General features: G+C 42.7%; 90 protein-coding genes, 1 tRNA gene, 1 pseudogene and 1 riboswitch (2 of these 93 running past the window's edge). Of the genes and pseudogenes, 21 read left to right on the top strand and 71 right to left on the bottom strand.

Translation table 11 applies throughout. The annotated features are described in order from the left end of the window. The 5 genes from INQ51_RS08405 to INQ51_RS08385 form a co-directional block, all read right to left on the bottom strand. Positions 1-215, bottom strand: the beginning of a protein-coding gene (locus INQ51_RS08405; RefSeq protein ID WP_233377528.1) for an MATE family efflux transporter. The gene continues 1,195 nt to the left of window position 1, outside the view; only the first 215 of its 1,410 coding nucleotides appear in the window; the start codon lies at positions 213-215; its stop codon lies beyond the left edge, outside the window. Positions 216-437: 222 nt separating this feature from the next. After that, positions 438-1,643: an L-serine ammonia-lyase gene (locus INQ51_RS08400; RefSeq protein ID WP_233377527.1), complete on the bottom strand. Its 1,206-nt coding sequence runs from the start codon at positions 1,641-1,643 to the stop codon at positions 438-440. 148 nt (positions 1,644-1,791) lie between these two features. After that, a complete protein-coding gene (locus INQ51_RS08395; protein ID WP_233377526.1) occupies positions 1,792-2,295 on the bottom strand; it encodes an O-acetyl-ADP-ribose deacetylase in 504 nt (167 codons plus the stop codon). Between the two features lie 33 nt (positions 2,296-2,328). Beyond that, positions 2,329-3,900, bottom strand: a complete 1,572-nt coding sequence (locus INQ51_RS08390) for an amidohydrolase family protein (protein WP_233377525.1) — start codon at positions 3,898-3,900, stop codon at positions 2,329-2,331. A 109-nt stretch (positions 3,901-4,009) separates the two neighbouring features. After that, the gene (locus tag INQ51_RS08385) at positions 4,010-4,702 is read right to left on the bottom strand and encodes an SGNH/GDSL hydrolase family protein (RefSeq protein WP_233377524.1); all 693 of its coding nucleotides are present in this window, start codon (positions 4,700-4,702) and stop codon (positions 4,010-4,012) included. Between the two features lie 563 nt (positions 4,703-5,265). On the opposite strand from INQ51_RS08385, the gene INQ51_RS08380 reads away from it, so the two are divergent. Continuing rightward, positions 5,266-7,761, top strand: coding sequence for a glycosyl hydrolase (locus INQ51_RS08380; protein WP_233377523.1), 2,496 nt, complete (start codon positions 5,266-5,268; stop codon positions 7,759-7,761). A 72-nt stretch (positions 7,762-7,833) separates the two neighbouring features. Here INQ51_RS08380 and INQ51_RS08375 read toward each other — a convergent pair whose 3' ends face one another. Beyond that, positions 7,834-8,349 (bottom strand): FKBP-type peptidyl-prolyl cis-trans isomerase, encoded by a 516-nt coding sequence (locus tag INQ51_RS08375; protein WP_233377522.1) that lies wholly within the window; start codon positions 8,347-8,349, stop codon positions 7,834-7,836. Positions 8,350-8,960: 611 nt separating this feature from the next. Between INQ51_RS08375 and INQ51_RS08370 the strand changes: the two genes are divergently transcribed. The 3 genes from INQ51_RS08370 (at position 8,961) to INQ51_RS08360 (ending at position 12,942) form a co-directional block, all read left to right on the top strand. Continuing rightward, positions 8,961-10,976, top strand: coding sequence for a thioredoxin domain-containing protein (locus INQ51_RS08370; RefSeq protein ID WP_233377521.1), 2,016 nt, complete (start codon positions 8,961-8,963; stop codon positions 10,974-10,976). After that, entirely contained in the window at positions 10,973-12,013 is a 1,041-nt protein-coding gene (locus INQ51_RS08365) for an NAD(P)/FAD-dependent oxidoreductase (RefSeq protein WP_233377520.1), read from the top strand. Before INQ51_RS08370 ends, INQ51_RS08365 begins: the two co-directional genes overlap by 4 nt. Positions 12,014-12,102: 89 nt before the next feature. Continuing rightward, the gene (locus INQ51_RS08360; RefSeq protein ID WP_233377519.1) at positions 12,103-12,942 is read left to right on the top strand and encodes a hypothetical protein; all 840 of its coding nucleotides are present in this window, start codon (positions 12,103-12,105) and stop codon (positions 12,940-12,942) included. Positions 12,943-13,007: 65 nt separating this feature from the next. Here the strand turns inward: INQ51_RS08360 and INQ51_RS08355 are convergent, their stop codons facing one another. Continuing rightward, entirely contained in the window at positions 13,008-15,074 is a 2,067-nt protein-coding gene (locus tag INQ51_RS08355) for a prolyl oligopeptidase family serine peptidase (protein ID WP_233377518.1), read from the bottom strand. Positions 15,075-15,312: 238 nt separating this feature from the next. On the opposite strand from INQ51_RS08355, the gene INQ51_RS08350 reads away from it, so the two are divergent. Together INQ51_RS08350 and INQ51_RS08345 are read left to right on the top strand one after the other, a co-directional pair. Next, positions 15,313-16,386 (top strand): CNNM domain-containing protein, encoded by a 1,074-nt coding sequence (locus INQ51_RS08350; protein WP_233377517.1) that lies wholly within the window; start codon positions 15,313-15,315, stop codon positions 16,384-16,386. A gap of 155 nt (positions 16,387-16,541) precedes the next feature. Next, entirely contained in the window at positions 16,542-17,411 is an 870-nt protein-coding gene (locus tag INQ51_RS08345; protein WP_233377516.1) for a DUF3078 domain-containing protein, read from the top strand. Between the two features lie 126 nt (positions 17,412-17,537). Here the strand turns inward: INQ51_RS08345 and INQ51_RS08340 are convergent, their stop codons facing one another. From INQ51_RS08340 to INQ51_RS08330, 3 genes are all read right to left on the bottom strand, one after another. Then, on the bottom strand, positions 17,538-18,563 hold the full coding sequence (locus tag INQ51_RS08340; RefSeq protein ID WP_233377515.1) for a sensor histidine kinase: 1,026 nt from the start codon (positions 18,561-18,563) through the stop codon (positions 17,538-17,540). A 301-nt stretch (positions 18,564-18,864) separates the two neighbouring features. Then, the gene (locus INQ51_RS08335; RefSeq protein WP_233377514.1) at positions 18,865-20,292 is read right to left on the bottom strand and encodes a S41 family peptidase; all 1,428 of its coding nucleotides are present in this window, start codon (positions 20,290-20,292) and stop codon (positions 18,865-18,867) included. Between the two features lie 112 nt (positions 20,293-20,404). Then, positions 20,405-22,504 (bottom strand): HD family phosphohydrolase, encoded by a 2,100-nt coding sequence (locus tag INQ51_RS08330; RefSeq protein WP_233377513.1) that lies wholly within the window; start codon positions 22,502-22,504, stop codon positions 20,405-20,407. 187 nt (positions 22,505-22,691) lie between these two features. Between INQ51_RS08330 and INQ51_RS08325 the strand changes: the two genes are divergently transcribed. Beyond that, the gene (locus INQ51_RS08325) at positions 22,692-23,492 is read left to right on the top strand and encodes a C40 family peptidase (RefSeq protein WP_262909890.1); all 801 of its coding nucleotides are present in this window, start codon (positions 22,692-22,694) and stop codon (positions 23,490-23,492) included. 117 nt (positions 23,493-23,609) lie between these two features. Beyond that, a complete protein-coding gene (locus tag INQ51_RS08320; RefSeq protein ID WP_233377511.1) occupies positions 23,610-24,032 on the top strand; it encodes an NUDIX domain-containing protein in 423 nt (140 codons plus the stop codon). A 9-nt stretch (positions 24,033-24,041) separates the two neighbouring features. On the opposite strand, the gene INQ51_RS08315 is transcribed toward INQ51_RS08320, so the two are convergent. The 25 genes from INQ51_RS08315 to INQ51_RS08195 form a co-directional block, all read right to left on the bottom strand. Further along, positions 24,042-24,980 (bottom strand): MOSC domain-containing protein, encoded by a 939-nt coding sequence (locus INQ51_RS08315; protein WP_233377510.1) that lies wholly within the window; start codon positions 24,978-24,980, stop codon positions 24,042-24,044. A 38-nt stretch (positions 24,981-25,018) separates the two neighbouring features. After that, positions 25,019-25,471, bottom strand: coding sequence for a cyclic pyranopterin monophosphate synthase MoaC (gene moaC / locus INQ51_RS08310; protein ID WP_233377509.1), 453 nt, complete (start codon positions 25,469-25,471; stop codon positions 25,019-25,021). Between the two features lie 3 nt (positions 25,472-25,474). Beyond that, positions 25,475-26,275: a GTP 3',8-cyclase MoaA gene (locus INQ51_RS08305; protein WP_233377508.1), complete on the bottom strand. Its 801-nt coding sequence runs from the start codon at positions 26,273-26,275 to the stop codon at positions 25,475-25,477. Beyond that, entirely contained in the window at positions 26,259-27,434 is a 1,176-nt protein-coding gene (locus INQ51_RS08300) for a molybdopterin molybdotransferase MoeA (protein WP_233377507.1), read from the bottom strand. Before INQ51_RS08300 ends, INQ51_RS08305 begins: the two co-directional genes overlap by 17 nt. Next, entirely contained in the window at positions 27,427-27,978 is a 552-nt protein-coding gene (locus INQ51_RS08295) for a hypothetical protein (protein ID WP_233377506.1), read from the bottom strand. The genes INQ51_RS08300 and INQ51_RS08295 overlap by 8 nt, the downstream gene beginning before the upstream one ends. Before the next feature lie 64 nt (positions 27,979-28,042). Then, positions 28,043-28,180: riboswitch (molybdenum cofactor riboswitch) on the bottom strand. A gap of 159 nt (positions 28,181-28,339) precedes the next feature. Further along, positions 28,340-31,423: a cytochrome c biogenesis protein CcsA gene (gene ccsA, locus INQ51_RS08290; RefSeq protein WP_233377505.1), complete on the bottom strand. Its 3,084-nt coding sequence runs from the start codon at positions 31,421-31,423 to the stop codon at positions 28,340-28,342. Positions 31,424-31,576: 153 nt separating this feature from the next. Continuing rightward, positions 31,577-32,080, bottom strand: coding sequence for a cytochrome c family protein (locus INQ51_RS08285; RefSeq protein WP_233377504.1), 504 nt, complete (start codon positions 32,078-32,080; stop codon positions 31,577-31,579). A gap of 90 nt (positions 32,081-32,170) precedes the next feature. Next, positions 32,171-33,673, bottom strand: a complete 1,503-nt coding sequence (locus INQ51_RS08280; RefSeq protein WP_233377503.1) for a cytochrome c3 family protein — start codon at positions 33,671-33,673, stop codon at positions 32,171-32,173. 357 nt (positions 33,674-34,030) lie between these two features. Then, positions 34,031-36,880: a cytochrome c3 family protein gene (locus INQ51_RS08275; RefSeq protein WP_233377502.1), complete on the bottom strand. Its 2,850-nt coding sequence runs from the start codon at positions 36,878-36,880 to the stop codon at positions 34,031-34,033. Between the two features lie 136 nt (positions 36,881-37,016). Beyond that, on the bottom strand, positions 37,017-37,646 hold the full coding sequence (locus tag INQ51_RS08270) for a cytochrome b/b6 domain-containing protein (RefSeq protein WP_233377501.1): 630 nt from the start codon (positions 37,644-37,646) through the stop codon (positions 37,017-37,019). A gap of 5 nt (positions 37,647-37,651) precedes the next feature. Beyond that, positions 37,652-38,539 carry a cytochrome c3 family protein gene (locus INQ51_RS08265; RefSeq protein ID WP_233377500.1) on the bottom strand — a complete coding sequence of 296 codons (888 nt, stop codon included), beginning with the start codon at positions 38,537-38,539 and terminating at the stop codon, positions 37,652-37,654. 186 nt (positions 38,540-38,725) lie between these two features. After that, positions 38,726-39,634: a DUF5777 family beta-barrel protein gene (locus tag INQ51_RS08260; RefSeq protein WP_233377499.1), complete on the bottom strand. Its 909-nt coding sequence runs from the start codon at positions 39,632-39,634 to the stop codon at positions 38,726-38,728. Between the two features lie 20 nt (positions 39,635-39,654). Further along, the gene (locus tag INQ51_RS08255) at positions 39,655-40,029 is read right to left on the bottom strand and encodes a hypothetical protein (protein WP_233377498.1); all 375 of its coding nucleotides are present in this window, start codon (positions 40,027-40,029) and stop codon (positions 39,655-39,657) included. A 59-nt stretch (positions 40,030-40,088) separates the two neighbouring features. Beyond that, complete coding sequence (locus INQ51_RS08250; protein ID WP_233377497.1) at positions 40,089-41,126, bottom strand: hypothetical protein; 1,038 nt, start codon at positions 41,124-41,126, stop codon at positions 40,089-40,091. 147 nt (positions 41,127-41,273) lie between these two features. Then, positions 41,274-42,005, bottom strand: coding sequence for a Crp/Fnr family transcriptional regulator (locus tag INQ51_RS08245; protein ID WP_233377496.1), 732 nt, complete (start codon positions 42,003-42,005; stop codon positions 41,274-41,276). 349 nt (positions 42,006-42,354) lie between these two features. Further along, positions 42,355-43,122, bottom strand: a complete 768-nt coding sequence (argB, locus tag INQ51_RS08240) for an acetylglutamate kinase (protein ID WP_233377495.1) — start codon at positions 43,120-43,122, stop codon at positions 42,355-42,357. Between the two features lie 14 nt (positions 43,123-43,136). After that, the gene (gene hisH / locus INQ51_RS08235; protein ID WP_233377494.1) at positions 43,137-43,736 is read right to left on the bottom strand and encodes an imidazole glycerol phosphate synthase subunit HisH; all 600 of its coding nucleotides are present in this window, start codon (positions 43,734-43,736) and stop codon (positions 43,137-43,139) included. Between the two features lie 80 nt (positions 43,737-43,816). Continuing rightward, the gene (locus INQ51_RS08230; protein ID WP_233377493.1) at positions 43,817-44,365 is read right to left on the bottom strand and encodes a TlpA family protein disulfide reductase; all 549 of its coding nucleotides are present in this window, start codon (positions 44,363-44,365) and stop codon (positions 43,817-43,819) included. Between the two features lie 10 nt (positions 44,366-44,375). Beyond that, positions 44,376-45,260 carry a formyltetrahydrofolate deformylase gene (purU, locus tag INQ51_RS08225; RefSeq protein ID WP_233377492.1) on the bottom strand — a complete coding sequence of 295 codons (885 nt, stop codon included), beginning with the start codon at positions 45,258-45,260 and terminating at the stop codon, positions 44,376-44,378. 30 nt (positions 45,261-45,290) lie between these two features. Continuing rightward, on the bottom strand, positions 45,291-46,412 hold the full coding sequence (hisB, locus tag INQ51_RS08220; protein WP_233377491.1) for a bifunctional histidinol-phosphatase/imidazoleglycerol-phosphate dehydratase HisB: 1,122 nt from the start codon (positions 46,410-46,412) through the stop codon (positions 45,291-45,293). A 2-nt stretch (positions 46,413-46,414) separates the two neighbouring features. After that, positions 46,415-47,449 carry a histidinol-phosphate transaminase gene (hisC, locus tag INQ51_RS08215; RefSeq protein ID WP_233377490.1) on the bottom strand — a complete coding sequence of 345 codons (1,035 nt, stop codon included), beginning with the start codon at positions 47,447-47,449 and terminating at the stop codon, positions 46,415-46,417. Between the two features lie 26 nt (positions 47,450-47,475). Beyond that, positions 47,476-48,765: a histidinol dehydrogenase gene (gene hisD / locus INQ51_RS08210; protein WP_233377489.1), complete on the bottom strand. Its 1,290-nt coding sequence runs from the start codon at positions 48,763-48,765 to the stop codon at positions 47,476-47,478. Then, a complete protein-coding gene (locus INQ51_RS08205) occupies positions 48,743-49,654 on the bottom strand; it encodes a DMT family transporter (protein WP_233377488.1) in 912 nt (303 codons plus the stop codon). Before INQ51_RS08205 ends, hisD begins: the two co-directional genes overlap by 23 nt. Positions 49,655-49,727: 73 nt before the next feature. Continuing rightward, positions 49,728-50,588 carry an ATP phosphoribosyltransferase gene (gene hisG / locus INQ51_RS08200; protein ID WP_233377487.1) on the bottom strand — a complete coding sequence of 287 codons (861 nt, stop codon included), beginning with the start codon at positions 50,586-50,588 and terminating at the stop codon, positions 49,728-49,730. A 347-nt stretch (positions 50,589-50,935) separates the two neighbouring features. Next, positions 50,936-53,743, bottom strand: a complete 2,808-nt coding sequence (locus INQ51_RS08195) for a family 78 glycoside hydrolase catalytic domain (protein ID WP_233377486.1) — start codon at positions 53,741-53,743, stop codon at positions 50,936-50,938. Positions 53,744-54,042: 299 nt separating this feature from the next. Between INQ51_RS08195 and INQ51_RS08190 the strand changes: the two genes are divergently transcribed. Next, positions 54,043-54,846, top strand: coding sequence for a DUF5602 domain-containing protein (locus INQ51_RS08190; protein WP_233377485.1), 804 nt, complete (start codon positions 54,043-54,045; stop codon positions 54,844-54,846). A 100-nt stretch (positions 54,847-54,946) separates the two neighbouring features. Here the strand turns inward: INQ51_RS08190 and INQ51_RS08185 are convergent, their stop codons facing one another. From INQ51_RS08185 to INQ51_RS08175, 3 genes are all read right to left on the bottom strand, one after another. Further along, positions 54,947-55,294 (bottom strand): DUF488 domain-containing protein, encoded by a 348-nt coding sequence (locus tag INQ51_RS08185; RefSeq protein ID WP_233377484.1) that lies wholly within the window; start codon positions 55,292-55,294, stop codon positions 54,947-54,949. A 168-nt stretch (positions 55,295-55,462) separates the two neighbouring features. Continuing rightward, positions 55,463-56,485, bottom strand: a complete 1,023-nt coding sequence (locus tag INQ51_RS08180; protein WP_233377483.1) for an META domain-containing protein — start codon at positions 56,483-56,485, stop codon at positions 55,463-55,465. A gap of 92 nt (positions 56,486-56,577) precedes the next feature. Further along, positions 56,578-56,651 (bottom strand) — tRNA-Pro (locus INQ51_RS08175). Between the two features lie 171 nt (positions 56,652-56,822). Between INQ51_RS08175 and trxB the strand changes: the two genes are divergently transcribed. After that, the gene (gene trxB / locus INQ51_RS08170) at positions 56,823-57,821 is read left to right on the top strand and encodes a thioredoxin-disulfide reductase (RefSeq protein WP_233377482.1); all 999 of its coding nucleotides are present in this window, start codon (positions 56,823-56,825) and stop codon (positions 57,819-57,821) included. 53 nt (positions 57,822-57,874) lie between these two features. On the opposite strand, the gene INQ51_RS08165 is transcribed toward trxB, so the two are convergent. Beyond that, positions 57,875-58,828: a DUF4412 domain-containing protein gene (locus INQ51_RS08165; protein WP_233377481.1), complete on the bottom strand. Its 954-nt coding sequence runs from the start codon at positions 58,826-58,828 to the stop codon at positions 57,875-57,877. A gap of 183 nt (positions 58,829-59,011) precedes the next feature. Here INQ51_RS08165 and rhaB point away from each other — a divergent pair, with 183 nt between their 5' ends. After that, the gene (rhaB, locus tag INQ51_RS08160; RefSeq protein ID WP_233377480.1) at positions 59,012-60,481 is read left to right on the top strand and encodes a rhamnulokinase; all 1,470 of its coding nucleotides are present in this window, start codon (positions 59,012-59,014) and stop codon (positions 60,479-60,481) included. A gap of 118 nt (positions 60,482-60,599) precedes the next feature. Here rhaB and trhA read toward each other — a convergent pair whose 3' ends face one another. Beyond that, the gene (gene trhA / locus INQ51_RS08155) at positions 60,600-61,259 is read right to left on the bottom strand and encodes a PAQR family membrane homeostasis protein TrhA (protein ID WP_233377479.1); all 660 of its coding nucleotides are present in this window, start codon (positions 61,257-61,259) and stop codon (positions 60,600-60,602) included. A 224-nt stretch (positions 61,260-61,483) separates the two neighbouring features. On the opposite strand from trhA, the gene INQ51_RS08150 reads away from it, so the two are divergent. Next, a complete protein-coding gene (locus INQ51_RS08150) occupies positions 61,484-61,885 on the top strand; it encodes a hypothetical protein (protein ID WP_233377478.1) in 402 nt (133 codons plus the stop codon). A gap of 276 nt (positions 61,886-62,161) precedes the next feature. Next, positions 62,162-62,683, top strand: a complete 522-nt coding sequence (locus tag INQ51_RS08145; RefSeq protein WP_233377477.1) for an outer membrane beta-barrel protein — start codon at positions 62,162-62,164, stop codon at positions 62,681-62,683. 74 nt (positions 62,684-62,757) lie between these two features. Here INQ51_RS08145 and INQ51_RS08140 read toward each other — a convergent pair whose 3' ends face one another. From INQ51_RS08140 to INQ51_RS22620, 11 genes are all read right to left on the bottom strand, one after another. Continuing rightward, complete coding sequence (locus INQ51_RS08140; RefSeq protein WP_233377476.1) at positions 62,758-63,207, bottom strand: hypothetical protein; 450 nt, start codon at positions 63,205-63,207, stop codon at positions 62,758-62,760. A gap of 120 nt (positions 63,208-63,327) precedes the next feature. Beyond that, entirely contained in the window at positions 63,328-64,170 is an 843-nt protein-coding gene (locus INQ51_RS08135; protein WP_233377475.1) for an N-acetylmuramoyl-L-alanine amidase-like domain-containing protein, read from the bottom strand. Between the two features lie 233 nt (positions 64,171-64,403). Further along, on the bottom strand, positions 64,404-65,483 hold the full coding sequence (locus tag INQ51_RS08130; RefSeq protein WP_233377474.1) for a VOC family protein: 1,080 nt from the start codon (positions 65,481-65,483) through the stop codon (positions 64,404-64,406). Positions 65,484-65,504: 21 nt separating this feature from the next. After that, positions 65,505-66,299: an SDR family NAD(P)-dependent oxidoreductase gene (locus INQ51_RS08125; RefSeq protein ID WP_233377473.1), complete on the bottom strand. Its 795-nt coding sequence runs from the start codon at positions 66,297-66,299 to the stop codon at positions 65,505-65,507. A gap of 343 nt (positions 66,300-66,642) precedes the next feature. After that, the gene (locus tag INQ51_RS08120) at positions 66,643-68,106 is read right to left on the bottom strand and encodes a sodium/proline symporter (RefSeq protein ID WP_233377472.1); all 1,464 of its coding nucleotides are present in this window, start codon (positions 68,104-68,106) and stop codon (positions 66,643-66,645) included. Between the two features lie 437 nt (positions 68,107-68,543). Beyond that, on the bottom strand, positions 68,544-69,470 hold the full coding sequence (locus INQ51_RS08115; RefSeq protein WP_233377471.1) for a YitT family protein: 927 nt from the start codon (positions 69,468-69,470) through the stop codon (positions 68,544-68,546). Between the two features lie 116 nt (positions 69,471-69,586). After that, complete coding sequence (gene tolA, locus INQ51_RS08110; protein ID WP_233377470.1) at positions 69,587-70,642, bottom strand: cell envelope integrity protein TolA; 1,056 nt, start codon at positions 70,640-70,642, stop codon at positions 69,587-69,589. Between the two features lie 20 nt (positions 70,643-70,662). Further along, the gene (locus INQ51_RS08105) at positions 70,663-71,070 is read right to left on the bottom strand and encodes an ExbD/TolR family protein (RefSeq protein ID WP_119438859.1); all 408 of its coding nucleotides are present in this window, start codon (positions 71,068-71,070) and stop codon (positions 70,663-70,665) included. 10 nt (positions 71,071-71,080) lie between these two features. Continuing rightward, the gene (locus tag INQ51_RS08100; protein WP_233377469.1) at positions 71,081-71,773 is read right to left on the bottom strand and encodes a MotA/TolQ/ExbB proton channel family protein; all 693 of its coding nucleotides are present in this window, start codon (positions 71,771-71,773) and stop codon (positions 71,081-71,083) included. A gap of 150 nt (positions 71,774-71,923) precedes the next feature. Then, complete coding sequence (nhaD, locus tag INQ51_RS08095; RefSeq protein WP_233377468.1) at positions 71,924-73,303, bottom strand: sodium:proton antiporter NhaD; 1,380 nt, start codon at positions 73,301-73,303, stop codon at positions 71,924-71,926. Positions 73,304-73,450: 147 nt separating this feature from the next. After that, positions 73,451-77,803 (bottom strand): translocation/assembly module TamB domain-containing protein, encoded by a 4,353-nt coding sequence (locus tag INQ51_RS22620; protein ID WP_233377467.1) that lies wholly within the window; start codon positions 77,801-77,803, stop codon positions 73,451-73,453. Between the two features lie 268 nt (positions 77,804-78,071). Here INQ51_RS22620 and tsaD point away from each other — a divergent pair, with 268 nt between their 5' ends. Both tsaD and sfsA read left to right on the top strand, forming a co-directional pair. Continuing rightward, positions 78,072-79,100: a tRNA (adenosine(37)-N6)-threonylcarbamoyltransferase complex transferase subunit TsaD gene (gene tsaD / locus INQ51_RS08085; protein ID WP_233377466.1), complete on the top strand. Its 1,029-nt coding sequence runs from the start codon at positions 78,072-78,074 to the stop codon at positions 79,098-79,100. A 152-nt stretch (positions 79,101-79,252) separates the two neighbouring features. Further along, complete coding sequence (gene sfsA / locus INQ51_RS08080) at positions 79,253-79,945, top strand: DNA/RNA nuclease SfsA (protein ID WP_233377465.1); 693 nt, start codon at positions 79,253-79,255, stop codon at positions 79,943-79,945. A 27-nt stretch (positions 79,946-79,972) separates the two neighbouring features. Here sfsA and INQ51_RS08075 read toward each other — a convergent pair whose 3' ends face one another. Then, complete coding sequence (locus tag INQ51_RS08075) at positions 79,973-80,497, bottom strand: DUF4251 domain-containing protein (RefSeq protein WP_233377464.1); 525 nt, start codon at positions 80,495-80,497, stop codon at positions 79,973-79,975. A 219-nt stretch (positions 80,498-80,716) separates the two neighbouring features. Between INQ51_RS08075 and INQ51_RS08070 the strand changes: the two genes are divergently transcribed. Next, a complete protein-coding gene (locus tag INQ51_RS08070; protein ID WP_233377463.1) occupies positions 80,717-81,382 on the top strand; it encodes a B3/4 domain-containing protein in 666 nt (221 codons plus the stop codon). Positions 81,383-81,395: 13 nt separating this feature from the next. After that, positions 81,396-81,953 (top strand): 1-acyl-sn-glycerol-3-phosphate acyltransferase, encoded by a 558-nt coding sequence (locus INQ51_RS08065; RefSeq protein ID WP_233377462.1) that lies wholly within the window; start codon positions 81,396-81,398, stop codon positions 81,951-81,953. A gap of 231 nt (positions 81,954-82,184) precedes the next feature. On the opposite strand, the gene INQ51_RS08060 is transcribed toward INQ51_RS08065, so the two are convergent. Both INQ51_RS08060 and INQ51_RS08055 read right to left on the bottom strand, forming a co-directional pair. Further along, the gene (locus tag INQ51_RS08060) at positions 82,185-83,597 is read right to left on the bottom strand and encodes a tetratricopeptide repeat protein (protein WP_233377461.1); all 1,413 of its coding nucleotides are present in this window, start codon (positions 83,595-83,597) and stop codon (positions 82,185-82,187) included. 1,208 nt (positions 83,598-84,805) lie between these two features. After that, positions 84,806-86,338 carry a bifunctional glycosyltransferase/class I SAM-dependent methyltransferase gene (locus tag INQ51_RS08055; RefSeq protein WP_233377460.1) on the bottom strand — a complete coding sequence of 511 codons (1,533 nt, stop codon included), beginning with the start codon at positions 86,336-86,338 and terminating at the stop codon, positions 84,806-84,808. A 168-nt stretch (positions 86,339-86,506) separates the two neighbouring features. Between INQ51_RS08055 and INQ51_RS08050 the strand changes: the two genes are divergently transcribed. From INQ51_RS08050 to INQ51_RS08040, 3 genes are all read left to right on the top strand, one after another. After that, a complete protein-coding gene (locus INQ51_RS08050; protein WP_233377459.1) occupies positions 86,507-87,088 on the top strand; it encodes a superoxide dismutase in 582 nt (193 codons plus the stop codon). A gap of 18 nt (positions 87,089-87,106) precedes the next feature. Beyond that, the gene (locus tag INQ51_RS08045) at positions 87,107-87,280 is read left to right on the top strand and encodes a transcriptional regulator (protein WP_233377458.1); all 174 of its coding nucleotides are present in this window, start codon (positions 87,107-87,109) and stop codon (positions 87,278-87,280) included. 201 nt (positions 87,281-87,481) lie between these two features. Beyond that, a complete protein-coding gene (locus INQ51_RS08040; RefSeq protein WP_233377457.1) occupies positions 87,482-87,658 on the top strand; it encodes a hypothetical protein in 177 nt (58 codons plus the stop codon). A 246-nt stretch (positions 87,659-87,904) separates the two neighbouring features. Here the strand turns inward: INQ51_RS08040 and INQ51_RS08035 are convergent, their stop codons facing one another. From INQ51_RS08035 to crcB, 15 genes and pseudogenes are all read right to left on the bottom strand, one after another. Then, complete coding sequence (locus tag INQ51_RS08035; protein ID WP_233377456.1) at positions 87,905-88,102, bottom strand: hypothetical protein; 198 nt, start codon at positions 88,100-88,102, stop codon at positions 87,905-87,907. Between the two features lie 551 nt (positions 88,103-88,653). Then, complete coding sequence (locus tag INQ51_RS08030; RefSeq protein ID WP_233377455.1) at positions 88,654-89,205, bottom strand: hypothetical protein; 552 nt, start codon at positions 89,203-89,205, stop codon at positions 88,654-88,656. Positions 89,206-89,495: 290 nt separating this feature from the next. Beyond that, a complete protein-coding gene (locus INQ51_RS08025) occupies positions 89,496-94,304 on the bottom strand; it encodes a DUF3883 domain-containing protein (RefSeq protein WP_233377454.1) in 4,809 nt (1,602 codons plus the stop codon). 321 nt (positions 94,305-94,625) lie between these two features. Next, on the bottom strand, positions 94,626-95,435 hold the full coding sequence (locus INQ51_RS08020) for a hypothetical protein (RefSeq protein ID WP_233377453.1): 810 nt from the start codon (positions 95,433-95,435) through the stop codon (positions 94,626-94,628). A 169-nt stretch (positions 95,436-95,604) separates the two neighbouring features. Next, positions 95,605-96,669 carry a very short patch repair endonuclease gene (locus INQ51_RS08015; RefSeq protein ID WP_233377452.1) on the bottom strand — a complete coding sequence of 355 codons (1,065 nt, stop codon included), beginning with the start codon at positions 96,667-96,669 and terminating at the stop codon, positions 95,605-95,607. An 813-nt stretch (positions 96,670-97,482) separates the two neighbouring features. Next, on the bottom strand, positions 97,483-98,604 hold the full coding sequence (locus INQ51_RS08010) for a tyrosine-type recombinase/integrase (protein ID WP_233377451.1): 1,122 nt from the start codon (positions 98,602-98,604) through the stop codon (positions 97,483-97,485). Between the two features lie 634 nt (positions 98,605-99,238). Further along, positions 99,239-99,715, bottom strand: a complete 477-nt coding sequence (locus INQ51_RS08005; protein ID WP_233377450.1) for a hypothetical protein — start codon at positions 99,713-99,715, stop codon at positions 99,239-99,241. 378 nt (positions 99,716-100,093) lie between these two features. After that, positions 100,094-101,086, bottom strand: coding sequence for a DMT family transporter (locus INQ51_RS08000; protein WP_233377449.1), 993 nt, complete (start codon positions 101,084-101,086; stop codon positions 100,094-100,096). 208 nt (positions 101,087-101,294) lie between these two features. Further along, positions 101,295-102,596 (bottom strand): phosphopyruvate hydratase, encoded by a 1,302-nt coding sequence (gene eno, locus INQ51_RS07995; protein ID WP_233377448.1) that lies wholly within the window; start codon positions 102,594-102,596, stop codon positions 101,295-101,297. A 253-nt stretch (positions 102,597-102,849) separates the two neighbouring features. After that, on the bottom strand, positions 102,850-103,314 hold the full coding sequence (locus INQ51_RS07990; protein WP_233377447.1) for a C-GCAxxG-C-C family protein: 465 nt from the start codon (positions 103,312-103,314) through the stop codon (positions 102,850-102,852). Positions 103,315-103,424: 110 nt separating this feature from the next. Further along, positions 103,425-103,565 (bottom strand): annotated as a pseudogene (locus INQ51_RS07985) (GGGtGRT protein); the annotation flags it as partial. Positions 103,566-104,004: 439 nt separating this feature from the next. Beyond that, the gene (locus INQ51_RS07980; RefSeq protein ID WP_119438837.1) at positions 104,005-104,997 is read right to left on the bottom strand and encodes a GGGtGRT protein; all 993 of its coding nucleotides are present in this window, start codon (positions 104,995-104,997) and stop codon (positions 104,005-104,007) included. 12 nt (positions 104,998-105,009) lie between these two features. After that, complete coding sequence (locus INQ51_RS07975; protein ID WP_119438980.1) at positions 105,010-105,702, bottom strand: iron-sulfur cluster assembly scaffold protein; 693 nt, start codon at positions 105,700-105,702, stop codon at positions 105,010-105,012. Between the two features lie 475 nt (positions 105,703-106,177). Next, complete coding sequence (locus INQ51_RS07970) at positions 106,178-106,534, bottom strand: DUF190 domain-containing protein (RefSeq protein WP_233377445.1); 357 nt, start codon at positions 106,532-106,534, stop codon at positions 106,178-106,180. Between the two features lie 108 nt (positions 106,535-106,642). Further along, positions 106,643-107,023, bottom strand: a complete 381-nt coding sequence (crcB, locus tag INQ51_RS07965; RefSeq protein WP_233377444.1) for a fluoride efflux transporter CrcB — start codon at positions 107,021-107,023, stop codon at positions 106,643-106,645. A gap of 38 nt (positions 107,024-107,061) precedes the next feature. Between crcB and dacB the strand changes: the two genes are divergently transcribed. Next, positions 107,062-108,489, top strand: coding sequence for a D-alanyl-D-alanine carboxypeptidase/D-alanyl-D-alanine-endopeptidase (dacB, locus tag INQ51_RS07960; RefSeq protein WP_233377443.1), 1,428 nt, complete (start codon positions 107,062-107,064; stop codon positions 108,487-108,489). Between the two features lie 64 nt (positions 108,490-108,553). Here dacB and INQ51_RS07955 read toward each other — a convergent pair whose 3' ends face one another. Further along, positions 108,554-112,930, bottom strand: coding sequence for a GLUG motif-containing protein (locus INQ51_RS07955; protein WP_233377442.1), 4,377 nt, complete (start codon positions 112,928-112,930; stop codon positions 108,554-108,556). Positions 112,931-113,370: 440 nt separating this feature from the next. Then, positions 113,371-115,343: the final stretch of a choice-of-anchor D domain-containing protein gene (locus INQ51_RS07950; protein ID WP_233377441.1), read on the bottom strand. The gene runs 5,185 nt beyond the window's last position; only the last 1,973 of its 7,158 coding nucleotides appear in the window; its start codon lies off the right edge, out of view — the gene reads right to left on this strand; its stop codon occupies positions 113,371-113,373.

The raw sequence follows: 115,343 nt of genomic DNA, 5'->3' as shown, positions 1-115,343 counted from the left end.
ACGGTGGCCACCGCGTTGGCTCCCAGCCTTGAAACAAAAAAGATGTCGACAATGGCAAAGATCGACTCCATAAACATTTCGAGAACCATGGGCACAGCCAGAATAAAAATAGCTTTGCCCGTACTGGTTTCGGTGAAGTCGCGCTCCGTTCCTGCGATGGCTTCTTTAATATCCTGCCAAAGGGTTTTATAATCAATATCTTTGATCCGACGCAAAGACACAATTGTTGACTTAATTGATAACATGTGAAAAAATAGATGGAATTAAATACTTATAATTTGAATACTCTCTCTCAACCTGCCTAGAACGGCAGGTAGACGGCGGCGATAATGGTTGTAAAAGTATTCATCGAAGTATTTTTTCTATTTGTTCGACAAATATAGGCCGGAAAAATGCAAAATGCAACCCCTGAATGCATTTTGCTTTGAATTAATATTTTAGCATTTCGGCAGCGCATCAAAATGCGCCAGTCCTCCTTCGGATGTTTCCCTGTATTTGCTTTGCAGATCGATGCCGGTGTTGTACATGGTTTCCACCACCTCGTCGAAACTGATGCGGTGACGCCCGTCGGTCAGCAACGAATAATTGTTGTGGGCAACAGCACGCTCGGCAGCAAAGGCATTTCGTTCGATACACGGGATCTGAACCAGTCCGGCAACCGGGTCGCAGGTAAGTCCGAGGTGATGCTCCAGTCCCATTTCGGCCGAATATTCAATCTGGTTGATACTGCCACCCATCATTTGCGTAGCGGCTCCCGAGGCCATAGCACAGGCTGTGCCCACTTCGCCCTGGCAGCCCACTTCGGCACCTGAAATCGATGCATTGGTTTTTACGATGTTCCCGATAAGGCCGGCTGTAGCGAGTGCCCGCAAAATGGTTTTCTTTTCCATTTTGTGCACTTTTCTGAAATACTGAAGTACCGCAGGCAATACACCACAGGCTCCGCAAGTGGGAGCGGCCACAATTTTTCCTCCGGAAGCATTTTCCTCCGAAACCGCCAGCGCAAAAGAAAAAAGCTGCGAACGGCGTTTAAACGGTGTGGCAAAGTTTTGTCCTTTTACATTGAAGGATGCTGCTTTTCTTGGGAGCCGAAGCCCGCCCGGCAAATTTCCGTCGGTGGCCAGACCTCTTTTTATACTGGCCAGCATCACTTCCCAAACTTCATCCAGAAAATCCCAGATATCGCTTCCTTCATACTCCTCCACGTATTCCCAGAATTGCTTTTCATTCCGGTTACACCAGGTCATTATCTCCTGCATGGTGCTGTGCGGATAGATGCTGGTTGTTTCCGATTCGGTAAAATCATCGATCAAGGCACCGCCTCCGACACTGTAACAGGTCCATTCATCCAATACAGCACCTGCTGAATCAAAAGCTGTAAATTTTAGGGCATTTGGATGGCGGGGAAGAAAGGTTTTCGGTTCCCACAAAATCTTTAGCTCCCCCCCGGCAAAGGTTTGCTCGATCACATAATCGGTAAGGTGACCTTTTCCGGTGGCAGCCAGACTGCCGTAAAGTACGGTTTCAAAACGACAGGCTTCCGGGTTCTTTTCCAGGAATTTAACCGCTGCTTTTTTCGGACCCATTGTATGACTACTGGAGGGGCCGTGCCCTATTTTGTATATTTCTTTGATCGATTCCATATTTTTTTCAAAAATCCTGCAAATGAAAATGACTATTTCGAGAAATGCAATGACTTGACTTCAAATTTGTGAATATTTTTTTGACCTTTCCCCTTTTCAGAATGTTGTGTTGTTTTTCTTTTGGTTTGCTGTGGGTGAAAAGTATCTTTTAACCCAAAAGCTGCTGGTAAAGCAGGTAGTTTTCTTCGTCAAAAACACAAAAGATAACTTCGTCTATCTGATTCTTCTCTTTTGCAAAATGCCGAACCGTTTGAATGGCGATTTGTGCCGCTTCTTCTTTGGGGTAGCCATAAACTCCGGTGCTGATGTTGGGAAAGGCAATGCTTTTTACCTGGTGGTTTTCGGCTATTTCAAGACATCTCCGATAGCAGGAAGCCAGTTTCTCCGCCTCGTTGTTCCGTCCGTTGTAATACACCGGGCCAACCGTGTGGATTACAAATTTTGCTGGTAACTTATAGCCCTGAGTTATTTTAGCATAGCCGGTTTCGCAGCCATTCAGTGTGCGGCATTCTTTCAGCAATTCGGGTCCGGCAGCACGGTGGATGGCGCCATCTACTCCGCCGCCACCCAATAAGGTTTGGTTGGCGGCGTTTACAATGGCATCCACTTTTAGCCGGGTGATATCTCCCCGGTACTGGCTTATTCTGGTCATGATTTCAAATTTTCCTCTAAATTACAAAACTGCTTAGAAGCCCAGAAATCGTTTGGTGTTAACATTTGCTATCAAATCAAATTCGTTCCCAAAAGCTTCTTTAAAATCTTCGAAATATTGTTTTAAAGTGGGCCCGAAAAACTGGGTGAGGTAAAAATCGGAACCATACAATATCTTCGATTTTTCGTAATCGCTCAATTTGTCAAAAAAGTTGTTTTTGAATGTTTTCAATTCCTCTTTGATGGAGAAGGAAAGTTTTTGGTCAACAGGAGATTCAATCAGCATTCCTTCCGAAAAACAGGACAGATCGGTGTATGCATTGGGATACGCGGGGTTCTTTATCAAATCAAAGATCGCTTTCGACCAGTTGTCGATAAAACCGGCACGGTAAAGCGCATTCCAAACCTTGGCACGTTCCGAAATGGTCAGATTTTCGCGCAGGTACATGGTGTTTTTCTTCTTTTTATAGGCCGCCAGCACCACGGCTTTGTCTTCGGCTGAAAGCGGCACAATGGCATCTTCAAAAATATCGGCATCCACTTCCCTGAACTTGATAGCGTAATTCACGTATTCCATGATTTGGCCGCTGCCACCAAAGTGTGCAAAGTTGATCTTTAGGTTTGGATATTTCCGAAGCACCATTTCCCACAATTGCGGGTGGTTTAGTTTTTTGGCCCGTTCTTCAATGGCTTCGCCAATGTGGCGGCTAAAGAAACGGTAATCGAAACGCAGCGGTTTGTCAGGTTTTACAATGTTGTTGTTGAGCAGCACGTCGCCTCTAACTTCCAGAATGGTGGAGAAACAGGCAAAACCCGCGTTGGAGTTATGAACGGTAATCGGAATCTGGTGCTGCTGGCAAAGCGCGTAAACGCCTTGCTGTGTGTCGGTCCCCATTAATACCGGATCGGTGGGAGAGAAGCCCGCCGGAGCGTATAGTTTTACCCCGTAAAACAAGGCATCATCAGCCAGAATTTTTTCTTTGAGTTTTTCCACGGTGTTGACCAGTCCCTTGTACTCGCGGCGCGGGTCTACCCCAAAGAAAGGTTTGATCTGTTCGTATTTGGCCGACAGGTATTCCAGATCAGTGATTTGCTGGAGGTAGTTGGCATTGTCAAATATCTCGACTTCCTCGTCAGATTTCACTTTGAATTTTTTATGAAAGGCTTTCACCTGCTTCTGAACTTTGTCAATGGCATCTGCCAGTTCATCGTTGTCGTATTTTCGCCGAACTACCGTTTCTAGAACGGGAAGAACCACGGCGCGCAACAGCCAGAACACACTTTTTATGCGACGGCGGTAACGCTTGTTGTGGTTTTCTTCATCGTCGTTATCATCGGCATAGGTCAGGTCAAACATCAACGGAGTGCTAATGACTTCACCTTGGTAAACAGCTTCCAGTGCCTTGTAAACGTCCTCACTCGATTCCTTCGTAACATCGGCCAGTACGTGGCTGATTTCGTCAATCTTGTATTTGAGCGCGGGGCCCGAAAGTTCACCGTCCACCATATTCTTGATAGAAAGCAGCGATTGAACCACATTGACCAGTTTCCGGATAACCACATCTTTGTTAAAGATATGGCAGTGCACATCGTAATAAGTTGTCATTTTGAATTTGATTTAATGGATTTAACCCATTCAAATTAAGGAAAATGAGAAAGCCAGTCAATAGAATGAATATGAATAAGGGAGATAAGGCTTTGGGCTTGGGTGTGTTTTAGGCTTCCAGAAGTTCCCTGATCCGGTCGGCAACTTTTTTCCCCAGCTGGCGGCTACCTTCATCAGTAAAGTGGACATTGTGAGGCAGTTGTATCTCTTCGAGTCTTGGCACTGCAAACAAATACAGATCGTTTACCGGAATGTCGTTTTTCAACATGATCTTACGCGCCACTTTGTTGTATTTTTCTGACATTCCCGGATCGCGTAAAGGTCCGTCAACTTGATCGGGGTAAGGCGTGGTGGTGGCAAACATCAGTTTTGCTCCGGTGCTTTTCAGAAAATCCACGATTATTTCCAGGTTTTGCTTGTACTGTTTTAAATCGGCCTGCAACGGGTCGTTTGGATCGGTGCTGTTTTTCCCGGTGGAAGCCTCCACGTGTTTCAGGTCGTGAAGCCCGAAATTAAAATGAATAAGATCCCATTTTGTGGTGCCTGTCCAACGCGCCATCTCCTGAACTCCCTTGGTGGTACCCTCGCAGTTTTCGGGTGTATTGTTGTCTTTCATCGGGCGGTGAACCTTGGCAATGTCCAGTAAAAGACTTTGGACATAAGGTGTATAGCCGATCGAAATGGAATCACCGAGCAGAAGGACTTTTTTTAACCCACTGTTCTGAAGACGGATAAGTTCGGGAAGAACTAAAACGGGTGACGCAGCCAGGGTGGTTTTCAGAAAAGTTCGTCTGTTGTTCATTTGAATAGGCTTATGTTGGGATAAATTTCGTACAAAATGGATTAAAAACGAAATTCAATTCATACAAAAACATTCCTGATTCCAGGTATTCACCAACAGAAAGAAATAGATCATTTGTACCCGGCGGAAACAGAAAATCCCGTGCGGAAAGGCATTTAACACGGTACGATCGATTCCGCTGCGGGAAATTGCATTCCGCTCTGGAAAAATGCATTCCGCAGTGGTTTATCGCATTCCGCAGTGGTTTTATCGCTTTCCTCACTGGAAAATCGCATTCCGCTACGGAAAATTGCGATCCGCTATGGTTTATCGTATTTCGCGTTGGTTGGAGCCGGTTCGCCGCCGAATTTTCCATTTTTGGGATGGTATTGAATATCATCCTGACAAAAACATTCTTTCTTTTGCGTTCTTTGGGTTTATACTTGGCGCACTTTGCGTGAAATTTGCATTTTGGGCGCTCCTCCGATTGTGTCTTGAGGAACATTCAGAAAAAAAGGATGCCCGGAAGTTTCTTTTTATGGTTACTTTTGAGAACATTCAAAACTTTTTTTAAATCCTGATCTATGAGAACTCACCTTCTTTTCTTTTGCCTGGTTGTTTTTGTGCTTGTTACTGCCTGTGAAGAACAGGAAGTAAAATGGCCTGAGGCAACGCAAACTTCAAAACCCTGGACCCGCTGGTGGTGGATGGATTGTGCGGTTGACAGCGCCAACATTTCGCGGGAGCTAGCGGAACTGGCCGAAGCCGGGATTGGGGGAGTGGAGATCACTCCGATCTATGGAGTGGAAGGAGAGGATGATCGCGCGATTGAATTTCTTTCGCCTGAATTTACCGATGTTTTGAGTTTTACAATTAAAGAAGCCGGTAGGCTGGGAATGGGAGTGGACCTGCCACCGGGAAGCGGCTGGCGTTGTGGTGGACCGTTTGTACCGGCTGAAAAAGGATTGTGGAATTTGAAGATCGAGGAAAAGAAAAGGGGAAAAGATGCTTCCGCGTATGCGACGAATGCTTTGCAGAATGGCAATAAAGTAAAGAGGCCTGCCCAAGGTGGCGAAGGCCTGGCAATTGATACCTATAACAAGGAAATAACAGAGTGGTATCTCGAAGAATTCTGGAAAAGGCTGAATGTTCCGGAGGGGAAACTGCGTTGCTTTTTTCATGATTCTTTTGAATACACCGGCGATTTTACGCTAAGTTTTGAAGCGGAATTCAAAACGCGGCGGGGCTACGATTTAAACGAGGTATTGCATCTTCTGGCTAACGATAGCATAAACCCTGAATTAACGGCCCGTGTAAAATCGGATTACCGCGAAACGCTGGCCGACCTGGTTTTGGAGTCCTTTATTCAACCAATGACCGAGTGGGCGAATCACCACGGAAGCCTGAACCGCAACCAGGCGCACGGATCGCCCGGCAACCTGCTCGATCTTTACGAAGCGTGTGACATCCCGGAAACCGAGTTTTTCAGGCAATTGGCGGAAGGCGAACCTCGTTTGTTTATCCAGAAATTTGCATCGTCGGCCGCACACGTGAGCGGGAAAAAGCTGGTTTCTTCCGAAAGCTTTACCTGGCTCGACGAGCACTGGAAGGTAACTCCTGCGGAAATGCTCCGCGCTGCCAATCGTTTTTTCCTGGCTGGCATCAACCATATGTTTTTTCACGGAACCTGTTATTCGCCCGAAGATGCCGAATGGCCGGGGTGGTTGTTTTATGCTTCGTCTCAGATTAATAACCGGAACCCGCTGTGGCGCGAAATGCCTGTTTTGTTTCAGTACATTGGCCGGGTACAAAGCATGCTGCAACAGGCAAGCCCCGAAAACAATGTGTTGGTTTACTGGCCTTATTACGATGTGGCTGCCGCCGAAGGGAAATTGTTTAAACACCTCGCCGTTGGTTCGCCCACCGAATGGTTCTACAGCCAGCCCATAGCCGGTCTTTCGAAACGTTTGATGAACGCTGGTTACAGTTTTGATTACATTTCGGATAAACAGATCGGCGCCTGCAAAGCGGAAAACGGATCGGTGCTGACTTCGGGAAATAACAGCTACGAGGCCATTGTAGTTCCTGCAACCAGCTATATTCCGCTGGAAACCATGAAGCAGCTGATTGCTTTGCAGAAAAACGGGACAAAGGTTTATTTTGATGAACGCTTGCCACAGTTGGTGCCGGGTTATGCGAACTGGAAAGAGCGTGAGGCGGAATTGGTTTCGCTGAACAATGAGCTTGACCCCGGTTGGGTAGGAGACGCGCTTCAATTGTTAAATACAGGGAAAGTTGCCGGCGAAAATGACCTGGCCGAAAAAGGTTTCTATTTCCTGAAAATGAAAGACGCGGAGGAGGATGTTTATCTGGTATTCAATTTTCAGAACAAAAGACTGGATGAATGGGTGGAGCTGAATGCTGTGGCAAAAGAATATGTTTTCATGGATCCGATGAGCGGAGGTATTACCAAAGCCAAATCGAAAGGACAGAAACTGCGTTTGCAGCTTGAGCCGGAAGAATCGGTGTTTATTAGGTGTGTAACAAAAAAGGCGGATGTGAAAGCGCATTCTTATTTTAATCCGGACGGGAAAAAGACGGACATTGACGTACGCTGGCATTTGTCGTTTTGGGAAGGAGGCCCCATTTATCCCGGGGATATTGATATTTCGCAATTGCAATCGTGGACCGAGGTGGGAGACCCTGAAACTGCGCGCTTTGCCGGTACCGTACGTTATTCTGCCAATTTTGACTGGGAGGGTGAAAGTACTGCCTGGATTGACCTGGGAAAAGTGTATGATTGTGCCCGTATTTCGGTGAACGATAAAGATTTTGGAACATCTCTGGGGCCGGTTTTTTTGTGGAAAATTGACAACCTGAAACCGGGACCGAACCGAATTGTTGTGGAGGTGAGCAACGTGGCGACCAACCGCATCCGCGACCTTGATCAAAGAGGGGGGAGCTGGAAAAAATTTAAGGACATCAATTTTGTCAATATCGACTATAAGCCTTTTGATGCTTCTGAATGGCCGGTGCAGAAAGCCGGAATACTGGGGCCGGTGGTTATGTATTCAGAATAACAAGCGGGCGTAAAAACAAAACCCGGATATGATCACTTCATACCCGGGTTTTGTTCTTTTCTTGAAAAATGATTACTCACTGGCCGGAGAAAACGGTTTTACTTCTATCACTTTAATCGCGAAAAGAAGTGTCTCGTACGAATCGATTACCGGCGGGCTACCATAGATTCCATAAGCAAGATGAGATGGAATAATAAATTCGGCAATCATATTTTTTTTCATAATTGATAAACCATCGTTAAATCCCTCAATTAAATTCTCTAAAGGATAAACAAATTCCCATGATTGACTGGAATCAAACATGCCTCCTCCGTTTATGTGGTAGCCATTGTAGGCAATGGTAATGGTGTCTCCGGGTGCAATTACCGGTCCTTCGCCTTCTTCTCGAATAACGTAATAAACCCCCAAAGCAGTGGTGTCAACGTCTAAATCGTCATCTATCATAGCTGTGAGCAAGGCTTCGCGTTCGGCTTGTTCGAGGACTTTTGTTCGCGCTTGTTTTTGTTCTTCTTCGGTAGTCTCCAAACACGAGGTAAGAGCGATAGCCGTCAGGGTGATCAGGGAAACGATAATTGTTCTGATTTTCATGGCATTATTTATTTACTATTTTTTTCAGCGGCGAATTTATCCTTTTTATTTTTTATTGGCAACAGCAAAGAATGAATGCGATCAAAGAGTTATTCCGGTTTGTAGAAGAGCGAACTTTAGTAATTGTATTTGGAGTCAGGAATATCTGTTTGGAAAGCTAGTGGAACTGAAGTCTTGTGATGCTGTGTTGTTGTTGGGGGAAACCTTCGATATTCAGTATAAAAACAAAAAATCCCGGCGTCCACTCCGGGATTTAAAACTTTTTGTTGCGTTTTTATACACTTATTAGGGTTTGCGAAGGCAAATATATGTATAAAGTGATTCTGATATTTTTCTGAGCTATTAATTTGAAGGTTTAAAATGCTGATTTTTTCAGGTTATAAATTCTGAGTGAACTCCCTTCAATGTGTGTTTAAAAATCAGACGTGCAACCGCAATGCAAAAGGCACCCCAATTTTCATTGACCAAACTTTTGGTCTTCAGCGCGAAGGATCAACAGCAGTGTTTTTGCTAAAATCAATCGGGCATTTAAAATCCTTATTTGATTCAGTGGCTGTTTAAGAACCAAATTTGAACGGCGTTGTTCCTTTGTTAAACTGAACATTTTTTTCATGAAACATACCAATCAGTTAATACACGAAACATCACCTTACCTGTTGCAACATGCGCATAACCCGGTAAACTGGCAGCCCTGGAGCGAAACGCTGGTAGAAGAAGCAAAAGCCAGCGGCCGGTTAATCCTTGTCAGCATAGGTTATGCAGCTTGTCATTGGTGCCACGTAATGGAACACGAAAGCTTTGAAGACGAGGAAGTGGCGGAAATAATGAACAAGCATTTTGTGTGTATAAAAGTCGACAGGGAAGAAAGGCCCGATGTGGATCATTATTACATGAGCGCCGTTCAGTTGATGGGGATGCAGGGAGGCTGGCCCTTAAACGTAATTGCCTTGCCCGATGGCCGTCCGATATGGGGCGGAACCTATTTCCCTAAAGAAGTGTGGGTGAAAAATGTGCAGGCGGTAGCCGCTTATTACAACGAAAACAAAGAGAAAACACAGGAATACGGTGCGCAATTGGAAGACAGTATTCAACGTTTGTCGCTTTCAGCCGGCATTGAAGACCCAACACCGGTTGACCGACATTTGCTGAAACAGGGAGTGGAAGCCTGGAAATCACGTTTTGACAGGAAAGAAGGCGGCCGTTTGGGAGCGCCCAAATTTCCGATGCCTGTAAATCTAGATTTTCTGATGTACTATGCCTGGGTAAAAAATGACGATGTTACCCGGGAGTTTGTAAAAACTACGCTGGAGAAAATGGCCCGCGGTGGTATTTACGACCAGGTAGGAGGCGGTTTTGCCCGTTACTCGGTGGATGAAAACTGGAAGGTTCCTCATTTTGAGAAAATGTTGTACGACAACGGGCAGTTGCTCAGTACCTATTCCAAGGCTTATCAACTTTATAAAAACGAGGAATTTAAGTGGGTGGTGTATGAAGTGGTTGATTTTCTGGAACGCGAAATGCTGGACGAGTCAGGTGCTTTTTATTCGTCGCTCGATGCTGATAGCGAAGGTGAAGAAGGACGGTTTTATGTCTGGAAAGAAAATGAGCTGAAGACTTTGTTAGGGGATGATTTTCCCTTGTTTGCTGCCTGCTACAATGTGAATTCAAAAGGATACTGGGAGCACGGCAACTACATTTTATTACGAAATAATTCTGATGAGGAGTTTGCCGCGGACAACGGTATGAGCGCTGAACATTTGCAATGCCTGCTGGCAAAATGGAAATATAAGTTGTTAAAAGAGCGTTCGAAGAGAGTGCGGCCCGGGCTGGATGACAAAACACTGACCTCGTGGAATGCACTGGCCATCCAAGGACTGGTGGATGCTTACAATACGTTCCGGGAAGTTCGGTTTTTGGAACTGGCCTTGCAAAATGCGCGCTTTATCCGCGAAAACCAGTTGATGTCTGACGGGAAGCTTTGGCACAGCTGGAAGAAAGGCAAAAGTACAATCGATGGTTTTCTGGAGGATTATTCATTGGTGATCCAGGCTTTTCTGTCACTGTTTGAAACCACCGGAGATGCAAGCTGGGCAGAATCGGCCGACCAAATGATGACTTACGTAAGCAATCATTTCTACGATGAGGAAAGAGGCCTTTTCTATTTCTCAGATAAACAGGCAAACACCAGCATTGCCAATCATTTTCAGAATGAAGACAATGTAATTCCGGCTTCCAATTCGATGATGGCCAATAACCTGCATCGCATGTGTCTTTTGTTTGGGCGGCCTGAATACCAGGAAATGATACCCGGAATGTTGCCATACATTGTTCCGAATTTCACGCGCTACCCAATGGCTTACGCCAACTGGGGAATGCTGATGTTAAAACTTACGGAGCCCTATTTTGAGGTAGCTGTGTGCGGCATTAATTCAAACATTCTTCTGAAGGAAATGAAGAAAGACTATCGCCCGAACGTGTTGTGGGCGCATTGCAATACCGATAGCCAGGTGCCTTTGTTGAAAGACCGCTTTGTGAAGGGCGACGATTTGATATATGTATGCAGGGAAGGGGCTTGCCAGTTGCCGGTTAGAACTTCAGATGAAGCCTTAAAACTTCTCAAAGTATGAAAGAAGTTCGTTTCCTGATTGTTGGGCAGGGCTTGGCCGGGACCATGCTGGCTTTTGAAATGCTCGAACACAACATTCCTTTTCGGATCATAAGTTCGCCCAATAAAAGCAAAACTTCGCTGGTGGCTGCCGGAATGATCAATCCGTTGGTTTTTAAAAGATTGACCAAGAGTTGGATGGCGGATCAGGTGTTGCCAGTTATGCACAAGCGTTACCGGGAGTTGGAGAATCTACTTTCGGCTTCCTTTTTCTTTGAGAAGAAAATACTAAAGCCATTGTCGGAACAGGAAATGCAACTGTGGAAAGAGAAACAGGAAAAGCCTGAATTTTCGTCTTTTATTGAATCCGTTTTGACAAACTCGCCGCTGACTTCTCTGGTCGGTTCGCTGGCGTACGGAATTGTCAAAGGTTCGGGGTATTTAAACCTGGTTGTTTTTCTGCAGTTAGCCGAACAGTATTTTCGAGAAAAAGGTTGGCTGCTGGAGGCCGGTATTCAGTTAAATGAGAACATTCCTGATTTTTTTGAAGTGGAAGATATCAGGGCTGAAAACATCGTGTTTTGCGAAGGTTATCATTTGGCGGAAAACCCCTTGTTTCAGTTGGTGAAAATGAACCCGGCGAAAGGCGAGGTTTTGCAGATTTACGCACCCGATTTGCCGGAAGAGTTTATTCTGAATAAGCGGGTGTTTGTTTTGCCTGTGGGCAACCACCGCTTTAAAGTAGGGTCTACCTACGAATGGGATGATTTGAGTGAAACGCCGACAGAGAAGGGAAAAAACTCGATCACGGAACGACTCGATAATCTGATAAAAACAGACTATACCATTGAAGAACACTGGGCAGGAGTTCGCCCCACTGTAGCGGATCGCCGGCCGGTGCTGGGAGTGCATCCGAAGCACAAAAATGTGTTTGTATTTAATGGACTGGGAACAAAAGGCGTAATGCTGGCGCCCTGGTTGGCCCGGGAAATGGTGAAATATCTGAAGGGTGAAATCCGGAATTTACCACCGGAAGTGGATATTCATCGCTTTGTATAAATAGCGGTGTTTGGGTATTTTCTGAGTTTGTAATTTTCAGAACCGCTGGTTTCACGTATTTTTGTTTCACCTAACTATAACCGTTTTTTATGATCCGTAACTATTTCCTCCCGCTGGTGCTTATTTTCCTGTTGAAGTTTTCGTATGCCCAGGAATCCGAAACAACGAGTTTCCCTGAGATTGGTAGTACGCGAAGTGCCGAACCGTTTTTGTTTTCAACATCCACACTTACCGCCCGCGATGCGCCTTGGGTATTGAGTTACGGCGGCAGTTACGGGAATAATCTGAGCCGCGGCTTTGGATTCAACGGCGTCGATCAGCAACTGGGGGTAAAAGGGTACCTGGGTCGTCGGTTTACCATGCTGACCTACGTTTCGCTCGGAGTGGCAAGTGCCGATAATTCGGTGGTGAGCGCGCAGCGGGCCGAGATTATTCGCGACCTGGTAGGTGGAAAGAAGACGGAGGGACTTCGTTTGGGAATAGGCGGTGGATTGAGCCGCGATTATGGCGGTGTATTTTCAGTTGTGTGCCGCACTACCGGTGCTTTGGAAAGCAGACGTTGGAAACTGGCCGGTAATCTGCTGTTTGAAAAGGCACTTTCAGGAAATCGTGATAAAGTAGATGTGCTGACCAGCCTGGGAGTTCAGTATAAAATTACCGATCATTTTTTTGCCGGCGTTGAGGCCATTGGCGAAGACCTGGAAGGATTGTGGGAGGAGGAGGAAGCAGAGGGCGGTGCCCGAATGATGTTTGGCCCTTCCCTGAACCTGGTCCCGGATCGTTCCCGATTTTCATTTTCGCTGTCGGGCGGGCCTGCAGTTTACCTTACGCGGAGCGTGGTTACCAATCCGGATGCTATCCGGGATCTTCCGGGAGAGAACGGAATGACTGTCAGGGCACGCGTGATCTTTAGCCTTTCGGGCTCCTAAGATTTCAGCAAAAGAAAACCCCGAAAGTAAATACCTCCGGGGCTTATTGATTGATGCTATTTTTATCAATTCATTAGTTTCATTTGAAGGTAGCTGTATTGCAACGCAGCCATTTTAGCACGTTGCTCGTTGGTGGAAGCTCCGGCATGTCCGCCTTCTGTATTTTCGAAGTAATAGACTTTGTAGCCCATTTCACTCATTTTTGCTACCATTTTGCGCGCATGTCCCGGGTGAACCCTGTCGTCGCGGGTTGATGTGTAGAAAAAGACTTCGGGATACTCCATGCCTTCTTTCAGGTTCTGATAAGGAGAATATTTTTTGATGTATTCCCATTCTTCGGGGATGTCCGGGTTTCCATACTCAGCCATCCAGCTGGCACCTGCCAGCAGTTTGTTGTAACGCTTCATATCAAGCAGCGGAACGGCACAAACAACCGCATTGTAAAGATCAGGTCTCTGTGTAAAACCTACGCCTACCAATAATCCACCGTTACTGCCGCCACTGATTCCGAGTTTTTTAGGCGATGTTATTTTACGGGCGATTAAATCTTCGGCTACTGCAAAATAGTCGTTGTAAATACGCTGGCGGTTTTCTTTTAATCCGGCCTGGTGCCATTTAGGGCCAAACTCACCTCCTCCGCGAATGTTGGCCAGTACGAAAACGCCGCCTTTTTCGAGCCACGAAGTTCCGGTAATGGCACTGTAACTCGGAAGTCTTGGAACTTCAAATCCTCCGTAAGCACTGATCAGCGTCGGATTTTTTCCGTTCAGTTTTATGTCTTTGTGGCTTACCACAAAGTAGGGGATCATGGTGCCGTCTTTCGAAGCAACTTCAAATTGCTGTACCTGGTAATCTTCAGTCGCAAACCATGATTTCAGTGCTTTGACTTTTACAAATTGTCCGGTTGCTGCATCTCCTTTGTACAAAGTGGAAGGCATCAGGAAATTCTGGAAATAGAAAAAATAGGTGTCGCTATCTTCGTCGGCCGAACCAAGCGAAATATTGCCCAGTTCCGGTGCGTCGATTTTTTCTTTTTGCCAGGTTCCGTTGTAGGTGTATTTGTAAAGTTCGCTTTTTACGTTGGTAAGCATGTTTACCAGCAGCACGTTTTTGGTAGCGTTTGTTTCGGCAATACTTGAGCGTTCATCGGGGCGAACGATCAACTGGTAGTTGGTGCCTCCTTTTATCAGATCGGCATAAGGGATACTGATCATATCGCCTTGTTTGAACGAGTTGCCGCCAATGTTCCAGTCCGATTTCAGGCTAAGCAAAACCTGCTTGTTGAAAATTCCGCTAAGCTCAATGTCTTCCGGCAATTCTGGTTTTACAAGTTCCCCGTTTTCAATGATGTAATAGCTACCCGTATAAAACGAGGTACGCTGGGTAATAATCTGGTAGGTTTTGTCTTTTGTATGTGTGGTATAGCCCCAAATTCCCATGTCGTCTTCCTTTCCGTCAAAAACAAGTTGGGCATTTTTCAGATCGGTGTCGCGCTGCCAGATTTTCACCTGTTTTGGATAGCCCGATGTGGTTACGCCATCGCCAAAATCAGTCGAAACCATCAGGGCATTTTTGTCGATCCAACTGGCACTTCCTTTTGCTTCGGGAATGTAAAATCCATTTTCGATAAACACTTTGTTAATGGCATCAAATTCACGGATCACCACGGCATCGCCGCCGCCTTTCGACAGGTTTACGAGGAAACGGTCGTAATCGGGGTACAAGCCCGACGCTCCTTTGAATACATATTTCTCGTTGTCCTGTTTAGAGAGCGCATCTACGTCGATCACGGTTTCCCAGTGCGGGTCTCCGCTCAGGTAACTTTGCAAGGCTGTGCGTCTCCAAATTCCCCGCGGGTGTTCTTCATCTTGCCAGAAATTGTACACCAGGTTCCCAATAATTGACGGACTCGCAATTCGGTCGGTGGAGTTGTAAATCTCCAGATCCTTTTCATACATTTCCTCGTAGCCGGGTTGGCTCATAAGTACCTTTAGGGTTTTTTCGTTCCATTCTTCCACCCAGTTCAGCGACTTCTCTGCATCAACGTCTTCCAGCCAGAGATATGGATCATCTTGTGCAAAATTTACCTGCGTCATAATTGCCAGTAAAATAACTAAGAATGTTTGTTTCATACGATTTATTTGTTTGTTTTTCCTGAATATTCAATCATATAATTTTAGTAGTAAATATACTTCTTACGGTTTTTAGTAAGAAAAACTTACTTCCCATTACAATTTCAAACGAAAGATTGTTTGAAATGATGTACAGGCTAAGCAGTTGGGAAATTATATAAAATGGAGATGAAATAGGAATGTTTTTTTTACTTATGTCGCGAAATTCTTACTTTCGCTTTTACATTCAAAAAATGACATGATAACACTGATCTTCTTTTTTGTCGTTTCTATTGTATTTTCGTTTTTATGTAGTGTTTGGGAGGCTGTTTTGTTAAGTGTAACACCTTCGTATGTGAGCAGAATGCAGAGTGAAAGACCCGGAGTTGGAAATTTGCTGGCTCATTTTAAAGACGATATCGATCGGCCGCTTTCGGCCATTTTAACGCTGAACACGATTGCCCATACAGTGGGAGCCATGGGCGTAGGTATTGAGGCCGGTAAAATATTTGGTTCTAACAAACTAGATCTTTATTTTTTTGATGTGACTTTCGAATCGATCATAGCCGGAGCAATGACCCTGGCGATTCTCGTTCTTTCGGAGATCATTCCCAAAACCATTGGCGCCACATACTGGAAAAAACTTACCGGTTTCACTGTTCGTTCGCTGCGTGTGCTGGTTTTTATTCTTGCGCCGTTTATCTGGCTCAGCAACCTTTTAACCCGTTCGCTGAAAAAGAAGGGGACCAAAAGTGTATTTAGCCGGGCCGACGTGGCCGCCATGGCCGATGCCGGGCTAAAAAGTGGTGCCATCGATCAGGAAGAAAAATCAATTATCCTGAACTTGCTGCAACTCGAAAACCTGAAAATAAAGGAGATTATGACGCCCTGGACTGTGGTACTCTTCCTGGATGAAGACCGAAATCTGGGCGATGTTTATATAGAACACAATCCGTTTCAATTTTCGCGCATTCCGGTATTTCACGAAACACCCGACAATATTACGGGGATGGTGTTGAAAGACGTTATTCTTGAAAACCTGGCAGAAGACAAGCACGCCCGAAAGCTGGCTGACATCCGGAGAGACATCCTGTTTGTGCAGGACAGCTGGACGGTGGCACGTTTACTCGATACCCTGATTATGGAACGACAACACCTGGCTATGGTAGCTGATGAGTTTGGAACGCTTGTAGGTCTGGTGACCATGGAGGATGTAATTGAAACGCTTTTCGGACTCGAAATCGTGGACGAGTCGGACAAGGTGGAAGACCTACAGAAACTGGCACGAGCCAAGTGGCTCAAACGGATTAAGCGCGATAAACCTCAAAAATAGACGCCTTAATTTTAGTTGCGTAGATTGTTAACCAGATGTAAAACCCCGATCGGGGAATAAGAATCGTTTTAAATAAGATTGGGAAGACAAACAAAAGAGTTTTACGTTTGTCTATAATTCCGTTATTCAAGAAAATACATTAAAACAGAAAACACATGAAAAAACTACTCACTATTTTATTATTTGTACCCTTTCTGGCATTTGCGCAGGAGAAGAAAGATTCGCTGTGGATCACCAGCGGAAGTACGACTCTGAATTTTTCGCAGGTTTCGCTTACCAACTGGGCAGCAGGGGGAAAGAGCTCTATGTCGGCAATCGGTATGATCAATTACGCAGCCAATTATAAAAAAGACAAGCTTAGCTGGGACAATACATTTGATTTTCGCTATGGATTTTTGAAGGAAAAAGATGTAAAAGTCAGAAAGTCGGATGACATTATCGATGTTAGTTCCAAGTTGGGCATCGAGGCCGATGGGAACTGGTACTATTCGGGTTTGCTGAATTTTAAGTCGCAATTTGCCAAAGGTTACAAATACGATGATAACAACATTCCGGTGGAGGTTATCTCCAAATTTATGGCTCCGGCTTATTTGAAAGCCGGTTTGGGTATGGATTACAAAAACGATCGTCTTTCGGTGTTGCTGGCACCTGTATCGGGTAAATTTACGTTTGTTTTAGATGACTCTCTTTCCGCTCAAGGTGCTTTTGGGGTGGAAGAAAACAAAAATTTTAGAGCTGAATTAGGTGCTACTGCAAAGTTTGAGTACAAGCATGACATCATGAAAAATGTGACGCTGAACACCACGCTCGATTTGTTCTCAAATTACCTGAAAGACCCCAAGAATGTAGATATGGACTGGAAAGTTCAGATAAATATGAAAGTAAACGATTACCTGTCGGCCAACCTGATTACGCACATGATTTATGACAACGACACCAAGATCAAAGATCCGGACACCGGAGTGAGTAGTCCAGGCTTGCAGTTTATGGAGTCGTTTGGAGTTGGATTAACATTTAAATTCTGATAAAAACGAAGGGCCTGATAATTTATCAGGCCCTTTCTATTTTTGCAGTTCTGCAAGTTGCCTCAATTAATTTTTGGGTGAATAGAATGATTGTCCTGTCAGGAGCAGAACATTTTTGTAATGGAATTAAATTTCAAAACAGAAAGTGGTTCCTTTTTCGGGAGAGCTACTGTACCACACCTTTCCTTTCAGATACTTCTCTCCAAACAGTTTCATGCTATAGGTGCCAATACCACGACCCGTTCCTTTGGTGGAATAAAAACGTTTGAATAATTGTGCCTGAACTTCCACGGGAATAAAACTTTTGTTGTGCACACAAAAACAAATTCCATCGTTCTGTTGTAAACAGCTCAGGGTAATACAATCATCCGGGACGTTTACTTCCAGGGCATTTTTGATCATGTTCCCCAGTATCCTTTTCAGTAGAACTTTATCGGTAATTAAAATGTGTTGTTCCGAAGCCGGATCAATCAAGATTGTTTTTCCGCGGTTGGTTTGATGATTGTTGTATAATTTTTTTAGTTCTTGCAATACATCGAGCGTATTCACGGTTACAAGCTGTGGAACAAGATCGCCTTTTTCTGCTGAGCCGATTTCGCGCTGCATCTGAATTTCATCGATCAGGTTATTGGCAGCCCATTGAATGGTGTCTGCAATGTCGCGTATATCTGACGGGTCGTTCAATTCTTTTAAAATGGCTGACAAGCCCGAAATCCCACCAGCACTGTTTAGCAGGTCGTGAATAAAGATCCTTTCCAAAGATTCACGCCGTTTTTCGTTGCTGATATCGGTAATGGAAAAAATGATCAGTTCCTCGCCGTCCAACTGGAAAGGACTGGCAGTTACCCTCAGATCGATCGCTTCGTTTTCGATCGTTAGAATTTTACATTCTTCGGTCGTTTTAATCCCTTTTTTTGAGAAAAGGATGGCATTAAGCGCACCGCAGGAATTACAAAACTCTGATGTTCCGCATCCGTTTGTAGAATGAAAGGCATTTCGGCAGTGAAAAGCATCTCCCGGCTTTTTAAATATAATGTCCTGCGGAAGATTTAGTACATCAATAAAACGTTGGTAGCTGTCGCTGGCATATAAAATTTCGTGTTGGCGGTTCAGGATTAGTACCATTTGTGTGACAGACTCGACAAAATCCATCAGCTGCCTGTTGTTGCTAATTAAACCGGATAAAATATTTGTTCGCTCATTGGGCATATGCTCGTGCGTAAATTGTTTAGATGTGCTGGTTTTTTCAAACATGCAAACGTTCTAAATAGTTAAATGTGCGGGAAGTTAGCACAGAACAACATAAAATCAAAATTGGGGAAATGAGGAATATTAACGAAAAGGAGGTTATGTGTGGTAGCAATAAAAAGAGTTTAGGTTATATCGTTCTGCAATTACGGGCTGCAGGAAAAACCTAAACTCTTATTATTGTTAATAAATTTTGATCAAAAGATTATTTTAGCTGCTCCCTGATCAGTTGTTTATTTGCATCGTCTATCAACAAATTTCGTTTGTTTTTATCGTATTTGGAGAACCCGCGGTCGAACAGCTTATAAGGAATACTTCTTGTTTCAGCACTCTTTTTTGCCGTAATTACCGAGCCTGTAATATCTTCGATGGCTGCCTTAAACAGCGGGTCGTTTACATCTCCAAGCGGGTAGGCGTTAAGCAGGTCGTCGTCCACCAGAATATCGGGAACAAAACCATCTTTGAAATCGGTTTCACCCAAGGCGTTGGCATAACGAAGTATGATGGGCTGCAGTCCCCAGTTCTTTAACACGTCATAGTCTTTATGGCTTTCAGGGGCACTTAAAGTTCTTGATGCCGTATATTTCCCATATGTTGTGTCTCCAACTGTGGTTACTGTCATGTAGGGATCTAAACCTGTTATGGTCAATTCTGAGGCAGAAGCGGTACCATCTCCTGTAAGGATATGAATTTTATCCAGTCCCATTTTTACGTCAACATCTTTGTCAAAATTAACCTGTATTTTATCCAGTTCCTGAGCATTAACGTATTCTTTTTGTCGTTTTGTATTCCATTGAAAGGTTACCAGTTTACTTTCTTGATTTACAATATTCAGAGGAGCTAATGAACTGCAAAGGTGTTGTGCTGCAAAAATAATTCCTCCGGGATTGTAACGAATATCTAAAACCAAATCTGTCACGTTGTTATCAATCATGCTCTGTAAAGCGGTATCGATAGACGAATTATAGTTATCAATGTATTGTGCGTAAAACAGATAGCCAATCTTGTGATTTCCTTCTTCAATAATTGCAGTTTTTAAAACCGGGTTTAATTGTAGCTCAAGCGCTGTCATTTGTGCAGTTGTTCCTGGAGAGATAATATACTTCCCTTGATTATCAATGTTAAGTACTCCCAGTGTAATGTCTAAATCTTCAGCGTACATAAGATCAGTATAGTTTTGGGTAGTTATGCTGGCATTATTCATTTTTAAAATAATGTCTCCTCGTTTTAGGCCTGCATTTGCTGCCGGAGTGTGCGGATATACATATTCAACAACGGCAAAAACACTTACTTTATCTGGAAACAGATAAAAGGCCAGTGACCATCCAAAAGAGGTTTCAATACCTTCAAAGCTATTCAGGAGGCCTTGCAGGTCATCCGTAATAAAAGACCATTTATCTTCTTGGTATAAAAGCTTTTTAAAATACTCTTTTGAGTCGGCCTCATGGCTGTAATTGATGTTGGGCATTTTATCGTACCATAAGTAGTAGTAGTCCATTGCATCGTTAATAAACCTATTCACTTTAAGTGTTTGGTCGGGGATGGATGGCCCGGGCACTTCTTCTTCGCTGCAACTCCAAAAAATCCCAAATGCCAGCATTAAAAGTAAGGGTAGTTTTTTCCAGTTCTTCATAATTGCTTCACTAAGAGTATTCTATTAATTTAAGAAACGTAGCTCGGGTGTTTATATTACGATAAAACCATTGGTTAACGCAAATAGTTCAAGTCTTTATTTGTATGACCATTTACTGCTGACTCCCCGCCTGATTTAGTTCTTTTTTTTCTTCCGGATATTCAATCCTGACATGGTAAATATTCAACAGTTTCTGAAGTAAAACTTCTTTTATGGTTGTAATGTCGCGGAAAGTCAGGTTGGAGTTGTCCAGTTGTTTGTCTTCTATTTTTTGGTCGATCATGCGATCAATCAGTTCTTTTAGATTGGCATGTGTTTTTTCTTTCATGCTTCGCGAGGCGGCTTCAATCCCATCAACCAGCATAACAACAGCCGCTTCTTTTGAGCGGGGGAGAGGCCCCGGGTAGATAAAGTTCTTTTCGTTTACGTTTTCATCCGGATGCTCTTCCTTATGTTTCAGGTAAAAATACTTGGCTTTGGTTGTTCCGTGGTGCGTAGCTATAAATTCAACGATTGGCGCCGGAAGTTTGTGTTTCTGTGCCATTTTAACACCATTCTGAACATGGTCGATAATTACCTCCGCACTTTTCAAATAATCAAGCTGATCGTGGGGGTTCATTCCCATCGCTTGGTTTTCGATAAAATAGGTTGGTTTGGCAATTTTTCCGATGTCGTGATAAAGCGCTCCGGCTCTTACAAGGAAAGGATTCCCGCCTATTTTTAAGATAACTTCTTCGGCCAGGTTGGCAATCTGCATCGAATGCTGGAAAGTTCCTGGGGCTTCTTCAGAAAGTTTGCGCAACAGAGGCTGATTACTGTCAGAAAGCTCAATCAGCGTTACATCCGAAACAAAGCCAAACATTTTCTCGAAGATATAAATCAGGATGTAGACCAGCATAATAAGCACACTGCTGATGGCAAACCACTTGGTAATCGAATAATTAAAGAGTACAAATTCTCCTTCGTGGATAAGATTTAAAGCTGTAAAAACGATGGTGTAAGTGAGAAAAACCCAGAGGGCAGCCAATACCAAATGTACACGGCGGTGCATTTTATTTAAACTGAAAACGGCCACAATACCGGCAGAAACCTGCAGTAGAATAAACTCGTAATTGTTGGGAGCATAAAACCCGATCAGCAAGGTGGAAATTACCAGCGTGAAAATGGCCGTTCGGGAATCGAAGAAGGTTCGCACCACAATCGGCAAAATGGCAAAAGGTACCATGTAAATATGCAGGTTGGGAAACGAATCGATGAAATTGGTAATCAATACCATCGAAGTTATCATAAGCAGCAGGAAAAGCAGTTTATTGAGGTGCTCGATAATATCTCTGCGGTAAATCAAAAGAAAAACAAAAATGAGCGCCAGCAATGAAACCACGAGGAGACTTTTGCCGATGGAAACCATGTAGCGGTTTACATTTTTGCCCCGTTCTTTCTCGTAACTGGCTTTGAGCGATTCCAGAACCTGGTATTTTTCACTGTCCACCACTTCTCCTTGCAGGATAATGCGTTCACCCAGGCGAACCATGCCGCGTGTCAGCGAAATGTTCTGGGTTATTTCATCTATTTCCTTTTGGGTGATTTCTGCATCGTAGCTTAGATTGGAACTTATGTAATGCTCCAGCGGGTGGCTGTTTAACCAATTCGACCGGGAATAGCCTGTTTTCAGCTGATGCTTGAACTGGTTGATGGCGGCATAGGCTGATTTTTCAGAGAAAAGGGAAGCCGTGTCGATTCGCGTAACACTGGTGCCAATTCGTTTTCTGATGGCTGGTTTGCCTTTTATTTCGTTGTACGTATCCAGCGAAAATTGTAGAATGCCGGCATCGTAAATTTTTCGAAGTTCTTCGCACAGCTTGCTGATAATCTGCTTTTGTTGTTGAGTAAGCGAGTCGTTCGATAAACTGAAATCTTCTTTCAGCTTGTTTATGTTGGCGGTGGCAATAGCAGTGTCGCAAACAAAATAGGGAAGTACGTTCTTGAGCTGCTCCTGCTTTTCATCTTCCAGCTCTTTGTCTGTTTTCAGAATAGCAAAATCAAAGGGTGCCACCAGGTTTTCGTGTTTCCACGGAAAGCCTTTTTGGTATTCGTATTTGAACTTGGGTTCACCTGGCAAAATAAAATAGAGAGCCGTTGCGGTGAGCACAAACATTAATACCTGGAGAATGACTTTTGTGTAGTTTTTGAGCCGGTGGTAAAATTTATTCATAATGATGCTTCACGGTAAAAAGTAGTTCAATTTATAATAATTGTTTGTACGGCGTTGTGTCCACCCCAAATTTAGTATGAAAAATGCATGATTTCATCACAGGCAGTGCCCAATTTTTAATAGTTTTGTGCTGAAACTGGCGTGAATCCTTCGCCGTCTAATAGAAAACTGAAATTAAGCAACGCTGATGACCCACGGAATTTCTAATTTAAGCATTATCCCTGTAAGAAGGGAACCTTCAGAAAAGAGTGAAATGGTTACGCAGATCCTCTTTGGCGAACACTTTGAAATGCGGGAGCAGATGGTGGGCTGGACCAGTGTAAAACTGGCTTATGATGGCTACGAAGGATGGGTGGATACCAAAATGATTACACCGATTAACGCCCGCACTCTGAATAAAATAGAGAACAGCGCTTCGGCCATTACTTCCGATATTATTACCATTGTTCCGGTAAACGACGAGCAAAACCTGATGCTGGTGGCCGGAAGTACGCTTCCCGTTTGGCGGCCATATCTGAAACAGTTTTCGGTTACACGTGATACCTACCTGGCTACAGGCGACGTTTTGTACGGAGATATAAAGGACCCGCGCGAAGTGGTGATTCAGCAGTCGCTGAAATATTTCAATGCTCCGTATTTGTGGGGAGGAAGAACACCTTTCGGGGTCGATTGCAGCGGATTAACACAGGTTATCTATAAAATGATCGGTATTCAGTTACCCCGCGATGCAAGTGAACAGGTGAAAATTGGAACGGCCCTGAGCTTTGTGGATGAAGCTGAACCGGGCGATTTGGCTTTCTTTGATGACGAGGAAGGCAACATCGTGCACGTGGGAATTATCTGGAAACGCAATAAAATAATTCATGCTTCGGGGCAGGTTCGTATTGATAATGTCGATCAATTTGGTATCTTCAACATCGATACGAAACGTTACACACACAAAATGCGTGTAATGAAAAAGATCATTAAGCAAAATGGAACGGATTGAATTTTTAATTTACCTGGCGATTTTTGTGGCGGTTGTATTTCTGATTTTAAGGTATTGGAAAACCGGCCGGAAAGATGATTGACTGTAGGTTACCTTCCATTCAAAAATTATACTGAAATGTATTCTTATCCATATCCTCGTGCTGCCTTAACGGTAGATGCCATTGTATTTGTAAAGCAAAACAACAATACCTCGGTGCTTTTGATCGAGCGGGGGAGAGAACCGTTCGCAAACAAGTGGGCTTTGCCAGGTGGTTTTATTGATATGGACGAAACCCTGGAACAAGCCTGCATTCGGGAGCTGGAAGAGGAAACCGGGTTGAAAGTGGAAGCCATGCAGCAATTCCGCACCTACGATGCCATTGATCGTGATCCACGCCATCGCACCATTTCTGTGGTGCATTCGGTTCAGCTCGAAGAAAAAGCACCTGTTGCCGGCAATGACGATGCCAGCCGCGCAGAATGGTTCCCCGTCAACGAACTTCCGACTTTGGCTTTCGACCACGCTCAAATTCTGAATGATTTCTTTTCTGCAAAGTAGCTTTCCCTATTAATGACTATCGATCGAATGCAGCATCAGAAAGGAGTGCATCAGTATTTTATGAATTTCGCTTAAATATTCGTTTACCGCTTTTGTGCTACCCGGCAGCGAAAAAACAAGCGTTTTGTCTTTCACTCCTGCTATCGAGCGGCTCAGTAATGCGCTCGGTTTTTCTGTTCCGTATTTCAGGCGGATCATGTCCATAATGCCCGGAATCTCCAGATCAATAAACGAAGAAATGATTTTGGGAGCGATGTCGCGCGGACCAATTCCTGTACTTCCGGTGGTGTAAATAATGTCGAAGCCTTGTTCAATTGCAGTCTGTAATTCGCTTTCAAGCCAATCGGGTTCATCGGGTATGACCGTTCTGTCGGTTTCACACAAATAGCCTTTGCTGGCCAACCAATCCTTTGTTAATTTTTCGATGAGGGGGCCACTTTTATCCTTGTAAATTCCTTCATAGGCGCGGTCACTGAGGGTAATTACCTTTATGCGGAAGGTTTTGGGAATATAATTCAGCGTTTCATTTTCCTGCAATTTACCGGGTTGGATTACCCTGCAAAAAATACCCTCGGTGGGCATTACACAATTTCCGGTAAGCTGAAAGATTTCGCAATTGGTACCGTGGCATTTTTTGCCTATTTGTGTCACTTCCAAAACAACATCCCCGGACACAAACCGGTCGAATGGCAAGGTTTTATGAACTTCAAAACCAAAGGTGGTAATGTTCTCTGCAAACTCTCCAAATTCAATTTTGCGGCCCAGTTCACTTTCAAAACGTTTAATGCTTTCGGCGGCCAAAAGACTCACTTGCCGGTGCCATCTTCCGGCGTGGGCATCGCCTTCAATTCCTTCAGGTGTTAATACAATCTCTTTCCGGGGCGTTTTAATCGTTCCTTTTTGTTCCGAGATATTCAATGATTTTATGGTGCAAAATTTCTGATCCATTTTGGTTTTTTGTTCAGTAAAACGTTTTTGTTGTAAGATTAGAGGTCCGTTTTTTCTTTTGAGTCGAGTTTTATGTCGCTCAAAATCATTTGCTTGTCAACAGCCTTGCACATGTCGTAAATGGTTAGCAAGGCAACGTTTACGGCAGTTAAAGCTTCCATCTCCACACCGGTTTGCCCGATACAGCGGGTGAGGCTTTTTATTTCAACACCATTTTCGGTAACGTGGGTTTTTACTTCTACTTTGGTGAGTTGAAGCGGGTGGCAAAGCGGAATCAGTCGCGATGTTTCCTTGGCCGCCTGAATGCCGGCTATTTCAGCTATGGTCAGTACATCGCCTTTTTTGATCAGGTTTTCCTGAATGAGTTTTATCGTTTCGGGTTGAAGCCGGATAAAACCCGATGCCTGGGCTGTCCGAACCTGCAATGGTTTGTGCCCGACATCCACCATGTTGGCTTTTCCTTCGTCGTTGATATGTGATAACTGGCTCATATTTTATCCTCCAATATTTGAAAAATCGTGTGTGGTACTGCTCGTCCCTTTTTCGGGTTTAAAATGAACGGCCTTGCTGTAAGCTTCTTGAATTCCGAGCTCGCGGGTGCTGTACCTAAGGTCAGAATGCAGGCAGGGAACAATAAAACCATCTGCCGTAAGCCGCAAGCGGTTGCAGATGTTACAAACTCCGCCTTCGCCGCCATCTACGGCATAAAATTCTCCGGTGCGCAGGTCCATCTGTCGGATAAAACGCAACTTCAGGCTCTTATTTTTGCAAAATTCCCTAACTGCCTGTTCATCCGGTTCATTTTCTCCCGGAATGCGCACAAAGTTTATTTTAACCGGCAAAAGCCCGGCTTCTAAAGCGGCGTCTATTCCTTTCAGAACATCGTCGAGATTTCCCAAACGGGTTATCTTTCTGAATTTTTCCGGGTCTAAGGTGTCTAAACTAATGTTGACGCGCGTTAGTCCGGCTTCCTTTAATTGTTGGGCATATTTGGGAAGAAGAACACCGTTGGTGGTCATCCCTATTTCTTCAATTTCCGGAATCTCTGCCAGCATTTTTATCAGTTCCGGTAAATCCTTGCGAACCAGTGGTTCGCCTCCGGTGAGGCGGATCTTCTTAATTCCAAGTTTTGTCCCAACTTTTACGATGTCGGCTATTTCCCGGAAGCTCAGAATTTCTTCATGCGGTTTCCATGGCACACCTTCGGCGGGCATGCAGTACTCGCATCGAAAGTTACAGCGATCGGTAACCGAGATGCGCAGATAGGTGATATGTCGGTTAAAGCGGTCTAACATAAACAGTTTCGCCTTTATTGATTGTGCTTACTCCCAGAGGTATTTCCATTAAGGCAGTGGCCGAAATCAGCGCATTGATGTGCGCGGAACCGTGAAAAGGTATTTCTTCAATCCGACCTTCGTTGCCAAAAAACACCGGTACAATGGCCAGACGGTCTGCTTTTTTGCGCTGGTAGTCAAAATTCAATGTAGCCATAATCCGGGTGGGAGTGTATTTTGCCCCCATTAGTTGGTAAATGGCCGGTTTGGCAAGCAGTTCGAACTGTACCAGAGATGATACCGGGTTGCCGGAAAGGCCGATAACAAATTTGTTTCCGTTTTGCGAGAAGGTCATCGGGTTGCCGGGTTTAAACCCCGTGCGGTCCCAATATATTTTGAAGCCCTGTTCTTTTAATATTTCCGGAATAAAATCGAAATCGCCCACCGATGCGCCGCCGGTAAATATGAGGATGTCGGAGTTTTCTAAAGCTTCGTTGAACTTTTGCGTCAGCAGGTCATAATCGTCTTTTAACTGAAGATTTTCCACCACTTCCAGGTTCATTTTTCGAAGCTGCGTAATTACCTGGCTCGAATTACTGTTTCTGATTTGGCCGGGTTCTGGCTTTTCGTGCGGTTTCACCAACTCACTGCCGGTGGCAATCACTGTTATTCCAGGGCGCGCCGAAACTTTTATGTTGGCATACCCGGCACCTGCCAAAACAGCCATTTGCGGAACGCTTACAATTGTTCCTTCCTTTATCAGGACGTCTCCCTGGCGGTAGTCTTCTCCGGTGTAACAAATGTTTCGGGCTGTTCGCGGGTTAATGCAGCGCACCGTGTTTTTAGTCACCTCTTCAGAATCCTCCACCTTAAAAACACAATCGCAACCATCCGGAACGGCAGCGCCTGTCATGATCTTTGAGCATTGGTTACGGCCAACCGTTTGTGTCGGCATCATTCCGGCATGGATCACTTCCAATACTTCCATTTCACCGCCAAGGTCTTCAAAATGGCAGGCATAGCCATCCATCGCCGATTTGTGAAAGGGGGGCATGTTCATGTCAGCCCGCACCTCTTCGCGCAGTACCCGGTTGTAAGCATCTTCCAACGCAATTTCTTCGGTTGCGTATACCTCCGGAAGTTGTTTTATCAGCGATAATATATCGTCAAACTTACTCATGTTTTAATCTAAACTGATGGTTTGAAAATTCTATTGTTTTTATGTCAAGGTCAAAATTCTTTCCGGAATTATGAACGTAGACCGGCTTGTAGCCGAGCAAATGCTTTTTTTGAATTTCCCTGTCATTCAAATTGACGAAAAGAAAAAGCCCCGGTTCTACGTATTCATGCAAGCCACCCGATTCGCAAACAATAGCAGAGTTGGGTAAAAATGCCAGAAGCTGTTCCATCGATTCTCCCAACGAAGCCTTTTTTGTCATAACAAAAAGAACACGGTCTGCACCGGCTTGTAGCATCAGGGAGCTGTCTTTTTGAGTAAGCTGTTTTTCTTCCAAAATGATTAAGTTTTCATTTTTGAAAAGAACATTCTTCTCTTCAAAAGCATGAAAATGCGGTGTGATTTTTACTCCGCACACGGGTGTTTTTTGAGAAAGCTGTTTGATAATGCTACAGGCAAGAAAGGTTTTTCCTACGTTACGTCCGTTGCCTGCAATCAGTAACAGGTGTGGTATCGAGATTTTATTATTGACAGAGGAAGTATTCATTCGCTCCTTTTTATCAAAATAAATTAAAAAAGTTGTGGAAAGCAAAGAGTTACACACCAATAGATGTGCGAAAGACTCGTCTCCTTTCCAATTTTTTCCCATAACCCGGGAATGCGGGAGGATGGCCTGTTTCCGGGACATCCCATCGGCCTTTTCGCCCTGACATGGTTTTAGGCGCAAAGGCTCGGAGATTTATGATGTCGCAAATATAATAAAGAATGTAGATAATTAGATATGTTGTTTGTCAGGTTAGCAAATGCTTGTCTTAGAAATTTCCGCGAATGGTTTGTTTGGGAGTCTGATAAAAAAAGAACCACTCCAATGCAAGATCAGAGTGGTTCTTTCAGATGTGTAAAAATTATTACTCTTCCAGCTCTTCGGCAGGAGTTGGTTTAACTTTTTCGGCCATGTAAGCAGCCACTACAACAATGGCTACTACAATAATGGCAACGTAAACTCCCGAAGGAATGGGGGCAGGTTCTCCCTGTGCGTATGAATGTAGCCCTGACAGGTAATAATTCACCCCAAAATAGGTCATCAGAACCGAACTGATCCCCAAAACAGCTGCCGTGCTCATGGCAAAGTTTCCACGCAGCCCCGGAATACGGTGCATGTGTGTGATAAAGGTGTAAACGATTACGGTTACCAGCGCCCAGGTTTCTTTCGGATCCCAACCCCAATAACGGCCCCAGCTTTCGTTGGCCCAAACGCCACCCAAAAATGAACCGATAATGAGCATCAGTGCGCCAATTATAAGCGAAATCTGGATAATGTTGACCAGCTCGCGTATGGTTAGATTGATACGTTGTGCGTTGTTTTTATTTTTGAAAATCATCAGCACCAGGTTCAGAAATCCAAGCAAGGCGCTTATTCCGAGGAAACCATAGCTGGCCGTGATAATTGCCACGTGAATGATCAGCCAATACGATTGCAGAACCGGAACCAGGTTGGTGATCTCGGGACTCATCCAGCTCATACCGGCTACCAGCAGTGTTAAACCCGCCAGAACAGAGGTAAGCGAGAGCGTAATTTCTGAACGCTTTGCAAAAATGAGCCCGCCCAAACAGGTTGCCCAGCTGATAAAGATCATCGACTCGTAGCCGTTACTCCAGGGCGCGTGTTCCGAAATGTACCATCGGATTCCAAGCCCGGTTGTTTCGGCCACAAAAAGAATAAAGATGAAAATGAGAGCCAGGTTTTTGAGCCACCGGAGCTGGATTTTTGGATTAAACAAGGTTACCAGTTGTAAAACCAAAAGGATAAGACCGGTAAACATAAATATCTTGGCCAGTTTTCCGAATATGTTGAGTTGGTTGTAGAGTACCTCCAGTTTTACCTTGGTTGGGGTGGGAGAGATTTTGGCTCCGTAATTTTGTTGGTAGGTTTTCAGGTTGGTAAGCAGTTGATTGGCTGTTGCCCAGTCTTTACTGGCCACTGAAGTAAAATAAGCCTGGATGGTTTGATGCGCAAAAGCAGCATCGTCAGCTTTCATTTCGTGGGTTTCGTTAATGGAAATCCATTTGTGGTTCTCGTCTCCCGGAATCGGGAATACGTTCAGGAACCCGTCGGTAAAAACACGCATCAGAATATTTACGCGCTCGTCAACATTTATCACTTCTTTGTCGAGCTTGTTACGCTGGTTGCTCTTTTTTGCATAGGCTTCCTGCACCATCTTGTTTAACTTGTAACCGCCCATTTCGCGCGGAACCACAATGGAATTAAAGCTGGCATATTTACCCTGCGCACCCAGCATTTTTCTTAGCTCAGGATTGGCAACTTTAATCACCGGAATGTTTTTCCATTTTTCAGGATTTGCCTGCATATCCAGGAAAACCTCGGTGGCCGACAGACCTTCCCAGCTGGTTTCCTTGGCAACTTTTCGTAAAATCTCGGAAGCAATGGTTGAAACGGGTTCCACGCGTCCTTTACGGCTTTGAACCAACAATTCCTCAAAAGCCTTTACATGGTCTTTGTCCATGTCGGTGTAAGCTGCGGTTTGCGAGTGTGCCGGAAATGAAAGTAAGATTCCGGCGGCCAGCATTACCATCAGTTTCTTGCGTTCGGCAGCAAGTTTGGCCGAAGCCTTGAGCAGACGTTTAAAACGGCTGTTTCTGTTGAAAAGGGTTAGTACCATTCCAAGGGCCATGATCAGGTATCCGAAATAAGTGACTGAGGTACCTGCTTTGTCGCTGTTTACCGATAAAATGGTTCCTTTCTCGTCGGTGTCGTACGACGACTGGAAAAAACGGTATCCTTTGTGCTTCAGAATATTGTTCATAAAAATACGGTAGGGCATTTCGTAGCTTCCGTCTTTTAACACCACCTCGCTGGCATACGACGATGGGCTGTTGGAGCCGGGATAGCGTTCGAGCTGAAAATCTTCAAGATAAATAGCGAAGGGGAGTTGAATGATTTTTGCCCCGTAAGAGATGGATACTTCCGTTCCGTTGATGTGGGTGGTATAAAAATCGCCAACGGTTCCGTTTTGACCGTAAACAACCAGTTCTTTGCTTTCGCCTCCCGATGAAAGAATGGTTTTTATGGCATCGGTGGTTGGTGCACCCCGCTGTGCCTGCTGGTATACCAGTTGTGTTTTACCTTTTTGTAGAAACTGTTTTACTGCAAAATTCAGTCCGTTCAGCGTATAAACCTTTTGATTATTTACAGCAACTGCCGAGTCGGCCGGTATAAGTTCCGACTGGCTTTCATTCATTTGCGACGCCTGGATGGTATCGGATGAAGCCAGTACGATGTTTCCATCCACCAGTTTTAGTTGTACGTTCACATCTTTGGCTGTTTCAAAACCAACCGAGATGGGGCCAAAATGCTTTAAATCGCCCTGGCGAAGGTTAAAGTCGGCACGTACCCCGTTGTAAACAGCTATGAGCGATACAATGGGTTCCCCGGTAGGATCAACCACCAGGTTTTCGGCTGCCGAGGGCATAAATACTTCATTTTTTATGTGAATGCTTTGTCCGCCAACCTCGATGTTTGCCGAAAAGGAATTGGCGGTATAGGGTGAGAATTTTACTTCTTTTTCTGTTTCAACTGTTTCGTTGCCATTCTTTGCTTTTATGGTGACAAAATTGGCTTCCGAAACGATAAAATCGGTTGATTCACCTTCCCGAATGTGCATCGATCCTTCGTATCCGTAGTAGCGGGTGATGGCGGCACCAATCAGAATAACGATAAATGAAAGATGAAAAAGTAGCACTGTCCATTTCTTCTTGGTAAATAACTCGTACTTGAAAATACTCCCGATCAGGTTAATGGTAAGTATGATCATGAGTATCTCGAACCACTTGGAATTGTAGATCAATATTTTGGCGGTTATGGTTCCGTAGTCGTTTTCAATAAAGGTGGCATAGCCAATGGCAATGGCAAAAACGACCAGAAGAATTCCGGTAAAAAACATTGAAAAGATAAATGAAAGAAACTTTTTCATGGTAATATGTTGGATTTATTAGATACGCTGAATATAATCAAAAGCATTTTATTCGAACCATTTCATTGTGCGTTTTGGAGGGGAGAGGACACTAAAAAAATTCCTTTGTTCCGGAAAACAAAGGAATTTTCAAGAATAAAGTAAAAACAAACCTTATTTGGTTGTTGGATCGTCGTGAGCGATAGCTTTTGCAAATTCAGCGTAATTCCAAGGTTTTTTAGCGGCCACGTGACCTTCCGGTTTTTCACCAAGGTGACAAGCCTTGCAAGTTGCTTCGTCAGGCTCGATCATTCCTTTGGAAAGAGCCATCTCTTTGTTTTTCATTATGGCAGCCGTTTTATACATGCTACCCGGGCCATGACACGATTCGCAGGAAACGCCTTCTTCCACTTTAATACCGGCCAGTAAACCCTTGTCTACGCTTCCTGCGGTTGAGTGGCATTTCAAGCATTTGGGATCCGTTGCCTCGTCACCTTTCAACGATTTCATGGCATTGGCGTGCGGGCCTGCTTCCCATTTATTGAACTGTTCTCCTTTCTCAGGTTTGTTATGACACATTTTGCACTTTGCCGCGCCAATGTATTTATAACTCTGAGCAAATGATACAGAACTGATAAAAAGGGCCAGTCCCATTAATAACATTAATTTTTTTACCATAACATTACTATTTAAATGATTAATACACTATTTCAAATCACATGCCATCCAAATATATCAATGGCTGTTTTGTGTTATTTATATTCGTTACTAATACAATGCCGAGTGACACGATGAACAAAGTTCTTCCTGCCAAACGTCACCAATATCTACCGGGTGCTCAAACTCCAGCGGGCTAAGCGAGTTTGCATACCTTAAGGTGTCGGCCGTTCCCTGGGCTACAATGTTGTGACACAGGTTACAGTCTTTCGAAATTACCGTCCCCGTTTCGGTGGCGTGACGGTTGTTGTGACACCGGTAACAACCATCCGATTCCATGTGGCCAATGTTGTTGGGATACTCTTTCCAACTGGCTTTCATAAACGGAAATATATTGTTGGCGTATCCGTTCTGAATTTCCAGGATCGCCTGTGCAATTTCTTCTTTTTTCGATTCAGCAATATCCGGATAGCCCGATTCAAACCATTCATTAATCTGTGTTTGTATGGCGAAAAAAGCGCTGTCTTTGGTTGGATAGTCCTGGTACAGGGCTTGCATAGCTGCCATTTTTATTGCCGGAAGTTCCGTCGATATTTTTCCTTCGCCCATCGACTTATCGATGAAATTCTGAGGGGCGTTGTAGTTGTGCGACGGGCGGTTGTGGCAGTCCAGGCAATCCATTGTGCGTGTTTCCAGCGAATCGAGCTGGGCTTCGCTCATGTAATTATCACCGTCGGTATAAATCTTAACTTCCCCCGTTGTTGTATTGGTATATCTTACCCACGGAATGATTTGTCTTTTTTCATCCACCGCTTTGTATTCAATTTTTACATCCGGGCTAATGTGCTGGTGAATTCCTTTTTCAATTCCTGCCGCAGTAGTTCGTGTACTTGTTTTTACCTGAAGGTGGATGATTTGCTCTGTGTTTTCTTCATCGGTAAGAAAAGAGTGTTTCATTCTCAATTTCCGGTCGTAAAACTTGTCGGGCCAGTGGCACTGTTCGCAGGTTTCCTGCGCGGGCCGTAAATTGGCGATTGGCGTAGGAATCGGTTGCGGATATTTCTTGGCCATTACCGAGTAAACCTGGTACAAACCCGAAAGTTTACTTTTCACGTACCAACTGGCGCCCGATCCAACGTGGCATTCAACACAGGCCACTCTTTCGTGCGACGAGCCATGGTAAGTGGTGTATTCGGGCTCCATTACCTGGTGGCAAAGTTTACCACAAAACTCCACCGATTCGGTGTAATGAAAAGCTTCGTAACTTCCTATGGACGATATGATCAGTAAAAACACAGTGCCAACAATAAAAATGATGGACGCATTACGGGTGGCAATGTTGTTGAAATCAATAACGGGCCAGTTGAACTGTTTCCCTTCTTTTTCAGCCTTTCTTGCCTTTTTTTTGTAGATGCGCATCCCGATTGGGATCATGATAAGCCCGGTGATCATAAATCCCGGGAGGACAATGTATATAAACAACCCAATGTAGGAACCTCCGAATCCAAACACGGAGTTCAAAATCATTAAAGAGAGGATGGATGCCAGGTTAAAAACAGCCAGCATTGCTCCTGCGATTGAAATCCAGTTCTTGATGGATGATGGTAATTTCATATGACTAAAATTGTTTGTTTTCAATTGTATCATATGCCCGCCAGTATGAATTCCTTCGGGCCGGGAACTCGCATTTAATCCAAAAAACGGGTTCAATGATTTGAGATGCTCGTTTCATAATTCCTTCGTTTTAATTAGCTTAGCTCTGCAAGTCTTCGACGCAATTTGGCAAAATTCGACTAAACTTTCAATACTCTTTTATAATTTAAAAGATTTCTATATACCAAAAAGTATAGTGAAATTATGTTATCAAATGGTACTTGCGTTGCATCCCTTTTTCTATTGTATTTATTGATCTATTCTTGTTTTTACTTTGTTTAAATTCTCTCTAATATCACATTTTCCAAGTTACGGTTTTTAGTGGAAAAGGAGGGAGTATATGATCAACCCGATTAAAACAACACCGGTAAAAAGCGCAACAAAGCCAAATATCTTAATCCACAGCATCTTTTGTGGCGAAAATTCTTTCTCAACCAGCACATCTTTTAGCTTGCCCGATTTCTCTAATTGTTCGTATTCATGCGGTCTGTCTGCCTTGTATTCTTCAACTGGAACATAGCCGGTAAAGATGACGGTATCCATTGGAAACGACTCGGGACGAAGATGGGTATTAAAGAAATGGATGGTAAAAATGAAGCCAACAGCCAGTAAGGCTTCATCGCTGTGGATGATTTGCGCCACATTAATCAGCCAGCCCGGAAGTATTTTTGTGAAAATTTCGGGGAACCAAAGCATTAGCCCGGTTGAGCCGATCACCATCACTCCCCAGAAAACGGCGAAGTAATCAAACTTTTCCCAGTAAGTCCAGCGCCCGTAATTGGGGCGGGGGCCTACACCGGTAAACCATTTAATGGATGCCCAGAAATCCTTGATATCTTTTCGGTTGAACATGAGTGAGTTGCTGCTGAAAATGAACTTGCTAACTTTGATTCCCTTTTGGAACTTGATTTTGAGCAGCGACACAACATGGAAAACAAAATAGCCGAAAGTAATGATTGCGGCAAAACGGTGGAGTAATCCGGCCACGTGTGCACCGCCAATCAGCCCGGATAAGGATTTGGCCCAGGGCATGTAAGCAAACTTTAGAATCATTCCGGTGAGTGCGAGTAGTATAAAACTACAGATCACAAAAATATGGGTGATGCGGTTCTTTTTTGAAAAGCGCCGGATGTACCACTGTTTGCCCACCGGTTTCGGGTGACTCTCGCGTTTGATAAGAGTTCCGAGCGAGCGTGGCAGCCAAAGCAAAGTATGCAAGCCGAAGAAGGCAAAAACACTCAGCAGCAAGGCAGTCATCGCCCAGAAAGTGTAATAAAGCCACGGAAAATTACTTTTGTCGTAATGAGTGGCATGGGTGAGGTAACCGGTGAACTTCATGTTCGCATCGGTATGGCATTTCTGGCAGGTGGTTACAATGTTTCTCGGATTTATGGTGGATTTCGGATTATCCATCGGGTAAATGTTGTGGGCCCCGTGGCAGTCGGAACACCGCGCTGCCTGCAAGTATCCCAGCTGGTGTACCTTCCCGTGATAGGTTTCCAGATAGGTTTCAGCCAGCTCTTTGTGGCATTGCCCACATTGGTTGGTGATCTCCGACATGAATTTATCCTGGTGCACCTCCGAAATGTGATGTGCAGTATGGCAGGTTTCGCAGGTAGGAAACTTTAATTCACCGGTATTGTTTTGATGGCCGTGTTCGCTGGCAATGTATTCGTCGTAAATTCCTTTGTGACATTTTCCGCAGGTTTTGGCCAGGTTGGCCGGGTTAACCGAAGAGCGTTCATCACTTTCTTTCAACATGAAATGGGTAGTGTGACAATCGGTACAAATGGCAACCGATAAAAGGCCCTTTTCTTCCAGGCTTCGGCCGTGTACGCTTGTGGAATAATCAGCAAAAGCATCTTTCTCTTTCAGGTCTGTGCCGTCCAGCGCTTGCCCGTTGTTTTTATGGCAGTCGCCGCAAAGTTTTGGAACTGCGGAACGGAAAACCGGCGAGGTTTCATCCTCTTTCTTTTTTACCAAATGTGTTCCGTGGCAATCGGTACAATAAGGGGCATTCTCGTGTTTTGAAAAATAAGCCCTGCCGTGGCCGCTTTCAAAATATATTTCTGCTTCCTCGGCGTGGCAATTGGAACAGTCGACCTTGTCGGCGGTTTCGCAGGGGCGCGCCAAAGTTGCTGTAACATCTGAGTGGCATTTCACGCAGGTGATATTGTTGTGGGCCGAAACGGTCAGGTTGTTTACATCCACATGCAATGAAACCTGTTGTCCTTCAACAGTTTTGTGAATATCGGGCTGTTCGTGGCATTTTAAACATGTTCTATCGGAGATGTTTTCGACCAGGTTTTGCATTTCCACTTTGTGAGGTGGGTGGCAATCAGTACAGGCCGGGATAGCACCGGGCTTTTTCTCCCACAATTCGCGGTTAATGATTTTTGTATGTACATCCTCGATCCGTGCGTGGCATTTCATACAAGTGGATGCAATGTTTTTTTGCGAAATACTCGACCGGCTGTTGGTATGCGGAAGAACCAGGTGGTTTCCGTGGCAATCGTTACAGGTGGCAGTTACGATTAATCCGGCGTTGAACAGGCCTCTTCCGTGAATGCCCTGGCTGTAGTTTTCAAGAATGTTGCGTTCTGAGATGTTGTAAGCCCTGGCAACCGGCGCACCTTCGCGGTGGCATTTGCCGCAAAGCACCGGAATGTTCATTTTATAAGTAGGAGACTGAGGATCGGTGGAAGGAATAATCTGGTGGGTACCGTGACACTCCGAGCAGTTGGGAGCATTTTTATCTTTTCGGATGAAAGCCTGCCCGTGTACTCCATCCAGGAAGTTGGTCATGGCATCGTCGTGACACTCGCCGCAGTTAACTGGTTGTAAAGTATCCGGATGTGGAAAATCTTCAACGGCTGCATCGGTGTGGCACGAAACACATTCCAGGTAACTGTGAACCGATTTTTCGAAAATGTTCCCTGGAATGTATCTTGAAATTTGCCTTCCGTTGCGGGTGGTGGTCAGGGACGGGTCGTCGTGACACATGGCACAATCTTCGTTCGACTGTGCAAATGCAAGCGACGTTATAAAGAGCGCCACCAACAGGACTGTTAAGCTTTTTTGCTGTTTCAGAAAACTACCCGGAGTTGCGACTGTGCTTTCAGAAGCCCGTCTCTCCGGCAACCGTAAACCTATACATTCCCTCCGCATGATAATTAGTTTTGGTTTGACCTACGTTTTAGTCTTCAGCGGAAAACAGTATGTATTTCGCTATGTCTTGCTAGTTTCTGTTTCTGAATTGTTTTCGTTATTGATTTCTGACTTTTCCCTTTTTTTCTGATGCCAATTATTTTTTTGTGATATGATGCCAGCCGTTTACAATGCTTCTGAAATTATCAAGCGGCGATTTGCCAATGGAAGCAACATATAAATGAATGATCAAAAAGATGGAAATAAAGAATCCCATGGCTGAGTGTGTAACCGCAGTGATCAATACTCCGCTGATGTCGTAAACCTGGTTAAAAATAAGTTCCGGAAACATGAGACCGATACCCGAAACAATTACCAGCGGCACCGCAAAGTACATGACCATTATGTAAGCATATTTTTGCAGCGGATTAAATTTTCGTTTTTCTGAAAGCGGGTAGGGGGCCTGCATACCGTGAAACATTCCCCATGCATAATAGTATGCCTGTTTCATCGGGCGTTTCAGGAAATTACGGGGTTTAACAATGTAGAATTTTTTGTTGCTGGTTATCAGGTTGCCAAACAGGAAAACCAGGTAGTTGAGTGAAACAATGGCGCCGGCAAAGTTGTGCAGCTTCATATTCAGGCCAAATTCAATCAGCCCTTTTTCAAACCCGGAATTCATGGTTATTCCTGTAACAATCAGTAATATTATTCCCAATGCATTAATGCCGTGCCAGATACGTAACCAAACCGGGTAAAAGTAGATTTTATCTTCAGTTGAATTCATTGCGTTTACTTTTTATAAATGATCCTAAATATGCCGTGGATAATAATGCCTCCGAGTGCGGCAAAAAAGATAAGAAGGCTAATGGTTCTAAGTATTGGTATCTGGTGCGATCCTATTACATAATTTTCGTTGGATAGAACACCAATAATACTACCGTCCTCTGCTCTTTCCTGCAGGTTTTGGTATTTGTAAAGCGAAGCTTTTAATAATGAATTTTCGGAGTGGCATTCGGCACAGCGTCTTACCGCTTCTTCTTTTGCGCGAATATTATGAGAAACCATCAATTCGTCCTCAACGGCTGTGTGGCATTCGATGCAGCGAACATGCTTAAAGTGTAGTTCCTGGTTCGGAAGCCAGCTGTGGACGTCAATAAGGGCAGGATTTTCCTGACCGGAAACCAAGCCGTAACGTCTCATGTCGTTGTGGCACGACAGACACATTTTATTGCTGTAATCAACAATCTCCAGAATACTGTTGCTGTTTCGGGCAGTCGCTGTATAGGTATGCTGGCTGTGGCATTTAGCACAGGTAAAGTTATCTCCGTATGCCTGGTAATGCACACTTTTCTGGAATTCTTCCTGTATTTTGTCAAACTGATAGCTGGCAAAAGATTCGTCACCTCCGTGACAATCCAAACAAGTTGCCAGGGGTTCCAGTTTCAGGTTGGCGTTATGTGGGTAGGTGGTATAATCGTATGAATGACAGTCGGTACAATCGAACTGTTTATGCACTCCTTCTCTTAGCCCTAAAGTATCAATGATATAATAGGGATTCATTAACTTCTTGTCATCGGTTCCCATCAATTCGTTATGAAATGAATAGGTTTGCTGAGAATGACACTTCAAACAATCGTGTTCTTTTGGGGTGTCGTAATACTGCGCCAGTGTTCTCACAGAGGAACTGAGACAGAGAAAAAACAATAAAATTGACAGGGAGACTTTCATGGGTCTGTATATTTTAAATTGTTGTATTTATCTTTTTGTGCAATAGAAAACAGTTCGTTCATTTATTAAAAAATGGTAATACCGTTTTACCCGATATTACCATCTTTATTAACCAATTTCATGGTCAGTACTTTATTAGAACATCCACAAACGAGTGATTGTAAAACCGATTGCAAAACTTTTTCCTTTGATCGGGTTGTGATTGTTCATCATTAGTTCCATCGGTAATATTCCGTCGGCTGTTCCAACAAACATTTGGAAAGCATGGGTAAAGGTAAAGAACTCAACACCTACTGCCAGGCTAGGCTCAGCCCAATGATCCCATGTATACTGTTCTGAAATATCTTTCACTTTCAGCGGGTGATCGTAAGTAACAATCAGTGATCCCTGTGGTGAGAATTTCAAGCGAGCATTGGCGTGTAAACCAATTATATCGTGGTCATTGTCCCAGTCTACAGTGTTATAATGCGTAAAGCTGGCACCTACCTGAAGCGAAAATGCATCGCAAACTTTCCGTCCAACAATCAATTGCGAATAATACGACAAGCGATCATTGAATTCAAAAGATTCAGGCATTGTGGTCACTGCTTTTGATTCGACTTTAAAACCTAAACCATCAAACTGATCAAACGAACGTCCGTCGATACCAATAGCACCGTAAAGGGCTACCGAAACCGGAACGGTACTTCTTTCAGTTTGCTTGAAAATGGTCCATTTGGCATTCAGGTCGGTCATCATTTTCCGTTTAGTGATACCTGCACCAAGCTGGAAATTTTTAACCGGTACATAATTCAATGCTACCCGGATGTTTGACGAACCATAAATACCGAACAAATCGGATGATCCGTTTTCAACTGAACCAAACTTATGCTGGATGACAAATTCCAGGGTCTTTGCATCGGGAATTACGGTGGTTTGTGCATCAATCAGTATCCCGCTTTCAAAAGGGTTGCTGACCGGTGCATCCGGCTCCTTTTCTTCCTGCGCAAAAAGACTGGAAACAGTTAATCCTGAAATAAGGAGAGTCAATATATATTTTTTCATTATATCTCGGATTTGGTTTTTTAATTATCCTGTGCACCCTGCTTGATCCACAGCAATATTTTTGCAGCCTCGGCATCAGAATAGGTTGCTCCATGACTGCCTAGTGGTTTGGTGTAAATCAAGCTCGACTCAGGAGTACTTTCATTAACATACCTTGAACTGTTGAGCGACGAATAGGCATTGTTCGTTGACAGGTCAGGAGTTGTTGCCCCTGTTGAGTGGCAGCGTACGCATTTGGATGTGAAAATCGGAACAATCTCTGTAGCAAAGGAAATTGTTTCCGCATTCGGATCATCCGGGTCAATGACTTCTTCCTGCGGAATGAAATCATAAGCACATCCACCAAAAAATAATGCCAATGCTATGGTTGATATTATAATCTTTAGTGCTCTCATAATAATAAATGTTAGTGAAAAAAAAGACTTCTTCATCAGAAGTCTTTTCTGTTATTCTATTAGTTGAGTGATTCAAGCGTATTTTTCAGAACCGCACGGATGTATTTCGGGTTGTGTACCCCATTACTGCGGTCTTCGAGGATGGTAGCATAGTTCCACATTGCACCACCAACGTTAAGCGGATAAGTACCTGAAACACGGCTTCCAGAGCTGGTGATCGCACCTTCTTCCAGAAGTTTATTATGAAGCTGGGTAAACAATTCTTCGATTTCTGTCTGGAATCCGTTTACATCAAAATTAGTGGCACTGGAGTGACATGCTTTACAGCTTTCCAGAGAAGGATTCCAGGTATGGCCGCCTTCACCATTGTCATAATCACCCATGTGGCACAATATACAAGCTCCGTTGTTACGGTGTGCAGCTGATTTTGTGCCCGGATAAGCCGTTGAACCTTGTGGTTCCCAACATCCGATACCTTCAACCAAAGTACCCTGAGGACCGTGGTGTGGGCCGTAGCGGCTGCTTGTAACTGTTACTGTAGTTTCGCCATTTGAGCCGGGAACCGGGTAAGAGTTTCTTGGCTGGTGGCAATTCACACACAGGGTTGAGTTGTTTTCGTAGTCAATAACTTTTGTAGGATCGGCATAAAGCATCAGGTTAACAGGTTCAACCGTGCGCAAAGCATAATCCTGTCCGTCGGTTTCAAAATCGAAAGAAACGTGGCCTTCATGACACGTTTTACAATTCATCACTGTTGGATGTGCAAAGCCTGCAAAAGTAGTGTCGTTTCCGGTAGTCAGCATTTCAAGAAATCCTTCGTGCGAGTGACATGGCGCACATGAATTGCTTGCACTTCTGGCAGTTGCACCGCCACTTGCGTGAGTTGAAGTAGCATACTGTTCCTTAACAGCAGTCATGTTGGCGGTGGTATGGCACACTAAACAAGTAACATTTCCATCTTGTCCATCTTCACCATTTGTTCCATTGGTTCCGTCGGCTCCTGCAGGTCCCATCGGTCCTTCTTTCGTACAAGAAGTCGCTAAAACTGCGCAACAGAAACCCAAAAAGAATAGTTTTAAAAGTGATTTGTATTTCATAACGTAATAGATTAGGTAATTGAATTTTTATTCTTATCTAATAAGAGGTAAAAGTAATATCCTGCGAATCACGTTTGAAAGTGCCTGGTATGATATAAAAGAACCGCCTAATTGATTATTGACAACGATTGGATTGATATATGTCAATTATCCGTTTTTGCTGATGGCCAACAGCGAATTTTCATTGAGGATCTCAATGGTGTTGCCATCTACGGCTACTAATTTCGAGTCTTTGAACTGGTGTAAAATCCGGACAAAGCTTTCTTTGGTCATATTTGACATCTCTGCCAGTTCTTGTCGCGTTAACGGAGCCTGGAAAACGCTTTCAGCAAAAATCTCGTTTTTCAGGTAAAGCAAGGTATCTGCCACCCGGCCCGGCATGTATTTTTGGGTGTGGTTTACCAGCTTATTAAGCAGGTAATTGTTTTGTTTGGTGTTGTATCGAAGCAGCCCAACCGCAAACGAATTATTCTCCGAAAAAAGGGTGGTGAGCTTTGCCGAATCAATAAGGCAACATCTGACAGGAGTGAGAGCGGTTATGCTAAAGTGTTGTACACTGCCGTTAAACAAACCTCCCCCGGTAATAAAATCTCCTTTTTTGGCAATACGAACGATAACGTTTTTCCCGTTATCGCTTTCCACGTATAATTTTGCAAGGCCTGATCGAACACAAACAACATGGGTCGACGAGGTATTTTGCTTCATAATGGTCTCACCGGTTTTGTAAATTATTTGCTTTTTATCGTCGATCAGAAACTCGATTTCCTGGTTTGTGAGAGGGGAAAATATGTTGAATTTATGTTCAGTGATACACGTTTTACAGCAACCATCTTCCAGCTTGGCACAATCGGTACACGTACTTTCAATAATCTTTGCCATGATAGTATGTTGTAAATAAGGTTTTTAAATTTTCAATAGTTTACTTTCCAGTTAGGTGAAAACTGTAAGTTTTACGACTTTAACATACTAAATTCTGACGGATTATCAAAAATGCTTACAGATTATTTTCGTATTAAACAAATGATCTGAATGAGAATTGAAAAGGTTGAATTACCTGAGATATAGCGTTATATGATATTTGTCATGATACGATGTATGTACCCCGAAAGAAGAAAACATTAGCAGCTTTCTTCTGATCAAAGCAACATAACGAGGGCCGTTTTTCATGAGGGGTATTTCTGAACGACAAATTAAAGCAGAAAACGAGGCAATCGAAGACCGAAAAACATCAGATGATTCTGGTGCCTCGGCCTGTAATAATGTTTTCCGGATTTGTGATCAGGATTTCCTGTACACCTTTCATTTTTGCCCGGAAACTGTTTTCCAGTTTGGGGATCATTCCCGCACTGATGACTCCTTCAGCTTTGTATTCGTTAAACTGTTGAAGATTCAGGTCGTAGATTACACTCGAATCGTCATCCGGATTAAGCAGAACTCCCTTTTTCTCAAAACAGAAGAAAAGATAGACTTTGAAGTAATTAGCCAGCTCTGTAGCCAGTTCTGAGGCAATAGTGTCGGCATTGGTATTCAGCAGTTGTCCTTTGGCGTCATGGGTCAGAGGCGCTACTACGGGCACTACATTCTCATTGATGAGCAGGCGAAGTTCGGATACGTTTACATCGTCCACGTCGCCCACAAAGCCGTAATCGATGTCTTTAACCGGGCGTTTGTGGGCTTTTATGAGGTTGAAATCGGCACCGGTCAGGCCAACTGCATTTATTCCGCGGGCCTGTAATCCTGCCACAATACGCTTGTTTACCAAACCGCCGTAAACCATGGTAACAACCTCCAGCGTTTCGGCATCGGTAATGCGTCGCCCATCCACCATTTGGGTTTCAATCCCCAGCTTTTCGGCAATCACAGTAGCCGTTCTTCCTCCTCCATGAACAAGCAATTTATTTCCCGAAATTCGTTGGAACTGATCGAGCAGCGCATTTAACGATTCGGGTTCTTCTACGACTTTCCCGCCGACTTTTATAATGGTTAACCTATCCATACTTCAATTTACGACTATATTTTCAAAAAATTCTCCAAAATCTTTGCTCCGATGGTCCCGCTTTTTTCGGGGTGGAACTGCGTGGCATAGAAATTATTTTTATGCAGTGCTGCACTAAATGGCTGAATGTAATTGCAGGTGGCAATGGTGTGCTCACTTTTTTCGGCGTAATACGAGTGCACAAAATAAACGTACTCGTTTTCATTTACTCCTGCAAAAAGGTCACTTTTTAGCTGATTAACCGCATTCCAGCCCATGTGTGGCACTTTGGTAATGTATTCTTCGCCAGGTTTTGGAACAAAACGTTTTACTTTTTCTTCAAAAATTCCCAAACAATCGGTATCGTTTTCTTCCGAATGCGAGCACATAAGTTGAAGGCCCAGACATATGCCCAGTACCGGTTGTTTTAACGAAACAATGAGTTCGTCGAGTTTGTGCTCCCGAAGATAAGCCATGGTAGTGCTTGCTTCACCAACTCCGGGAAATATTACTTTGTCTGCCTTTCTAATTTTTTCGGGATCGGCCGTAACTTCAGCACTGACCCCGAGTCGGTTCAATGCATTGTTGACCGATTCTATATTACCGGCATTGTATTTTATAATGACAATGTTCATTTTCAAATGGTTAATTCCAGTTTTCATTCCTGCGTAAGCAGGAATCTTTTCACACCTTTTCGCAGTTTCCTGCCCCTGATTTACTGTTTCAAAAGATAATCGATCACGTCAATCATCTCCCTGAATTCATCCTCTTTATACAGGCGTGTCATGTAGGCTATTTTGCCTGTTTTGTCGATGATTACATTTCGTGTCACACCTGCACCTTTCGCTGCAAAAGTGTAAAAAATTTCACCTCCCGGGTCGAGCGCCAGCGGGTACGTGACTTTCATGTCCTTTTGGAACTTTTTGACCTTGTCGAGCGGTTCGTTCATATCAACGCCAACCAGCACAAAGTCTTGGTTATTCTTGTGTTTTTGCCAGATGTCTTTTTCAATGTGCGGCATTTCCTTGCGGCAAACGCTGCACCAGCTGGCGGTGAACTGAAGCATGATTACTTTGCCTTTTAGCGCGGAAGTTGAGATCTTCTTTCCATCTGTAAGTTCCATGGTTACATCGGGTACTTGTTGACCCAATTTTACGATGTAGCCGTAATCTTCAGGGATTTCCTTGTTGGGTAGTTCAGAAATCTGGGCCGAAGCACAAACTCCCCAAAGGGCCAACATTGCGAAGGTAAGCAGTTTCTTCATGGTGTTCATTTTAATTGAATACGACGGTACGGTTCTTATAAACGAGTATTTTTCGCTGTAAGTGTTTATAAACTGCCTGCGAAAGTACAATTTTTTCCAAATCGCGCCCTTTTCGAACCAGATTTTCAACCGTATCCACATGGCTGCAACGTGTTACGTTTTGCTCGATAATGGGGCCGGCATCCAGTTCCGAGGTCACGTAATGACTGGTAGCACCAATGATTTTTACCCCTCTCTGATGGGCTGCATGGTACGGTTTTGCACCCGCAAAGGCCGGTAAAAATGAATGATGAATATTGATGATCTTGTTGGGGAATTTTTGTACAAAGTCTTCTGAAAGCACCTGCATGTACCGGGCAAGCACAACAAAATCGATTTTGTGTTTCCGCAGTAATTCTATCTCAGCGGCTTCCTGTTCTGCTTTGTTGTCTTTGTTAATGGGGAAGTAGTGAAATGGAATGCCAAAACGTTCGGCCACAGGTTTTAAGGTTTCGTGGTTGCTGATGATCATCGGAATGTCCACATCCCATTCTCCGGCTGTGTAACGTCCCAGGATATCAAACAAACAATGCGGCATTTTTGATACAAAAAGCGCCATTCTGGGCACCGATTTGGAGAAATAAATCCGCCAGTACATTTGCAGGGGAGCGCCAATCAACGTGTCAAAATACTCGCCGATTTTGTCCTGTGGAATCGCAAAGTTCTCCAGTTCCCATTCCACCCGCATGTAAAAGATCTTTTCCTGTCTGTCAACGTGTTGATCAAGGTAGATGATGTTTCCTTTGTTCTGGTTCAAAAATTCGGTGACGGTGGCCAGTATCCCTTGTCTGTCGGGGCAGTGAATCAAAAGTATGGCTGTATTTTTTTTCTCGCGTAACGGTTTTATGGTCTTCATGCTTTACAATTATTCGGGTGAAAATTTTAGTTAAAGTTTTCCTTTGGTTGAAGGTAGTTCAAAGTTAAAAACATCGCGGCGAATGGCCATTTTGATGGCTTTGGCCACTACTTTGAAAATCGCCTCAATCTTGTGATGTTCATTGTCGCCTTCAGCTTTTATATTCAGGTTGCAGGCAGCTGCATCGGAAAACGATTTGAAAAAGTGCATAAACATTTCGGTGGGCATGTCGCCTACTTTTTCGCGTTTAAAATCGGCTTCCCAAATCAACCACGGGCGTCCGCCAAAATCGATAGCGGCCATTGCCAGGCAATCGTCCATTGGCAGGCAGAAGCCATAGCGTTCCATCCCAAGTTTATTGCCGACAGCCTTCTTAAATGCCTCGCCAAGCGCCAGCCCGGTATCTTCGATGGTGTGGTGTTCGTCCACTTCCAGATCGCCCTTAACCTGAATTTTCAGATCAGCGCCCGAGTGACGCCCGATTTGATGCAGCATGTGATCGAAAAAGCCCAAACCGGTTGAAATATCGCAAACACCCGAACCGTCCATGTTTAGCTCCACCAGGATCGCCGTTTCTTTGGTGTTCCGGATAACGGTAGCTGTTCTTTGCGGCGAAGCCACGCAAGCATAAATATCATCCCAGTCGTCAGAAACCAGCGCACAGGTGTCTGCCAATCCTTTGGATTCCAGCTCTTCCGTCAAATCGCCGTTGTTGATAAAAATAGCTTTGGCTCCCAGGTTTTTAGCCAGTTGAACATCGGTTAAACGATCGCCAATAACAAAGCTGTTGGCAAGGTCGTAATCTCCGTTCATGTATTTTGTGAGCATCCCTGTTCCCGGTTTGCGGGTGGGGAGTTTTTCTTCGGGAAAACTTCGATCGATGCAGATGTCGTCGAATGTTACACCTTCGTTTTCAAAGGCTTTTAATATAAAATTCTGAACCGGCCAAAAGGTATCTTCCGGAAAAGAATCAGTCCCCAACCCATCCTGATTGGTGACCATTACCAGTTCGTAATCCAGGTTTTTGCGGATGTTGTACATGTTTCTGAAAACCTTGGGCAGAAACTCCAGTTTTTCAAACGCATCGATTTGTTCGTCTTCGGTTTCAAAATTCAACGTTCCGTCGCGGTCAATGAACAATACTTTCTTCATTTTTACGATATCAGATTTTTTAATGTCTTTCTTAAAATTTTATTCTCTTCTTTCGAGCCAATGGTAATGCGCAGACTGTCGTCGCACAGATATACTTTCGAGCGGTCGCGAACGATAATCCCCTCGTCTACAAGGTACTGATAGATTCCGCGGGCATCGTGCATTTTTACCAGCAAAAAGTTGGCATCAGAAGGAAACACTTTAACAACAAAAGGCAAGGCCTTTAGTTTTTCCGCCATTTTTTCGCGTTCGTCGATCAGCAATTTTACCCACGCTTCCACCTGCTCGTTTTGCTCCAGTAGTTCCAATGCTTTTTGCTGGGTCAGAATGTTCAGGTTGTAGGGATATTTGATTTTGTTTAAAACTGAAACGATCTCCACCGATGCAAAGGCCATTCCCAGCCTGATTCCTGCCATTCCCCAGGCTTTTGAGAAGGTCTGAAGAATTACGAGATTTGGATAGTCGGTCAGTTCGTTTAAAAGTGTTTTTCCCGGCGCAAAATCAATGTAAGCTTCGTCGAGAATAACGAGCCCGTTAAATAATTTTACTACTTTCAGAATACTTTCTTTATTCAAAGAGTTGGCCGTTGGGTTGTTGGGCGAGCACAGAAAAATCAACTTGGTGTTTGAATCGGTGGCAGCCAGAATTGCTTCCGCATCCAGTTCATATTCTGCCGTTAACGAAACCTTTTTGAGTTTTACATCCGAAATTTCTGCGGCCACCTGGTACATGCCGTAAGTTGGGTCGATGGAAACGATGTTATCGACACCGGGCTCACAAAAGGCGCGAATCAGCAAATCAATCGGTTCATCGCTGCCATTTCCCAGGAAGATGTTCGAGGAATCGATGTTTTTCAGCTTCGAAATCTTCTCTTTTACTACACGTTGGAGCGGATCCGGATAGCGATTGTAAGGCTCGTTAAACGGATTTTCGTTGGCATCGAGAAAAACCATCGCTTCGCCGGTGTATTCGTCACGTGCCGAAGAGTAGGGTTTCAGGTTTAAAATATTTTTTCGTAGAAGTTTATTTAGTTCCATGTTATTCTATCTGTTTCAATCTCACATTAATCTGTTTCAATCTTTCTCAATCGTAATGTTACTGCATTTTTGTGGGCTTCCAGTTGTTCCGCTTCAGCCATCAGTTCAATAGCCGGACCGATCTTTTTAAGGCCTTCACGGGTGATTTCCTGAAAGGTAATTTTTTTCAGAAAACTGTCCAGGTTTACCCCGCTGTACGACCGTGCCCAGCCGTTTGTCGGCAGGGTGTGGTTGGTTCCAGAGGCATAATCACCGGCACTTTCCGGAGTTAGTTCACCCAGAAATACAGAGCCTGCATTAACTACCTTTTCAGCCAGTTCCATGTAATTTTTTATGCTGATGATCAGGTGTTCGGGCGCATATTCGTTGATCAGTTCAACCTGCTGATCTGAATCGGAAAGTGCAATAAAAACACTGTTCGACAATGCTTTGGAAGCCAGCACCATTCGTGGCAACACTTTCAACTGACTTTCTATTTCTTCCAGCACCTTTTCAATGGTTTCACGAGAATCGGCCAGCAGTACAACCTGACTGTCGGCACCGTGTTCGGCCTGCGACAAAAGATCAGATGCTACAAATGCCGGATTGGATGTTTGATCGGCAACCACCAAAACCTCTGAAGGACCAGCCGGCATGTCGATTGAAACGTCGTTCATGCTCACCAGTTGTTTGGCAGCCATTACAAACTGATTTCCGGGACCGAATATTTTGTCCATTTTCGGAACAGTTTGCGTTCCGTAAGCCATGGCGCCGATCGCCTGCACACCGCCCAGTTTGTAAATCTGCGTTACACCAGCCACTTTAGCTGCATATAAAATTGCGGGGTGAATTTTTCCTTCTTTGTTGGGAGGCGAACAAAGCACAATCTCTTTACAACCAGCAATCTGTGCCGGAATGGCCAGCATCAGCACGGTGCTGAAAAGCGGAGCGGTTCCGCCGGGAATGTACAAACCCACTTTTTCAATTGCCACTGCTTTTTGCCAGCAGGTTACTCCGGGTGTCGTTTCTACTTTTTTGATCCCGGTTTTTTGTGCAGCGTGAAAGGTTTCAATGTTTTTTGCTGCCAGCTGAATTGCTTCTTTCAGGTCGTTGTTTACCAGCGATTCTGCTTCTTGCATTTCAGCTTTGTCAACAACCATCGATTCAAGTGCAACACCATCAAATTTTTCGGTATAAAAACGGAGCGTTTCATCGCCGTTTTTACGAATTTCATTGAGGATGTTTTGTACTTTTTCATACAACTCAGAAACATCGAATAAAGGGCGTTTCAGTAGTTCGGCCCAGGATTTTTTATCAGGATTCACATATGTTTTCATGCTCTGTTTTTTTTGTTTTTAAACGTATTGCCAGAAGATTTCCCGAAAATAGCAGGATCAATCCTAAAAAGGCGAAGACATCCCAACGATAATCTTCATAAACAGTTGAGATTACGAGGGCTATCGCCGGTGTGACCAGCGTAACATACACTGAACGGTCGGGACCAATCTCTCCCAGTAATTTCAGGTAACTCGAAAAAGCCACGATCGATCCGAAAACGGCAAGATACAACAAGGAAATGGAGTAGGACAGCCGTATGTCGAAAGCGATGGGTTTTCCCAGTATCAGTACAAGCAGGAACATTGAGAGCCCGCCATACAACATTCCGAATGCATTGGCCTGCAGCACCGGTATATTTTTGCGCTGTTTATAAGCCGACAAAATATTGCCAAGCGAAGCCGAGATCAATCCGCCCAGGCAAAGTAAAAACACGATCGCATTTCCGTTACTGAAGTCAAAATTGTTCCATTCATTTCTAAAAAGAAGGGCAGTCCCACCCACTCCCAGAATGGCGGCAAAAATCACATCTTTTTTTACTTTTCCTTTTAAAAGGATTGCATTGAAAAAGATATTGAAGAAAATGATCAGTGAAAAGATCACGGCGACAACACCGCTTGTCAGCATGGTTTCGGCCTGGTAAACAAACCAGTAATTTATTCCGAACAGACTCAGCCCGAGCAACGCCATCAGCAAATGTTCACGTACGCTAAAACGCATTTGCCTCCCGCTGATCAGACAAAAAAGGAAAAGCAGCAGACCGGCCAGTAAAAAGCGGTACGAAACCGATACGAGCGGATCGACAGTTCCCAGCTGGAAAGTGATAGCGAACCAGGTTGATCCCCAAATCAGAGCCGGCAAGGCAAATAATATGTATTGGCGTATTGTCATGTTCAATATGAGTTCAAAGTTTAATGTTTAGAGTTCAAAGTTGGTGACTTCGAGCTTCCGACTTCAAGCTTTTTTAGAAAATCATTTTTTCAATCGGGATAACCAAAATTCCTTCAGCCCCGGCTTTTTTCAGTTTGCCGATAATTTCCCAGAAATCATTTTCCGCAATAACCGAGTGCATCGAACTCCAGCCTTCTTTTGCCAGCGGAACCAGCGTTGGTGCTTTCATTCCTGGTAGTAATTGGATGATTTCGTCTACTTTTTCGTTGGGGATATTCAGCAAAATGTATTTTTTCCCCTGTGCACGTTGTACCGATTCAATTCTGAAAATCAGTTCATCCAGAATTTCTTTTTTCTCTTTACTTAGATTGGGGTTGGCAATCAGCACTGCTTCCGACTTCATCACTACCTCCACTTCTTTCAGTCGGTTGCTGACCAGCGTAGAACCCGAGCTAACGATGTCAAAAATGGCATCGGCAAGCCCAATTCCGGGAGCAATTTCCACTGAGCCGGTAATGACGTGAATATCAGCGTCGATATTGTTTTCGCGTAAGAACTTTTTTAGGATTCCGGGGTAGGAGGTGGCAATTTTTTTGCCGTTAAAGAACTCCAGTCCGGGATAATCGAGCGATTTGGGAATGGCAAGCGACAAGCGGCATTTGCTAAAACCGAGGCGTTTGGCAATAACCACGTTTTCACTTTTTTCGGCCACTTCGTTTTCGCCCACAATCCCAATGTCGGAAACCCCGTCGGCAACGGTTTGCGGAATATCATCGTCGCGGAGATAAAGCGCATCCATCGGAAAGTTTTTGGCTTCCGAAACCAGTGTTCTGCGTCCAACACTTAAACCAATGCCTGCTTCGTTAATCAGGTTCATCGAATCTTCGTTCAGCCTTCCTTTGGTCTGAATGGCAATTTTGATCTTGTTTTCCATCGTTCATTTTTTTGTCATTTCTGCAGCGCTTCTGTTAAACAGACAAGAGAACGAGTTTGATTATTACTTGTTTTCCTTGTGCTGAAATGACCTGTTATACTTTCAAATTTCTTGTTTAAAACAAAAAAAGAGGCTTGCCAACTGGCAAGCCTCTTTTTCCTATTATCGTTATGAACAGACAAAACATTTACAGCCTACCAGTTGGTTGGATACTTCCATGATGGCCGTGATGTCCTAGTCTGAAAATCATTTTAATTAATTTGATGCAATTATAGTTATAATAATCAATACAACAAGACAATTGGATGTTAAATTAAAATTAAAGTAACCTTGTCTCGAATAATTAGTTATTTGTTTGAAAAAATGAAGTCATAATCTCCTGATTCAATGTAAATAAACAACTGATTGCTATCAACTTCCGTTTTTGTTATTCCCTGAACCTGGTTGACAGGCGTATTATTTTGCCAGATAATTGTTCCTCCTTCTGACAGGGTTGCGGTCTGGCTAAGCTTACCCGGCAATACAATGGTGGCGGTGGTATTGGCAGGGATCGATACTTTGTAATGAAAGCTGTTGTCTTTTTTCTCCCAACCTGAAAATACACTGCCACTTACTGTTTCCTGCGAAGCACTCACAAAGTTAAGTCCATCAGGAGAGTAGGGGTGCAGGTGAATGTGCTGGTAACCTCGGGTGGTTTTTCCCTCCACCGGAGACTGAATGCCTGCCAGGTATTTGTAAAAATACTCCACCACCGAACCAAACATTTCATGGTTGTGCGAATTTTTTCCCGACCATTCTTCCAGTAAAGTGGTTGAATTGTTTGCCAGCCAGAATCCATAACTGGGATATGTTTTTTGCGTGGCAACTTGGTAGGCCAGTTCACTGTGTCCTTCGTTTACAAGAATTGGCCAAAGGTATTTGGTTCCCAGAATTCCTGTATTCATGTGGTTTCCGCGTTTCTCCAGATCATCAACCACGGTTTTAACCACATTGTTTCTGTAGCTGTCCGGTACAACGTTGCCTGCCAGCGCCAGCAACTGATAGGTTTGGTAGGTTGAATCAGTTCCGTACAAAAAGGTTTCGGGATTGAAAAACTTATCGTTGAATGCCTGTTTGATCGTATCGCTTAATGCTGCATACCTTTCAGCATCTTCATTTTTCCCCAGAACTTTGGCAATTTCAGCCATTGTTTTTGTATTGAAATAATAATAGAAGGTATTCACCACCGGATGATTGGGGCAGTCACTTTGTCCCGGAGCACACCATTCGCCCAACGAATACCAGTAACTCATAAAGTCGTTGATGATGTACGACTCTTCCGGATTTTGATCGGTTTGCGCCAAAGTTCTCAGGTAATCGGCATATCTTTTCATGGAAGAGTAGTTTTCTTCCAGTATCCGGTTGTCATTGTAATATTGGTTCATCCACCAGGGGATCAAAATATAGGCGCTTCCCCAGGCAACGCCGCCTCCCATGCCGCCAACAAGCACCGGCGATGTGTTGGGAATCCTGCCGTTTTCTTCCTGCGAATCACGCATGTCGGCAATCCATTTGGTGTAAAACGACGCCATCTGAAAATCGTGGATGGATGTTTCAGCAATCACTTGTCCGTCGCCATTGTAGGCGCCTTTTTCGCGGTGCGGGCAATCGGTAGGATAGAAAACCAGGTTTCCTTTTTGCGACCACAAACCTGCTTCGTGGATTTGGTTAAGAAGCGAATCAGAAGAATCAAAAGTACCGTTCAACTCCATGGAAGAGCGAACAACACGTCCGGCTACTTTAATTTCATCCAGTGCTTTTTTATCCGAAGTGGCCACTTCAATGTACCGAAATCCGGAATAAAAAAAGCGGGGCTCGTAAGTTTCCGCCTCCTCACTTTTTAATGTATAATCAGTCCAAACATGCGAATGGTATTTGAATTTATCACTAAACACATCACCATTTTCGAGGTTTTTAGGGAAAAGGTCGTTGTTCAGCGTTTCTGCTCCCCGAATGCGAACCAACTGCCCGGCTTTTCCTTTGACTTCCACTTTCCACCACCCGGCAATATTTTGCCCCAAATCAAAAAGGTAGACACCTTCTGCCGGATTTGTCTGTTTTACTGGTTCGATGGTTTCGGTTACTTTAACCGGAGGGCTTGACTGCGAGACCAGTTTTCCCCCTGGTTGATTGGCCGGCACTGCCTTTTGCCAGTCGTTTGCCTGGAAATTTTTGGTATCCCATCCTGGTATTTCGAGCTGCGCATTGTAGTCTTCGCCACCGTATAGGTTATTAAAGATGATGGGGCCGTTCGCGTATTTCCAGCTTTGGTCAGAAACAATAACATCTTGCGAATCGTCTTCATAAATGATGTGCAACTGGGCAATAAAGCAGGGATTTCCGAGCACGCTTCCTCCGCCTCCCCAGCTATATCGGTCGGCTACTTTTCGCATGTTGTAGGCGCCGTTTGCGAGCATCAGCCCGGCCACATTTATTCCTGAATTCAGGTGGTCTGTGACATCGTAAGTAGAGTATAAAATCCGTTTCCGGTAATCGGTGACGGAAGGATCCAAAACGTGGTCACCTACTTTTTGTCCGTTTAATGTAAACTCATAAAAACCGCAGGCCGTGACAAAAGCGTAAGCGTGTTTGATCTTTTTGCTGATTTCAAAATCTCTTCTGAAAACCGGACTTTGATGAATGATCTCTTCAGAGGTGGTAATCCAGCTGGCTTTCCAGTCTGAAGCATTAAAAAGTGCGGTATGGAAAAAAGCCGGTTTACTCCATATTTCTTCTCCGTTTTTTGTTTGAATGCAAATGCGCCAGTAGTAGTTTTGGTTGCTTTGCAGTGGTTTTCCCTCGTACGTAATGTTGACTGAATTTCCGGATTGTATTTCTCCTGAATCCCATAAATATCCTGTTTCCCGAAGTACTTCTTTTTCGTTTTCCCCAACAATAATACGGTACGAAGCCTGGTAAACGCCTCGTTCTCCTGACTCAATTTTCCAGGAGAAACGCGGATTGGGAGTATCAATACCAAGTGGTTGGCGTTCGTACTCGCAAGTTAAGTCGTTGAGGCTGGTATTTACGGTTGTGCAGGAAACTATCAGCCAAAGGAATAGCAAGGAAAAAGGTTTAAGTCTGAATTGTTTTTGTAGGGTAAGAAGGATGTTCATATTCGTTGTTTTAGGTATAATTTGCTGGTATTTTGTTGCCGGTTTTTCAGCGCTTCAATATAACATAAAATTCTGTAAGCCCCGAACTGGAAAGTATGTGCCTGTACGATCACTTTGACAACTGTGTGCAGGTTATTGGAACATCTGCCGGTATTCCATTCCTGATTTCTGCAACGCAAATATTACGTGGTGCAGAATGTCTTTACGCTTAGAATTGATTTGAATCAATAAAATACTTACTTGTCTTTTATTTCGTATTGCTTTGTCGTAAATTAGATTGTCAAAAAAATTAAAGCGTTATGAATAAAAGAATTAGAAAGAGTTGGATTTTACTGTTGGTAATTTCCTTATGGGGTTTGCAATCGTGCCAGAAAGATGAACTAATTTCATCGGAAGAGGAAGGTTTGCTTGAATTGAAGAGTGCTTCAATGAATACTTTTTACAGCTCAACTGTTCCTGTGGGAAATGGCGTGGTTCGAGCTTTTGTTACTCAGAGTAAAAATGGCAACCCCATAGAGGTGGGCATAAATGTTTCCGCGAAAGCGCTCGAAAAATTGCCTAACGAAATGATGCAATACGTGTTGGAATTGCCCCGAGGTAAGGGGAACAATTTTTATACACATGTTTTGTTTGACTGGAACCCAATGGGACATGAGCCACCGGGTATATACGACTTGCCCCATTTCGATATTCACTTTTACACCATTTCAAACCAGGCTAGAATGGAAATCCCTCCAATGGCTCCTCCGTATTTGGATCCTGCTCCGGATAGTATGTATATTCCACCTTTGCACATGGAACTGGAGGGATTGGTGCCGCAAATGGGAGCACATTGGGTTGATTTGACTTCCCCGGAACTAGGCGGAGCGACCTTTACCCGTACCTTTATTTGGGGCTCTTACCAAAGCGAATTTATTTTTTGGGAACCAATGGTTACCCGGGATTATTTGCTAACCATGCCCGATGAAATCATCCCGATTCCACAACCCGAGGCTTACCAGGAAACTGGTTGGTATGCAACTGATTATAAAATTTCGTATTCGTCGGTTAAAAAGCAATACACTATTTCATTGGTTAACCTGGTGTATCATGAGGCACAATAAATAGAATTATTTCAGCGAGTATTGATTAATTAAGAATTGAAAGGGCTGCGCATTGGGCGCGGCTCTTTTTGTTAGAGATTATTTACATAGAAATGAGCGCTTAAAGGCTGTCTAAAACAGCTTTTATTACAAGGGCATGGTTATGGTAGCTGTCTTTTGCGGCATATACCAGTGTTAAATGACTGTGTTGTAACTCCAGTTTTTTCAGTTCGTGTAAAGTTTGCGGCATTTGTTGAAGTTCGCGGGTGTACAAAAGTTTGAATTCTTCCCACCTGGGGATTTCGTGGTTAAACCACTTTCGTAATTCTACAGAAGGGGCTACTTCTTTCGTCCATAAATCCCATTGAGCATCCTGTTTCTTTATACCTCTGGGCCACAGTCGGTCAACAAAAACGCTGAAAACTTCGTCGGGGCTTTTTTGTTCGTATGCACGTCTTATCGCAATCATTCCGTATTAACATCAGGTTGAAAACATCCGGTGGCGGTTGTATTTTCTAGTTTTAATAACAATCGTAATCTGTTTATTCCGAAATGCCTGCGTTATTTTGTTGAGGATTTGTATAAAATAATGGCGGAAATTTGCCATTTACAGGAAACTTCCGCCATTGAAATATCATTAATCTACTTTTCGCAAGATCATCAAAACTTCTCCTTGTTCGTCAAAGAGCGAAAGTTTCAGTTCCGAGATTTTATAGCTGCGAACCTTGGGAAGTAGCTGGTTGAATTTATCAGGAATGTTCATGTCGGCACACATCATTCGGGTGCCTGCCATAACGCCAAATGTTAGTTTCGTATTGGTCAGTTCCGAAATTCTCCCATGCAGGTTGTTGCAGCCGTCAGTTCCTGCAGCTTCCATCTTTGTGCTGTTAATTTCCAGTCGCGGAAGATCCGTTTCATTATCAAGGTATTGGCCTTCCATCCATTCAGCCACCCATATGTCGTTTAGCAACACTTTTGCTTCGGTACCTTTGGTAAATTCCAATAGCTCGTTTCCTGCTGCATCTTTGAGCACTAGCTTGGTATCGAATACTGTATAATGTGTGGCCTTGTTCAGGGCTTCCATGAAAGCTGTTGCAATGGTCATATCAGGGCACATTTTTCTGGTTTGAGCCAAAGGTCCCATGTTTATTTCGTTGTCGGTAATCTGTTGAAGGGTTCCTGTAAAATTGTTGCATCCGTCTGTTCCGCTGATACGACCTTCAAGCATATCGATATTGAGTTGCGGAATTGTACCGGCGCCACGTATGCGCGGTAATTTTATAATCGACCCGTTTATTTTCAGCGCATCCCAGTTGCCGTTTAAATTCCATCTGGGGTCTTCTTTTTTCTCGATCACTTCTTCCAGTATGTATTTGATTGAAGAAGCGTCGGCCGGTACATTTTTTAGTTTTTCTTCCTTGATCCTAAGTTTGTAGACGTATCCCGGTTCGTACTCAAAGCCTTCAATTTGAGTATAAAAGTTTTGCCATTCGTTTTTGTTAAGTTGTTTCCCTTTTTGCACCTGAAGGCACTTCATTGGCCCTACACCTACGCAATCAACCTCATAACTGTTTACCCAGTAAATAGATCCATTACCGCTCTTAAGGGTACTGCAGGCTGTAAAAAGCAGTATTATCCCAAATGTGATAAGTTGTTTCATGTTTTTAATTTTTAATCTGTTTCTGTTGTCTTATTTCATTGCAATAAATAAAAAAAGCCCGTAAATCATTTGATTTACAGGCTTAAAAATTGTCGGGATGACAAGATTTGAACTTGCGACCCCTCGCCCCCCAGACGAGTGCGCTACCAGGCTGCGCTACATCCCGAAACTTGTGCGTGCAAATGTAATGCTACAATTTATTTTTACAAAGCCTTTTTTCATTTTCCGGGAAAAAAGTTTGAATAGAATTCATTGATCGCATATGTTTAGAATCGATAGATTTTATTGGGTCTGAATTGCTTTGTTTTGTATTTTTGACGACTAAAAAAATAGCACTATGTTTAAACCACTTGATATCAACGAGAATTCAGAAAAGAAGACAAATGAAGCGGGCGATGCCGAACGCGTAAAATGTTTGGTAATCGGTTCCGGACCTGCCGGCTATACGGCAGCTATTTATGCCGCAAGAGCTAATTTATCGCCTGTAATGTACGAAGGACTTCAACCCGGAGGGCAGTTGACCACCACCACCGAAGTTGAAAATTACCCGGGTTATCCGGAAGGAGTAACCGGTCCGGTGATGATGGAAGACCTGAAAAAACAGGCAGAGCGCTTTGGAACAGATGTTCGCTGGGGAATGGCTACCAGTGTCGATTTCTCCGGAGACATTCACAAGGTTTGGATCGACGACTCGAAGTTGATTGAAGCCGAAACGGTTATTATTGCAACCGGTGCAACCGCCAAGTACCTTGGCCTGGAAGATGAGAAGAAATATGCCGGTGGCGGCGTTTCAGCCTGTGCTACCTGCGACGGATTTTTCTACAGGGGTAAAGACGTGGCTGTTGTTGGAGGAGGAGATACCGCGGCTGAAGAAGCCATGTACCTGGCAGGCCTTTGCAACAAGGTTTATATGATTGTTCGCCGCGACGAACTTCGTGCTTCGAAAGTAATGGCCGAGCGCGCCATGAAAACACCGAATATCGAGATCCTTTGGAAACATCAAACCAAAGGCTTGTTTGGCAACGGTGTAGTCGAAGGAGCAACACTGGTAAAAAATCAGGGTGAAACAGACGAAGAGGAAGTAAACATAAAAATCGATGGTTTCTTTTTGGCCATTGGACACAAACCCAATTCGGATATTTTTAAAGAATATCTTGATACCGATGAGGTGGGCTACATTAAAACTGTTCCCGGAACATCGAAAACCAAGGTTCCCGGAGTATTTGCCTGTGGCGATGTGCAGGACCCTGTTTACAGACAGGCAGTTACCGCTGCCGGTTCAGGGTGTATGGCAGCCATTGATGCTGAACGATATTTATCAGAAAAACACGGATAAACTAAAAGAGGCTGTTTATTAAAACAGCCTCTTTTGCTTTGAAATAGTAGCTCCTATTCCTTTTCTTCCTGGGGAAGGGTAAACGATCCCAGGTTGGTTATTTGGTAATCAGAAAAGGTGATCTTCCGGTTCGAATTCTTATCCACTTTTGTAACCGTCATTAAACTGGTGTCTCCGGTGTTTTTGTCGGTCGATTTTGATTCCATTACATAGCCTCCGGACATTAAGCCGTTGGCATACAGGCTGGTTTTGAATAAAGTGCTGAAAAAGTCCTGTGTGCTTACCTTTAATTCATCAGTCAACCATATTTCGGCATCGGTTTCATCATCGTTGTAAACATATTGTTCGCATTTGTAGCCGGCAATGGTTTTGGTTTTGCCTGTTTTTTTGATGTTCGGATTGGCCAGGTAATCCTCTTCCTGTTCTGTGCCTTCCTCGTCTTCCAGGTAAGTTTCCCCAATTGACTCAAAGAAAGAACCGATTCCATACACAATGCCTGATTTTTCCTTACTGTTTAAAACGATCATGGCTCCGTTTTCAGAGTCGATGATAAACAATCCATTGTCGTTTTCGCTCACATCACCCGAAATGGCTTCGTAGGAAATACTTTTGGTCTCCGGATCGAGCATGGTCAGAAATTCGCCGGTACTTGGTTTGTCTTTCGATTTGTCGTAGGTTTCAATGTGCATCTGAATCAGAAAGGGAAACGAATAACTGGTGTTGTACGGAACGGGTGTACCCGATAAACCGGCACCTTTCAGCAGGTTTTGCATAAAAGCTTGCTGCTTCTTTTCTGTAGAAGAGGAGTCCGCGTCGTCCGAACTAATGGATTCTTCTACCTTGTCAAGGCTTTCATCCATTTTCTGATCCACTTTGTCCTCCACTCTTTTTTCGATTTTCTGCTGAGCTTTTTCTTTTAGTCTGTCGAGGAATTTTTGGGCGTGGGCCACTTCGGCCATACCAAATGATAATAGAATAATTAAAACAATGCGTGCAAGTGATTTCATTATGTTTATATTGAAAGATTAATAGACCCAAAAATCGGGATAAATCTAATATCAGTCAATCCCTTCGAAATATATTTATCGATAAATAAGCAAACTTTTTGCTTTCGCATCAAGATACCACAGGATACCCGGAGACCAAAGAAATGCTTATTTTGCAGAAGGATAAATTGAACCTGAATTACAATGAGTAAAAAACATTTTCTGGCCTTTGACCTCGGAGCATCGAGTGGGAGAGCAATATTGGGAACACTGGAGAAAGGAAACCTGGAACTTCAGGAAATTCATCGGTTTAAAAATCAAATGATTCGTATTCATGGCAGCTATTACTGGAATATTTACAGCTTGTTTGATGAATTGAAGACCGGTCTGAAGAAATGCGTCAACGAATACAAAATACAACCCGACTCCATCGGGATCGATACCTGGGGAGTTGATTATTCGCTGGTTTCTGCATCGGGCCAATTGGTCGGTTTGCCTTTTGCCTATCGCGACCACCGTACCGATCGTGCGATGGAAGAGTTTTTCAGGGTATTACCGAAAGAGGAGACTTATTTGTTGTCAGGCATTCAGTTTATGCAGTTTAATACCTTGTTTCAGTTGTTTGCTTCAAACAAGGAAAAGCACTCCAGACTCAACATTGCCAAAAGCCTGCTTTTTACGCCCGATACACTCAACTACCTGTTTACCGGGGTTAAAAAGAATGAATATACCATTGCCAGTACTTCGCAGATGCTGAAGCCCGGAAAAGCGGAGTGGGAGGAAAAGCTGGTTAATGCTAGTGGAATTTCAAAAGACTTATTGGAAACAATTGTTCAGCCGGGCGAAGTGATCGGTACTATTCTGGCAGAAATACAGGAAGACACCGGAAGTGCCGGAATACCATGTATTGCGGTTGCTTCGCACGATACAGCTTCGGCCATTGCTTCGGTGCCTGCTGAAGACGGAAACTGGGCGTACCTGAGTTCAGGAACCTGGTCGCTGCTGGGAATCGAAAGTCCGACTCCGCTGGTATCAGAAGAAACACTTCGGATGAACTTTACCAACGAAGGCGGTGTGGATGGAACAACACGTTTCTTGAAAAATATCATGGGAATGTGGCTAATCCAGGAATGCAAGCGTATTTGGGACGAGGAAAAGGAAATGGACTGGCAGGAGATTGTTGACCTGGCCTGCGAAGCTGAGCATTTTAAGTGCCTGATTAACCCGGATGATCCGGTATTTTTGAACCCGGGAAACATGCCCAAAGCCATTCAGGAGTTTTGTAAAAAAACAGGGCAGGCCGTTCCTCAAACAAAGGGCGAAGTGGCGCGGTGTATTTACGACAGCCTGGTTTTGAAATACAAATATACCATCCACCAGGTGGAATCGGTAACCGGAAAGAAAATCGATAAACTTCATATCATTGGTGGTGGTGCGCGCAACGAAATGTTGAACCAGCTAACCGCCGATGCCACCGGAATACCGGTTTGGGCAGGCCCAACGGAAGCTACAGCCATTGGTAACCTGATGATACAGGCAAAAGCGCTGGGCGAGGTTTCTTCTTTGTCCGAAATCAGAGCGATTGTTAAACGTTCGTTTGAACCACAGGAATATGTACCGGCAGCCAACCTTGACTGGGACGCTGCCTATGAGAAGTTTTTGAAATTAACGTAGTTGTTAAATGTTAACCCCTGAACTTTATAATTCAAAAAAGATTGAAAACGGCTTGATCAAAGATTGATACAGTTTGGGCCAATCCTTTCAGTTGTGTCCCGGAACTTGGTGATTTACTTTAATTGAGGCTGTACAAAACCGAGAAGAAATGCATAATGCTTCCGGCTAGTACAAACAGGTGCCATATTCCGTGACCGTATTTCAGGTTGCGCCATGCGTAGAAAATAACACCTACTGAGTAACACCCGCCGCCTACAAACAGAAATACAATACTTGAAGTGGGAAGGTTTCTGACCATTGGCACTACTGCCATCAAAAACATCCAGCCCATGGCCAGGTAAATGCCAACCATCAGTTTTCTGAAACGGGTAAGGTAAATGGAACGAATGACAACACCAATAATGGCCAGTGCCCAGATAATTCCAAACAAAGTCCAGCCAAGCGCTCCTCGGATGGTGGTCAAAACAAAAGGCGTGTACGTGCCGGCTATCAGTAAAAAAATGGCAGCATGGTCGAAGCGGACAAACAGATTTTTGATGTTTTCTTTTGTAAAACTGTGGTAAAGAGTCGAAGCCAGGTAAAGAAGCACCAAAGTAGAACCAAAAATGCTGAAACTTACCACATGCCAGACAGTCCCTTTAATGGCTGCAAACACCACTAAAAGCACAAGTGCTGCAATGCTCAGCAAAGTTCCTATTCCGTGGGTTATGCTGTTGAAAATTTCTTCTCCCAGTGTCAGAGTTCTGTATCCTTCCTCAGATTTTCTATACTTCGCCATGAATTCTTCTTTTTGATAGAACGAAAAATGATAAACGAATGTATGCAAAAATTACCACCACTGTTCGTTTATAAACCTGATCCAAATAAATATTAAGGCTAATTTGTTATACCTCAATTTTTTTGATGAACTGCTGCGACTACTATTTAGAATGATTTTTTATGTTCGCAAAGGAGTTTTCAGGAAGCGAAAAAGGGGGAGGTGATAAAGCATAAATTGTATCTTTGAAAAAAAATCAAGGCATGGATCTTCCACAGGTAACCAATCAAAATGTAGATGTACTGCTTAGCAGGGCAGAAATAGTACAGCAAACGGCCGAGCAGATTATGAAAGACTTTGGCATGTTTGGCGTGGAGATCACTTTCTCAGGCGACACCGAGCATGCTTACGAAGAACTGCACAATCAACTCATTCATCAAATTGCCACTTTGGTTGAACGGAACTACGATTTACTGCTTTCCGTGCTATACCAGGTCGATATTACTGATCGTGAAATCCAAAAAGCCCAACAGGAACTCCCGCATTATTCCCATCTGGAGATTATCGCTCACCAGGTAATCGTACGCGATTTGAAGAAAGTTTTGCTTCGCCGGTATTTCAAAATGAAAGAAAATGATATTCGATAAATAATTGGGTTGTAATTATATACCATTTTATTCGAATGTTCCCCTTCATTTTTATTTAAATGAACATAAACAATCCTTTTCTCATCTGTGTTATTATGCCTGTTAAAATCAACTAACAGGAAAACTATTCAGTACACCAACGCTTAAAATTTATTGTTAATGCCTAAATGAGAGGCCGCACTATGGTTGTGTCTCTTCAGGGATTTTACACGGTAATTTGTTATGCAAAATGCAGAGTATAAATAATAAATGTTAATCAATTTAATCTGGAAAATTATGAAAAAGAGAATTTTATTTTTTGTGATGGTTTGTTTAGTAAGTTTTGCATCGGTAGCACAGGCACCTCTTGAAAAGGGAGCGATGCAGATTAATACGGGTATTGGTTTGTCGAGTTGGGGATTGCCGGTTTATGGCGGTCTGGAATACGGCATTGGCAACAACATTTCGGTAGGTGGAGAGCTTTCGTACAGAAGCAAGTCGGAATCTTACAGTTCCAGTAAGTGGAAAACCAGCTACACTTCTATTTCTGGTTTGGCAAACTATCATTTCAACGAGGTATTGAACATTCCTTCTCAGTTTGACTTTTATGCCGGTTTATCACTGGGATATTCCATCTTTAATTCGAAATACGATGGCCATGATTTAGGGCACTACAGCGGAAGTGGTTCTTCAGGCCTGTATTTGAATGCCCAGGTAGGTGGCAGGTATTTCTTTTCCGATAAACTGGGGGTAAACCTTGAGTTAGGCGGTGGAAATGTCTTCTCAGGCGGTAAAGTAGGAGTTACTATTCTGTTGTAATCCATTGTCGAAGAGATATAAAAAGAGGCTGTTCGAAATGAACAGCCTCTTTTCTTTTGTATTCGCTTTTTATGCTAATAATTGAATACGTAGCGAATGTTGAGCCCAAATCCCCCGGCATGAAAGTCGGTTTCTTCTACAAGGCTAAGTTCGGGTCTCCAGTCAACACTTAAGGAAATAGGGATGGAATTGAATTTGTATTCCAGACCAATCTCGCCGGCAGCGCCCAACCAAAACGGGTCGTCAAAAACAGCGTAAGGTCCTACACCCATGTACCAGTTAAAAGCTTCGTCAGTGATCGGACGGTAGATAAAGTCCCATATCAAATCCACGCCCAGGCCATCGCCAAAAGAAACGTCAGCATGGATACGGCTGAATTGGCCGGTACTGAAAATTCCGTCGATCGCCACATTCCCTCCGGAAACATCGCCAAAACGAACCCCCAGTTCCTGAGCATTTCCAACAATAACACTCCCTAAAATAATGCTTAATGCAAGTAAAGTCCTTTTGATTGTTTTCTTCATAGCTTAAAAATTTATTGTAATTACTGCAAATTACTTAATTCAGTTTAATCTATTTAACTAAAGTCTTTGAAAAATTTCAATGTTTCAGGTTTATTTAGTTTTGATTAACGCCAAAAACTGTCATTCCGGCCGTGCAACCATTATGCCAGTATTGCTTTTCCCGCCCTTTAGATACTCTGAAAGTGGCTCTTCCGAAATAACCACCTTCATTAGTTTTGAAGAAGCGTGCATCAGGTGTATTCGTCCGTTTACTTTTATTAAAATACCTACGTGCGTCATGTCAAGCCCTTTTACAGAGGTAGTAATGCCAATAATATCTCCGCTTTTCAGCTGGCTTTCCACTTCTTCCACTTTTTCAACCGGGATGTAATACATCGTTCTTTGGCTGATAGCCGCTTCAATGGTTTTCATTTCCTCTACCCACGCGCTATTTTGTTTCAGTTGCTTGTAACTGTCGGGGTGAGAACTCATAAAATCTACCTGAAGTGGGAAGGGAGTGTTACAAACCTGTTTAGATACGTCTTTGATCGCTCCGTTTTGAGCGTTCTCATAAATCCAGTCGCTGAAATAGTGTAAACGTGAAGGGTATTCCGCTATTTTTCCGTGGCGGTATCTTAGTTGTTGCAATTGGTTGGTAAAGTTTTCAAAGGTTGGCTGCCCGTTTTTTATCGTTCGGGCAATGGCAATACAGTTTTCGGCAAAAGTGGTACAATCCAGTTCCCGCAGGTTGATGATCAACTCTTCTTTTTCCGATTCCAAGGTGTGGGCCACATAAGGCGTATTCAGGAACTGCATGCCGGTGGCGACTACCAACTCGGCTGTCGACGCATCTTTTTTTGTTTTGAGAGCCTCAAAAACACTTTCGAGCACTTGCTTGTCCGCTTTTTCATATTTAACCGGGTCTGCTGCTATAAGCTTTCCGCTTAGCAGGCAAAACAGAATGAGAACCAGGGTATTTTGCATCTTTTTAAAATTGTCAGTTGTTATTCGTGCTTTGTATATCCAATGCTAAAAATAACAATTTTGGCTTTTCTTAATGGTTCCAAATACAGGAAGATGTAAAAATCAGACAACAGTGTACTTTCTCAGCGTTCAGCATAAATACATATTACGCACTAAGCGGTTGTGATCGCTAAACGCTTTTTCTGGTATTAATTGTTGACTGTTAAAAGAGCCAACCAGCTTCAAAAGATGTTTTACTTTTTCTGACGGTCTTTCACTCGCATAAACCTGAACAGTTTTAGCACATAGTCGGGCAGCGGGTGATGGCCTCTTTTCCGGAAATCGATGTACCAGCCTATTTTTTTGAGGATAGGAATTTTATGGGTTTCTACAAACTCGATCAAAGTTCCTTCCGGAGCCTGAATGTAGGCAAAGTTACCGGCAGCTTCCCCCATGTCGAACGACTCCATCGCTTTGGCGCTGTCGACGGTAAAAGGATGCCCCAATTGTTTTGCCTTTTCACGGAAGGCATCCATGCCGTTGATGTCGAAACACAGGTGGATAAACCCGGGGTCTCCCCAGATTCTGCCTTCGTAAATGTCACGCGGTTCGTAGTCTTGTGCTTCTACCAGTTCGATAACCGATTGGCCGAAAAACGGACTGAATGCCCCCTGTTTTACATCGGAATGTTTGAGCAGCACACGACGGAATGTTTTATTGCCTCCGGGCAAGCCTTTGAAGTCTTCAAACTGTCCGGTTTTATCGTAAACGATCTGGTCGTAGCTTAATATATCCTGGTAAACGCGCAGGCTTTCCTCCATGTTTTTAACACCGATAATGGCTCCGATTACCCCGCCACTCACTGATTTTTCCTTTTTTCTGAAAACTTCCTTTTTGGTTTTAAACTCCCAGATATTCTGGTAAATGTCTTTCAGAAAGAAATGATCGTTCCCCGAAGGATCTTTGGTGATCGGAGTTAAAATATTGAGTTTTGATGCTTTGAACTTGTCGTATGCCGCCTGAATGTCAGCCGTTTTTATTTTACCGATGTTAATACCCAAATCGCCCAGGTTGACATCGAAAGGGCAGGGGGTGGGTTTTTTCCCGGTGTGCTGCCAGATCTCAAATCCGCCTCCTCCCTGCATGTTCAATGCAAGAACGGCATGTCTTTTCCTGGGTTTGCCATCGGTGTGAGCCAGCATTAACTCTGCAGTTGCTTCTTCTTCAAACATCCTGATGTCCATCGCAAAATGCTTGCGGTACCATTTCCATGCTTCGTGAAAATTTTCAACCCCAACACCTAACTGTTGTATGCCATTAATCTGCTCCTTCATACTCTGACTTCCATTTAAATATCACATCGGTTTTACGCGCGACGCAAGATAGTAATATAATCGCGGCAAAAACCTGCGAATGTAAACCATTATAATTTCCTTGTTACCTACCAGTATCTCTTTCTTTTCCCTTTTTAATCCTTTGCAAATGATTTTTGCACATTGATCAGCGGGCATTCCTCCTGCCTGGTTTTCGTCGAGCTTGCCGTGCGCCTCGCCCGAGCTGTTTACCGCATTTACCGAGATATTGGTACTGATAAATCCCGGGATGATCATTGAAACACGGATGTTGTTCTGTTTATTTTCGGCTAAAAGGCTTTCAAAAAAACCATGCAAGGCCTGTTTGGATGCCGAATACGACGAGCGGTACGGGAATCCAAATTTGCCAACAATGCTTGATGTGGCTGCAATGTGGCCGTCGCCTTTGGCAATCATACCCGGTAAAACCAGTTTGGTAAGGGCGATAGTGCCAAAATAATTTACTTCAAAAATTTTCCGGTCTACCTGCAGCGGTGTTTCGCTCACGAGGGCACGCTGGCTGATTCCTCCAAAATGGTACAAAGCATCGGGGACAAGGCCCTTTGCATTTACTTTTTGGCAGGCAGCTTCAATGGTGGGGATGTTTCCCAAGTCAAAAGAAACCGGATAAGCGGTGCTCCCGTTGCTGTTGCAAAGAGAGGCAACTTCTTCCAACGCGGCTTCGTTTCTGCCCGAAAGAATGAGTGTACATTTTTCTTTTGAAAGTGCCAGTGCAACTTCTTTTCCGATCCCCGAAGTAGCTCCGGTCACCCATATTGTTTTACCTGAAAAATCCATAGTATTTTAGCCGAGGCACGAAGATAACAGTTTATTTACGGGCTTAAAACAATTTTTCCGGAATTAACTTTGAGAAATCAGTATTGTAGGAGCTATTAACAAATTGAGGGTATAGATTCTTTCGCTTCTTCGTCGGCTGACGAATTCGCTCAGAATGACAAAGGGCTAGTTTGAGACAGGCTTCAAGGATAGGTGGTTTGGTGGCTGTGCCGCCAAACCACCTATCCTTGAAGCGGACACCTCCTAAAGCCAGTCATTCCGATTCGTCAATTGACGGATAGGAATCTTTTCATAATTAGTCGAGCAATCGTTTTATGAACTACTTTTTGGGTAAATCCACGTATTAAGATTTTTCAGTGTGCCTGAGCTCTTTGGGTTCCGGAAACAAAAGACTAAATACCACTGCCAACGAAAAGGCGAGCACATAACTTGCCAGTCGTTCTGATATTCCGGTGAGATCAACGAGCCAGGTTTTCCATACCACCGCGGTGATGGTGCCGGTGATGAGGCTGGCAAAAACGCCGGCCCTCGATAATTTTTTCCAGAAAACCAGCAACACAATGGCTGGCCCGAACGATGCCCCGATTCCACTCCAGGCATAAGACACCAGGCCATAAACCGTATCTTCCATGGTTATGGCAAGCAGAAACCCCACCAAGCCAACTCCCAGAGTAAGCAGCTTGTTAAGGTTGAGCATTCTTTTTTCGCTGATTTTCTTTTTGGTAACATGCAGGTAAAAGTCTTCGGTCATCGATGATGAAACCACCATCAACTGCGAGGAGGCAGTCGACATCATGGCCGAAACGGCACCGGATAAGAGAATTCCGGCCAGGATCGGGTTGAGCAAAGTCATCACCATAACAGGCATTATTTTTTCGGCATCGTTGCTTACCGACGCGGCTGCTTCGCCCAGTAAGCCGGCTTGTACCAGTTTGTAGCCAATAATCCCGATCAGAAAAGCACCGATATAGGCCAGCAAAGTCCAGGAAATAGCCAGCCACCGGCTTTGTTGGGTTTCTTTTTGACTGCGCATGGCCATCATTCGGGTGAGGAGTTGCGGTTGTCCGGTATAACCAAAGGCCCAACTCAACCCGTTCAGAATAAGCAAACCTCCGGTCGCCTGTTTAACCGTGTCGGCATTGAGCGGAACGGTGTAACTGGCCTGCGTAATGGCGCTGGCAATGTCGATGTTGTTGGTGGCTGCAATTCCGAGTGCTATAATGGGCAAAACAACACAGGTAATGACCATTAAAATCGCCTGAAAAGCATCGGTAGCCACCACGGTAATAAAACCTCCGAGCATGGTATACAAGGTTACGAGCGATGAGCCGATTACCATGCCCCAGAAAGGATCGATACGAAAGGTGTCGTTAAAGATTTTTCCTGCACCGCTGAATTGTGCCGCTATGTACAAAACAAAAAAGAAGATAATGATCAGCGACGAAAGAACCCCAAAACTGCGCTGTGTGCCTTTGAACTTTGCCGAGAATAAGCCGGGAACGGTTAATGCCCCGGTTTTTTCGGTGAGTTTTTGCAGTGGTTGTGCCAGAAAAGTCCACAAAAACAAAATGCCCGAAACGCAGCCCAAAGCCACCCAAATAGCGGCCATTCCTTCGGAGTAGGCAAGCCCGGTTAGGCCCAGCAGCAACCAGGCTGATTCTCCGGTAGCTCTTTCCGACAGAGCCAGCGAAAAGCCGGAAATCTTCTTTCCGCCTATGACAAAATCGTTGTTGGTTCTAGAACGTCGTGCCGAATAGGCTACAATGGCTATCAGTACAAGCAGGTAGGCCACAAAGACAATAATCATACATTTTCTTTTTGTGCGTGCTTTTAAAGGTAAAAAGAAAATCACTACTGAAAGTGGAATACATTAAAAGTTGGGCTTACTCACCGTAATTTTGTTCCTTAAAACGTCAGCCAGACAAAGCATGGAAGACTGTTGGGTGATTCCGTGTCTGTCAGACAAAACCTGAAAAATGATTTGTCAACTCATGTCTGTCAGCCAAGCCATGAAAAACTGTTCGGTCAACTCATGTCAGCCAGACAAAGCATGAAAAACTGTCCGGACGACCCGTGTCAGCCAGACAAAGCTTGAAAGACTGTTCGGTCATTCCGTGTCTGTCGGACAAAACCTGAAAAAAGTGATTTGTCAGCTCATGTCTGTCAGACAAGCCATGAAAAACTGTTTGGTCAGCGCTCGTCAGCCAGACGATGCATAAAAATCTGTAGAATAAGTTTTGGTAATTACCCGCTTAGTTTCTGATTCAGGTTCTGAAAACCTTCACCCAGAATTTCCTTGGTATCCATGATGGTGATAAAGGCATCGGGATCGATTTTGCTGATGTATTCTTCCAGAATGGCCACTTCGCGACGGCTTACCACGGTGTAAATTATCTCCTTGTCTTCGTCGGTGTACATGCCTTTTCCTTTAAAATAAGTGCCACCACGTTCGAGGTCGTTCAGCAGTTTATCTTTTATAAGTGCATGTTGTTTCGAAATAATAAAAAGCGCCTTGTTGTAGTCGGCTCCTTCCAGTGTAATGTCGATCACTTTCCCGGTTATGAAAATCACTACCCACGAATACAAGGGGATAGCCCAGTCGCCAAAGGCCAGCAAGCCAAATAAAACGATCACCGAGTCGACATAGATCATAAGGCGGCCCAGTTGTAAACGCGTGTATTTGGCAATAATCATGGCAATAATATCCGATCCACCCGAGGTAGCTCTTGATTTAAAAATCAGTCCCAAACCAAATCCGGCCAGCACGCCTCCAAACACACACGACAAAAGCACATCGTTTACCAGCGGTACATCAGCAGCAACCGGACGCATCCAGGTGATCAGGTCGTTAAAGGTGGCGGTTAATATCGAGCCCATAATGGTTTTTACGCCAAAGCGCGGCCCCAGAATTTTTATTCCGGCAATAATCAGTGGGATGTCCAGCAATAAGGCAAACAAACCCACGGGGATACCGTCGGGCCAAAAAGAAAACACGCCCTTGGTGAGGTAGTGAACCACGATGGAAATACCGTAAACACCTCCCGGAACAATTTTATGCGGTGTAATAAAGAATACAAATGAGGAGGCCAGAATGAAAGAACCAATAACAATAAACAAATAGTGTTTGAACCAGAGTTTACTAAAAATCTTGTCTTTTGTCAGGAATGCCATGATCTGAAAATTTTTTGCAAATGACTAAAAAAGCACGGGCATAAACATTGATGATTGTCAGAAATTGTACATAATGTACTCTCTGTGCTTCGAGTACAAAGGAAATGATTTTAACGCTAATCGAGTACGAAACGGTAGGATATTGTTCCCTGCTGGAAAGCGGGTGCGCTTTCGCTTACATTGAAGCGTGCTTTTAGCGCTGCCTGTTTGGCTTCGTTCCAGAATTTCTGGTCCATAATGGTTGTTCCCCGAACACCTGCTTCGGCACTGGTTACTTTCCCGGTTTTGTCTACCGTAACTTTAACCACCACCACTCCGGCATCGTTGCCCGGGTATTGAGGTTTCGGCAAGGAAATGGCCGACCTGCCCGATAAACTGAATGAAATACCAGAGCCCTGGTTGCCGGAGCCGCTGCCACCCTGGCCGTAGTTACCCGCATTGGGATCGCCGGTGGGCACGCCCTGGTTGCCTCCGGGGAAAGTTACTCCCTGGCTTTTTCCGTCACCGCTTCCTGTACCACCGGTCCCGTTGCCGCTTTTGGCAAATGCTCCCTGCGTACGCGAGTTTATTTCGTTTATTTTGCGTTGCTCTTCTTCCAGCCGTTTTCGTTCTGCTTCTTCTTTGGCTTTTCGTTCTGCTTCCGCCTTAGCTTTTGCCTGGGCCTCGGCTTTCGCCTTGGCATCTGCCTCTGCCTTTCTCTTGGCTTCAGCGTCGGCCAATGCTTTTCTTTCGGCTTCTTCAGCCTGTTGTTTGCGGCGTTCTTCGGCTAACTGCTCTTGTCTTTTACGCTCTTCTTCCTTTTTTTTCTTTTCGGCGGCTTCAATTGCCACGGTTTTCTCGTAATCCTGTGTCATGGCCACTTCTTTGGCAGGCTGTGGATTCGACTTTGGAGCAGGCGGTGGAGTAGTGGCCGGCGGAGGCGTTGCCTTTTGTTCTTCGCGTTTGGGCGGAGCAGGCGTAGGAGTCGGTTGTTTCTGCCGTGCCGGAGCCGGTTCACGGTCGCCCAAGCCATTTTCGGAATTACCAAAGTTTACCAGAATACCTTCCTCGCCCGGCAATGGTAGCGGGGTAAAGAATCCAAGGAATATCAATAACATGAGCACAATCACGTGAAATACGATGGTGCCGATGATTCCTTTTTTGCGTTCGCTATAGTATTCTGTTTCCTTCATGTTCCGATGCAATGCCAATATTATTCGGGCGCAGTTGCCAGTATCATTTTATACTTGTTACGGCGGGCAATGTTCATAATTTTTACCACTTCGTTTACCGGCACACTTTGGTCGGCATGAAGTGAAATGAAAATATCGTCGTTGCCTGTGCCAAACTTGTTGCGCAGAAAAGGCTCAATTTCGTTGAATGCTACTCTGTTCAGTTTATTATCGTCGTTGATATAATATTTTATGTCTTTTGTGATCGAAATGGTCGTGATCGGCTTGGCAGATGTTTGATTGCTGCTTTGAGGCAGGAGCAGTTTCAACGCATTGGGCGCAATCAAGGTGGACGTGACCATAAAGAATATCAGCAAAAGAAACACAATGTCGGTCATCGACGACATGCTGAATGCTGCATTTACTTTATTTCGTTTTTTTAATGCCATTGAAATTGAATTATACCGGTTCGTTCAACAGATCCATAAATTCAGAAGTGGTGGCTTCCATTTTGAATACCACTTTCTCTACATTAGAAACCAGAATGTTGTAAGCAAAGTAAGCGATGATGCCCACAATAAGACCGGCAACCGTTGTTACCATGGCCTGGTAAATACCGGTCGACAGCAAAGTAACATCGATGTTGTTTCCGGCATTCGACATGTCGTAAAAGGCCTGGATCATCCCCATAACCGTTCCAAGGAAACCGATCATGGGCGCACCCCCGGCAACCGAAGCAAGTACCGGAAGTCCTTTTTCCAGCTTGGAAATTTCCAGGTTACCAACGTTTTCGATGGCTGCGTTTACATCGGTTAGCGGACGACCGATCCGGCTGATTCCTTTCTCCAGCATGCGCGATGCAGGATTGGCATTGCTGCGGCAAAGCGCAACGGCCGCGTCTATTTTTCCGGTTGAGATATAAACTTTGATCTTATCAAGCAGCCCCGAATCAAATTTCCCGGCTTTTTTGATGGCAAAATAGCGGTCGAAAAAGATATAAACCGCCACCACTGAAAGCGCCAGGATCGGTATCATAATCCAGCCACCTTTCAATGCCAGATCAATAAACTTGGTGGAAATTCCTTCCGGTTCGGTAACAGCAGCTTCCACGCCTTGCGGAAGATCAGTTTGGATCATCAATAGATTCAACATATTTTCTTACTAATGTTTTACAATTCTTATCAATAGAAACGGGGTATAATCTTAATTATTATACCCCGCAAAAGTACGTAATATTTTAAATGCTTTCCGAGTCGCAATTGCTCATAAGAACGGAGTTATGAACAATCGGATTTTAATTCGCTACAATCCGAATTCGATGTAGTAGAAAGCAGCACCTGCCAGGTAGCCTACCAAAGCCAGCCATGATATTTTTTTCAGGTACCAGATAAAGTCGATTTTTTCGAGTCCCATTGCAGCAACACCGGCTGCCGAACCAATGATGAGCATACTGCCCCCGGTTCCGGCGGTGTATGCCAGGAATTCCCAGAATGCACCATCCTGCACAAAGAAAGCGTCGTAACCGCTTACTCCAAGCTCGTGTACCGGGTACATACCCATTGCGCCTGCTACCAAAGGCACGTTGTCAACCACCGAAGAAAGTACCCCGATTGCCAGGTCGATCAGGAAGATATTTCCCAGTTGATCATCCAGGTATTTGGCCAGGATGTTCAGGTGACCTGCCGATTGCAATGCGGCAACGGCTGAAAGTATGCCGAGGAAGAACAGTACGGTTGGAACATCAACACGGCGCAGAATGGCTGTTACTTTTAGTTTGTTCTTAACTTCTTTCGGCTTGTCTTTGTGTTTAATTTCGCTAACCACCCACAAAACTCCCAACGAAAGCAACATGCCCATGTAAGGAGGAAGGTGGGTTACGGTTTTGAAAACCGGAACAAACAGTAAACCTCCAACTCCGAGAATCAGAAACAATATGCCTTCTCCTTTTGAAATATAATTTTCTTCTTCTACTTCAATGGTCGGACGGGTTACATTGCCTTTCATCGTGAACGAAAGAATAGCCAATGGAACCACCATACAAACAAGACTGGGGAGAAATACGCCCATGATGATTTTTGCAGCGGTTATCTGTCCGCCAATCCAAAGCATAATCGTAGTTACATCACCGATGGGCGACCAGGCGCCACCCGCATTGGCGGCAAGTACCACCATACTGGCAAAAAACCAGCGGGTTTGCTTGTCGTCGATCAGCTTGCGCAACAATGCTACCAAAACAATGGTAGTGGTTAAGTTATCCAGCAATGCAGACATGAAGAAAGTCAAAAAGCTGAGGATCCAGAGCAGTTTTACCTTGTTGGTAGTCTTGATCTTATCGGTGATAATCTTAAAACCTTCGTGCTGATCAACCATTTCAACAATGGTCATTGCACCCAATAAGAAGAACAAGATCTCGGATATCTCTCCCAAATGGTGAATGATTTCATAGTCAACAATAAATTCATGAACAGCATGAAGACCATGAACTTCGGGGTTTTCGGCAAGAAATGTACTCCAGGACGGGCTGAACCCGAGGTGAATAATGGATTCGCCACCAAGAATATAAGCCACCCAGCAAAGGGTACCTATGATTAAGGCTGAAGCTGCTTTATCAACCTTTAACGGATGTTCCAGAGCAATTGCCGTATAGCCCAGAACAAAGATCACAACCATTAATACAAACATAGTTTTGATTTTATGAGATTAAGTTTTGTCTTTCTTTTCAAGACCACAAAATTATTTTTTGATATGGATATTTAAAGGAATTTTGTCAGGAATTTATGAACCTTCCAACTAATAATCAGAAATATACTTGTTTCTGGTTCCTTTTAATCACTTTTTGGTTCTGAAAAGACTGGTTACTTTTTTATACAAATCGTTGATGGTGTTGTATTCTTCGGTGAACGAAAGCCCAATTCCCTGGGTATAAGGCGCTGTTTCGTAAAATAAATTATTGTTGGAGCGGCTGTAGGCCTTGAGTTGTATTTTTCCGCTGGGTACCAGTTTTACATTAATTTCAAAGTCGCCCACAACTTGGCTATTGTTGGTGCTGTACTGGTTGGCGTTATTGCCGATGTTCCCGTTTAGCGTAACACGGTCGTTGAATATTTGTGTGCTTAATGCCAGTTCAATCTCGTCATCGCTCACCTGGTTGCCGGGGCGGTAATTAACCCCCACATCCCAGTGCTCGTTGATTTGTGACAGCCAGTTACTGAGCTGATTGGAGAACAATTCGCTGGCGGTAGATCCCAGCATATTGTTGTTTTGGGCTTCGTAGGTTCCCCGCAGGTATTCAGGGGTGAAAAATTTCCCCATAACGATCAGCGAAAGTATTTGTTTGTTTAGCTCTTCTTCGGTGTTGAAAAATTGCTGCAGGTCGTCTTTGGTCCGTTCTTCGGCGTTGGGGAAATTAATTCCGAAGTTAATGGTGGGGTTAGAAAGTTCGTCTTCCAGGTGGATGATGCACTCTACCTGTATTCGCTGGTTTTGTGCTGTGTTTGTGATGTCGCTCATAAACAGGTCGTAGAGCGAAGCTTTCAACTTGTAAATTGCTTTCAGGTCGATGTTGGCATTATACGGGTCGCCCGACCAGGCAATGGAGCCTCCCGGTTCGATGGTGAAACGTTTGTTGATAACATTTTGCAGCGTAAAAAGATAATCTCCGCGGGTGGGCTTGTAATTTCCCGACAGGAAAATGTCTCCGTCCTCGTTCATTTCGAAAACCAAAAGCCCTTCGCCCTGTGCCTTAATAACGTCACCAATTCTTGAGTTGTAAATAAGTTGAACCTTGGCATCTGAAGTTGCTTCCACCGATAAACTCAGGCTCAATTTGCTTTCTTCCTCCGGTTGTTTCTTGTAAAATTCAGACTCTTCAACCTGGTTGGGAATCACAAATTCGATGAAATCATATTTTTCTACTTCGCTCTCACTTTCCATCGATATGTTTACATCGGTGCCGGCCAAGGAAGTCATAGAGCCCGAAAGTCTGACCGTCTTTCCTTTACCGGTAATATCGAGCCGGCCGCGGGCAATGGCCACACCGTAAAATTTCTCATTGTCGCGGGGCCCGGTGTTCAAAGCCCTGATGCGATTGGTGGTGGCATGCAAATCGTAAAGCATGTTCCCGAAATTCTCATGAACAATGGTTCCGAAGAATTTTCCCTGGTTTCTCTGACTGTCGTAGGCGGTTAAGTTATCAAAAAGAATGGTATCGTTGCGGAAATAAACACTGTCGTTAAACGTGTACGGAACCTGGGTGGCAACAATTGTAACACCCGCATTTATCCCCATAAGTGCACCATTTATCAGGATTTTATCTGCCGTACCACCGATGTTTACTTTGCCCGAACCATAACCTTCGAAATTGGAAAAACTTTCGCCCATAAAAGTTTCCAGAACGATCAATGAAACGCTGTCGAAACTGGCATCAAAATTCAGCCCCTGGGTGGCGGGAAGGTAAGTTCCGAAAGCATCAAGCTGAAGTTTTCCCTGCTTCATAACCCTTAGCCTTGAATCTATTTTCGACTGGTTGCTGTTCCACTGACTGATCAGGGAAACGTCGCCCATCAGCTGATCTTTGTAGTAAAAATCGTTGATCGACAGGTCGGAAAGTACCGCAGGTTTATCCAAAATGTTGGCAAAACCAAAGGTTCCGTTGGCTATTCCTCTTATTTTCAGGTCTTTTTTTGTATAAACGTTGAGGTTGGAGAGGTCAATGTTTTTTAAGCGGAGGTTTAGCAAATCGGGATGTCCTTTATGGGAGTGCCCGTCAATGGCAATTTCCTGGTTTCGGTTGTAGATGAGAAAGTCGTTCACCAAAAGAGATGAAGAATCGATCGTAACCGTGTACGGCGAAATATTCCAGATCGTATCAGCGATAAAAATCCTGGACGGCTGGCCTTCCACCACCACATGCAGGTTATCGGTACTATCAGATTTTGAAAAAAGTGTGCGTGTTTTTAGCGTTCCGCTGTAGGTTAGCTCGTCGTAATTGCTCCACGAAATGGTATTGGTCAGTTCATTGTGTGCCAGCTCCGAGTCGATCCTGAAATTATACAGCTGCACCTGGTTGTTCAGGCGGATTTCGCCAAACCTGAACTTGGAAGTGTAAGCCTCGTCGATGGTTTTATTTCCGATAAAAATATCGCGGGCAAGAATTCCCTTGTAGCGAACTCCGGGGATACTTCCTTCCAGGTCAATTTCTTTGTTGTCGGAATCAAATTTTCCGTACAGCAAAAACGGCGTATCCATTTTTAACCCGGGAGCGAAAATATTGGCCAGCGGATTGATGTCTTTTATGTTGATGTTGAAGTCGAAATTATTGGATGTCCCATTTTCCGTCCCGGTCGCTTCATAGGAAGGAATATAGCGCTGGATGGTTTGCTGTACCGCATAAACAATGTTCCTGAAATGGTAGCTTCCACCAATGTCAATGTCCATAAAATCCGACTTAAAGGTCAGAGAGTCGACACCGTCTTTTTTGGCGGTTTTGAGGCTCAGACCGCCCAGGTCGAACGAACCGTTTTTGTTTTTGTAGTACCCTTCGTTTACGTTTATAATTCCCTCCAGATTATCTAAGGTGTTGCCGGTAAAGTTGGCATTCATGTTAAATGAAATCTCGGCATCCGGAAATTTTCGGAAAAGGTTTAAGCCCGCCGGATGCGCTTTGTTTAACTGGAGCGTAAAATCGAATTCCGGCATTTTCGGGTTCAGGTCCACCTGCCCAAGGAACGAAAACTGTAGGTTTGAATCGTTCATCACCAGTAAACCATCAAACATTTTATCTACCAGTATTCCGTCAAATTCAATATCGTTGTAAGGGTAATTATTGATTTCAATGGTTTTTATATCGCCTTTGAAAATACCCGAAGCCGATTCGTCGTATTTGTTGTACTTCCCGTCAACCGAACCGTTGAATGTAAGCTTGCCAAAAGTTTCCTGCCTGAATAACTTCCCCAGCTGAAAATTACTGGTGGCAATGTTTCCGCGGTAGTAAACCGAGCCTTCCTTTTCGGGCGCCACCAGAATATCGGTGGTCAGGGTTCCCACTTTACTTTGCAGAGTCCCAAAAGTTACAAAGTCATCGAGGAAGCCACTGAAGTTCCCTTTGAAGTTTAAAATGCCGGCCTGGTAAAAGCTGCCCGGAAATTGCAAATAAGCAAAATTGGCTGATTTGGGCAGATGTATATTTGATAAATCATTAAAGCTGGTAGACGATTCTTTTACATCGATAAAAAGGTACATGTCGTCGGGGTTGAGCAAATCGTTGATGTAAAAGTCGATGTCTCCCTCTGTGTCTTGTCCCGTGCTAAACCGGATGTTTTTTCCTTTAAGGTCGTTAATGTCGCCAAAAACCTGCCCCGATAAGTTCACTACCTGGTCCATACCTTTTAGTGCTGGAATTATCTGCCCGAGTTCGAGAAAACTTATACTGGATTTCGGAATTTGAAAGTCAACCTGCAAGGGAGTTGCCACCGAATCGATTACCGATGGCAGGTCCAGGATTAAGGATGCACCGGATATTTGAGAGCTCCGGCTTTCGAAATTCCAGTTGGAGAGTTCCAGTTTGTGCGGTGCGAAACTAACACGGGCATTTAGGTTTTTAACCTGGATGTTCTGGTTCGAATTCAGTTGTAGCTGATTTATCTGAAAAGTGGTTAAGCCATCCTTGCTTTTGAAATTCGTCACATCCATGTTCAGGTCATCCACCGCCAAGGTCTTGTTCTTATCAGTAACATTGTCGGCATACTGAACATGAAGCGTATTGAAATGAAAGGTTTTGCACTTGATAAACCAATCACCATGCGTGTTTTTAGTGGAATCGTCAAAGGCATCGAGCAGAAAACTGAAATTGTAAAGGTCAGCAGAATCGCGTGACAGCTTTACCTGGTTGCCTGAAAAACGAAGTTCGTCGATGCTGATAAAATGCTTTCTGAAACGGAGGGTGTCCACCTTTGCTGTGATTTCCTCAGCAAAAAGAAGTGTGTCACTTTTTTGATCTTCAATTAAAATATTTTCCAAATGAATAGAACGAAAAAAGCGAATGTTAACATGTCCCACGCTGATTTTGGCGTTAAGTCGTTCGGATAAAACAGTGGCAATTCGCTGGGTAAGCCGGGTTTGTATCCTGCTGTTTTGTAATGCAAGATATCCGCTTATTGGCAGTGCGAGTAACACTGAAACCACGATGATGAATATTTTCCAGCCTTTTTTAATAATTTTGCAATTTTTAAACGAACATACCCTTTTTCGGACTATAAATTCAATGCGAATTTATTCTTTTATGAACGAATCGTTTTTAATAACGCAAAGATATAAACCGAGGGCGTTTGTTCTTGTTTTATTAGAACGTAAAAACAGAAATTACAGATATTTAAATACTGTGTAAAATATTTGTAAACCGGTAGAAAGTTTAGAAGTTGATACAGGAGTCAGCAAAAAGTACAAGTAACAAATGGAAAATAAAGGAATTACAATATTGGGTATTGAATCTTCGTGCGACGATACCTCGGCTGCAGTTATTCGCGACGGAGTGATTTTATCGAACGTGGTGGCCAGCCAAAAAGTACACGAGGAATATGGGGGAGTGGTGCCAGAACTGGCTTCGCGCGCCCATCAGCAAAATATAATTCCGGTGGTTGAGTTGGCGATCAAACGTGCAGGTATCGACCGGTCTGCGGTTTCTGCGGTTGCTTTTACACGGGGGCCGGGCTTGTTAGGTTCGCTTTTGGTTGGAACTTCGTTTGCCAAAGGTTTTTCGCTTGCAATGAACGTTCCGCTGATTGAGGTAAACCACCTGCAGGGACACGTACTGGCGCTGTTTATCAAAGAAAACGGGGTGGAATTCAATCCTCCCAAATTCCCGTTTTTGTGCTTGCTGGTATCGGGTGGAAATTCACAGATTATACTGGTGCGCGATTACCTTGACATGGAAGTGATCGGGCAAACCATCGACGATGCAGCCGGCGAGGCTTTTGACAAATGTGCCAAAGTTATGGGACTTCCATACCCGGGAGGACCTCATGTTGACAAGCTGGCAAAAGAAGGCAACCCGCTACGTTTCGAGTTTAGCCGCCCGCGAATACCGGGGCTCGATTACAGTTTCAGTGGCCTAAAAACCAATTTCCTGTATTTTCTGCGGGATGAACTGAAAAAGAACGAGCATTTTGTGGAAGAAAACAAGGCCGATTTGTGTGCCTCTCTCCAATACACCATTATTGAAATACTGCTGGCCAAACTAAAAAAGGCAGCCAACGAAACGGGGGTGAGGGAAATAACCGTTGCCGGTGGCGTTTCTGCCAACTCGGGTTTGCGAAATGCCTTGGTTGAAAATGCCAAAAAACACCGGTGGAACCTGATCATTCCAAAGTTTGAATACACCATGGACAACGCTGCGATGATTGCCATAACCGGTTATTACAAGTTTCTGAAACAGGAATTTGTCGGACAGAACACGGTTCCGTTTGCCCGGACTCAGTTGTAAAGGACTGAGGAGTTGAAGGACGGAAGGACTGAGTCAATGCTCTAATACGGAAGTGCTTCAATGCTTAAATCAGCATATAGCTACGAGCTGCAAGCTTTTATCCTGAACTTAACTTTGAACTCTCAACTTTGAACTTTAAACTACTTTTCGCCATGCTATTCAAGACAAAACTGGTACACGGAACGCTGATTAAACGTTACAAACGCTTTCTGGCAGATGTAAGGCTTGATGATGGTTCGGTGGTGACGGCACATTGCACCAATTCCGGAACCATGAAAAGCTGCCTGGAAGAAGGTGCTGAAGTTTATCTTTCGCCGGCAAACGACCCAAAACGCAAGACCCGCTTTACCTGGGAAATGATCAAAATAAACGGGAGTTGGGTAGGGATAAACACATCGAATCCTAACTTGCTGGCCTATGAAGCTATTTCCGCAGGAGAGATTCCGGGGCTGGAAGGATATACAAAAGTTCAGCGGGAAGTAAAGTTTGGCGATTCGCGCTTTGATATTTTTGCAGAGAACGATACCGAAAAATGTTTTGTGGAAGTAAAGAATGTTTCGCTGAAAGAAGGGGAGTACGCTTTGTTTCCGGATGCGGTAACAACCCGCGGACAAAAGCACCTGAAAACATTGATGGAAGTAAAAAAGCAGGGAATGCGGGCAGTAATGCTGTACATTGTTCAGCGCAGCGACGTAAATGTTTTTGCTCCGGCAGCGGACATTGACCCGGATTATGCAGCAGCATTAAAAGAGGCTGTAAACGCTGGAGTGGAAGTAATTCCTATGCAGGCTTGGGTTACACCCGCTGAAATACGGTTGGTTCGGAAACTTCCGTACGAAATATAAAAAAAGGAATCCTGACGGATTCCCTTTCTATTTTTCTTTCTTGTCTTTTGCAATTTCTGTAATTTCTCCCTGGTAGGATATGTGTGCCCTGTCGGTACTGTTTACACTTAGTGTTGCCGAGCCGGAAAATGCAATGGTGAAGGTAAATTGCATAAAATCGCTTTTGTTTTTTACATTGAAATTTACAATCCAGCCTCCTTTTTTCCAATCCTGAATATTGTAGCTGTCAATTTCTCCTTTAAAATCAAGCGGAGAGTTGCTACTTCCATATTCAGCTTTGTAAGCTCTTCCAAAAAATGGCAGATAAGACTCAATTTTGTCGGAAAGTAAATCTACCCGGTAGTCGGTAACCAGTGTTTTGCTCGGACCATTGGATGGCAACATTCTGTCGGCATTAAACCTCCAGGTTTTATCCGAGATCAGTTGTTTAACTTTCTCTTTCTTTTCTGCTTCTATTTTCGCCTTTTTTTCTTTTCGTGTCAACTCCTTCTCCTGGGCCTGCAAGACGAAAGAGGCCCCAAGAATTAAAACAATTAGAATTACGTGTTTCATGATCTTTCTCTTTTTAATTTGTTATTATCGTGTAAGTTAAATAAATGTTTGTTGATAGTTCGCCTCCATAAAACAAATTTGGTACCAAAACCGCTTACATGTTTATTCGTTTAATGTTAAAAAAAGTTATGGCTTTTTCGTTGAATAATAATCATGAAAGTCGAACCAGAATATTAGTTTTGAGCATTATTTTATCAGACAGAAATCACAAATGTTCTTATGCCTGCAATTAGCATTTCATCAGAATTAGCGTTAAAAGTTCCTGGATTGAAACTATCGTGTATTGAATGCGATGTTCGTACAGTGGAGAAAAATGACGAATTGTGGCGCCGGATTGAAGCTAAAATTCTGGATCTTCAATCGCAGCTGAAAATAGAAGACATTAGTCAGATGCCTTCTATTGCATCCTCACGAAAAGCTTACAAAGCATGTGGAAAAGATCCGGCACGTTATCGTTTGTCGGCCGAGGCATTGTTGAGACGGGTGGTAAACCGCGGAGAATTGTACCAGGTAAATAACGTGGTTGATTGCCTGAACCTGGTTTCAATTTCTACCGGGTTCTCGATAGGGGGCTACGATGCTGAGAAGGTTCAGGGAATGATCGTTTTTGGCATTGGAGTCGAAGATGAACCTTACGAGGGAATCGGAAGGGGAGTACTGAACATTGAATACATGCCGGTTTTCAGGGACGACCGGGGTGCTTTCGGTACACCCACCAGCGATTCGGTACGAACAAGTGTTACGGCAGAAACCAAACGCTTTCTGATGATCATTATTGACTATGCAGCCTCGGAGGTGCTTGCCGAAGCTACGGTTTTGGCCCAAAAGTTATTGGAAGAATACGCGGATGCAACTAATTTTGAAATTAAGACGGTTGAGAATTAACAATTAGAATGAGATGAAGAGACTTAGCAAATTTATAATGAAACTGATGGGGTGGAAGGGAGTTTACGAAGGAATTCCTGACGTTCCGAAATGTATAATAATCGGAGTGCCGCACACCAGTGCCTGGGATTTTGTTATTTCGTGGTTGTATTATACTTCCGCCGGAAAAAAGGCAAATGTCCTGGTGAAAAAGGAGTTCTTTTTTTGGCCTTTTGGCTATTTTGTGAAAAAAATGGGAGGACTTCCGATCGACCGTTCCCGCGGAGCCAACGTGATTCGTCAAACCATTCAGCTGATAAACGAACACGATTACGTTCATTTGGCACTAACACCCGAAGGGACAAGGGCTTTTACAAAAAAGTGGAAAGCCGGTTTTCATATAATTGCCCGGGAAACGGGTATTCCGGTTTACCTGGGAAGTTTCGACTGGGGCAGTAAAACCATTTCCACCGGTGAGCGAATGGAGCTTACCGACGATGCCACGGCCGACATCAACCGAATGAAAGATTACTACCGCAAAAAAGGTATCAAAGGAAAATTTCCTGAGAATTTTTGCACCGAGCACCAGTAGACCGGGGCATTACTAGATAGCGGTTAAATCCCTGTAATTTTATTGCAGCTACTTTCGTTTCGATAAATTTTTACTACAGTTTTGAGAACAAAGATAAGAGTACTAAGTATCTAAAATTATTAATTCTTACTACTCTTATCTTGCTACTCAATACTCACACCTCATTGTCTGAATCCTTCTTTTGAATTTCATTCAGCTTTAACCTATGTATTTCCAGACGATTTGGTTTGTCTATCGTTTCGGGAAGGCAATCGGACTGGTTTTCTTCGGTTTAGGCTTTTGAAACATAACCGACTGCTGCTCCTTTGTTTTGGCTTGATCTCCGGCCGCCTGTTGTGTTATTTGCGGACCTCCGGCAGGCTGCGCGAGTTTCATCAGTTCCTGTACTTCTCTATTAATCGGATCCAGTTCAGCCGCTTGTTTCAGAAAGGCTTCAGCCTGTGGCCGGTTATTTTGCGCCAAAACAAATTTTGCCCGCAGTGCAAACAAGTCGGCATCATTATTAATAAAACGCGCCATGTTTATGAAGTTGGCCGCTGTTGCGAGGTCATTTTTTGCCAAAGCAATTCGGCATTTAACTTTCACCACTTCCACGTTGTTCTGGTTGGCTGCCGGTAGTGAGTTGATAATACTTTCAGCCTGTATGTTGTCGCCCGAAAGTTGAAGGCTTTTGGCCTTGTATGCTTTTGCATACAGGTCGTTCGGACTTTCTTTTAACAACTGGTCGTATATGTCAATGGCTTTTTTGTAGTTTTTATAATTGATAAGGATTTCACCCATTTGCAGGTAAGCCTGGTTGTAATCTTTTTTGTGTGCAATGGCTTGTTGAAATGCTTTTAGTGCTTCGTTGGGCTGGTTCAGGTTTTTCAGCGCAAAACCTTTTTGGAAAAGTCCCTCGGGAAAGTCACTCTTTATTTCCGACATTTCGTTTGCCACTATTAAAGCTTCGTTGTATTCTTTTTTTGTATTCAAGGCAGAGGCTTTCAATAAAAGAGCGCCCATTTGCCGGGGATTGTAGGCCAGCGATTGGTCTGCGTAATAAAGCGTAGAATCTAAGTTCCGTTCCATTAAAAATGCACGGGAATACCCTTCCAGAACTTCCTCACTTTCGGGGTACAAGGCTAAAAAATTGCGAAAGTGCTGTTTGGCTTCCGGAAGTCTACGTTTTTTGAGTGCTTCAAACCCTTCGTAATCTTCGTGAGAGACTCTTTTTACTACGGCAGCAATTGGAAAACCTCCTACTTCTTTAGTATAAATAGTTCCTTTGGGAGGCCATAGATTGTTTTGAAGTTGGTAAGCTGAAATGTATGCGCAGTAATATACGGCATAATCCCAATTTCTTTTTGATTTCTCGTAATACCTGGTATACTGTAATTCTGTTTGCTCAGAAAATCCACTAAAATACTCTTTAGCTGCCGGGCTATAATTGGTAGCAATCTTCAGAATTTGTTCTTCTTCTCGATTTGCCAGTACATTTTCAATTAGCCATTCAGAGCCGGCTAGAACTCCATTGCAGGAATAGTCTGTTTCATAATATTTGTAGGCGTTTTTTACGCCTCCTTGTAGTTCATTAAAGTAGACATATTGATAAGGATGATTCTTAACGTTAAAAGTAAAGGGAATCAGGATTGATATGGATATCATGCTAATGATAATTATTCGATAGGTCTTATGTTTTGAGAGATTTATCAGGCCCCAAATGCCATAGGCAGACAAGATGACAATAAATGGATACACAAAAAGAAAATGTCTCCAGCCACCATAGTCACTTTTGGTAAAAATAGAGGTGTAAACGAGAGGAGCAATGCCTGTTATAAAAACAATGAAAAATAAAATATCTATATTTCTTAGCTTTTTAGCAAGTACAATAAAAAATGAAATAACAAATCCGATTATTATAATTACTGGAGTTGTCAATAGCATAAATTTTGGTGTGTAGTACCATGGGATAGAATCTGATCGAATATTTTTTCCATCAAATAACTGTTGTAAATAAACCTGAAGGTCGGAGGATGCCTTAAAAACTTCAAGAGAGTTCTTTATGGGATCTTCAAGTCCAAAAGGCCAGATTAAAATTCCTAAAAAGTAGCCGGCTATAATAAAAACTAAAACTGCGATGCAAAGCCGTAAAAATATTTTAATTGTATGTTTCTTGAATAAATTGCGAAAAGTGTTTTGGTAAAAGTGATTGGCCAGTACAAAAAAACTAACAAATGCGGTTAAAAGAACTCCTCCTGCCAGTCTTAAACTGAACGCAGAAGCAACACCAATTACTATGAGTATTCCATATTTAATGGATATTTTGGGGTATTGCTTATTAAACTGGTTTAAGAAATATATTGTAAAAACAAATGAAAGCGCAAGAGGAATGTCTCGGTGATTATTAAATGAGTGACCGATTATCCGAGGGGAGGCGAGCAAAAGTATAAAGGTCAGGATTCCTAACTTGAAGCCAGCTATGTCAATTGCAATCATGGCGGCGAAGAAAATCACCAACCATCCGGTAATTGCATTCATTTGGTGTCGGAATCTGAACGTATCTTTAATATTCATCCATTTGTCCAGCGTGTAAATAATAACATCAAACGATTGGCTGTTATAGTGCTGAGGATCGATGCCAACCTTTTTAATTGCAGACTTATCTTCACCCTTTGATGCAAAGTAATTATATACCTTCTCTGCCTGAACAATATATTTATGTTCATCCCCTGAAATTGCAGAAGTCCTGCTGGCCCATACCATCACAATTAAAGACGAAATGGCTAAAGCCAGAAATATATTTCTGAGTGCGGTCTCATCCAATCGAATTGTCTTTTTTAGTTTGTCGAAACGTTGCTTTTGCATGGTAATAATTAATTGGGTGTAACGATGGTTTGTTTTTTTTGATTACTCTTTTCAATCGTTTGATCGAGAAGTGCTTTAACTACCGGAGTCGGGCTAACTTCCATGTATATCTGATAAGCAAAAAGTGATTTACTAAGAACGATTAGTAATCTATTAATACCTAATAATGTTTTGCCTATGATATTTAAGCCGAGTGCTTTGGGAAAAGGTGCGGGTATTCCCTGTTGAGTTTTTACTTGATAACCGCATTGCAAAAGTGATCTTCTAAGGGTTTTAAATGTAAACAATCTTTTATGTGTTTTGTCCAGGATTCCTTCCTTTCCGTAGTTAAACTTCCCAAAAAGCAGTTGAAGACGCGTAATAAAAAAAGCAATATTGGGAGTGGTTATAATAATGGTTGGTTTTGATAATAGAAATTGCTCTCTAAGTGTATCCATGAAAAACTCGGGGTTAGAAAGATGTTCAATAATATCGAGCAATAGAACATAATCGAATTGATGTATCTCAAAATCAAAGGTTATGAAATCAAGATCACGTTTATAAAATGAACTATAATTTTCTTTATACTTTAACTCACAACGGTCGATTCCGGTAACAAGGCAGCCTTTTTGTTTTAATTCTTTGGCAATTCTGCCTTGGCCTCCGCCAATATCTAATATCCGTTTATTCGGCTCAATCCGGTCTATTGCTAACGAGTGCGATGAAACATATCCCAATTTAAGAGAGTATTCTTCAGAAGGAGGCTCTAAATCAAATTCCCGTTTATAAAAAATTGAAAGCTTGTGTAATTTACTTGCAATGGTTGTCTTTAATCCTTCAATTCCATATTTGATTCCATTTCTTAAATAAATGTTTTTCCCTGAATAATATGGAATTGCTACTTCTGAAATACTTTTTTGGGCAATTATGTGTTGAATGATAATTTGACTGTCGAATAGATAGCTTCCGTCATTTGTTCTGAAAGGTATTTCTCTTAGGGTATTCACCTTAAATGCTCTATAACCAGAGTGAAAGTCGGTTAGCGTTGTATGAAGTAAATAGTTTTGTATTGAAGTGAACAGTCTGTTCCCAAGTAATTTTAACCAGCTTTTTTTGAGATTCTTAAATGGAGAATTGTGGATAAATCTTGAGCCAATAATCATATGAACATTATCGTCACCAAGAGGCAGTATTAATTTTTCAATAAGCTCGGGATCGAAATCACCACTTCCGTGGAGCAGTACAACGAAGTCAAAATTGTTTTGAATAGCATATTCAAACCCTAATTTAAGATTGTCACCATAGTTTTGTCTTACTGGATTGTGTAAGAAGTTTATGTTTAATGAATATAGCTTATCTATCTTTTTATAAGATTCTAAGTATGCTTCATCGGTCGGAGCGTCATCAATATAAAGAATTTCATAATCGTATTTATTCAGGAATGATTTGGGAATTCTATTAATGATTTCTAATTCATTGTTTGGAGAATATATATATATAAGCAAACGCTGCACGTTTATTTCTTTGCTATCTTTTCTCAAATTATTAACATTAGTTTCCATTCATTAGGTTTTGGTGACTAAAATAATGCTTAAATATAATATTTCAGAGGTTTGGTTAAGAATGCTTTTGAAACTTTTGATAAATACGACGACATCACTTTTTATTAGTCTTTCAATAATAGTATCTTTATATGGCAGAAAAATCAACAACTTTTAAATTTTATAATTATGGCTTTTAGTTTACCAGAACTTCCATATGCAGCGAATGCTTTGGAACCGGTGATTAGTGAGAATACAATCAACTTTCATTACGGGAAACATCATCAGGCGTATGTAACCAATGTAAACAACCTGGTTGCAGGAACCGAATTTGAAAATGCCAGCCTGGAAGAAATTATCCTGAAGGCTGAGGGCGGAATTTTCAACAACGGCGCACAGGTGTGGAATCACACGTTCTATTTCATGCAGTTTAGCCCCGATGGATGTAGGGAGCCAAAGGATGAACTGAAGGCTGCCATCGATGCCAAATTTGGATCGTTTGATGCTTTTAAAGAAGCTTTCTCGAAAGCTGCGGCCACTTTGTTTGGCTCCGGTTGGGCCTGGCTGGTGGTGAACGAGGCAGGAGAACTGGAGATTGTACAAACCAGCAACGCCGGCAACCCTTTGCGCGATGGGAAAAAACCTCTGCTTACCTGCGATGTGTGGGAGCATGCCTATTACCTCGACAAGCAAAACGCCCGTCCGAAATACATTGAAGATTTCTGGAAAATAGTGGACTGGAAAGTGGTTTCCGAAAGATTCGAAAACTAATTATAAAAAAGTAGCGCTATGAGTGAAGAAAAAGTATTGGTAGCTATGAAAGCTGCGGGAAAACCAATGAGTGCAGGCCAGATTGCCGAAGCGGCCGGAATTGACCGGAAAGACGTTGACAAAGCAATGAAAGTACTGAAAGCCGAAGAGAAAATTATTTCTCCGAAGCGTTGTTACTGGGAACCAAAATAGCTTTTACGCAACTCAATACAGGCTGTCTTTTAAGGCAGCCTTTTTTATGAAAGTTTACAGGCTTATTCCCATCTTCTCATCCTTTCCTGCGAGTAACCATCTGCAGACACAATTATTTTTTGGACAATTATTTCTAATGGACGATTGCTGTGCGGCGCACGCCTACCGGCCGGCAGGCACAGAACTTCAAATCCCTGAAATGTGGAGAGATTGCGCCTGTTGCAGTTTCTGATCCATACCGCGGGTTACTCTCACCGCCCGTCAGTTGCCGGACGGATCGTTTACCCACGGTTATTAATGTTTCACCCTTCCAGGGTAAAGAGTAAATTGACACTGAAAGTGTCGAATGTCAACAACCCGGTGCGAAGCGCCGGGTAAAGTAATCGCCACACTTCGTCCGGCGAAGAAAGTTGTTGTATGATGGTGCGTGACCCCGGACGAAAGAAGACAGACCAACTTTAATTAAGCGATAAAAAAGACAGATGTAAAAGGTAGCCTACGAAAGGAAAAACACCCCCGAGGTCCGGTCGTAAGGGGACACCAAGGGTAAAGAAACGGTAATAAACATCTTTTATCTCTGCCGATAGCTCCTCTGGATCATAAGTTTTGCAGCTACCAGCAGCCCTATTTCTTCCGCTTTTTGCGTTTGAACCCGATATAGATAACTATTAGTACAAGCGGAAGTACAATAAACACAATGATATTGAAAAGATTGAGTTCGAGCGGTTCGGGTTTTCCGTACGGAACTCCCGAGGGGGCCTGGCCCACCGACTGAAGGGCAGCCAGCACGAACGCAGCCGGGAAGAAGTATTTGCGCAGCATATCGGTATTCTTTAGATTGTTCTCACTATCAATAAAGCAAACGGATGGTACGCTTTGTTCATTCGGTGGTTTGTTGCAAAACCGGGCTAGCCGGGCGGAAATAAAACATTCATGATTCCAATAGTCAATAACAGAGATGGAAATTCATTTTAGTTGCCGCGTATTTACCCTCTCTCCTGTCTCTCCCTTCCGCGAAGGGAAAGACGATTTGCCTCTGAAAACAACAACACACGTTTACAAAATGAAAGTATTATTTGTTGATGGACAATCGTCCTTCCTTGCTTGAAGGGAAGGATAAGAGGATGGGTATGAAATGTGATCAGATATGGTTTGATTTTTAGTAAGTAAAGTCCTTGTGGACGCAGATTCCTGCCTGTCGCCGGCGGGTATAATCCGTGCCTCCGCCAAAGGCTGAAAGCTGCATTTATCCATCCTTACGGATGGTGCACAGATTGGAAATTGGCGCGAGCGGAAAGTGGGTGCAAGGTCTGACTTGTCAGACCGCTAAAACCCCCGCCTGCCATATTACAATTTGTTAGGCTTAGTATTTTTTATCGTATCCATCTCAATTGTGAAAAGAAAATTGAATCGTTCGTAAATGTCAAATTTGTCTCGCCATAATCCTTGTTCTCAACTCTGTCAACTATGATGGTGTCAACAAATGAGTCCATCTCATTCACGTGTATTTTCATTTTTCCTTTTTTTGCAAAATCAATAATAATCCATCTTAACTCTCCTGTTAAATAGGCGTATGGATGTTCTTGGTCTCGGATTCTAATTAGAGAGTCATTTTCTGTGAATAGAACTTTACTTTCCATTTCTAATTTTGTCCCCAGCGTGTCGGGAATCAAAACAGGTTTGTCTGAGTAACTTTCTAAATAGTCAATTATTTGCCTAAATGTAAAATCATTAGGTTCTCCGTTATCTTCTTTTTTACAATAATTCACTAAATCATCGTAGCCCAAATAATAGTCAATATTCGAGGTCTTGTATATTACAGTTTCTTGATTTTGAAATCCATTCAAAACCACGGTCTTTCTATTGTGTCCGTTACAGGAAACAAGCATCATTAATACTGCTATTATTTGGATGAGTCTTTTCATTAATATTAAGCCTAACGGTGGCGGTATGGTTAGTAAGGGATTGCGGGCTTCTTTCCTGTCAAGATACAGATAATTTTGAAGCGGATTACTGCGCCCCGAAAACCACAGAAACCCTTATTAACTATACCGCGTGTTACCGCCTGGTGTTTATTTTTTCAGTCATTTTATTTTCAATTTGCTACCATTTCTCTTTCTGCCATGCGTTTGGCATTGTAAGCTCTTTGACAAAGCTATGATTTAAGCGTCGGCTCGTGGGGCTTTGGCAATGTGCTTGCAATTTGGGAATGGAATTATTCATCAGTCTTTTGAAATTTTAAAATAAAATTATCATTAACGACAGTAAATAAATCATTGTCGTTAAAACTTCTCTGCCCTGAATAGTCAAAAGGACCTTGAATTATTTCAATAGAAATATTATCAGTATCACCAATATTTCTTACTAGAAAGATTTCGTAGTGCCTTTTTAGTTTTTCTCCCTGAATTACTTCATTAGATGATATGTGAAATGCATTTTCCCAACCTACAACTTTAACTTCGACGTATCTAGGGTATTTCGCTTCATTTGGAATGTATTCAAGGTCATACCCTAAACCGTTTTTGCCATCAGAATTAACGCCTGCCAATTTTGCATATTCTGAAACCCATTTAATGCTTTCTTTATTTTTTATAGAATTCAATAGATGTTTGTAAACTAACCACTCGCCAAGAAACCCTAATTCCTCACTAGGTTGCTTTAACCTTTTTTGTTTTTTGGGATGCGAACTTGTTTGGCTTTTTCCTGATGAACTGCCATTTTCAACTTTTTTAATTTTAATCTTTGAAAGATTTGTTTGAAAAGCTTCATGGTTTTCTAACTGATTAAACAAGTCCCCGATGTCTTCATAAAGGAAATCTGAATCACCTATTTTTATTCTTTTTTTTGCAATTCTTTTTCCTTGTCCTTTGTTATCCTCGTCTGTTTTCGGAATCCAATTTTTTAGATTTTCAACTAGTGTTTGAATTTCATTTTCAAAGTATAACAAACTTTCAAATTCCAAATTTTCGTTTATAAATAAGTTTGCAAGTTCTTTAGGGATATTTAGTTCTTCCGCTTTTGCTTCAAATATATTTTTATTTTTTGAGTATATTTTTTCAAAGTCAAAATTGAAATCCTGTAAAGTATTAACCTTAAATTCTTCTCTTAATTGAATAAGTAAATCTTCTTCAACATTATAATTAATTTGATTTTGAAAATTACCTTTTAAAGAATCGTAATGAAGAAGAGCTTTAAGAAAGTCCTTTTTGTCATTGTCTGAATTTAGAAACTGTGTATATAAAACTTGTTTGAATTCTTTCCGCTTAACTTCTTTTATTCTTTTTAAATCAAGCTCATATATATCGGTAAGCTCAATCGAAGGATAAGCATATTTATTGAAATCAGCTAAAGTTAATTTGGATTTTTTTAATAGTTCTACAATTAGCCTTAATGAACTTTCTTCGTTATATTTTTCATAATTTATAAGTTCAAATGAGGTTGAAATTATATCACTTAAATTTGGGAATAACTTCTTAAGTTCGAATAGTAAAGATTCATCAGTAAAATTTCCCCTATGAATTTTCTTTGTTGGGAAACATTTAAGGAAAGATGTCCAGAACTGAATTTTTGGGTCATTTACAATTCCTAATTTATTTTTAGCAACTACTAGCTTTTCAAGAGTCTCGTCATCCAATTCAGTGCGAATAATATCATCTCTACCAGTAGCAGATTTTGAGAATAATTCTCTTATTTGTTGTCTTTGAGCATCAACATCAATTAAAGCAGAAAAAGCTTCAGCTATGGTAGAACAAAAGTTAACATCTTCTTTTAATTTTTTTTCATCATCAATATAAGTCGGGGTTTTAATGTAAACAGTTTTATTTTTTGAGAGATAGATATATTCATAAAAGGACAAACTAAACTCGGACTTTTCCTTTTCTTTCTCAAGTAAAACACTTAAATCTGTTACAAATTTGAATTTAATATCTTTAATAAGACTTTTTTCTTTACCCGTTGTATCCAAATCTTGCCTAAAAACATAAACATATGGTTTAAATGATTCTATTTCCTGCTCGAATTTAGCGTTTAAAGAGTGAAGTGAGGGAGTGTTTGCTAAGGTAAGTTTTAATCCTTTTAATGGTTTTACACCAAAGATTTTTTCAATTTTTTCTTGACTTCTTCGCCTTTCTATTTCAATTGTAAAAAATTGGTTTATTATACTTTCACCATATCTTTTATTATCTACATAAAAGACGGAGTTATTTTTCTCATAACTAAATTGCCCATGTTTTTTGCAGAACACTTTCCCCTCTAAAATAAAATCTTTGTAATCATTTTCATTTATATCCAAATTCTTTTCTTCATAATTCACAGCCAATTCTCGATATAAAGTTTTGGCTTTTTTGCCTTCTGAATCAATTTCAGGCAGCTTGTTTAATATTGAATAGAGTGTCTTTGTTTCAAAAGATGAAATAGTTTTATTGACTCCAACAATACTTAGTAGGTAATCTATTTTGTCAGGATTGATTTTATTTGATTTTAATATGGCAGCATAATAATCAATATTCGGTTTCTCTATTAAAGGACTAAATTCTCCAGTGATTGTAGCGGAAGTTGTACAAAGAGAAGGTGATTGTTTAACTCCACTTTTTGTATTTAGCCAAGGAACTTTAGAAATTTTCCATTTAAGAAAGCTACGAATTAAATTTCCTTTTATATCTCTATTATACCAATCACTTCCAAAATGAGCTTCAATAAAGCTGCCTTGTGGTTCATAGTCATTTTCTAGTAATTTATATAAGGAATCATCAAAACAAAGCCATGCAATTATAGTTTCTGAATTGTTCTTAGATAGAATTGAATCAATGTCATCAATAGATTGAATTTTTGCACTTCCATATCTATTGCAAGATTTTTTAAACTTTTCAAAGTTGTTAAAATGATAGTCTCCGATTTTGTTTTTATAATCATATTTTTTAAAGGCATATTCTATGAATTCATCAGGTGCATTGGTGAAAATCTTGCGTGGAAGTTCTGCTATGCCAAGCCATTTAAAATAAGCTTTCAAATCATCGCTATTAAAATCATCTAAACCAAATTCTGATGGTCTAGCAAGCAATTTCGATTTGTCATATTTGAAAATCTGGTCAGTAATAGTATTACCATAGTATTTGCCAAAATATAAACTATTAGTATGCCTAATTTTCTTGTTAGCAGAAATCACAGGTATGATAATATCTGACGAGAGAGTAGATTGCTCATTATTCCCCAATTCATTTTTGAATAATTGAAATAAAAAAGTATGTAATTCTATTACATCTTTTTTCTCAATTTTCTCTATTGAATTAAAATGTTTAATAAGTGTTTCAGCAATTTCTATAAAGGAATAATTTTTAATTCCAAATGCATCTAATTTAATAAGAAGTGTCTCAATATTGTCAATATTTAGTTCTATTAATAATGCATTTACGAGGTCTTGATTGAGAAAACTAATGTTTAAAGATTTAGGTAATTTAAATTCGATTTTATTTTGAGGCTGAATAAAAATATTCGAACTCCAACTAATAACATTCATTTCAGAATCTATAAAGAACTCGTCCAATTCCGATAATTCTAGTGTAGTTGAGTTTAATTCATTTTTGTATGGCTCATACTCTAAAAAATAGCAAATAAGTTTAGCTAAAACTGGTATTTCAATTTTAAAGACTCTTTCCGAAATTATAGAAATGAATTTACTTAAAGTATAGTGGAAGAGTGGAAAAGTTTTAAAAAAAGATTTAACAGATTCATCCTCGCAAATCGGCATAAGGTTGGAAACATCGTCGCCTTTAACAATTGAAGCTACAGGTAAATCATAAAAAACTGGATTATCTTCATATGAATTATATATCTCATTTATACTTGGAAAAACATTACTTGCTTTAATTTTTTCAATTAGCAATTCTTTAAAATTAAATTTCTGTAAAACATTATCTACCTTTTCAAAATCAATATTTAGAATTTTTAATGGTAAATAATTCACTTCTCCATCTTTCGATATTTCCAGAGCGGTTTCAATTAACAATTCTGAAAGTTCACCGGTTAAAAATTCATTGTGTCCTTCGGTATCATTAACTAATTGATTTCGGTCTTGGGTAAGTTCAAAAGTTCCATGCAATAGTGCTGGAAATGGAAATCTAACCTCCGTTTTAAAGTAACTAAATAATACATTTTCAGTATCATTTAGTTCATCATTCCAAGCAATCGATAATTCAAAATTTTTCTCTTTGTGTACGCCCTTTCTTCTTTTAACTTTCCAAGTTTTCGTTTCTGTGCTGTCCTGTAGAATATTTATACTTTTTACGGTTACTTCCTTTTTAAATTTATCTGTGTAATTTTTTTTATAGGTAATTTTTCTTTTAGGACTATCAATTTCAATGATTTCGATATGGTTCAAAAATATAAGAGTCTCTTTATTTATAACAGAAAAAATTTGCGATTGAACCTCCTCTATTATGTTTTTCTTTAGCTTTATTGAAATTGTTGTATCAAAATTATTTTCAAAAATATTTTCTCCATTTAACAACTTTGGTACTCGGAGTGTGGCTATTGGGTATTTAACTTTGCTATTTTGTTTTAGAAAAGAGGAAATCTCTGGAGATTTCGTTATTAAATTTTCTAAAAAGGATTTTGCTAATGTTTCAGAAAAAGCCAATTTAGTTTCACCACTACTAATTATCACTTCATCTGCCCAACTAAGTATTGAACGAAATCCCAATCCCTTTTGTCCAATTTTATTTTGCAGCAAAGTTTTAGAACTCAGGTTACTGTATATGATTGAACGAAATCCATCTTCATTGAAAGGTTCTCCGTTGTTCGAAATTGTGAGAAAATTGTCATCAAGTTTAATTAAAACTTTTTTCTCTTTTGCAATTTCAGATGCATCGTCAGCATTTTGAAGCATTTCAAGAAGTTGTCTACCATTATATGCTTCAATGTTTTGTTTCTCAATGTTGTAGTGTTCTAATATGTATGCTGGGGATGAGATATAGTCTTCCCTTCTTTTCTTTAATTCTTTTTCAATGAAAGTATTTAAGTCATTCATTTTATAGTATTAATATCAGTTTAGCAGTTGGGTGCGTCGGCAAAAAAACAGCTCTTTTGCAAACTTTGGTTTTGCGTCGGCTTGTGCGGTTTGCAAATGTGCTGTTTTGTGCGTTGGCTGTTCATTATTTGGTTTATTCTTTTTTTGTCTTTTAGTAGCAAATTGTCTGTTTGTTTTTCTGTCTTTTTACACTTGGCGGTAACGGTTGGTGCATGTTGCGGAGCGGATTTCGGAGAGCGTTCCTGTCCGGTAGGACTGAACTGCGATGCGAGAATCCGCGGATGGCGCACCACCAAACCCCGCTATGCAATATGCACTGTGTTAGCGGCTGGCTTTTATTTCTAATTTATCTTTCATCTCGTCAATTGAGTAATATGGATTTTCGGCAACAAGGTTCATTACTTGTCCAAAATCAGTATTTTTCAATAATTCCATTTGTTCACTAATCATAGTCTGGGTTTCTGCCTGACTTAATTCTTCTCCGAATTTTTCGATAGTCGGTTTGACTTGGTTGGCAGGGATTAAGGCCATCATAAAGTCATAGTAATATTTTATGAGTTCCTTTTTAATTTCTTCAACGTCAGTCAATTGATTAGTTTTTATTTTTCGCTTAATTCTTAGTGCAACTTTATATCCAAGTCTTTTAGAAACCGATTTTAAATAATTCTCTATTTCTGCAATTGTCTCTTGGATATAGGTCTCAGATATTTTTTTATTAAAATCAGTTTGATTGGAAGCATTTAAGAATGGCAAAATTAAATTAGTCTTTATGTAATCAAATCTATTTCCAATTCCGCTTAACTCATAATAAGTAATTGGGTCATATTCTTTTAATAACTCAATTGAACTTTCTAACTCTCTAAAGCATTTGTCATTTAAATTTTTAGAATTTAAAAGAAAATGAGGTATTATTTTTAATGGAATCGGAAAGTCAGATTTGTTTAAATCTGTAATTTTTCTCATCCTACCTAAATAATACCAAACGTCAAGTAGATTTGAGATTACTATATTTAATTTTCTCTCCTTCTCAATATCAACATCTTTTCTTTTCCCTCTAATTGCAATAAAATAAGTTAGAAGAGCTGCGATTAGAGGACTAATATAAGTCCATGTGTTATTTGTTAACTCCATCTGATAATTTCATTTTTTTCAAGCTTGCCGCTAACGGTAAATTGTAAGTTGTCGGTGTGGATTTCGAAGAGCGTTCCTGTCCGATAGGACGGAACTGCGAAACGAGAATCCAGCGTACGACACACCACGAACCCCGCAATGCAATTTGCAAATTGTTAGCTGTGGTTTTTTATAATTCATCTATAATGCGTTTTACACAGTCATCGAGATTTTTGACTATATCTTTTCCTGACAACCTGAGTGTCTTTATTCCAATATTTTTTAGTTCGCTATTAATTTTATCATCTTTATTTTCATTTTTCTTTCCTCTATGAAATTGTGTCGAGTCGCAAAAAATTGCTAATTTTTCCTTTGGGAAATATAAATCGGCCTCAGTTATTAATTCATTTCCGGGTATGAATACTTTACTTTTTATCATTTCGAAAAAGTTGTCGTAAACGTGTCCATTTTTAAAAATTAGAGTTTGAATTATTGGAAACAAATTTTTTTGCGCAAGGGCTTGAATTAGGAATAATTCAATAGGAGAATCACATCCCCAAATTTTCCTAGGTTTAATATCCGTAAAGGGTCTGAAATATCTTTTAATTCTGTATTTATTAAATTTTTCGATTAAATCTTGGGGTATATTTTGTGGTTGAGCCATCGGTATTTCGTTTAAATCTGCGTCAGTCGGTAATAAATACGTTTCTAGCACAAAACCGACGGTGTCTGTGTAGTGTTTAAATTTGGCTCCTGAAAAGAAACTACTATGTGTGTAAAACCCTGTTTCTACAGGTTTGAATGGAGAAAAGTCCGTATAAATGAATTGTCTTTTAGAGATTTCTGCAAGGTCAAATGTTTTTAATAAATCAATTGAGCAATGGTCAACAAGACCTCTTTTTTGTCCTGCAATAAGAGAAATTGAATATGGATAAGCTATTGCGGATTTATCATTTATTTTTTTGAATGTATGAATATTAGCAACGACACTAATTATTTGAAATTTAGTTCCTCGGTTTTGATAATATTCGATTTCCTTGTCTGATGGTTGTTCTTGGAAACCATGTTGTTGAATATTCCTAATTAAATCCATTGTTTTAGGTTTTATTCCAAACAATGTCAATAAGTCATAACTTAAAAATAGTGGTAATGAACTATAATCAAATTCAGTGTCCAACTTCGGGAGTTCTGTATAAAACTCAATATCGAGAAGTTGTTTTGGACGATTTTTTATTAGTTCATTATCAATTAACATGCTTTCTTGTTTTTAAAATCACAGCTAACGGTTGGTACATGTTGTCGGGGCGGATTTCGAAGAGCGTTCCTGTCCGAAGGACACGGAACTGCGAAACGAGAATCCGCAATTGGCGTATCACCGAACCCCGCCCTGCAATATGTACATTGTTATAGCCAGTGTTTTTTGTTTTTTTTATATAAATCCAATTCCAACAATAATAAAAACGTATAAAGCAAAAAAAGCGAAATCCAGAATGTTTGGATATCTATTGTCAAAAATGTCCGTTCCACCGCCTTTAGCTGGAGCGACTAACTCCATATTTGTGAGCTTTATATACGAAAATCTAAATATTTGTTGGATTACTAAAACTACTATCGAATATTTTAAACCGTATGCAATATGTCTTGAGTCATAATACATTTCTTTTACATTCTCAAGATGCTTAAATAGCCAGAAATGGTAAAGTCCAAATAAAATCCAAATCGAGAATACAGTCATATTTCTCAATGATTTATAATTGAATAAATAGTTAAACATCATTGTCCCGAAAATGTATCCAAAAATTAGAAGGTTTGCATACGAAGGAAAGGTGTCTTTTGTAAAAGTCAGATGAATATAAATTGTCAAAACGAGATATAAACCTATTGTAATATAATCCCACAATTGTAATCTTGAAAATTCAAATATTCGTTTCTCCATTTATTATTTAATCAGTTCGTTTTTCGTTTTCAACATTGGCTATAACGTACGTGGAACCCAACTAGTCGGGTTATATCTTTATTGTCAGGTTGGGTTATACGCCCGAATGGGGTGTGGAACCCAACTTTTTTACTAAAGTAGTTCATCCAACGGATTTTTGAAGTTCTTAAAATTATGTTCCGTGACATGTGTGTAACGTTGCGTGGTCTTAACACTTTCGTGGCCTAACCAGGCTTGTATATACCGGATGTCAACTCCTTGTTCCAACTGGTGCGTGGCAAAACTATGGCGCAACATATGCAAGTGCACCCGCCTTTTAATTCCCGACCTGTAGGCAGCCGCTTTTAATAATTTAGATAGACTTTCGACTCCGTACTGGCCTCCCGTTTGCCCTTCAAATAACCAAACTTTTGGTTTGTATTCAGTATAATACTGCCGAAATAATTTCAGGAGTTTGGGCGAAAGCTGAACATAACGGTCTTTTTTCCCCTTGGCACCCTTTACTTTTATCATCATGCGTTTCGAATCAACATCAGCAATTTTCAAATTGATCACTTCGCTTCTCCGCAATCCACACGAGTATATGGCCGAAAGCATGGTTTTGTGTTTCAGATTTGTTGTAACACTCAGAATGTTGCCAACCTCTTCTTTGCTGAGTACATCGGGTAATAGTGTCTCTTTTCTGGGGCGCTCTATTTCGTACACATGTCTTCCTTTTCCCACTACTTTTTCGTAAAAGAACTTAATGGAATTTATCCGTTGGTTTTGCTCGCTCGGGGTGATTTCCCATTTGTTTATAAGTTCCAGCAAATACGTGTTTATTTCTTCAACCGGGAGTTCCTTTAAATTCCTTTCAGTGAAATAATACATAAAGTCTTTGAAATAGGCAGAGTAAGTTTTTATGGTACTCTCGCTGTACCGTTTTTGTTTTAACAGTTCAAGATAGCCTTTGGGCAACTTAGTGCCTGACCGGTATGAATAATCACGGCTAATCTTTTCGCGGGCCACCGGCATTGCCTTGATTTTTAATGCGGAATAATCAATATAAGCCAAATCGCGCAATCCCTCGAAAAAACGGCCCAGATTGAATTGATCTTTGACAATAAACCAGCACGACATTGAGCTACTCCATCTTGCAGGGAACAATTCTTTTAGCCGGTCGTTTATGTCCGAATTGTATTCGAAACGCACAATAACTACTTCCTGTTTCCGGTGTAAACTGTATTCAAGTTTTATTTGCGGGAGCGTATTCAACGGTTATTGGTTTTTAGCATTTTAAAAGTAGTAATCTTATGGTAAAAAAACAATCTGATCTGGTTTATTGAATTGTTTCGTTAAAGGGTACCTCAGAAGTACCCCCACGTACTTCAGAAGCGAATTATATCACCTTTTTACCAAACTAAAGCGGGTCTTGAACGATCGGATTCACCGTTTTACTGAATTAGAGCGTTTCTGAACCGAATCCATTCGCCGTTTAACCGAACTGAATCGCCGTTTAGCTAAACTATTGCAGATCCGAACTGAATTCATTTACCTTTTTAGCGAATGAAAGAGCTTCGTAACTAAATTCATTCAATTAATAGCCGAATTAGTGCAAATTGAAACAAAATTAATCTGCTTTGGTAGTGGGTAACTTTCAAAAAAAAGGAGGCGGTAAATGCTGTAGTTGCCGCCTCTTTTTTCTGAAAGTCGCTGAAAAACCAACAGCAAAAGTGTCTCAAAGTATTTACGCTCACCCTGATTGTGATCCGTCGGTTGACGGACACAATCGTTCCTCTCTATACATAGAGAGGGAATGAGGGAGGGTTAGCTGGAAATTGCCATACTTTCATCTCTGTTGGTGATTCCTAAAAGTCATGATTGTTTTAATCGCAGGATCTTCGAAGTTTTAATTTTCAGCCGGTTCTGATTTTTTAGGTCCGTTTTCGGAGAAACGTTTTTTCAGGTCGTCATAAATCGGTTTGGCTCCCGGAATGTCCATTTTAGCGGCCTGTTTTACCGAGTTGTAATAGCTCAATGCAGCCATATAGCTTTCCGATCCGGCCTCCATGGTAGTGTCGTCGAGGTTGGAGCATAACTGCTGCACCGGCCTGAAAATGCTCATCAGCTGACTCCAGGCATCCATGTCGTCGGTAAATCCTTCCGCGCTCAGATAGGGAGGGACAAACTGCGGATCGCTTTCGCAATATTCCAAACATTTCTGCACAAAGGGTTGTGTTCCGTCGTTCATTTTGGGCAAAGAACGGCGTTCGGCAGGGCTTAGAGCGATCAGGTACGGTTTCAGAACAGTAAGGGCGGTGTTTACTGCGGTTAAAGCTTCGCTAACTACGGTTTCGGGTAGTTTAAAATCAATTTTGTTTTCCATGATGTGTAGTTGAAAAGTTAATAAATAAAGATTTGTTAAGCTAACGAACTACAAATTACATAAAGCAGTTGTAACAGTCAAGTAGTAAGTGTATTGTATAATGTATTATTGAACATGTTTTCAGAATATGTCATCGCTACAGGTGCATCAAGGTTTGTTGGCTGACAATATTATTTTCAATCCTTACCGGTTGCACACCGATTGCAAATCGGCGCGAGCGGCGGGTACAAAACGGATATTCAAAAAGAAATTATTCCATAAAGTGTATTAATGAAATAGTAAGGGCTTGGCAATTTTGTTGTCAAGCCCTTTTATTTCAGTCTCAATATATTAATGTCTTTCGGCAGAGTAATAATAAGAAGGAGGAGATGTAAATTTTTATAGCCCTTGTTTCCTTTGGCTTTTTATAAACATTGAAATTGCTGGCAAAAGGTAGTGGCGTTTTAACCGGATTGGAGTGCTTCCCTCGGGTGATTTTGCTGTCAGTATTTCTTTTGATGAGTCCTTGTGTTGAACCACAACAAGAACAGAACCTAATATTAAGAGCATGGCAATAAGTGTTTTGAGATCGAGGGATTCGTGGAAAACAATTACACCAATCACTACGCCAGTGAGAGGTTCCAACGTTGATAGCAAAGATGCGTTGCCCGGACCGGTTTGTTTGAGTCCGTTAAAAAACAAAACCACGGCTCCGAAGGTTGACCATATGCTGAGATTAAGCATATAGAACAACGCTTTAGGGGTAATTTCAAGGTTGATGTTGTTTGTTGCCATTCCTTGAATGAGGAATAAAAAGCCAGTAATTCCAAATATCCAAAATGATGCAGTAAAAGAATTTAGCTTTTTAAGCTCAGGATGTGCCATACTGGTAATATAGATAGCATACAGTATGCCTGATGCTAGTGCCCAAAGAATACCGGTTGTATTTAGTGGCTCGCGAGTGCCAGTTGCTAAAATTGCAATGCCGCTAAGCGATAATAGTAGTGCCATTAATTTATATACCGTAAAACGTTCTTTGAAAAGGACTGTAGCCAGGATCAGTGTAACAATGGGGTATATAAAATGAAGGGTGCTGGCCAAGCCCGACGAGATGTACTGGTACGACTTAAAGAGTGTGTACGTAGTCATCATAGTTCCGACTATTGCAGCCATTAGTAAATGAATAAATTGTTTTCGGTTGATTCGGAGGCTAATTTTTTTGTATAAACAAAATAAAGCAATTAAGATGAAAGCAAAAATGTAGCGGAACAACAAAAGATTGTTTACGTCAAATCCTTCAGCATATGTTTTTAATGCGAAGAATGGCATCATCCCAAAAAATATAGCCGAGAGCATAATCATTACAGCTCCTCTGGTGGTGGACGAAATCATGGCAGCATACAGTTATTCTTGTTCTTGTAATTTGTTTAATTGTTCAATCTTATAGGTTTGATGCTGAGGCCTGCAAATATCCGCTTTTTTTGCGATAAGCAACACGAAATGAACCTGCTTTTTATTGATTGGTTTTGTTGTTGAAATTCATAAAAAAACCGCTCCATCTGTTGACGGAACGGTTTCGAAATATCGTTAAGAAATACGCTTACTTCTTGTAGATTTTTTTGTATCCGTAGATAGCGCTGTCGCCCAGTTCCTCTTCGATACGAAGCAGCTGGTTGTATTTCGCCATACGGTCGGAACGGCTCAATGAACCGGTTTTGATCTGACCAGAGTTGGTAGCCACGGCAATGTCGGCGATGGTTGAATCTTCTGTTTCGCCCGAGCGGTGCGAAGTAACCGAAGTATAACCGGCGCGGTGTGCCATTTCAATTGCATCCAACGTTTCGGTCAAGGTACCAATCTGGTTTACTTTGATCAGGATGGAGTTGGCAGCATTCAGTTCGATACCTTTTTGCAGGTATTCAACGTTGGTTACGAACAAGTCGTCGCCCACCAGCTGGCATTTGTTGCCAATGGCAGCGTTCAGTTGTACCCATCCGTCCCAGTCGCCTTCGTGGCAACCATCTTCGATCGAGTCGATCGGGAATTTCTCTACCAATTCGGCCAGGAAAGCAACCTGCTCTTCGCGTGAACGTTTGGCACCGCCTGCGCCTTCGAATTTGCTGTAATCGTACACACCGTCAGAATAGAATTCTGAAGCAGCGCAATCGAGCGCGATGGAAACATCGCCACCGTCTTCGGCACGGCCCGGTTTGTAACCTGCCAGTTCAATGGCTTTGATAATGCTGTTCAAAGCATCTTCAGTACCATCCAGTGCCGGAGCAAAACCACCTTCGTCGCCTACAGCAGTAGACAGATTGCGGTCGTGCAATACTTTTTTCAACGAATGGAAAACTTCAGCACCCATGCGCAAACCTTCGCGGAAAGAAGGAGCACCGATCGGACGGATCATGAATTCCTGGAATGCGATAGGAGCGTCGGAGTGCGAACCACCGTTGATGATGTTCATCATCGGAACAGGCAATGTTTTTGCGTTGGCTCCGCCGATGTAACGGTACAGTGGAAGCTCTGAATATTCGGCTGCAGCTTTTGCCACTGCCAAAGAAACCCCCAACATAGCGTTGGCACCCAGGTTCGATTTTGTTTTGGTACCATCCAGTTCGAGCAATTTACGGTCGATGGCAACCTGGTCTGTTGCATCCATACCCACCAGCTCTTTGCAAATAATAGTATTTACATTTTCAACTGCTTTCAATACCCCTTTTCCAAGGTAACGGCCTTTGTCGCCGTCGCGCAATTCGAGCGCTTCGTTTTCACCGGTTGACGCACCTGACGGAACGGCAGCACGACCGAATGCACCACTTTCTAGTAGCACTTCAACTTCTACGGTTGGGTTACCGCGTGAGTCTAAAATTTCTCTTGCTTTTATGTCGCTAATTAACATCTTGAGTAGTTTTTTATTAATTACTGAACTATTCTATTTATTTATAAATTTCAGAAAAGTAAACGCGGCAGCTCCTAAATTGTTTCAGGAATTGAGCGAGATTAATGGAGATTTAACGCTGATTCCGGCCGTCGGTTTATTTTGAACGAAAGGTAGTGTTTTTCGTACAGGTTTGCAATGTTGGCTGTGCCCGCCATTCAATGTGTTAATACTGAGGAAGGAGAGGGGCTGTATTTCTTTTTGGATGAAAAGATTACTCCCCGATTTTCTGATTGTCTTTTAACATGTCGAAAACAAGTCCGGTGGTATCGCCCACAAGTTGCCGGCAAATAAGCTTGTGGTGCTGGCGGTCTTTTACCTGTTGTTCCGAGGCGTGTTTTATCAGCAATTGTTTGCAATTGGAGGTACCATGAATTTCGGTTACCTGTTTGTTTAGTTCGCGCACTTTTTTGTAGCTGTTGAGTTTTGTTTCCATGTCGTTCGGAATTTCATTTCCAAAGGCCAGTCCGAGTACCATAAAGCCCCCTGTTACCGCTCCGCAGGTTTCGCGCAGGCGTCCCATTCCGCCGCCAAACGTGGACGAAATGAGTTTGGCGGTTCGTTCATCCAGGTTAAAAACAGGCGCAAATGCCAATAGAACCGACTGGGAGCAGGCATAACCCTCGTCGAACAATCCAACTGCTTTTTCTACAATTTCCTCTTTCTGTTTATTGATCATTAGTTCAAAAAAAATAAGGCTGCAAAGATGGGAAAACAGATTAAAATAAAAAAGCCCTGCCAGGAAACCTGACAGAGCTTGGTATATATCGAATGGTTTTTTTAGCGAAATTAAGCCTGGCTGATTGCAACAGCAACCGCAACAGAGGCACCCACCATTGGGTTGTTACCCATTCCGATCAATCCCATCATCTCAACGTGAGCCGGAACTGATGAAGAACCAGCAAACTGAGCATCAGAGTGCATACGTCCCCAAATGTAAAATCAGGTCAGTCATACCGTTTCCTGCCGGAAGCCTTACTATTTGGCTTAATCCAAATAGTAAGCACAAAGATCAAGGCTGCTTTTGCTCTTCGCACTTCATCTTTATAAAGCCTAACTTCGATCGGGTGATCTCCTTCCCGAATTCTCGGGAGAGCTTCCCGTTCTCAGTAAGACTTCATTTCGATTCAGCACTTGATCAAAAGAGGCCGGCTGACGAATGAACGTGATTAAAAAGTTGCATGGTTTGTAGCCCGCAAGTCCGCCCTCATAGAAATGTTTCAACTAACCGTATTCGTATTAACGTCACTGGAATTTTTATATGATGCGAAGTTGGTGAGGTATTCTTTCCATTTTCAGCGAAAATAAAAAAGCCCTGCCAGGAAACCTGACAGAGCTTGGTATATATCGAATGGTTTTTTTAGCGAAATTAAGCCTGGCTGATTGCAACAGCAACCGCAACAGAGGCACCCACCATTGGGTTGTTACCCATTCCGATCAATCCCATCATCTCAACGTGAGCCGGAACTGAAGAAGAACCTGCGAACTGAGCATCAGAGTGCATACGACCCATGGTGTCTGTCATACCGTAAGAAGCAGGACCGGCAGCCATGTTGTCGGGGTGCAAAGTACGGCCTGTACCACCACCAGATGCAACCGAGAAGTATTTTTTACCTTGCTCAATGCATTCTTTTTTGTACGTACCTGCAACAGGGTGCTGGAAACGGGTTGGGTTGGTTGAGTTACCGGTAATCGATACATCCACACCTTCGCTGTGAAGAATGGCAACACCTTCGCGTACATCGTTGGCACCGTAGCAGTTTACTTTTGCACGGTCACCAGCAGAATAGGCTTTGCGCTGTACTTCTTTCAATTCGCCTGTAGCAAAATCGAAATCAGTTTGAACGTAGGTAAAACCGTTGATACGGGCAATAATTTTAGCCGCGTCTTTTCCTAAACCGTTCAGGATTACACGCAAAGGCTCTTTGCGAACACGGTTCGCTGATTTTGCAATACCAATGGCACCTTCAGCAGCAGCGAATGACTCGTGTCCTGCCAGGAAAGCGAAACATTTAGTTTCTTCTTTCAAAAGCATGGCAGCCAAATTACCATGGCCTAAACCTACTTTACGGTCATCGGCAACCGATCCCGGAATACAGAACGACTGTAAACCTTCACCTAAAGTAGCGGCAATGTCAGCAGCAGCAGTTTGTCCACGTTTAATGGCAACGGCAGCACCTACAATGTACGACCACATGGCGTTTTCGAATGCAATAGGCTGAATGCCTTTTACAATTTCGTAAACATCCACACCTTTGTCATCACATATTTTTTTGGCCTCTTCGATAGAAGAAATGCCGTTTGCGTTTAAGAATGCATCAATTTGTTTGATTCTTCTGTCGTAACTTTCAAATAATGGCATAATAAATTTCTCCTATTCTTTACGTGGGTCAATAACTTTAACTGCATCGTCGATACGGCCATATTTACCAGAAGCTTTTTGTACTGCTTCGTTGGCGTCCATACCTGTTTTGATCATATCCATCATACGACCAAGGTTTACAAACTCGTAACCGATAATCTCGCTGTCAGCATCCAAACCGATTTTGGTAATGTATCCTTCAGCCATTTCAAGGTAACGGGGACCTTTCGCTGTAGTTCCGTACAAAGTACCGGTTACACCACGAAGACCTTTTCCTAAATCTTCAAGACCGGCGCCAATTGGAAGACCACCTTCAGAGAAAGCACTTTGTGTACGACCGTATACAATTTGTAAGAAAAGCTCGCGCATTGCAGTGTTGATTGCGTCGCAAACAAGGTCAGTATTCAAGGCTTCCAGGATTGTTTTTCCGGGAAGAATTTCAGAAGCCATAGCAGCTGAGTGAGTCATACCGGTACAACCGATTGTTTCAACCAATGCTTCTTCAATAATACCGTCTTTAACATTCAAGGTAAGTTTACATGCACCTTGTTGCGGAGCACACCAACCTACACCGTGGGTTAAACCCGAAATGTCTGAAACTTGTTTGGCTTTTACCCATTTTCCTTCTTCCGGAATTGGAGCCGGGCCATGATTTGCACCTTGTGCAACACAAATCATACCTTCAACTTCGTGTGTAAAACTCATATTAATATTTATTTTCTGGTTTTTTTGCTTGAAACAGATGAAGCCGCGTTTGAAAATAACGATTCTGTCATCTGCCTGAATGCGGCGTGAAAATATAAAATATTAGTCCATTACTGCCTGAAGGATTGCTAATTGAAGTCAGTAAAAACTTTATTAACATTTAGTTAAAATATTGAAATAAAGGATATTAAAGTGTTTTATTTTGAAGGTGTACCTGTAATTCGCTGAACTTCATTGAGCAGACGCTACTTAAGCCAAATTATGATCGGTCTTGTTTTGAATGATTATAAATTCAGTAAAACGATGATGTTGTCATTCGGAATTATTGGATCGAATTATCCCGGAACAAGCTCAAGATTGCGGAGGCAATATTTACTTAATTATGGTGCTGTTTTGTGTTCAGCAAGCGTGTGAACTCTCTTTGGTTCGCAGCGGAGGGTTTCATTTTTTGTAGATAAAATACAGGTAGTAGTGCTTATTTGTATTTTTCCCCTTTTTCGTAGCGGACCACACTCAATTCCTGGAAAGTTACCAGCCCACCACGTTTGCTGGCTTCCATAATTTTGTTCACCTTTTCGGAAAACTGATCGAGCTTCTCAATGTTGTCGATGATTTCAATGATCACCGGCAAATCGTTAGACAAAGCAAAGATTTTCATGGTGTGAATCGAGTGGCTGGCTCCGTACGACATAATGCCTTTGTAAACGGTCGCACCTGCCAAACCCGCATTTCGCGCTTCAAAAACAATTTCCTCGAACAGCACCCTTCCGTTGATTTTGTCGGATTCTCCTACATAGATTTTAAGAATCCCGGTTTTTTCAGAAATATTCATAGTTGTATGATTTAGATGGATGTCTTATCAATTCGGTTTACCGATTTTGTGTAAAACAGGTTTCAGCTTAGACCGAAATTTTGGGATAGAAAACAGGGGAACTTTGTTCTAAAAAATAACTTTTACCAGGATCATTCCGAGATAGACCGCCAACAAGCCAAAAACCAAGCTGCCTCCAACGTTCCAGATAAATTGCCCGTAAACACCGTCTTTCAGCATCATTAAATTGTTATAGGCAAACGACGAGAAGGTGGTAAACCCCCCGCAAATTCCTACTGCCAGAAACATTCTCCATTCGGCACTTAGCAGGTTTCCTTTTTGTGCCAGGGCAAAAACGATCCCGATAATAAAACTGCCGGCGATGTTGGCAATAAAGGTTCCCCAGGGAAAAGTGCTCGATAAACCTTTTTCAACAAACAGCTGAACCAAATAGCGCATTACGCTTCCGATAAATCCTCCGGTTCCGACAATTAAAATGGTTCGCAGCATATTATTAGCTATTTTTGAGCTTTTCAAAAGTAATAAAAATGATGGTACGCATTTTCCTCCTTTCAATATTTGGGTTTTTATTTCTGAATGGGTTGGCCCAAAATAAGTTTTCAAACGCGGTTTCTGAATTATTAAAAAAGCCTGAATACAAGAATGCTTCGGTAGGTATGCAGGTAGTGGAACTGGAATCGCAAAAAGAGATTTTCAACCTGAATGCAAGTCAATTACTGGTTCCCGCCTCTACCATAAAACTCATAACCACCGCTACGGCTCTTGAGCTGCTGGGCGACGATTATCAGTTCAGAACCATTATTGGCTACGAGGGAAACATCAATAAGCAGGGGGAGTTAAAAGGAGACCTGGTACTAAAAGGAGGTGCTGATCCTGCATTGGGATCGGAGTATTTCCAGGATCACTATTTCAGGTTTCTGCAAAGCTGGGTGCAAAAAATATCGGATGCCGGGATTAAGCGTGTAAACGGGAACCTGGTATTGGATGCATCGGTTTACGACTCGGAAAAGGTGCCGGCTACCTGGATATGGGAAGATTTGGGGAATTATTACGGTGCGGGAGCCGATGCATTTACGGTATACGACAATATGTTCCGGATTACCTTCCGCTCGCCCAAAGAAATAGGGGCACCGACACAGGTGATCATGACCCATCCCAAAGTACCCGGGATTGAATTTAGCAACGAGGTTGTTTCGTCGGAAGTAAACCGCGACAATGCCTATGTTTTTGGTAGCCCGCTTGATAAAAACAGGGTGATCAGAGGCAGCATTCCTGCGAACCGGAAAGCTTTTACCATCCGAGCTTCAATGCCCGATCCTTCGGGCGTGCTGGCAAACGATTTGACCTTAGCACTGGCAGAAGCAGGAATATTTATTGAGGGGAAAGTGGAGTTTCGGAAAGCAGACGACAAGCACTTTCAGAAGATTTATATGCAACTGTCACCGAAATTGTCCGACATCGTGGAGGTACTAAACCACGAAAGTGTAAATCTTTTCTCAGAGCATCTTCTGAAGCAGTTGGCGGTTGAAAAGAATGGATTGGGGAACCGGGAGGCCGGGATTGACATTGTAACGGATTTTTGGAAGAAGCAGGGATTGGATACCGAAAGTTTGCTGATGGAAGATGGGAGCGGTTTGTCGCATTTCAATGTGGTATCGCCTCATTTTTTTATTGAATTGCTGACTTTTATGGCAGATAACAAATCGTTCGTGGCTTCTCTTCCATCACCCGGAAACGGCACCATGTATTTGTTTGATAAAAATCTTTTTCCCGATCATTCATTGCAGGCCAAAAGCGGATCGATGACCCGGGTACGTTGCTACTCAGGTTATTTGGTAGCCGATTCCGGGAAAAAGATGGTATTCTCCATCATGTTCAACCATTTTCATGGCTCGCATTTTTCGCTTGTTAAAGAAATCGAAAAATTACTGCTAACCTTAAAGCAGGAAAACTGATAAGATAGGTGCATAAAAAAACAGGAACCCGTTTTGGATTCCTGTTTTTTTTATTTCAGAGATTTTATTTCTTATTCAGAATGAGTTTTCGCACATAGACCTGATTTTCGGCCCTGACACTGACAAGGTACATTCCTGAAACCTGGTCAGACAGGCTAAAGTCGATTTGCTCGCCTGCCAGGTAGGTTTTCTGCAGAATTCGTTTTCCGCCCATGTCGCTTACCATCAGTTCAATGTCGCCGCTTACCGGGGAGTCAAATTCCAGGGTAACCAGTCCTTTCGACGGGTTTGGATACATATTCAGGCTCAGCTCTCCGCTTGGGATATCAATCACACTTACCGGGAAGTCGAGCGCACAAACCACAAAGGTATCGCTTGCCGAAGCCATCGACGGATCGGAGGCAGTGACAACCAGTGTCACACAGCCGGTATCAGCGATGGCAGGCATGGCCACCAGTGTATCGTTGGCAAAACTGATCCAGTCGGGTAGGGCACTGCCGTCTTCCACGGATAGCTCCAGTGAAAGCATATCGTTGTCCGGATCACCAAAGGTTTCTTTCAGCGAAACAGCTAAGGTGCGGTCGGCAATCACGTCGTGGTCGGCTACCGGAGTAAGAACCACCGGAGCCTGGTTGGTATCGTCGATCATCACCACAAAAGTTTGGGAAACAGAGCCACCTTCGCTGTCAGTAACCGTTACGGTAATGGTGTCGCTTCCGCTGGCCAAAGCAGGGATGCCGAGAAGCAGTTCCCCCTCAGAATCGGGAGAAGTGTACATTACACTGATGTTCTCAACTACTGCCGGGTTAACCCCGCTTGCCATTACCGTGATGTCCTGGCCGGCACAATCGGCACCAAAAGAAATCCCCGACAAAGAAACGGTCAACTCGGGAACCTGCCCGGTGGTGTCGATATCCGCAATCGGATCAAGGGTTGGATTAGCATTTTGAGAAGTTACAATCACCGAAAAAGAAACCGTGTCTTTTTGGTTGTTGTACATCACTTCCCAGCTTTCAAGCGTTGTTCCGACCGGGAATAGACCGGCTGCTCCCAGTCCTTCGAGCTGGGTCAGTGTTGCACAGGATGCCGGTGAAAGAACTTCGGGATAGTCAATGTTTGTTTCGCATACGCCTTCACCCAAAGTGATTTCGATATCATCAATTTGATTCTCCAGTGCCGAATGCACATACACCATCGTGTTACAGGTTGATTCGTTTCCTGACTGGTCGGTAACGCTGACGTTTACCGGAATTGTATCGCCAATGTTGGAGCAGTCAAAGGTTGAAGGCGTGATTTCAATCTGAAGATTTTCGTACGAAGATGCATTGTCAGAACTTGATCCGGTAATCATGAAAACGTCTTCATCTGAAAGTGCATACGAATCGGATGACAGCCAAATAGTGATTGGAGTGCATGCTGCCACCGGGGCGATCTCATCTTTTACCAGCACTTTGGCCTCGCAGGAGGCTTCGTTGCCGCCGGCGTCGCTTACGGTAAGTGTAACCGTGTTTTCTCCCAAGTTATCGGATGTTAACATGCTTTGTGAAAGCATCATCGAAACGATTCCGCATTCGTCGATCGATCCGTTGTCAATCATCGATGGATCGATTTCAGCCACACCCTGGGCGTTTAACGAAACTTCAATGTCCTGGCAGATAGCTTCCGGCTTCATGTTATCGTAAACGCTTACGGTTGCGGTACAGGTCGATACGTTTCCGGCAAAGTCTCTTACGCTTAACACCACGTCGTTGGGGCCGATATCGGCACAGTCAAATTTGTTGATGTCGAGTGAGTAGGACGCAATACCGTCGTTATCGGAGGCTTCTTTTCTGACAAAGCCCGGATAGATCCTTGCTTCTCCGTTTACATCGAGTACTATCCCAATGTCCTGACAGGTAACTTCGGGAGGAGTAGCGTCAAGAGTGACGGTAGCCATACAGGTGGAAATATTTCCGCTGATATCCTGTACACTTAATGTAACGGCATTACTTCCTGTATCGGCGATAGTAAAATCGTATTTATCGAGCCACATGGTATCAATGTCGCAATTGTCGTAAGAGCCGCCATCAACTTGACTGGCGGTAAGTGTAGTGGTTCCGCTTTGGCCGAGCGGAATAAGTATGTCTTTACATAGGACAAAGGGTTTTACGGTGTCCAAAACCTCAATAGTTACATCTTGTATGATAAAGTTGCCTGCCTGGTCTTCAAGTTTGTAAGTATTGGTTGTTGTTCCAACCGGGTAATCTGCCATGTCCCCCAAGCCCGAAAGAAGTGTTCTTGTAATCACACAATTGTCAGAATAAAAGATATCTGGTTTATGAACGATAACAAGGGTCAACGTTTGTGTTTGAGCGCTGCAAGTTTGAGTCCCAAATCCTCCCCAATTCGAGTTGCCTATACAAGGTCTGAAAACAATTCCGGTTGAAGCGCCGGAACAACTGCATGTTCCAAAGGCATTAACGTTAAGTTCGATAGCATCTGTTTCATTTGAACAGCCTGTAGAGCAACCCGTATCAACTGTCCATACGTTCCCGTCGATGGCAGTAACAGATAGGTCTGTGCCATTTTTCAATGCCAGTGCGATTTGTTGGACCAAATCAACCTCATCGAGAACCAGAGCTTCAGATGACAATGAACTACTTGCCCGGATTTCTTTAACTTTTCCCGGGATAATCTGGTTTCTGATATTTACCCAGTTATCATATTGCGGAGAACCGGGGCAATAGTTGTTGTTTTGATTAAACGTTTCTGAATAGATTAGCTCTTGTGCTTCTTGCCCTGCAGAAAGTGCAACATTGGCATAACACGTGGAATCAGATGCATAATAAGTCAATAATTCTTCTCCCATGTAAACCGGGACTGTAGTATCGGTAACGGTAACAATTGCCTCGCAAAAGTCAACATTTCCTGCTTCATCACTTACATAAAGTGTTACATCGTTATCGCCCAGTTCTGAACAGGAGAAATCATAGTTGTTAAGCCACATGGTATCGATTCCGATGTTGTCGGATGAACCATTGTCGATTTGTTCAGCAGTTAGAAGTGCTTGACCATTTGGATCAAGACTGATTGTAATATCCTGACAAATTGCATTGGGAGGTGTGCTGTCAACTACTGAAAAGGTTGCACTGGCGCCAATGCCTGCATCAGCCAAAGCGTTGATACTTGTCGATGTTTCTGCGCTAATTCTGATACCTAATGTTCCGATTCCTGTTAAATCGCTGATAGTTACGGTCGGATAAATGGTTGTGCTGTTAGCTACCGTCACCGTTCCGTCAGCAGAACCGGTTTTGTTTAGTGTGATATTTGCAGCTGATAAATTAACAGTAGCCGCACCACTGTATTCAATGTTGTAACTCACCGGACTGCCAGCTGTAAGCAGACTGCTGGGATTACTTACAGTTATTGTCGGAACTACCGTTGATACTGAGATCGCACTTCCATTTTGCATGTCAAAAAATGGATAACCATCATTTATCGTTTGGCTTGCATTATCAATATCCCAAATATCTTCGCTACCGTTGTTGGTTTCAACTTCAAAATCCCAGCCTGCATTTAAGAACGTTGACAGAGTCTTCATCTCAGCGGTTGTTTTGCCTGTGCCGCCTTGACTGCTGCTCTGCCCTGACGTCTCTATATCCCAAAATGAATTAGTAATGGTTCCGCTAAAATAACGCCCTATAAGTCCGCCAATGGAAGAAGAGCCGGAATTTACACTAGCTGTGGAATAGCAATTTTCAACCTCTCCGCCAACAATGTAACCAATTAGTCCTCCGGTGCGTTGAGGGCTACTTACAGAGCCCCTGGCATAACAGTTAACAATGTAGCCGGTGCCACTGTCTCCGTTGTTACTTCCAACCAGGCCTCCTGCGTAGTTGGAACTGGTGACTGAACAAGAGGAATAGCTATTGAAGATATCTCCAAGATTCATGCTTATTAAACCTCCTGCAACATAATCGGCGGCAACTATGTTCCCGGATGCAGAACAGTTTCTTACAGTAGCCTCGTTCCATCCGGCAAGTGCAGCTACATAGAATTCTCCTTCGAAATTTACATTGGTAAGGTGAATGTCTGTTAGGACTGCAGGGTTAAACACGAGTCCAAATAAGGCAATATACCCACTGGTGCTCCTTTTTATAAATAAGTTGTCGATGGTGTGTCCATTGCCATTGTATGTTCCTTTAAATGGATATCCTGAAACACCAATGGGAGAGAAACCGGCCCCGCCATTCCATCCACTAGTTGAGGAAGCATTAATGTCGGCTGTTTGAATAAAGTGGGCACTCCAGTCTGCTGTGGTTTGGCTCAATTCAAGCAAATCGTTTAGTGTCGCTATTTGATAAGGGACTGAAGCTGTTCCGCTACCGCCACTATAGGTGCCGGCAAGTACGTTCCCTGCCAGTGCAAAAAAAATGAAAATTGAAGTAAAAGTTAATTTCATGTAATTTAATTTATATATAATTATTGTTCTTGTTTTCCTATACAACTTCAAGTAATTCCACACTCGGAACCATTTGGGATTATATATTCTTAATGTCTAGTATTTTGATTATGAATGATGTGTGGGTGTTTGTGTCGCCTGGGTATTTTGCTTCCTTGAATATTGAGAGTTCACTTTAAGCATGAAGTTATGTTTATTATAATAGTTTTTATTGTTTAAAAAATATTGTACAATATAAAAATATGAATCATAAAAGACAATAGTGTCTTTTATTTTTTTTGTGTTTTTTGTGGTCAGGGAATGACTCAATAATCTATGTCTGTATTCCGAATTGAGACGGTATTTCTGTTCCGGATTTTGGTAAATATTGGCAGATGGTTAGCTGTTGCATAAAAAAACAGGAACCCGTTTTGGATTCCTGTTTTTTTATTTCAGAGATTTTATTTTTTATTCAGAATGAGTTTCCGCACAAATACCTGATTTTCGGCCCTGACATTGACAAGGTACATTCCTGAAACCTGGTCAGACAGGTTAAAGTCGATTCGCTCGCCTGCCAGGTAGGTTTTCTGCAAAATCCGTTTTCCGCCCATATCGCTAACCATCAGTTCAATGTCACCGCTTACCGGGGAGTCAAATTCCAGGGTAACCAGTCCTTTCGACGGGTTGGGATACATATTCAGGCTCAGCCCGCCGGTTGGGATATCAATCACACTTACCGGGAAGTCGAGCGCACAAACCACAAAGGTATCGCTTGCCGACGCCATCGAAGGATCGGTGGCGGTAACAACCAGTGTCACACAGCCGGTATCAGCAATAGCAGGCATAGCCACCAGTGTATCGTTGGCAAAACTGATCCAATCGGGTAGGGCACTGCCGTCTTCCACGGATAGTTCCAGTGAAAGCATATCGTTGTCCGAATCACCAAAGGTTTCTTTCAACGAAACGCTTAAAGTTCGGTCGGCAATCACATCCTGATCGGCTACCGGAGTAAGAACCACCGGAGCCTGGTTGGTATCGTCGACGGTTACCACAAACGTTCGGGAAACAGAGCCGCCTTCGCTGTCAGTAACCGTTACGGTAATGGTGTCGCTTCCGCTGGCCAAAGCCGGGATGCCGAGAAGCAGTTGCCCGTCAGAATCGGGAGAAGTGTACATTACACTGATGTTTTCAACCACTGCCGGGTTAACGCCACTTGACATTACCGTGATGTCCTGGCCGGCACAATCGGCACCAAAAGAAATCCCCGACAAAGAAACGGTCAACTCCGGAACCTGCCCGGTGGTGTCGATATCTGCAATCGGATCAAGGGTTGGATTGGCATTTTGAGAAGTTACAATCACCGAAAAAGAAACCGTGTCTTTTTGGTTGTTGTACATCACTTCCCAGCTTTCAAGCGTTGTTCCGACCGGGAATAAACCGGCTGCTCCCAATCCTTCGAGTTGGGTCAGTGTTGCGCAGGATGCAGGTGAAAGAACTTCAGGATAGTCAATGCCTGTTTCGCATAGTCCTTCACCCAAAGTAATCTCAATATCATCAATTTGATTCTCCAGTGCCGAATGCACATACACCATCGTGTTACAGGTTGATTCGTTTCCTGCTTCATCGGTAACGCTGACGCTTACCGGAATTGTGTCGCCAATGTTGGAGCAGTCAAAGGTTGAAGGAGTGATTTCAATCTGAAGATTTTCGTACGAAGATGCATTGTCAGAACTTGAACCGGCAATCATGAAAACGTCTTCATCCGAAAGTGCATACGAATCGGACGATAGCCAGATGCTGACCGGTGTGCATGCTGCCACCGGGGCAATCTCATCTTTTACCAGCACTTTGGCCTCGCAGGAGGCTTCGTTGCCGCCGGCATCGCTTACGGTAAGTGTAACTGTGTTTTCTCCCAAATCAGCGGATGTAAACACGCTTTGTGAAAGCATCATCGAAACGATTCCGCATTCGTCAGTCGATCCGTTGTCAATCATCGATGGATCGATTTCTGCCACGCCCTGGGCGTTTAGCGAAATTTCAATGTCCTGGCAGATAGCTTCGGGCGCCATGTTGTCGTAAACGCTTACGGTTGCGGTACAGGTCGACACGTTACCGGCAAAGTCTCTTACGCTTAATACCACGTCGTTGGGGCCGATATCGGCACAGTCAAATTTGTTGATATCCAACGAGTAGGACGCAATGCCGTCGTTATCGGAGGCTTCTTTTCTGACAAAGCCCGGGTAGATTCTTGCTTCTCCGTTTACATCGAGCACAATCCCAATGTCCTGGCAAGTAACTTCAGGCGGGGTCGTGTCTGTGGCGAATCCTTGTATATCAATAATATATGGATCCTCATTCGGGTCATTATTCGGAATTGAGAGAGAGACGTTTTTGGTGCCGAATGTTGTGGGGGCAAACCGAACCGTAAATGTAG

This window comes from Maribellus sp. CM-23, from assembly GCF_021354595.1.
GTDB lineage: Bacteria > Bacteroidota > Bacteroidia > Bacteroidales > Prolixibacteraceae > Draconibacterium.
Note: the sequence above shows the minus strand (reverse complement) of the source record. Positions and strands in the feature narration are given on the sequence as shown.

Bases quoted from the DNA above. Each gene is read 5' to 3' on its own strand.
- INQ51_RS08400 (WP_233377527.1), bottom strand. From the start codon at position 1,643: ATGGAATCGATCAAAGAAATATACAAAATAGGGCACGGCCCCTCCAGT.
- INQ51_RS08395 (WP_233377526.1), bottom strand. From the start codon at position 2,295: ATGACCAGAATAAGCCAGTACCGGGGAGATATCACCCGGCTAAAAGTG.
- INQ51_RS08390 (WP_233377525.1), bottom strand. From the start codon at position 3,900: ATGACAACTTATTACGATGTGCACTGCCATATCTTTAACAAAGATGTG.
- INQ51_RS08385 (WP_233377524.1), bottom strand. From the start codon at position 4,702: ATGAACAACAGACGAACTTTTCTGAAAACCACCCTGGCTGCGTCACCC.
- INQ51_RS08380 (WP_233377523.1), top strand. From the start codon at position 5,266: ATGAGAACTCACCTTCTTTTCTTTTGCCTGGTTGTTTTTGTGCTTGTT.
- INQ51_RS08375 (WP_233377522.1), bottom strand. From the start codon at position 8,349: ATGAAAATCAGAACAATTATCGTTTCCCTGATCACCCTGACGGCTATC.
- INQ51_RS08370 (WP_233377521.1), top strand. From the start codon at position 8,961: ATGAAACATACCAATCAGTTAATACACGAAACATCACCTTACCTGTTG.
- INQ51_RS08365 (WP_233377520.1), top strand. From the start codon at position 10,973: ATGAAAGAAGTTCGTTTCCTGATTGTTGGGCAGGGCTTGGCCGGGACC.
- INQ51_RS08360 (WP_233377519.1), top strand. From the start codon at position 12,103: ATGATCCGTAACTATTTCCTCCCGCTGGTGCTTATTTTCCTGTTGAAG.
- INQ51_RS08355 (WP_233377518.1), bottom strand. From the start codon at position 15,074: ATGAAACAAACATTCTTAGTTATTTTACTGGCAATTATGACGCAGGTA.
- INQ51_RS08350 (WP_233377517.1), top strand. From the start codon at position 15,313: ATGATAACACTGATCTTCTTTTTTGTCGTTTCTATTGTATTTTCGTTT.
- INQ51_RS08345 (WP_233377516.1), top strand. From the start codon at position 16,542: ATGAAAAAACTACTCACTATTTTATTATTTGTACCCTTTCTGGCATTT.
- INQ51_RS08340 (WP_233377515.1), bottom strand. From the start codon at position 18,563: ATGGATTTTGTCGAGTCTGTCACACAAATGGTACTAATCCTGAACCGC.
- INQ51_RS08335 (WP_233377514.1), bottom strand. From the start codon at position 20,292: ATGAAGAACTGGAAAAAACTACCCTTACTTTTAATGCTGGCATTTGGG.
- INQ51_RS08330 (WP_233377513.1), bottom strand. From the start codon at position 22,504: ATGAATAAATTTTACCACCGGCTCAAAAACTACACAAAAGTCATTCTC.
- INQ51_RS08325 (WP_262909890.1), top strand. From the start codon at position 22,692: ATGACCCACGGAATTTCTAATTTAAGCATTATCCCTGTAAGAAGGGAA.
- INQ51_RS08320 (WP_233377511.1), top strand. From the start codon at position 23,610: ATGTATTCTTATCCATATCCTCGTGCTGCCTTAACGGTAGATGCCATT.
- INQ51_RS08315 (WP_233377510.1), bottom strand. From the start codon at position 24,980: ATGGATCAGAAATTTTGCACCATAAAATCATTGAATATCTCGGAACAA.
- moaC (WP_233377509.1), bottom strand. From the start codon at position 25,471: ATGAGCCAGTTATCACATATCAACGACGAAGGAAAAGCCAACATGGTG.
- INQ51_RS08305 (WP_233377508.1), bottom strand. From the start codon at position 26,275: ATGTTAGACCGCTTTAACCGACATATCACCTATCTGCGCATCTCGGTT.
- INQ51_RS08300 (WP_233377507.1), bottom strand. From the start codon at position 27,434: ATGAGTAAGTTTGACGATATATTATCGCTGATAAAACAACTTCCGGAG.
- INQ51_RS08295 (WP_233377506.1), bottom strand. From the start codon at position 27,978: ATGAATACTTCCTCTGTCAATAATAAAATCTCGATACCACACCTGTTA.
- ccsA (WP_233377505.1), bottom strand. From the start codon at position 31,423: ATGAAAAAGTTTCTTTCATTTATCTTTTCAATGTTTTTTACCGGAATT.
- INQ51_RS08285 (WP_233377504.1), bottom strand. From the start codon at position 32,080: ATGGTAAAAAAATTAATGTTATTAATGGGACTGGCCCTTTTTATCAGT.
- INQ51_RS08280 (WP_233377503.1), bottom strand. From the start codon at position 33,673: ATGAAATTACCATCATCCATCAAGAACTGGATTTCAATCGCAGGAGCA.
- INQ51_RS08275 (WP_233377502.1), bottom strand. From the start codon at position 36,880: ATGCGGAGGGAATGTATAGGTTTACGGTTGCCGGAGAGACGGGCTTCT.
- INQ51_RS08270 (WP_233377501.1), bottom strand. From the start codon at position 37,646: ATGAATTCAACTGAAGATAAAATCTACTTTTACCCGGTTTGGTTACGT.
- INQ51_RS08260 (WP_233377499.1), bottom strand. From the start codon at position 39,634: ATGAAAAAATATATATTGACTCTCCTTATTTCAGGATTAACTGTTTCC.
- INQ51_RS08255 (WP_233377498.1), bottom strand. From the start codon at position 40,029: ATGAGAGCACTAAAGATTATAATATCAACCATAGCATTGGCATTATTT.
- INQ51_RS08250 (WP_233377497.1), bottom strand. From the start codon at position 41,126: ATGAAATACAAATCACTTTTAAAACTATTCTTTTTGGGTTTCTGTTGC.
- INQ51_RS08245 (WP_233377496.1), bottom strand. From the start codon at position 42,005: ATGGCAAAGATTATTGAAAGTACGTGTACCGATTGTGCCAAGCTGGAA.
- argB (WP_233377495.1), bottom strand. From the start codon at position 43,122: ATGGATAGGTTAACCATTATAAAAGTCGGCGGGAAAGTCGTAGAAGAA.
- hisH (WP_233377494.1), bottom strand. From the start codon at position 43,736: ATGAACATTGTCATTATAAAATACAATGCCGGTAATATAGAATCGGTC.
- INQ51_RS08230 (WP_233377493.1), bottom strand. From the start codon at position 44,365: ATGAAGAAACTGCTTACCTTCGCAATGTTGGCCCTTTGGGGAGTTTGT.
- purU (WP_233377492.1), bottom strand. From the start codon at position 45,260: ATGAAGACCATAAAACCGTTACGCGAGAAAAAAAATACAGCCATACTT.
- hisB (WP_233377491.1), bottom strand. From the start codon at position 46,412: ATGAAGAAAGTATTGTTCATTGACCGCGACGGAACGTTGAATTTTGAA.
- hisC (WP_233377490.1), bottom strand. From the start codon at position 47,449: ATGGAACTAAATAAACTTCTACGAAAAAATATTTTAAACCTGAAACCC.
- hisD (WP_233377489.1), bottom strand. From the start codon at position 48,765: ATGAAAACATATGTGAATCCTGATAAAAAATCCTGGGCCGAACTACTG.
- INQ51_RS08205 (WP_233377488.1), bottom strand. From the start codon at position 49,654: ATGACAATACGCCAATACATATTATTTGCCTTGCCGGCTCTGATTTGG.
- hisG (WP_233377487.1), bottom strand. From the start codon at position 50,588: ATGGAAAACAAGATCAAAATTGCCATTCAGACCAAAGGAAGGCTGAAC.
- INQ51_RS08195 (WP_233377486.1), bottom strand. From the start codon at position 53,743: ATGAACATCCTTCTTACCCTACAAAAACAATTCAGACTTAAACCTTTT.
- INQ51_RS08190 (WP_233377485.1), top strand. From the start codon at position 54,043: ATGAATAAAAGAATTAGAAAGAGTTGGATTTTACTGTTGGTAATTTCC.
- INQ51_RS08185 (WP_233377484.1), bottom strand. From the start codon at position 55,294: ATGATTGCGATAAGACGTGCATACGAACAAAAAAGCCCCGACGAAGTT.
- INQ51_RS08180 (WP_233377483.1), bottom strand. From the start codon at position 56,485: ATGAAACAACTTATCACATTTGGGATAATACTGCTTTTTACAGCCTGC.
- trxB (WP_233377482.1), top strand. From the start codon at position 56,823: ATGTTTAAACCACTTGATATCAACGAGAATTCAGAAAAGAAGACAAAT.
- INQ51_RS08165 (WP_233377481.1), bottom strand. From the start codon at position 58,828: ATGAAATCACTTGCACGCATTGTTTTAATTATTCTATTATCATTTGGT.
- rhaB (WP_233377480.1), top strand. From the start codon at position 59,012: ATGAGTAAAAAACATTTTCTGGCCTTTGACCTCGGAGCATCGAGTGGG.
- trhA (WP_233377479.1), bottom strand. From the start codon at position 61,259: ATGGCGAAGTATAGAAAATCTGAGGAAGGATACAGAACTCTGACACTG.
- INQ51_RS08145 (WP_233377477.1), top strand. From the start codon at position 62,162: ATGAAAAAGAGAATTTTATTTTTTGTGATGGTTTGTTTAGTAAGTTTT.
- INQ51_RS08140 (WP_233377476.1), bottom strand. From the start codon at position 63,207: ATGAAGAAAACAATCAAAAGGACTTTACTTGCATTAAGCATTATTTTA.
- INQ51_RS08135 (WP_233377475.1), bottom strand. From the start codon at position 64,170: ATGCAAAATACCCTGGTTCTCATTCTGTTTTGCCTGCTAAGCGGAAAG.
- INQ51_RS08130 (WP_233377474.1), bottom strand. From the start codon at position 65,483: ATGAAGGAGCAGATTAATGGCATACAACAGTTAGGTGTTGGGGTTGAA.
- INQ51_RS08125 (WP_233377473.1), bottom strand. From the start codon at position 66,299: ATGGATTTTTCAGGTAAAACAATATGGGTGACCGGAGCTACTTCGGGG.
- INQ51_RS08120 (WP_233377472.1), bottom strand. From the start codon at position 68,106: ATGATTATTGTCTTTGTGGCCTACCTGCTTGTACTGATAGCCATTGTA.
- INQ51_RS08115 (WP_233377471.1), bottom strand. From the start codon at position 69,470: ATGGCATTCCTGACAAAAGACAAGATTTTTAGTAAACTCTGGTTCAAA.
- tolA (WP_233377470.1), bottom strand. From the start codon at position 70,642: ATGAAGGAAACAGAATACTATAGCGAACGCAAAAAAGGAATCATCGGC.
- INQ51_RS08105 (WP_119438859.1), bottom strand. From the start codon at position 71,070: ATGGCATTAAAAAAACGAAATAAAGTAAATGCAGCATTCAGCATGTCG.
- INQ51_RS08100 (WP_233377469.1), bottom strand. From the start codon at position 71,773: ATGTTGAATCTATTGATGATCCAAACTGATCTTCCGCAAGGCGTGGAA.
- nhaD (WP_233377468.1), bottom strand. From the start codon at position 73,303: ATGTTTGTATTAATGGTTGTGATCTTTGTTCTGGGCTATACGGCAATT.
- tsaD (WP_233377466.1), top strand. From the start codon at position 78,072: ATGGAAAATAAAGGAATTACAATATTGGGTATTGAATCTTCGTGCGAC.
- sfsA (WP_233377465.1), top strand. From the start codon at position 79,253: ATGCTATTCAAGACAAAACTGGTACACGGAACGCTGATTAAACGTTAC.
- INQ51_RS08075 (WP_233377464.1), bottom strand. From the start codon at position 80,497: ATGAAACACGTAATTCTAATTGTTTTAATTCTTGGGGCCTCTTTCGTC.
- INQ51_RS08070 (WP_233377463.1), top strand. From the start codon at position 80,717: ATGCCTGCAATTAGCATTTCATCAGAATTAGCGTTAAAAGTTCCTGGA.
- INQ51_RS08065 (WP_233377462.1), top strand. From the start codon at position 81,396: ATGAAGAGACTTAGCAAATTTATAATGAAACTGATGGGGTGGAAGGGA.
- INQ51_RS08060 (WP_233377461.1), bottom strand. From the start codon at position 83,597: ATGATATCCATATCAATCCTGATTCCCTTTACTTTTAACGTTAAGAAT.
- INQ51_RS08055 (WP_233377460.1), bottom strand. From the start codon at position 86,338: ATGGAAACTAATGTTAATAATTTGAGAAAAGATAGCAAAGAAATAAAC.
- INQ51_RS08050 (WP_233377459.1), top strand. From the start codon at position 86,507: ATGGCTTTTAGTTTACCAGAACTTCCATATGCAGCGAATGCTTTGGAA.
- INQ51_RS08045 (WP_233377458.1), top strand. From the start codon at position 87,107: ATGAGTGAAGAAAAAGTATTGGTAGCTATGAAAGCTGCGGGAAAACCA.
- INQ51_RS08035 (WP_233377456.1), bottom strand. From the start codon at position 88,102: ATGCTGCGCAAATACTTCTTCCCGGCTGCGTTCGTGCTGGCTGCCCTT.
- INQ51_RS08030 (WP_233377455.1), bottom strand. From the start codon at position 89,205: ATGAAAAGACTCATCCAAATAATAGCAGTATTAATGATGCTTGTTTCC.
- INQ51_RS08025 (WP_233377454.1), bottom strand. From the start codon at position 94,304: ATGAATGACTTAAATACTTTCATTGAAAAAGAATTAAAGAAAAGAAGG.
- INQ51_RS08020 (WP_233377453.1), bottom strand. From the start codon at position 95,435: ATGGAGTTAACAAATAACACATGGACTTATATTAGTCCTCTAATCGCA.
- INQ51_RS08015 (WP_233377452.1), bottom strand. From the start codon at position 96,669: ATGTTAATTGATAATGAACTAATAAAAAATCGTCCAAAACAACTTCTC.
- INQ51_RS08005 (WP_233377450.1), bottom strand. From the start codon at position 99,715: ATGGAAAACAAAATTGATTTTAAACTACCCGAAACCGTAGTTAGCGAA.
- INQ51_RS08000 (WP_233377449.1), bottom strand. From the start codon at position 101,086: ATGATTTCGTCCACCACCAGAGGAGCTGTAATGATTATGCTCTCGGCT.
- eno (WP_233377448.1), bottom strand. From the start codon at position 102,596: ATGTTAATTAGCGACATAAAAGCAAGAGAAATTTTAGACTCACGCGGT.
- INQ51_RS07990 (WP_233377447.1), bottom strand. From the start codon at position 103,314: ATGATCAATAAACAGAAAGAGGAAATTGTAGAAAAAGCAGTTGGATTG.
- INQ51_RS07980 (WP_119438837.1), bottom strand. From the start codon at position 104,997: ATGCCATTATTTGAAAGTTACGACAGAAGAATCAAACAAATTGATGCA.
- INQ51_RS07975 (WP_119438980.1), bottom strand. From the start codon at position 105,702: ATGAGTTTTACACACGAAGTTGAAGGTATGATTTGTGTTGCACAAGGT.
- INQ51_RS07970 (WP_233377445.1), bottom strand. From the start codon at position 106,534: ATGAATATTTCTGAAAAAACCGGGATTCTTAAAATCTATGTAGGAGAA.
- crcB (WP_233377444.1), bottom strand. From the start codon at position 107,023: ATGCTGCGAACCATTTTAATTGTCGGAACCGGAGGATTTATCGGAAGC.
- dacB (WP_233377443.1), top strand. From the start codon at position 107,062: ATGATGGTACGCATTTTCCTCCTTTCAATATTTGGGTTTTTATTTCTG.
- INQ51_RS07955 (WP_233377442.1), bottom strand. From the start codon at position 112,930: ATGAAATTAACTTTTACTTCAATTTTCATTTTTTTTGCACTGGCAGGG.